The 112,951-nt window shown below is 69.5% G+C and carries 106 protein-coding genes, 2 tRNA genes, 1 other RNA gene, 2 pseudogenes and 1 riboswitch (2 of these 112 only partly in view); of the genes and pseudogenes, 70 read left to right on the top strand and 41 right to left on the bottom strand.

Features of this window, described 5'->3' with window-relative positions; all coding sequences use genetic code 11:
• The 3 genes from ACIPTO_RS11280 to ACIPTO_RS11290 all read left to right on the top strand — a co-directional run.
• Positions 1-541 carry the final stretch of a serine/threonine-protein kinase gene (locus ACIPTO_RS11280; RefSeq protein WP_366312881.1) on the top strand. It extends 704 nt beyond the left edge of the window, so 541 of the gene's 1,245 nt are visible here — the last part of the coding sequence; the start codon falls outside the window, past its left edge; it ends in the stop codon at positions 539-541.
• Positions 542-596: 55 nt separating this feature from the next.
• Positions 597-1,703 carry a peptide chain release factor 2 gene (gene prfB / locus ACIPTO_RS11285; RefSeq protein ID WP_366312883.1) on the top strand — a complete coding sequence of 369 codons (1,107 nt, stop codon included), beginning with the start codon at positions 597-599 and terminating at the stop codon, positions 1,701-1,703.
• A gap of 324 nt (positions 1,704-2,027) precedes the next feature.
• Positions 2,028-2,633 (top strand): hypothetical protein, encoded by a 606-nt coding sequence (locus tag ACIPTO_RS11290; protein WP_401190927.1) that lies wholly within the window; start codon positions 2,028-2,030, stop codon positions 2,631-2,633.
• A 119-nt stretch (positions 2,634-2,752) separates the two neighbouring features.
• Here ACIPTO_RS11290 and ACIPTO_RS11295 read toward each other — a convergent pair whose 3' ends face one another.
• Entirely contained in the window at positions 2,753-2,947 is a 195-nt protein-coding gene (locus ACIPTO_RS11295; RefSeq protein ID WP_366312887.1) for a hypothetical protein, read from the bottom strand.
• A gap of 251 nt (positions 2,948-3,198) precedes the next feature.
• On the opposite strand from ACIPTO_RS11295, the gene ftsE reads away from it, so the two are divergent.
• The 5 genes from ftsE to ssrA all read left to right on the top strand — a co-directional run bounded on the left by ftsE (position 3,199) and on the right by ssrA (position 7,234).
• A complete protein-coding gene (ftsE, locus tag ACIPTO_RS11300) occupies positions 3,199-3,888 on the top strand; it encodes a cell division ATP-binding protein FtsE (RefSeq protein ID WP_033286714.1) in 690 nt (229 codons plus the stop codon).
• Positions 3,889-3,943: 55 nt separating this feature from the next.
• Positions 3,944-4,861: a permease-like cell division protein FtsX gene (gene ftsX / locus ACIPTO_RS11305; RefSeq protein WP_266769214.1), complete on the top strand. Its 918-nt coding sequence runs from the start codon at positions 3,944-3,946 to the stop codon at positions 4,859-4,861.
• 67 nt (positions 4,862-4,928) lie between these two features.
• Entirely contained in the window at positions 4,929-6,113 is a 1,185-nt protein-coding gene (locus ACIPTO_RS11310; protein ID WP_366312892.1) for a S41 family peptidase, read from the top strand.
• 80 nt (positions 6,114-6,193) lie between these two features.
• Positions 6,194-6,742: an SsrA-binding protein SmpB gene (gene smpB / locus ACIPTO_RS11315; protein ID WP_352185396.1), complete on the top strand. Its 549-nt coding sequence runs from the start codon at positions 6,194-6,196 to the stop codon at positions 6,740-6,742.
• A 104-nt stretch (positions 6,743-6,846) separates the two neighbouring features.
• Positions 6,847-7,234: a transfer-messenger RNA gene (ssrA, locus tag ACIPTO_RS11320) on the top strand.
• Between the two features lie 390 nt (positions 7,235-7,624).
• Here the strand turns inward: ssrA and ACIPTO_RS11325 are convergent.
• From ACIPTO_RS11325 to ACIPTO_RS11345, 5 genes are read right to left on the bottom strand one after another with little or no spacing between them, the layout of a single operon-like run.
• Positions 7,625-8,635, bottom strand: coding sequence for a LacI family DNA-binding transcriptional regulator (locus ACIPTO_RS11325; RefSeq protein WP_401190930.1), 1,011 nt, complete (start codon positions 8,633-8,635; stop codon positions 7,625-7,627).
• Entirely contained in the window at positions 8,635-10,875 is a 2,241-nt protein-coding gene (gene yicI, locus ACIPTO_RS11330) for an alpha-xylosidase (protein ID WP_401190932.1), read from the bottom strand. Before yicI ends, ACIPTO_RS11325 begins: the two co-directional genes overlap by 1 nt.
• A 15-nt stretch (positions 10,876-10,890) precedes the next feature.
• Positions 10,891-11,715 carry a carbohydrate ABC transporter permease gene (locus ACIPTO_RS11335; protein WP_366312896.1) on the bottom strand — a complete coding sequence of 275 codons (825 nt, stop codon included), beginning with the start codon at positions 11,713-11,715 and terminating at the stop codon, positions 10,891-10,893.
• The gene (locus ACIPTO_RS11340; protein ID WP_401190934.1) at positions 11,712-12,671 is read right to left on the bottom strand and encodes a carbohydrate ABC transporter permease; all 960 of its coding nucleotides are present in this window, start codon (positions 12,669-12,671) and stop codon (positions 11,712-11,714) included. Before ACIPTO_RS11340 ends, ACIPTO_RS11335 begins: the two co-directional genes overlap by 4 nt.
• Entirely contained in the window at positions 12,668-13,939 is a 1,272-nt protein-coding gene (locus ACIPTO_RS11345; protein WP_401190936.1) for an ABC transporter substrate-binding protein, read from the bottom strand. The genes ACIPTO_RS11340 and ACIPTO_RS11345 overlap by 4 nt, the downstream gene beginning before the upstream one ends.
• 260 nt (positions 13,940-14,199) lie before the next feature.
• Between ACIPTO_RS11345 and ACIPTO_RS11350 the strand changes: the two are divergent.
• The 6 genes and pseudogenes from ACIPTO_RS11350 to ACIPTO_RS11375 form a co-directional block, all read left to right on the top strand.
• Positions 14,200-14,493, top strand: a pseudogene (locus ACIPTO_RS11350) (LysR family transcriptional regulator); the annotation flags it as partial.
• A 414-nt stretch (positions 14,494-14,907) separates the two neighbouring features.
• Positions 14,908-15,696, top strand: coding sequence for a hypothetical protein (locus ACIPTO_RS11355; protein WP_401190938.1), 789 nt, complete (start codon positions 14,908-14,910; stop codon positions 15,694-15,696).
• Between the two features lie 338 nt (positions 15,697-16,034).
• Entirely contained in the window at positions 16,035-18,158 is a 2,124-nt protein-coding gene (locus tag ACIPTO_RS11360) for a bifunctional polysaccharide deacetylase/glycosyltransferase family 2 protein (protein ID WP_366314418.1), read from the top strand.
• Positions 18,155-19,447, top strand: coding sequence for an acyltransferase (locus tag ACIPTO_RS11365; protein ID WP_401190940.1), 1,293 nt, complete (start codon positions 18,155-18,157; stop codon positions 19,445-19,447). Before ACIPTO_RS11360 ends, ACIPTO_RS11365 begins: the two co-directional genes overlap by 4 nt.
• Before the next feature lie 192 nt (positions 19,448-19,639).
• Positions 19,640-20,995 (top strand): nitrate/nitrite transporter, encoded by a 1,356-nt coding sequence (locus tag ACIPTO_RS11370; protein ID WP_401190941.1) that lies wholly within the window; start codon positions 19,640-19,642, stop codon positions 20,993-20,995.
• A gap of 158 nt (positions 20,996-21,153) precedes the next feature.
• Positions 21,154-22,314 (top strand): uroporphyrinogen-III synthase, encoded by a 1,161-nt coding sequence (locus tag ACIPTO_RS11375; RefSeq protein WP_366312908.1) that lies wholly within the window; start codon positions 21,154-21,156, stop codon positions 22,312-22,314.
• Between the two features lie 124 nt (positions 22,315-22,438).
• On the opposite strand, the gene ACIPTO_RS11380 is transcribed toward ACIPTO_RS11375, so the two are convergent.
• Complete coding sequence (locus ACIPTO_RS11380) at positions 22,439-22,939, bottom strand: DUF1772 domain-containing protein (protein ID WP_401190943.1); 501 nt, start codon at positions 22,937-22,939, stop codon at positions 22,439-22,441.
• A 270-nt stretch (positions 22,940-23,209) separates the two neighbouring features.
• Here ACIPTO_RS11380 and ACIPTO_RS11385 point away from each other — a divergent pair, with 270 nt between their 5' ends.
• The 6 genes from ACIPTO_RS11385 to ACIPTO_RS11410 all read left to right on the top strand — a co-directional run bounded on the left by ACIPTO_RS11385 (position 23,210) and on the right by ACIPTO_RS11410 (position 30,448).
• Positions 23,210-23,803, top strand: coding sequence for a CGNR zinc finger domain-containing protein (locus ACIPTO_RS11385; protein WP_401190945.1), 594 nt, complete (start codon positions 23,210-23,212; stop codon positions 23,801-23,803).
• A 329-nt stretch (positions 23,804-24,132) separates the two neighbouring features.
• Positions 24,133-24,654, top strand: a complete 522-nt coding sequence (locus ACIPTO_RS11390) for a sigma-70 family RNA polymerase sigma factor (protein WP_019056398.1) — start codon at positions 24,133-24,135, stop codon at positions 24,652-24,654.
• Positions 24,655-24,692: 38 nt separating this feature from the next.
• Entirely contained in the window at positions 24,693-25,454 is a 762-nt protein-coding gene (locus ACIPTO_RS11395) for a zf-HC2 domain-containing protein (RefSeq protein ID WP_366312914.1), read from the top strand.
• A gap of 162 nt (positions 25,455-25,616) precedes the next feature.
• Positions 25,617-27,962, top strand: a complete 2,346-nt coding sequence (locus ACIPTO_RS11400; protein ID WP_401190947.1) for a HelD family protein — start codon at positions 25,617-25,619, stop codon at positions 27,960-27,962.
• Between the two features lie 347 nt (positions 27,963-28,309).
• Entirely contained in the window at positions 28,310-29,749 is a 1,440-nt protein-coding gene (locus ACIPTO_RS11405) for an NAD-dependent malic enzyme (RefSeq protein ID WP_366312918.1), read from the top strand.
• 417 nt (positions 29,750-30,166) lie between these two features.
• Positions 30,167-30,448, top strand: coding sequence for an HU family DNA-binding protein (locus ACIPTO_RS11410; RefSeq protein ID WP_019056394.1), 282 nt, complete (start codon positions 30,167-30,169; stop codon positions 30,446-30,448).
• 174 nt (positions 30,449-30,622) lie between these two features.
• Here ACIPTO_RS11410 and murA read toward each other — a convergent pair whose 3' ends face one another.
• On the bottom strand, positions 30,623-31,969 hold the full coding sequence (gene murA / locus ACIPTO_RS11415; protein WP_366312921.1) for a UDP-N-acetylglucosamine 1-carboxyvinyltransferase: 1,347 nt from the start codon (positions 31,967-31,969) through the stop codon (positions 30,623-30,625).
• Between the two features lie 253 nt (positions 31,970-32,222).
• Between murA and ACIPTO_RS11420 the strand changes: the two genes are divergently transcribed.
• The 12 genes from ACIPTO_RS11420 (at position 32,223) to ACIPTO_RS11475 (ending at position 46,002) form a co-directional block, all read left to right on the top strand.
• Positions 32,223-32,795, top strand: a complete 573-nt coding sequence (locus tag ACIPTO_RS11420) for a YqgE/AlgH family protein (RefSeq protein ID WP_366312923.1) — start codon at positions 32,223-32,225, stop codon at positions 32,793-32,795.
• A gap of 49 nt (positions 32,796-32,844) precedes the next feature.
• Positions 32,845-33,132, top strand: coding sequence for a DUF3039 domain-containing protein (locus ACIPTO_RS11425; RefSeq protein WP_026178118.1), 288 nt, complete (start codon positions 32,845-32,847; stop codon positions 33,130-33,132).
• Between the two features lie 232 nt (positions 33,133-33,364).
• Positions 33,365-34,660, top strand: a complete 1,296-nt coding sequence (locus ACIPTO_RS11430) for an extracellular solute-binding protein (protein WP_401190950.1) — start codon at positions 33,365-33,367, stop codon at positions 34,658-34,660.
• 42 nt (positions 34,661-34,702) lie between these two features.
• Complete coding sequence (locus ACIPTO_RS11435) at positions 34,703-35,647, top strand: carbohydrate ABC transporter permease (protein ID WP_401190952.1); 945 nt, start codon at positions 34,703-34,705, stop codon at positions 35,645-35,647.
• Positions 35,644-36,489 (top strand): carbohydrate ABC transporter permease, encoded by an 846-nt coding sequence (locus tag ACIPTO_RS11440; protein ID WP_329250742.1) that lies wholly within the window; start codon positions 35,644-35,646, stop codon positions 36,487-36,489. Before ACIPTO_RS11435 ends, ACIPTO_RS11440 begins: the two co-directional genes overlap by 4 nt.
• Before the next feature lies 1 nt (position 36,490).
• Complete coding sequence (locus ACIPTO_RS11445; protein WP_401190954.1) at positions 36,491-38,137, top strand: beta-N-acetylhexosaminidase; 1,647 nt, start codon at positions 36,491-36,493, stop codon at positions 38,135-38,137.
• Positions 38,138-38,392: 255 nt separating this feature from the next.
• Positions 38,393-39,286 carry an FAD binding domain-containing protein gene (locus ACIPTO_RS11450; RefSeq protein ID WP_366312930.1) on the top strand — a complete coding sequence of 298 codons (894 nt, stop codon included), beginning with the start codon at positions 38,393-38,395 and terminating at the stop codon, positions 39,284-39,286.
• On the top strand, positions 39,283-40,941 hold the full coding sequence (locus ACIPTO_RS11455; RefSeq protein WP_401190956.1) for a 2Fe-2S iron-sulfur cluster-binding protein: 1,659 nt from the start codon (positions 39,283-39,285) through the stop codon (positions 40,939-40,941). Before ACIPTO_RS11450 ends, ACIPTO_RS11455 begins: the two co-directional genes overlap by 4 nt.
• Positions 40,938-43,268 (top strand): molybdopterin cofactor-binding domain-containing protein, encoded by a 2,331-nt coding sequence (locus ACIPTO_RS11460; protein ID WP_366312934.1) that lies wholly within the window; start codon positions 40,938-40,940, stop codon positions 43,266-43,268. Before ACIPTO_RS11455 ends, ACIPTO_RS11460 begins: the two co-directional genes overlap by 4 nt.
• 17 nt (positions 43,269-43,285) lie before the next feature.
• Positions 43,286-43,816 (top strand): AAA family ATPase, encoded by a 531-nt coding sequence (locus ACIPTO_RS11465; RefSeq protein ID WP_401192087.1) that lies wholly within the window; start codon positions 43,286-43,288, stop codon positions 43,814-43,816.
• A 168-nt stretch (positions 43,817-43,984) separates the two neighbouring features.
• The gene (locus ACIPTO_RS11470) at positions 43,985-45,151 is read left to right on the top strand and encodes an SUKH-4 family immunity protein (protein WP_401190958.1); all 1,167 of its coding nucleotides are present in this window, start codon (positions 43,985-43,987) and stop codon (positions 45,149-45,151) included.
• A 143-nt stretch (positions 45,152-45,294) separates the two neighbouring features.
• Positions 45,295-46,002 (top strand): DinB family protein, encoded by a 708-nt coding sequence (locus tag ACIPTO_RS11475; RefSeq protein ID WP_401190960.1) that lies wholly within the window; start codon positions 45,295-45,297, stop codon positions 46,000-46,002.
• A gap of 1 nt (position 46,003) precedes the next feature.
• Here ACIPTO_RS11475 and ACIPTO_RS11480 read toward each other — a convergent pair whose 3' ends face one another.
• Positions 46,004-46,390 carry an AQJ64_40280 family protein gene (locus ACIPTO_RS11480; RefSeq protein ID WP_401190962.1) on the bottom strand — a complete coding sequence of 129 codons (387 nt, stop codon included), beginning with the start codon at positions 46,388-46,390 and terminating at the stop codon, positions 46,004-46,006.
• A gap of 327 nt (positions 46,391-46,717) precedes the next feature.
• Between ACIPTO_RS11480 and ACIPTO_RS11485 the strand changes: the two genes are divergently transcribed.
• Positions 46,718-47,257, top strand: coding sequence for a hypothetical protein (locus ACIPTO_RS11485; RefSeq protein WP_401190964.1), 540 nt, complete (start codon positions 46,718-46,720; stop codon positions 47,255-47,257).
• Between the two features lie 335 nt (positions 47,258-47,592).
• On the opposite strand, the gene ACIPTO_RS11490 is transcribed toward ACIPTO_RS11485, so the two are convergent.
• Positions 47,593-47,997 carry a hypothetical protein gene (locus ACIPTO_RS11490; protein ID WP_401190966.1) on the bottom strand — a complete coding sequence of 135 codons (405 nt, stop codon included), beginning with the start codon at positions 47,995-47,997 and terminating at the stop codon, positions 47,593-47,595.
• A 422-nt stretch (positions 47,998-48,419) separates the two neighbouring features.
• Positions 48,420-48,617 (bottom strand): hypothetical protein, encoded by a 198-nt coding sequence (locus tag ACIPTO_RS11495; RefSeq protein ID WP_366312946.1) that lies wholly within the window; start codon positions 48,615-48,617, stop codon positions 48,420-48,422.
• Between the two features lie 151 nt (positions 48,618-48,768).
• On the opposite strand from ACIPTO_RS11495, the gene ACIPTO_RS11500 reads away from it, so the two are divergent.
• Positions 48,769-51,366, top strand: a complete 2,598-nt coding sequence (locus tag ACIPTO_RS11500) for a helix-turn-helix domain-containing protein (RefSeq protein ID WP_401190968.1) — start codon at positions 48,769-48,771, stop codon at positions 51,364-51,366.
• 306 nt (positions 51,367-51,672) lie between these two features.
• On the opposite strand, the pseudogene ACIPTO_RS11505 reads toward ACIPTO_RS11500, so the two are convergent.
• The 3 genes and pseudogenes from ACIPTO_RS11505 to ACIPTO_RS11515 all read right to left on the bottom strand — a co-directional run.
• A pseudogene (locus tag ACIPTO_RS11505) lies at positions 51,673-51,920 on the bottom strand (NUDIX hydrolase); the annotation flags it as partial.
• Positions 51,921-52,438: 518 nt separating this feature from the next.
• Complete coding sequence (locus ACIPTO_RS11510) at positions 52,439-53,314, bottom strand: tyrosine-type recombinase/integrase (protein WP_401190970.1); 876 nt, start codon at positions 53,312-53,314, stop codon at positions 52,439-52,441.
• Between the two features lie 266 nt (positions 53,315-53,580).
• Positions 53,581-53,655: transfer RNA gene (locus tag ACIPTO_RS11515), tRNA-Cys, on the bottom strand.
• Between the two features lie 207 nt (positions 53,656-53,862).
• Between ACIPTO_RS11515 and ACIPTO_RS11520 the strand changes: the two genes are divergently transcribed.
• The 5 genes from ACIPTO_RS11520 (at position 53,863) to ACIPTO_RS11540 (ending at position 59,563) form a co-directional block, all read left to right on the top strand.
• The gene (locus ACIPTO_RS11520) at positions 53,863-55,329 is read left to right on the top strand and encodes an MFS transporter (protein WP_401190971.1); all 1,467 of its coding nucleotides are present in this window, start codon (positions 53,863-53,865) and stop codon (positions 55,327-55,329) included.
• Positions 55,330-55,493: 164 nt separating this feature from the next.
• Positions 55,494-55,685 (top strand): hypothetical protein, encoded by a 192-nt coding sequence (locus ACIPTO_RS11525; protein ID WP_401190973.1) that lies wholly within the window; start codon positions 55,494-55,496, stop codon positions 55,683-55,685.
• Positions 55,686-55,802: 117 nt separating this feature from the next.
• Entirely contained in the window at positions 55,803-57,611 is a 1,809-nt protein-coding gene (locus ACIPTO_RS11530) for a DEAD/DEAH box helicase (RefSeq protein WP_366312956.1), read from the top strand.
• Between the two features lie 360 nt (positions 57,612-57,971).
• Positions 57,972-58,613: an IclR family transcriptional regulator gene (locus ACIPTO_RS11535; RefSeq protein WP_401190975.1), complete on the top strand. Its 642-nt coding sequence runs from the start codon at positions 57,972-57,974 to the stop codon at positions 58,611-58,613.
• Positions 58,614-58,768: 155 nt separating this feature from the next.
• Positions 58,769-59,563: a S16 family serine protease gene (locus ACIPTO_RS11540; RefSeq protein ID WP_401190977.1), complete on the top strand. Its 795-nt coding sequence runs from the start codon at positions 58,769-58,771 to the stop codon at positions 59,561-59,563.
• On the opposite strand, the gene ACIPTO_RS11545 is transcribed toward ACIPTO_RS11540, so the two are convergent.
• The 7 genes from ACIPTO_RS11545 to ACIPTO_RS11575 all read right to left on the bottom strand — a co-directional run bounded on the left by ACIPTO_RS11545 (position 59,560) and on the right by ACIPTO_RS11575 (position 64,573).
• Complete coding sequence (locus ACIPTO_RS11545; protein ID WP_401190979.1) at positions 59,560-59,754, bottom strand: hypothetical protein; 195 nt, start codon at positions 59,752-59,754, stop codon at positions 59,560-59,562. The two genes, ACIPTO_RS11540 and ACIPTO_RS11545, sit on opposite strands and share 4 nt — an antisense overlap.
• A 15-nt stretch (positions 59,755-59,769) precedes the next feature.
• A complete protein-coding gene (locus ACIPTO_RS11550; RefSeq protein WP_366312962.1) occupies positions 59,770-60,342 on the bottom strand; it encodes a winged helix-turn-helix domain-containing protein in 573 nt (190 codons plus the stop codon).
• Positions 60,343-60,413: 71 nt separating this feature from the next.
• On the bottom strand, positions 60,414-61,370 hold the full coding sequence (locus ACIPTO_RS11555; RefSeq protein WP_366312964.1) for a glycine betaine ABC transporter substrate-binding protein: 957 nt from the start codon (positions 61,368-61,370) through the stop codon (positions 60,414-60,416).
• A complete protein-coding gene (locus ACIPTO_RS11560) occupies positions 61,367-62,167 on the bottom strand; it encodes an ABC transporter permease (RefSeq protein ID WP_401190981.1) in 801 nt (266 codons plus the stop codon). The genes ACIPTO_RS11555 and ACIPTO_RS11560 overlap by 4 nt, the downstream gene beginning before the upstream one ends.
• Positions 62,164-63,411, bottom strand: coding sequence for a betaine/proline/choline family ABC transporter ATP-binding protein (locus tag ACIPTO_RS11565; protein WP_366312968.1), 1,248 nt, complete (start codon positions 63,409-63,411; stop codon positions 62,164-62,166). Before ACIPTO_RS11565 ends, ACIPTO_RS11560 begins: the two co-directional genes overlap by 4 nt.
• Positions 63,404-64,051 (bottom strand): ABC transporter permease, encoded by a 648-nt coding sequence (locus ACIPTO_RS11570; RefSeq protein WP_366312970.1) that lies wholly within the window; start codon positions 64,049-64,051, stop codon positions 63,404-63,406. Before ACIPTO_RS11570 ends, ACIPTO_RS11565 begins: the two co-directional genes overlap by 8 nt.
• Before the next feature lie 12 nt (positions 64,052-64,063).
• Positions 64,064-64,573, bottom strand: coding sequence for an Lrp/AsnC family transcriptional regulator (locus ACIPTO_RS11575; RefSeq protein ID WP_366312972.1), 510 nt, complete (start codon positions 64,571-64,573; stop codon positions 64,064-64,066).
• A gap of 124 nt (positions 64,574-64,697) precedes the next feature.
• On the opposite strand from ACIPTO_RS11575, the gene hppD reads away from it, so the two are divergent.
• Positions 64,698-65,852, top strand: coding sequence for a 4-hydroxyphenylpyruvate dioxygenase (gene hppD / locus ACIPTO_RS11580; RefSeq protein ID WP_401190983.1), 1,155 nt, complete (start codon positions 64,698-64,700; stop codon positions 65,850-65,852).
• Between the two features lie 75 nt (positions 65,853-65,927).
• On the opposite strand, the gene ACIPTO_RS11585 is transcribed toward hppD, so the two are convergent.
• Positions 65,928-67,379, bottom strand: a complete 1,452-nt coding sequence (locus ACIPTO_RS11585; protein WP_401190985.1) for a tetratricopeptide repeat protein — start codon at positions 67,377-67,379, stop codon at positions 65,928-65,930.
• Positions 67,380-67,471: 92 nt separating this feature from the next.
• Here ACIPTO_RS11585 and ACIPTO_RS11590 point away from each other — a divergent pair, with 92 nt between their 5' ends.
• Positions 67,472-68,878 (top strand): FAD-binding oxidoreductase, encoded by a 1,407-nt coding sequence (locus tag ACIPTO_RS11590; protein WP_401190987.1) that lies wholly within the window; start codon positions 67,472-67,474, stop codon positions 68,876-68,878.
• Positions 68,879-68,894: 16 nt separating this feature from the next.
• Here the strand turns inward: ACIPTO_RS11590 and ACIPTO_RS11595 are convergent, their stop codons facing one another.
• Complete coding sequence (locus tag ACIPTO_RS11595; protein WP_266769148.1) at positions 68,895-69,368, bottom strand: SsgA family sporulation/cell division regulator; 474 nt, start codon at positions 69,366-69,368, stop codon at positions 68,895-68,897.
• A gap of 264 nt (positions 69,369-69,632) precedes the next feature.
• On the opposite strand from ACIPTO_RS11595, the gene ACIPTO_RS11600 reads away from it, so the two are divergent.
• The gene (locus ACIPTO_RS11600) at positions 69,633-70,967 is read left to right on the top strand and encodes an RDD family protein (protein WP_401190989.1); all 1,335 of its coding nucleotides are present in this window, start codon (positions 69,633-69,635) and stop codon (positions 70,965-70,967) included.
• Between the two features lie 89 nt (positions 70,968-71,056).
• Entirely contained in the window at positions 71,057-71,695 is a 639-nt protein-coding gene (locus ACIPTO_RS11605) for an RDD family protein (protein ID WP_366312981.1), read from the top strand.
• A gap of 114 nt (positions 71,696-71,809) precedes the next feature.
• Here the strand turns inward: ACIPTO_RS11605 and ACIPTO_RS11610 are convergent, their stop codons facing one another.
• Positions 71,810-72,127, bottom strand: coding sequence for a hypothetical protein (locus tag ACIPTO_RS11610; protein ID WP_366312983.1), 318 nt, complete (start codon positions 72,125-72,127; stop codon positions 71,810-71,812).
• A gap of 435 nt (positions 72,128-72,562) precedes the next feature.
• Between ACIPTO_RS11610 and ACIPTO_RS11615 the strand changes: the two genes are divergently transcribed.
• Entirely contained in the window at positions 72,563-74,905 is a 2,343-nt protein-coding gene (locus tag ACIPTO_RS11615; RefSeq protein ID WP_401190992.1) for an immune inhibitor A domain-containing protein, read from the top strand.
• A 145-nt stretch (positions 74,906-75,050) separates the two neighbouring features.
• Positions 75,051-75,404 carry a hypothetical protein gene (locus ACIPTO_RS11620; RefSeq protein ID WP_366314424.1) on the top strand — a complete coding sequence of 118 codons (354 nt, stop codon included), beginning with the start codon at positions 75,051-75,053 and terminating at the stop codon, positions 75,402-75,404.
• 529 nt (positions 75,405-75,933) lie between these two features.
• Here the strand turns inward: ACIPTO_RS11620 and ACIPTO_RS11625 are convergent.
• Complete coding sequence (locus ACIPTO_RS11625) at positions 75,934-76,518, bottom strand: nicotinamidase (protein WP_401190994.1); 585 nt, start codon at positions 76,516-76,518, stop codon at positions 75,934-75,936.
• Between the two features lie 86 nt (positions 76,519-76,604).
• Positions 76,605-77,951, bottom strand: a complete 1,347-nt coding sequence (locus ACIPTO_RS11630; RefSeq protein WP_401190996.1) for a nicotinate phosphoribosyltransferase — start codon at positions 77,949-77,951, stop codon at positions 76,605-76,607.
• Positions 77,952-78,111: 160 nt separating this feature from the next.
• On the opposite strand from ACIPTO_RS11630, the gene clpS reads away from it, so the two are divergent.
• From clpS to ACIPTO_RS11665, 7 genes are all read left to right on the top strand, one after another.
• Complete coding sequence (gene clpS, locus ACIPTO_RS11635; RefSeq protein ID WP_366312991.1) at positions 78,112-78,429, top strand: ATP-dependent Clp protease adapter ClpS; 318 nt, start codon at positions 78,112-78,114, stop codon at positions 78,427-78,429.
• Between the two features lie 12 nt (positions 78,430-78,441).
• A complete protein-coding gene (locus tag ACIPTO_RS11640; protein ID WP_401190998.1) occupies positions 78,442-79,047 on the top strand; it encodes a DUF2017 domain-containing protein in 606 nt (201 codons plus the stop codon).
• A gap of 297 nt (positions 79,048-79,344) precedes the next feature.
• Positions 79,345-80,769 carry an amino acid permease gene (locus ACIPTO_RS11645; protein ID WP_401191000.1) on the top strand — a complete coding sequence of 475 codons (1,425 nt, stop codon included), beginning with the start codon at positions 79,345-79,347 and terminating at the stop codon, positions 80,767-80,769.
• Between the two features lie 95 nt (positions 80,770-80,864).
• Complete coding sequence (locus tag ACIPTO_RS11650; protein ID WP_366312997.1) at positions 80,865-81,293, top strand: M67 family metallopeptidase; 429 nt, start codon at positions 80,865-80,867, stop codon at positions 81,291-81,293.
• A gap of 90 nt (positions 81,294-81,383) precedes the next feature.
• Positions 81,384-81,479 (top strand): putative leader peptide, encoded by a 96-nt coding sequence (locus tag ACIPTO_RS11655; protein ID WP_323185335.1) that lies wholly within the window; start codon positions 81,384-81,386, stop codon positions 81,477-81,479.
• A 103-nt stretch (positions 81,480-81,582) separates the two neighbouring features.
• Complete coding sequence (locus ACIPTO_RS11660) at positions 81,583-81,861, top strand: MoaD/ThiS family protein (RefSeq protein ID WP_266769135.1); 279 nt, start codon at positions 81,583-81,585, stop codon at positions 81,859-81,861.
• 6 nt (positions 81,862-81,867) lie between these two features.
• A complete protein-coding gene (locus ACIPTO_RS11665) occupies positions 81,868-82,818 on the top strand; it encodes a PLP-dependent cysteine synthase family protein (protein WP_401191003.1) in 951 nt (316 codons plus the stop codon).
• 93 nt (positions 82,819-82,911) lie between these two features.
• Here ACIPTO_RS11665 and ACIPTO_RS11670 read toward each other — a convergent pair whose 3' ends face one another.
• On the bottom strand, positions 82,912-83,331 hold the full coding sequence (locus ACIPTO_RS11670; protein WP_401191005.1) for a type II toxin-antitoxin system PemK/MazF family toxin: 420 nt from the start codon (positions 83,329-83,331) through the stop codon (positions 82,912-82,914).
• A gap of 214 nt (positions 83,332-83,545) precedes the next feature.
• Between ACIPTO_RS11670 and ACIPTO_RS11675 the strand changes: the two genes are divergently transcribed.
• Entirely contained in the window at positions 83,546-84,298 is a 753-nt protein-coding gene (locus ACIPTO_RS11675) for an MBL fold metallo-hydrolase (protein ID WP_366313005.1), read from the top strand.
• Positions 84,299-84,388: 90 nt separating this feature from the next.
• On the opposite strand, the gene ACIPTO_RS11680 is transcribed toward ACIPTO_RS11675, so the two are convergent.
• Both ACIPTO_RS11680 and ACIPTO_RS11685 read right to left on the bottom strand, forming a co-directional pair.
• Positions 84,389-85,639, bottom strand: a complete 1,251-nt coding sequence (locus tag ACIPTO_RS11680; protein WP_366313007.1) for a PTS transporter subunit EIIC — start codon at positions 85,637-85,639, stop codon at positions 84,389-84,391.
• 180 nt (positions 85,640-85,819) lie between these two features.
• On the bottom strand, positions 85,820-87,112 hold the full coding sequence (locus ACIPTO_RS11685) for a PTS transporter subunit EIIC (RefSeq protein WP_401191007.1): 1,293 nt from the start codon (positions 87,110-87,112) through the stop codon (positions 85,820-85,822).
• A 106-nt stretch (positions 87,113-87,218) separates the two neighbouring features.
• Here ACIPTO_RS11685 and ACIPTO_RS11690 point away from each other — a divergent pair, with 106 nt between their 5' ends.
• The 4 genes from ACIPTO_RS11690 to rdgB all read left to right on the top strand — a co-directional run bounded on the left by ACIPTO_RS11690 (position 87,219) and on the right by rdgB (position 89,571).
• Entirely contained in the window at positions 87,219-87,488 is a 270-nt protein-coding gene (locus tag ACIPTO_RS11690; RefSeq protein ID WP_366314426.1) for a PTS glucose/sucrose transporter subunit IIB, read from the top strand.
• 119 nt (positions 87,489-87,607) lie between these two features.
• Positions 87,608-88,345, top strand: a complete 738-nt coding sequence (rph, locus tag ACIPTO_RS11695) for a ribonuclease PH (protein WP_366313011.1) — start codon at positions 87,608-87,610, stop codon at positions 88,343-88,345.
• A 142-nt stretch (positions 88,346-88,487) separates the two neighbouring features.
• Complete coding sequence (locus ACIPTO_RS11700; protein ID WP_366313013.1) at positions 88,488-88,898, top strand: hypothetical protein; 411 nt, start codon at positions 88,488-88,490, stop codon at positions 88,896-88,898.
• Between the two features lie 70 nt (positions 88,899-88,968).
• Positions 88,969-89,571: an RdgB/HAM1 family non-canonical purine NTP pyrophosphatase gene (gene rdgB / locus ACIPTO_RS11705; RefSeq protein ID WP_401191009.1), complete on the top strand. Its 603-nt coding sequence runs from the start codon at positions 88,969-88,971 to the stop codon at positions 89,569-89,571.
• Between the two features lie 49 nt (positions 89,572-89,620).
• On the opposite strand, the gene ACIPTO_RS11710 is transcribed toward rdgB, so the two are convergent.
• A tRNA-Leu gene (locus ACIPTO_RS11710) sits at positions 89,621-89,695 on the bottom strand.
• A 140-nt stretch (positions 89,696-89,835) separates the two neighbouring features.
• On the opposite strand from ACIPTO_RS11710, the gene ACIPTO_RS11715 reads away from it, so the two are divergent.
• The gene (locus ACIPTO_RS11715; RefSeq protein WP_401191011.1) at positions 89,836-90,411 is read left to right on the top strand and encodes a GNAT family N-acetyltransferase; all 576 of its coding nucleotides are present in this window, start codon (positions 89,836-89,838) and stop codon (positions 90,409-90,411) included.
• Between the two features lie 12 nt (positions 90,412-90,423).
• On the opposite strand, the gene bcp is transcribed toward ACIPTO_RS11715, so the two are convergent.
• The gene (gene bcp / locus ACIPTO_RS11720; RefSeq protein ID WP_366313021.1) at positions 90,424-90,891 is read right to left on the bottom strand and encodes a thioredoxin-dependent thiol peroxidase; all 468 of its coding nucleotides are present in this window, start codon (positions 90,889-90,891) and stop codon (positions 90,424-90,426) included.
• 94 nt (positions 90,892-90,985) lie between these two features.
• Between bcp and ACIPTO_RS11725 the strand changes: the two genes are divergently transcribed.
• From ACIPTO_RS11725 to ACIPTO_RS11735, 3 genes are all read left to right on the top strand, one after another.
• Complete coding sequence (locus ACIPTO_RS11725; protein ID WP_328831162.1) at positions 90,986-91,324, top strand: DUF3618 domain-containing protein; 339 nt, start codon at positions 90,986-90,988, stop codon at positions 91,322-91,324.
• A gap of 77 nt (positions 91,325-91,401) precedes the next feature.
• Positions 91,402-91,758: a co-chaperone GroES gene (locus ACIPTO_RS11730; RefSeq protein WP_328831163.1), complete on the top strand. Its 357-nt coding sequence runs from the start codon at positions 91,402-91,404 to the stop codon at positions 91,756-91,758.
• A gap of 53 nt (positions 91,759-91,811) precedes the next feature.
• Positions 91,812-91,879, top strand: a riboswitch (guanidine-III (ykkC-III) riboswitch).
• Positions 91,880-91,915: 36 nt separating this feature from the next.
• Positions 91,916-92,236: a DMT family transporter gene (locus ACIPTO_RS11735; protein ID WP_401191014.1), complete on the top strand. Its 321-nt coding sequence runs from the start codon at positions 91,916-91,918 to the stop codon at positions 92,234-92,236.
• A 38-nt stretch (positions 92,237-92,274) separates the two neighbouring features.
• Here ACIPTO_RS11735 and ACIPTO_RS11740 read toward each other — a convergent pair whose 3' ends face one another.
• A complete protein-coding gene (locus ACIPTO_RS11740; protein ID WP_401191016.1) occupies positions 92,275-94,719 on the bottom strand; it encodes a transglycosylase domain-containing protein in 2,445 nt (814 codons plus the stop codon).
• A gap of 221 nt (positions 94,720-94,940) precedes the next feature.
• On the opposite strand from ACIPTO_RS11740, the gene ACIPTO_RS11745 reads away from it, so the two are divergent.
• From ACIPTO_RS11745 to ACIPTO_RS11760, 4 genes are all read left to right on the top strand, one after another.
• On the top strand, positions 94,941-95,741 hold the full coding sequence (locus tag ACIPTO_RS11745) for an ABC transporter permease (RefSeq protein WP_401191018.1): 801 nt from the start codon (positions 94,941-94,943) through the stop codon (positions 95,739-95,741).
• A gap of 82 nt (positions 95,742-95,823) precedes the next feature.
• Positions 95,824-96,588 carry an ABC transporter permease gene (locus ACIPTO_RS11750; RefSeq protein WP_401192090.1) on the top strand — a complete coding sequence of 255 codons (765 nt, stop codon included), beginning with the start codon at positions 95,824-95,826 and terminating at the stop codon, positions 96,586-96,588.
• A gap of 5 nt (positions 96,589-96,593) precedes the next feature.
• Positions 96,594-97,622, top strand: a complete 1,029-nt coding sequence (locus ACIPTO_RS11755; protein ID WP_401191020.1) for an ATP-binding cassette domain-containing protein — start codon at positions 96,594-96,596, stop codon at positions 97,620-97,622.
• A gap of 127 nt (positions 97,623-97,749) precedes the next feature.
• Positions 97,750-98,607, top strand: coding sequence for a DUF1707 domain-containing protein (locus tag ACIPTO_RS11760; protein ID WP_366313031.1), 858 nt, complete (start codon positions 97,750-97,752; stop codon positions 98,605-98,607).
• 22 nt (positions 98,608-98,629) lie between these two features.
• Here the strand turns inward: ACIPTO_RS11760 and ACIPTO_RS11765 are convergent, their stop codons facing one another.
• The gene (locus tag ACIPTO_RS11765; RefSeq protein ID WP_401191022.1) at positions 98,630-99,958 is read right to left on the bottom strand and encodes an SGNH/GDSL hydrolase family protein; all 1,329 of its coding nucleotides are present in this window, start codon (positions 99,956-99,958) and stop codon (positions 98,630-98,632) included.
• 127 nt (positions 99,959-100,085) lie between these two features.
• On the opposite strand from ACIPTO_RS11765, the gene ACIPTO_RS11770 reads away from it, so the two are divergent.
• The 4 genes from ACIPTO_RS11770 (at position 100,086) to ACIPTO_RS11785 (ending at position 104,086) form a co-directional block, all read left to right on the top strand.
• Positions 100,086-101,453, top strand: a complete 1,368-nt coding sequence (locus ACIPTO_RS11770; RefSeq protein ID WP_401192092.1) for a DUF445 domain-containing protein — start codon at positions 100,086-100,088, stop codon at positions 101,451-101,453.
• A gap of 268 nt (positions 101,454-101,721) precedes the next feature.
• Positions 101,722-103,218 carry an MFS transporter gene (locus tag ACIPTO_RS11775; RefSeq protein WP_366313035.1) on the top strand — a complete coding sequence of 499 codons (1,497 nt, stop codon included), beginning with the start codon at positions 101,722-101,724 and terminating at the stop codon, positions 103,216-103,218.
• 62 nt (positions 103,219-103,280) lie between these two features.
• Positions 103,281-103,724 (top strand): hypothetical protein, encoded by a 444-nt coding sequence (locus tag ACIPTO_RS11780; RefSeq protein WP_366313037.1) that lies wholly within the window; start codon positions 103,281-103,283, stop codon positions 103,722-103,724.
• Complete coding sequence (locus tag ACIPTO_RS11785; protein WP_366313039.1) at positions 103,721-104,086, top strand: VOC family protein; 366 nt, start codon at positions 103,721-103,723, stop codon at positions 104,084-104,086. The genes ACIPTO_RS11780 and ACIPTO_RS11785 overlap by 4 nt, the downstream gene beginning before the upstream one ends.
• Before the next feature lie 251 nt (positions 104,087-104,337).
• On the opposite strand, the gene ACIPTO_RS11790 is transcribed toward ACIPTO_RS11785, so the two are convergent.
• The 7 genes from ACIPTO_RS11790 to ACIPTO_RS11820 form a co-directional block, all read right to left on the bottom strand.
• A complete protein-coding gene (locus tag ACIPTO_RS11790; RefSeq protein WP_401192095.1) occupies positions 104,338-104,640 on the bottom strand; it encodes a hypothetical protein in 303 nt (100 codons plus the stop codon).
• Between the two features lie 93 nt (positions 104,641-104,733).
• The gene (locus ACIPTO_RS11795; protein WP_401191025.1) at positions 104,734-105,147 is read right to left on the bottom strand and encodes a hypothetical protein; all 414 of its coding nucleotides are present in this window, start codon (positions 105,145-105,147) and stop codon (positions 104,734-104,736) included.
• Between the two features lie 91 nt (positions 105,148-105,238).
• Entirely contained in the window at positions 105,239-105,676 is a 438-nt protein-coding gene (locus ACIPTO_RS11800; protein ID WP_401191027.1) for a hypothetical protein, read from the bottom strand.
• Positions 105,677-106,119: 443 nt separating this feature from the next.
• On the bottom strand, positions 106,120-106,968 hold the full coding sequence (locus ACIPTO_RS11805) for a helix-turn-helix domain-containing protein (protein ID WP_401191029.1): 849 nt from the start codon (positions 106,966-106,968) through the stop codon (positions 106,120-106,122).
• Positions 106,965-107,705, bottom strand: a complete 741-nt coding sequence (locus ACIPTO_RS11810) for a DUF6879 family protein (protein WP_401191031.1) — start codon at positions 107,703-107,705, stop codon at positions 106,965-106,967. Before ACIPTO_RS11810 ends, ACIPTO_RS11805 begins: the two co-directional genes overlap by 4 nt.
• 231 nt (positions 107,706-107,936) lie before the next feature.
• Positions 107,937-108,140 carry a DUF397 domain-containing protein gene (locus tag ACIPTO_RS11815; protein WP_401191033.1) on the bottom strand — a complete coding sequence of 68 codons (204 nt, stop codon included), beginning with the start codon at positions 108,138-108,140 and terminating at the stop codon, positions 107,937-107,939.
• Positions 108,140-108,985, bottom strand: coding sequence for a helix-turn-helix domain-containing protein (locus tag ACIPTO_RS11820; RefSeq protein ID WP_401191035.1), 846 nt, complete (start codon positions 108,983-108,985; stop codon positions 108,140-108,142). Before ACIPTO_RS11820 ends, ACIPTO_RS11815 begins: the two co-directional genes overlap by 1 nt.
• A 203-nt stretch (positions 108,986-109,188) precedes the next feature.
• Between ACIPTO_RS11820 and ACIPTO_RS11825 the strand changes: the two genes are divergently transcribed.
• A complete protein-coding gene (locus ACIPTO_RS11825; RefSeq protein WP_401191037.1) occupies positions 109,189-109,782 on the top strand; it encodes an ATP-binding protein in 594 nt (197 codons plus the stop codon).
• A gap of 10 nt (positions 109,783-109,792) precedes the next feature.
• Here ACIPTO_RS11825 and ACIPTO_RS11830 read toward each other — a convergent pair whose 3' ends face one another.
• A protein-coding gene (locus ACIPTO_RS11830; protein ID WP_401191039.1) for a DUF3427 domain-containing protein crosses the window boundary here: on the bottom strand, positions 109,793-112,951 show its 3' portion. Its footprint extends 3 nt past the window's final position; the window shows 3,159 of its 3,162 coding nt (coding positions 4-3,162); the start codon falls outside the window, past its right edge; the stop codon is at positions 109,793-109,795.

Here is a 112,951-nt window from a genome sequence, read left to right on the forward strand (position 1 = left end):
CGGGATCCCCGAGGAGCTGTGGGCGCTGCTCGTGCAGTGCCTGGCGAAGGCCCCGGCGTCGCGGCTGCGCGCGTCCGAACTCGCGGCGCGGCTGCGCGAACAGCTGCCGCTGCTCGCCGGGATGCCCCCGCTGGACGTGGACGAGCCGGACACCGAGCAGGAGGACACGGAGCCGGAGGAGGCGCCGGCCGCCGCGCCCGCGGGCGGCGAGCGGGTGCGGCGGGGTGCCGTACCGCTGGTGCCGGGCGCCAAGCCCGCCGACTCCAACCGTGACACGCACACCTCGATGCGCGTGCCGGCCCCGGACGAACTCGCGGGCGGACCGCGCGGCACGGCCAGGGCACCCCGTCCGGCGGGCGCCCCGCGCCCCGGCTCGGCGCGGCACCGGGCGGCCACCCGGCGCCGTCGGCTGACGCTCGGGGCGGCGGCGGTGGTGCTGGTCGCGGCGGTGGGGGTCGGCACGTGGGCGGCGACGTCCGGGGACGACTCCGGCGGGACGAACACCCCGGACACGAAGAACTCGGCACCGGCCTCGCCCTGACCCCGCCGCGCAACCACGCGCACACCCCGCTTGGCGGAGCCGTTACGCTGGAGGCGTGGCAGTCGTCGATGTTTCCGAAGAGCTCAAGTCCCTCTCCTCGACCATGGAGTCGATCGAGGCCGTCCTGGACCTGGACACGCTGAGGGCAGATGTCGCCGTCCTGGAGGAGCAGGCCGCCGCGCCTTCCCTCTGGGACGACCCGGAGGCGGCGCAGAAGGTCACCAGCAAGCTGAGCCACCTCCAGGCCGAGATCCGCAAGACCGAGGCCCTCCGCGGCCGGATCGACGACCTCTCGGTCCTCTTCGAGATGGCCGAGGAGGAGGACGACCCGGACACCCGCGCCGAGGCGGAGAACGAACTGGCCGCCGTCAGGAAGGCGCTGGACGAGATGGAGGTCCGCACCCTCCTGTCCGGCGAGTACGACTCCCGTGAGGCCGTCGTCACGATCCGCGCCGAGGCCGGCGGCGTCGACGCCTCCGACTTCGCCGAGAAGCTCCAGCGCATGTACCTGCGCTGGGCGGAGCGCCACGGCTACAAGACGGAGCTCTACGAGACGTCGTACGCCGAAGAGGCCGGCATCAAGTCGACCACCTTCGCCGTGCACGTGCCGTACGCCTACGGCACGCTCTCCGTCGAGCAGGGCACCCACCGGCTCGTCCGGATCTCGCCCTTCGACAACCAGGGCCGCCGCCAGACCTCGTTCGCCGGCGTCGAGATCCTCCCGGTCGTCGAGCAGACCGACCACATCGAGATCGACGAGTCCGAGCTGCGCGTCGACGTGTACCGGTCCTCCGGTCCCGGCGGCCAGGGCGTCAACACCACCGACTCCGCGGTGCGTCTGACCCACCTCCCCACCGGCATCGTCGTCTCCTGCCAGAACGAGCGCTCCCAGATCCAGAACAAGGCCAGCGCGATGAACGTGCTCCAGGCCAAGCTGCTGGAGCGCCGCCGCCAGGAGGAGCAGGCCCGGATGGACGCCCTCAAGGGCGACGGCGGCAACTCCTGGGGCAACCAGATGCGTTCGTACGTCCTGCACCCGTACCAGATGGTCAAGGACCTGCGCACGGAGTACGAGGTCGGCAACCCGGAGGCCGTGTTCAACGGCGAGATCGACGGCTTCCTGGAGGCCGGGATTCGCTGGCGCAAGCAGCAGGAGAAGTAGTCCCGCGCACGATTTCCGCATGGCTTTGTCGACAAGGCAACTGCCGCCCGCCGGGCGGTAGTTGCCTTTCGCGCGTTCGGGTCTCTGGGTTTTACGTCACACTCACAGATTCCATCTCCCGGCAAAGAACCCGTAGTCGGACATCGCGCTCGCAACGGCCTTGACGTTGCTGTGAAAACTGGGAAGGGTGAAGCGCGGCACGCGTGGCTCCGGGGCGCATGTGAACCGGGGGAGCAGAGCTTTCGCCAGCCGCCACCCCCGTCGATCACGGCACCGGACATCGACGCACCACCCTGACGACGAGCTACTGGGGGTAGCAGACTGATGACCAAGAAGACGCGGATCCGTGTCGCACGCATAGCGGCCGGCGCGATCATCGCCGGCGGTGCCTCGCTGACCGCCGCGGGTGCCGCATCGGCACTCGACCTGGGCGTGACGCTGAGCGCGACCACCGCCGACGACCCGGCGCCCGGCGACGGGAGCGACACCCCGACCCCGCCCGCGACGCCCACCGACGGACCCACCAGCATCCCGACGGACGGCCCGACCTCGGAGCCGCCCTCGACCCCGCCCGCCACGTCGGCGGCCCCGACGGACGAGCCGACCGAGCCCACCGGCAACCCGACCGAGCCGACGGACGAGCCCACCGACAGCCCGACGGACGGCAGCACCAGCGGCTCCGGCTCCGGCTCCACCGGCGGCAACAACAACGACCCCGACGGCGGCTCCTCCGCCCAGGAGGCGGGCACCTCGGCGCTCACCGACACCGGGTCCGACACGGCGGCCCAGGGCAGCGGCGGCGAACTGGCCGAGACCGGTGCCGGCCAGACCGCGTTCCTGCTGATCGGCGCCGCGACGATGATCGCCGGCGGCATCGCCTTCCGCGTGCTCCCGCGCCTCGCGGGCAACCGCGGCGGCACGGTCGCCTGACGGTAGCCGTCCCCGTACGGAACGTACGCACGTCGTACGACGAAGGGCCCGGAGCGAGTCGCTCCGGGCCCTTCGCGTGTGTTCTCGGTGTGAACCCGCGCGTTCTTCGTTCGTGCGGGTCAGGCGGTCTGGTGCGCCACCAGCGCCAGCGCCGCGATCAGCACCGCGAGCAGGGCGATCAGCGCCATGGGGTTCAGGCTCCCCCACGGGTTGTTCTCCTGCTGCAGCCGCTCGCGGTTCGCCCGGCAGACGGGACAGCGGCCCTCGTTCACGGGCGCCGCGCAGTTCGCGCACACCAACCGGTCGTACGTCATGCGCTCGCCCTCCTTGCACCGGCTTCCACGGACACAACGCCCAGGGAAACTAGAACGTTCCCACTCCACTGTGCCAGGTTCCGCGGGATTCGGCGCGGTCCGCCTTATCCTGCCCCGACCCTGTGCGTTCCAGCCCTTCAGATCCGCGACAAAACGTGCAAGCCTCGCGCAACCGCGGACGCCGACTGCGCGGGCACACCCGGGTCGCGTATGGTCACGCTCACCTACCCCCGGCTACCCGTGGTGCACCCGTGATCCGATTCGACAATGTCTCCAAGGTCTACCCCAAGCAGACCCGCCCCGCTCTCAGGGACGTCTCCCTGGAAGTGGAGAAGGGCGAGTTCGTGTTCCTCGTCGGGTCCTCCGGCTCCGGAAAGTCCACCTTCCTGAGGCTGGTCCTCCGCGAGGAGCGGTGCAGCCAGGGCCAGGTGCACGTGCTGGGCAAGGACCTCGCCCGCATCTCCAACTGGAAGGTGCCGCAGATGCGCCGCCAGTTGGGCACCGTCTTCCAGGACTTCCGCCTGCTGCCCAACAAGACGGTCGCCGAGAACGTGGCCTTCGCGCAGGAGGTCATCGGCAAGTCCAAGGGCGAGATCCGCAAGTCCGTGCCCCAGGTGCTCGACCTCGTCGGGCTCGGCGGCAAGGAGGACCGGATGCCGGGCGAGCTGTCCGGTGGCGAGCAGCAGCGCGTGGCCATCGCGAGAGCCTTCGTGAACCGCCCCAAGCTCCTCATCGCGGACGAGCCCACCGGCAACCTCGACCCGCAGACCTCCGTCGGCATCATGAAACTCCTCGACCGGATCAACCGGACGGGCACCACCGTGGTGATGGCGACGCACGACCAGAACATCGTGGACCAGATGCGCAAGCGCGTCATCGAGCTGGAGAAGGGCCGCCTCGTCCGTGACCAGGCACGCGGCGTCTACGGCTACCAGCACTGACCGCCGGCCGACCGCCGTCTGAAGCCCGTCCACGGAAAGGCCTGAAGAAGCCGCCATGCGCGCCCAGTTCGTACTCTCCGAGATCGGTGTCGGTCTCCGTCGCAACCTGACGATGACCTTCGCGGTCGTCGTCTCCGTAGCCCTGTCCCTGGCCCTCTTCGGCGGCTCGCTCCTGATGAGCGACCAGGTGACCACGATGAAGGGCTACTGGTACGACAAGGTCAACGTCTCGATCTTCCTCTGCAACAAGAGCGACGCCGAGTCCGACCCCAACTGCGCCAAGGGCGCGGTGACCGACGACCAGAAGAAGCAGATCCAGTCCGACCTCGGCAAGATGTCGGTCGTCGAGAAGGTCACGTACGAGTCGCAGGACGAGGCGTACAAGCACTACAAGCAGCAGTTCGGCGACTCCCCGCTGGCCAGCTCGCTGACGCCGGACCAGATGCAGGAGTCGTACCGCATCAAGCTCAAGGACCCGGAGAAGTACCAGGTCATCGCGACCGCCTTCGACGGCCGTGGCGGCGTCCAGTCGGTGCAGGACCAGAAGGGCATCCTGGACAACCTGTTCGGCCTCCTGAACGGCATGAACTGGGCCGCCCGCGCGGTCATGGCCCTCATGCTGGTCGTCGCCCTGATGCTGATCGTCAACACCGTGCGCGTCTCGGCGTTCAGCCGCCGCCGCGAGACCGGCATCATGCGCCTGGTCGGCGCCTCCGGCTTCTACATCCAGGCCCCGTTCATCATGGAGGCCGCCGTCGCCGGTCTCATCGGCGGCACGGTCGCCTGCGGATTCCTGGTCGTCGCCCGGTACTTCATCATCGACCACGGCCTCGACCTCTCCCACAAGCTCAACCTGATCAACTTCATCGGCTGGGACGCGGTCCTGACCAAGCTCCCGCTGATTCTCGCGACGAGCCTTCTGATGCCCGCGCTGGCAGCGTTCTTCGCGCTGCGCAAGTACCTGAAGGTGTGACGCATGCCAAGAGGGCCGTACGGGCAACCGCCCGTGCGACCCTTCCCGTTGTCCTAGACTCACCGCCATGTCAGGTCGTGACCTGTTCTGTCAGCCCCGCCGCATCCGCCGCGGGGCCGCCCTGACATTGGTGTTCGCGAGTGTGCTCGTCGCCGGGGCGGCCGCCGGATCGTTCGACGAACCGGGGCGGCCCGACCGGAAATCGGCCTCCGACACGGCGGGTTCGGCGCCGATGGGCCGCACGGAAGAGGTCGCGAAGGCCGCCGCCGAGGCCAAGGCCGACGGCAAGTCGCCCATGGAGGCCGCCGAGCGGGCCGTCAGCCGCAGCGGGGACCGGTGGGGCGCCGTCTACTCCCAGGGGGAGTACGAGGAGTTCGAGGAGGCCCTCGACGGCCAGTACACCGGCGTCGGGCTCTGGGCCCGGCGCGAGCGGGACGGCCGGATCGAGGTGACCCGTGTCCAGTCCGGGTCGCCCGCCGCCACCGCGGGTGTCCGCAAGGGCGACCGGCTGCGCAGCGTCGACGGCGAGGACGTCGACGGCAGGCCCGTCACCGAGGTCGTCTCCTTACTCCGGGGCGATGCCCAGGACGCCGCCGCGGGCACCGCCGTCACCCTCGGCCTGGAACGCGGCACGCACGCGTGGCGGGAGACCGTACGGCGCGCCCGTCTCTCCACCGACTCCGTGAGCGTCCGCAGGCTCGCCGGCGACGTCACCGTCATCAGGATCGCCGCGTTCACCAAGGGCGTCGGCGACCTCGTCCGCACCGCCGTACGACAGGCCCCCGCCGACTCCTCGTTCATCCTCGACCTGCGCGGCAACTCCGGCGGCCTGGTCACCGAGGCCGTCACCACCGCCTCCGCGTTCCTCGACGGCGGCCTCGTCGCCACCTACGACGTCGACGGCCGGCAGCGCGCCCTGCACGCGACCGCGGGCGGCGACACCACCAGGCCGCTGGTCGCGCTGGTCGACGGCGGCACGATGAGCGCGGCCGAGATGCTCACCGGCGCCCTCCAGGACCGCGGGCGCGCGGTCGTCGTGGGCTCCAGGACCTTCGGCAAGGGCTCGGTCCAGATGCCGAGCAGACTCACCGACGGCGTCGTCGCCGAACTGACCGTCGGCCACTACCGCACTCCCTCCGGTCACACCGTCGACGGCCGGGGCATCACCCCGGATCTCGACGTCACCGCGCAGGGGCAGGCCGCCGTGGAGCGCGCCGAGACGGTGCTGAGCGGCCTCGGGGACGCTTCCTAGCCGTCTGCCGACGTCCCGGGTAATCGCCTTTCCCTCAGGCCCCCTGGTAGTGCGAAAATGGCAGCACTATGAGCAAGGGAATGTACGTACCCAAGGAGTCCCAGCCCAAGCAGGGCGGCGGGGCCGCCGGCGGCAAGGCCAGGGACGGCGAGAAGGGCGGCAAGCGCAAGATCGTCGCCCAGAACAAGAAGGCCCGGCACGACTACGCGATCATCGACACCTACGAGGCCGGGCTCGTCCTCTCCGGCACCGAGGTCAAGTCGCTGCGGGAGGGCCGTACCTCGCTGACCGACGGCTTCGTCCAGATCGACGGGGGCGAGGCGTGGCTGCACAACGCCCACATCCCCGAGTACCACCAGGGCACCTGGACCAACCACTCGGTGCGCCGCAAGCGCAAGCTGCTCCTGCACCGCGAGGAGATCGACAAGCTGGAGGCCAAGACCCAGGAGACGGGTCACACGATCGTGCCGCTCGCCCTGTACTTCAGCAACGGCCGGGCGAAGGCCGAGATCGCCCTCGCCCGAGGCAAGAAGGAGTACGACAAGCGGCAGACCCTGCGCGAGAAGCAGGACCGCCGGGAGTCGGACCGCGCCATCGCGGCGGCGAAGCGCAGGCAGCGCGGCGAGTAGCCACCCGGAATACGGTGGCATCGGCGTGCGTTGTTCACGTACGATGGCAAACGCACCCCACAGCGGGTGTGATCCCTCCTCGGAGGGGCTTGAAAAAACAACATGGGGATGATCGGTTTCGACAGCGGCTGTCGAAGCAGGTGAAGCGTGTCGAGGAAGCGGCAATGATCTCGTAAACCATATGTCGCAACCAATAATCGCCAATTCCAAGAGCGATTCCCAGTCCTTCGCCCTCGCTGCCTAATAACAGCGACTGAAGGACCCTAAAAGGGTGTCAGCCCGGGGGTGTTCCCGACCCGGACCCTGGCATAATCTAGGGAACTAAACCATCGAGCCCGGTCACGGGGTTCGATGGGAAATCAAACAGTGACTGGGCCCGTCGGCGACTTGTTCGCGTGATTGCCGGGGCCGAGAAAATCACAGCGAACTGCACACGGAGAAGCCCTGATTCTGCACCGGTGGACGCGGGTTCGATTCCCGCCATCTCCACTCATCCCATGTTTTCACAGTGGTCAAGCCCCCTGCTGCTTCGGCGGCAGGGGGCTTTTCCCTGTCATCGCACGGCGAAGGCCGCGACGCGCAGCCCGCCGCTCAGGACCAGATGCACGCCCCGTCCGCCGCCGCGCCCACCGCCGTGCCGTTCGCCCTGGACTCGTCCATGAGGTGAATGCCGGAGTAGTCGTCGAAGTTCTCGGCGCGGGTCGTCCGGGACAGAATCCGGGGCGGGACGGTCTTCCATTTCGAGCGGATGACGTCCCAATGGGCGAGGTCTTTCCGCCGGACTTTCCGGTGGACCCGCGGAAGGGGAAGGGGGTGTCTTCTTCTCCTGCCTTTCGTGTCGCGGCTCCTTCACCGGGAGGCCTTGCGTCGACAGGGGTGGGATCAGGGCGCGTTGCGCGGTGCCGTGCTCGCGCGCTCGGTGAGCCGGGGCGCCAGCAGCGTCGCGTCGGGCACGTCCTGGCCGTCCAGCTTCCTCATCAGCAACTCGACGGCCCGGGAGCCGAGTTCGGCGGCGGGCAGCGCGACGGACGTGACCGGGACCCGTGCCGACTCGGCGAGTTCGTCGGGGCAGATCGCGGTGATCGAGAGATCGCCGGGGACGCGCAGCCCGAGCTGCTCGAAGGCGTCGACGAGGGGTTCCAGAAGCGGTTCGTTGTGGACGACGACCCCGGTCAACGCGGGCTGCTCACGCAGCAGTCGCTCCGCCACGGCGAGCGCGGCGGCCGGTGCCGCCTCGCACGGGTGGACGGAGGAGGCCAGGCCGTTGCGGTCGGCGGCGGCCGTGAAACCCTGGACGACCCGCTGGGCGAAGGCCGTCTGGCGGACGTACACCTCGGGCGGCGACCCGACGAGCGCGACGACCCGGTGCCCGAGGCCGGCCAGCCGTTCCACGCACAGTTCGCCGGCCGCCCTGAAGTCGAGGTCGATGCAGGTCAGTCCGTCCGCCTCGGCGGGGAAGCCGATCATCACCGACGGCCGGTCCAGGGAACGCAGCAACGGCAGCCGGGGATCGTCGAGTTGGACGTCCATCACGATCATCGCGTCGACGAGTGCCGTGTCCGCGACCCGGCGCAGGCCCTCCTCGCCCTCCTCCTGGGTGAGCAGGAGGACGTCGTGGTCGTGCCGGCGGGCGGTGGTCACCACGGACACCGCGAACCGCATGACGACCGGGACATGGATGCCGGTCCGTAAGGGGATCACCAGGGCCAGCACGTTCGACCGGCTGCTGGCCAGGGCGCGGGCACCGGCGTGCGGGCGGTAGCCCAGCTCGCGGATCGACGCCTCGACGCGCAGCCGGGTCTCCTCGGAGATCGGCCGCTTGCCGCTCAGGGCGTACGACACGGTGCTGGGGGAGACGCCGGCGTGCCGGGCCACGTCCGTGATCTTCACCATCAGCCCAGCTCCAGGGTCAGGAATCCGCTGCCCGACCGCGTCCTGTCCCCGGCGGCCAGCGCCCACGACAGCGACGGATCGGTGCAGGACGCCCGGAGCGTGTCCCCCTCCCGTACGACGGTGAAGGTCACCTCGCCGACGGACACCGTCACCTGCGCGCCCCGCGCCAGCCCGTACGCCCGCAGGGTCACGCCGTCGGCGTGGTCGTAGTCGGGCCGGTCGGCCACCGCGCCCACCGGGATCACCGCGCCGGGCCGCACCAGCAGCGGCACGCTGTCGAAGCCGTGCCGCTCGCGCACCCAGCGCGGCCCGGTGACCGTGCGGCCGGTGAGGTAGTGGGTCCAGGTGCCCTCGGGCACGTAGTACGAGACGTCTCCGTCGTCGCTGAAGACGGGCGCGACCAGCAGATCGCTCCCGAGCATGTACTGCCGTTCCAGGTGCGCGCATCCGGGGTCGTCCGGGAACTCCAGCACCATCGCCCGCATCATCGGCACACCGTCGGCGGCGGCGGTGCGCGCGGCCTCGTAGAGGTACGGCATGAGGCTCAGCTTCAGGCGGGTGAACTGCCGCAGGACGTCGACGGATTCCTCGTCGAAGAGCCACGGGACGCGGTACGACGAGCTGCCGTGCAGACGGCTGTGGGAGGACAACAGGCCGAAGGCCAGCCAGCGTTTGAAGAGGGCCGGGGTCGGGGTGCCCTCGAAGCCGCCGATGTCGTGGCTCCAGTAGCCGAAGCCGGACAGGCCGAGCGAGAGGCCGCCGCGCAGGGACTCGGCCATCGACTCGTACGTCGCCTCGCAGTCGCCGCCCCAGTGAACGGGGTACTTCTGGCTGCCGGTCGTGGCCGAGCGGGCGAAGACGACCGCCTCGCCCTCGCCCCGGTGCTTGCGCAGGACGTCGAAGACGGTGCGGTTGTACAGGTAGGTGTAGTAGTTGTGCATCCGCTCGGGGTCGGCGCCGTCCGCGTAGGCGACGTCGACGGGGACGCGCTCGCCGAAGTCGGTCTTGAAGCAGTCGACGCCCTGCGCGAGGAGCGCCTCCAGCTTTCCGGCGTACCAGTCGCGGGCGGCCGGACTGGTGAAGTCGACCAGGGCCATGCCCGGTTGCCACAGATCCCACTGCCACACACTGCCGTCCGGCCTGCGCAGCAGATGACCTAGTGCCTTGCCCTCGGCGAAGAGCGGGGAGCGCTGCGCGATGTACGGGTTGATCCACACGCAGATGTGCAGCCCGCGTTCCTTGAGCCGGGCGAGCATGCCCGCCGGGTCGGGGAAGACCCTCGGGTCCCACTCGAAGTCGCACCAGTTGAACTCGCGCATCCAGAAGCAGTCGAAGTGGAAGACGGACAGCGGGAGTTCACGCTCCCGCATGCCCTCGATGAACGACGTCACCGTCTCCTCGTCGTAGGAGGTGGTGAACGACGTCGACAGCCACAGGCCGAACGACCAGGCGGGCGGGAGCGCCGGGCGGCCGGTGAGGGCGCAGTACTTGCGGAGGATGTCCTTCGGGGTCGGGCCGTAGATGACGTAGTACGTCAACTGCTGGCTCTCCACGCTGAACTGGACCCGGGACACCGCCTCCGAGCCGACCTCGAAGGAGACCCGGCCGGGGTGGTCGACGAAGACGCCGTAGCCCGCGTCGGTGAGGTAGAAGGGGATGTTCTTGTAGGCCTGTTCGGTGGCGGTGCCGCCGTCGGCGTTCCACATGTCGACGACCTGGCCGTTCTTGACGAGCGGGCCGAAGCGCTCGCCGAGTCCGTAGACGGACGTGCCCACCTGGAGCCCCAGTTGCTCGCGCAGATAGTGGGCTCCGGTCGCGTCGCGCATGATGCCCATGCCCTTGGGGCCGCTGCCGGTGAGGACCCGGCCGTGGGCGAGGAAGTCGACGTGCCAGGGGCCGGTACGGGCGACCTGGACGGAGAGCGCGCCGGAGGTGAGGGTCGCGTGCTCGTCGTCGTACGACGTCTGGACCGCGAACTCCTCGCTGTGGACGTCGAATTGGGGGCCGCGCGGCTGTTCGCCCTCGAAGTGGGTGAAGGTGACGCCGATGACGTCGGGCATCGGGGCGTGCGCGCTGATCGTCACGACCGGTCCCTTCAGCAGGTCGCCGCGGTGGCGGATCGGCATGGTCGGCGCGTGGATCTCCAACGCCCCTTCCGCGGCGGTGACATCGAGGACCTCGACCGGATGGGCGGCGGTGACGCCCTCGCGCAGCAGCCAGTAGCCGTCGGTGAACTTCATGTGGGGGTCCCCTTACTACTTGACGGCGCCCACGGCGATGCCGCGCGTGAGGGTCCGCTGGAAGACGAGGAAGAAGACGATGGCGGGCAACACGCCCAGCAGCGCTGCCGCGTTGGTCATCGTGGCGTCCATCAGACGCTGGCCCTGGAGGACGCCGAGGGCCACCGACACGGTCTGGTTGTCGTTGGAGATCAGCATGACCAGGGGGAGCAGGAACTCGTTCCAGGTCCAGATGAAGAAGAAGACGAGCAGCACGCCGATCGTGGGCCGGCTGACGGGGACCACGATCCGCCACAGCACCTGCCACTTGTCGGCGCCGTCGATCCGGGCCGCCTCGATGATCTCGCGGGGGAACTGGCCGAGCACGGACGAGAGGAGATAGGTGCCGAACGCCGCCTGGATCACCGTGAACACGATGATGACGCTCAACCTCGTGTCGTACAGGCCGACTTGCTTGCTCAGGTAGTAGAGCGGGTAGACCAGCGCCTCCTGCGGCAGCATGTTGGCGAGGACGAAGAACGCCAGGACCCAGGTGCGGCCCTTGATCCGGCCGATGCCGATCGCGTACGCGTTGAGGACGGACAGGACAGCCGCGAGGACGGCCACCGAGCCGCTGATCAGCGCCGAGTTGAGGAGTTTCCGGCCGAAGTCGACGCGCTGCCAGAAGTCCTCGATGCCGTTCAGGTAGAGGCCCCTGGGGAGGCTGAGGGGGCCGTGCTCGGAGTACTCGGCCGGTGACTTCACGGCGTTGACCAGGACGATCAGGAACGGCACGACCATGAAGAGGGCCGCGAGGCACAGGGCGATCAGTACCGGGTAGCGGCGCAGGGCGGTCGTCATGCGCGGTCACCTTCCTCCGCGCGGGTCTGGAGTCTCAGGAAGGCGAGGGAGAGCACCAGGATGATCACCGTCAACACCGTTGATATCGCGGCTCCGTAGCCGACCTGGGTCTTCTCGAAGAACGTGGTGAAGGAGAAGTAGGACGGGACGTCGGTCGCACCGCCCGGGCCGCCCTTGGTGAGGACGTAGACCGCGCCGAACACCTTGAGCGCGGCGATCGTGCACCAGGTGAGGACGACGTAGATCTCGGGGCGGATCTGCGGCAGCGTGATGTGCCAGAAGCGGCGCCACCAGCCCGCGCCGTCCAGCTCGGCCGCCTCGTACAGCTGGGGGTCGACGCGTTGCAGCCCGGCCATGAACACCACCAGCGGGAAGCCGAGTTGGACCCAGACCATGACACCCATGACGCTGTAGAGCGCGATGTCCGGGTCGCCCAGCCAGTCCTGCTGCCAGGAGCCCAGCCCCACCGCCTTCAAAAGGGCGTTGAGGGAGCCGTTGTCGGGGGCGAGGATCCAGCTCCAGACGATGCCGGCGACCGCGATCGGCAGCACCTGGGGGAGGTAGAAGCAGGCGCGGAGGACCGTGGCGATGCGGGTGCCGAAGTGTTTGGCGACGTAGTCGAACAGGGCGGCGGCCAGGACGAGTCCGACGACCGTCGGTACGGCCGCCATCGCCACGACCATGAACAGGCTGTGCCGGAAGGACGCCCAGAACTCCGCGTCGTCCAGCAGGTCACGGTAGTTGGCGAGCCCCGTCCACGTGGGGTCGCCCACGCCCTGCCACCTCGTGAAGCTCACGGCCGTGTTCATCAGGAACGGGACGACGATCACGGCCAGCGCCGCGAGGGCGCCGGGAAGGAGGAAGAGGGCGTACGAGGTACGGGGGCGACGGGCCGGGTGCCGTGCGGCGTCACGTGTGCGGAGCACCCGGCCGTCCTTCTCGACGGTGACCGTCATGTCGACGGGACGCCCTTGTCGTACGCCTTCTGCAGGTTGCTCAGATAGGCGTCCGGCTTCTCGCTGCCCGTGATCAGCTTCTGGGTCTCGGAGACGAGGACGTCGTAGAAGCCGGGGACCGGCCAGTCCGGGTAGAAGGCGAGGCCGTCACGGGCGGAGACGGTGTTGAAGTTGGCGATGAGCTGCTGGGACTTGGGGTCGGTGATCGCCGAGGTGTCGGCCGCGACCGGGATGCCGCCCTTGTTGCCCATCAGGTTCTGGATCTTCTTCGACAGGGTGATGTCGATGAAGTCGTAGGCGAGTTGCTTGTTCTTGGCGCCCTTGGGGACGACCCAGATGTTGCCGCCGGAGCCGAGGGTGAGGTTCGAGCCGGGCCACAGCGTCGTGTCCCAGTCGAACGTGGCCTCCGTCTGGAAGCGGCCGTACCACCAGCTGCCGGAGAACAGGATCGGTGCCTTGCCCTGGATCCAGGAGACTCCGGCGTCCTCGGCCTTGGTGCCGCTGGAGGTCTTGGCGATGTAGCCCTTCTTCACCCAGTCCGCGAAAGTGGTCGCCGCGTACGTCCAGGCCGGGTCGTGGAAGTCCGTCTTCCCCTTGTACAGCTCGTACGTGTCGACCCAGGCGCGGTCCGCCTTCGACAGGGCGAGCTGGTAGAGGTACTGCTGGGCGATGTACTCGGCGCCGGCGTTGGCGAGCGGGGTGATGCCCTTGGCCTTGAACTCGCCCAGCGCGGTGGTCAGTTCGTCGAAGGTCTTCGGCTCGGCGACCTTGTACTTCTTGAAGAGGTCCTTGTTGTAGTAGACCATCGTGTACTCGCCGTAGTCGGTGACGCCGTACCACTTGCCGGAGCCCATCACGCCGTTGGCGTCGTAGACGTCGGTCGTGCCCACGCTCGACGGGATCTTCTTGTCCCAGCCGCGCGCCTTCGCCTCGGCGGTGAGGTCGGTGAGCAGGCCCTGCTTCGAGAGCAGGCCCGCCGTCGCGTTGCCCTTGTTGTACTCCATGACGTCCGGGGCGTCGGAGGAGTTGAGGACCATGGGCGCCGTCTTCTGGATCTGCTCGAAGCCCTTCTCCTCGAACTTCACCTTCACGCCCGGGTGTTGGGCCTCGAACTCCTTGATCGCCTCGTTCCAGGCGACGCCCATCGCGCTGTCGGGTCCCTCGTAGTGCCAGAGCTTGAGGGTCTTGCCGTCCGAAGAGCCGTCGTCCGAGCCGCCGCCGCAGGAGGTGAGGAGGAGGGACCCGGTGAGGATCAGTGCGGCTGCCATTGCCCGCCGTTGTGTCGTCAGCATCCAGTGCCTCCAGGGGAGTCGGAGGGGGTCGAATCGATTCGACGAGGATCGTCGAAGCGCTTCGATGGAGGAAGGTATGTAGGGGCCGTGGAGGCGTCAATGGGTTGGGCGGAGATTGACGCAAGCGATTCGATGAGCGGGAGCATGAGCGTGAGCGTGGGGGCGAGGGTGGGGATGGCTCCGCGCCGCTGCCCGAGGGGTATCGGCCGGCGGGGCCCGGCGAGGTGCCGTTGTCCGCGCCCAAGGTCGTGGGCGAAGAGGAGTTCGAGCGGGTTGTGGCGAGGACGGGGGTGCCGGTCCTCGCCGTGGTGGACTTTCCGGCCATGCCCCGGAGCGTGGTGCGGCCACTGGTGGACCCGGTGCCGTTGTCCGCCGTGTCGCTCGTGTGACGAAAGGGGCTGGTGCACACCGGATTCGATGCGCTTGGACGTGCTGCGGTGGAGATCGGCAAGGAGCGCGGCCGGCCGCGTCGGCGGGTAAACGGATGGATTCCAGCCATCGACGTGGACATGCTAAAAAGGAGAAAATGACGCATCCCGTCACATGGAGCCGTCGCCGTGCGCTACCTTCAGGGCCTGAGCACGGTGTGGTAAGGGGGGCGCGCGGACCGGGTGGGGGCCCGGTTCGGCGGCGTGTGCTCAGGGTCGTTTGCGCACCCGGAACAGTCCCGTGGGGGGATGTGCGTGCGCATGGAAAAGTGGCGAGAAGACGCCCAACCGGAATGGCCCCAAGCTGCATCCGCGACCAGAGAAGTACCGGTCATAGGCGGAGAGGCCCAAGGGGTTCCGGTGACTGGAGTGGCTGCGGCGACCGCAGCGACGGCACCGAGTGGAGGATCAGAGGTTCTGGAGGGCGGCCGTCATGCCGCCAAGGACAGGCCGCGGACACGGACCGGGTGGCCCGAGGCGCCCGCCGGCAAGCAGGCGTTCGGCGCGGGTGCCGGAATGCTCACCGATCCCTGGGGCGCGTCCGCCGCGTTGCCGGGGACCGCGTCCGCCGAGGCCGACCCCGACGAAGTCACCGTCCAGCTCGACGGGCCCGCCCAGCAGGCGGACCCCGCGGGCAAGACCGGTGCCGGCGCGGGGCAGGAGGGCTCCGACGGACCCGTGTTCGTCGACGAGTCCGGCCGCCGCAGCCGCAGGTACCGCAGGATCGGCATGGCCGTCGGCATCGCGTGCGCGGTCTACGCCGTCGTCATCGTCGTCACGCTGCTGTCCGGGAGTTCGGACGCGCCGTGGCTGCCGGTGCCGGGGCAGAAGGACGACGCGCCCGCGGGCAAGGTCGACACCTCGCCGCAGCCCGCCGAGTCGGGCCGCCCGTCCGGGGCCGCCGACAGTGTCGCGCCGGGCAACATCCCGACGGCCGGCGACGGTACGACGCCCTCGCCCGGCGTGAGTGTCAGCGCCTCGGCGGGCGCGTCCGCGAAGCCCGGCGCCAAGGCGAGCACGTCCGCGTCGCCGAAGCCGTCCGCCAGCAGGAGCGTCCCGACGTCGGGCGGCGGAAGCGCGACCAACCCGGTCGTACAGCCATCGCTGCCGGTCTCGTCGCCGTCCGATCCGACGACGGCGCCCAGTTCGAGCCCGCCGCCCGAACCGTCATCGACCCCTAGCCCGACGGCGGGCACCGGCACGGTGGCCGACGCCCCGAGCAGCCCGTCGCCCGTGGCACAGGGGCCGGCCGAGCCGTCCGAACAGGCGCCGGCCCCGACCAGGACCCCGGAGCACATCCTCTGATGGCATCGCACAACCGCCGTCCCAAGGCCGCGAACCCGGCCTCGGGCGGCCGTCACGGAGCAACTCCGGCCAACGGAAACGGAGTCGGAGACCGCGCCGCACGCCCGGGCGGAGGCGGGGCGCACGGCTCGCCCCCGACCGGAACCGAGACACGGGCCCACCATCAGGGCGGAGCCGGACCCGAGACACGGGCCCATCATCAGGGCGGGGCCGGGGCCGAGACACAGGCTTCTCGCCCGGCCGGGGCCAAGGCGCACGCCCCGCGCTCCGCGCGCGCGAAGCGAGCGGCCGAACGGGACGCGCGCGCCCGGCGCCCGCTCCGGCGCCGCCGCCTCTCCATGCGGTTCCTGCTGCCGATGCTGCTCCTGGTCGCCCTGCTGGCGATGCTGATGCTGCGCGGCTACGTGCACAGCGAGATCCTCGCCGACCACCGCATCCGGCCCGAGGCCGCGACCAACAAGGTCCCGGACAAGATCCTCGACGGCGGCCCGGTCATCGACACCCGCGGCGGCCGTACCACCAGTCTGGACGTGCCGGACCGCGAGATCGTCCTGACCTTCGACGACGGCCCCGACCCGACCTGGACGCCCAAGGTCCTGGACGTGCTGAAGAAGCATCACGCGCACGCCGTCTTCTTCGTCACCGGCACGATGACCTCGCGCTACCCGGACCTGGTCAAACGCATCGTGGCGGAGGGCAACGAGGTCGGTGTGCACACCTTCAGCCACCCCGACCTCTCCTTCCAGTCCAAGCGGCGCATCGACTGGGAGCTGTCCCAGACCCAGCTGGCGATCACCGGCGCGGCCGGCATCCGGACGTCGCTGTTCCGGCCGCCGTACTCGTCGTCGGCCGACGCGATGGACAACCTGTCCTGGCCGGTGACCCAGTACATCGGCAGCCGCGGCTACATCACCGTCGTCAACAACACGGACAGCGAGGACTGGCAGAAGCCCGGCGTCGCGAAGATCATCAGCAACGCCACCCCGCGCGCGGGCAAGGGCGCGATCGTCCTCATGCACGACTCGGGCGGCGACCGGCACCAGACCGTGCAGGCGCTGGACAAGTTCCTGCCGGAGATGCAGGCCAAGGGCTACACCTTCGGCAACCTCACCGAGGCGCTCGGCACGCGCAGCGCGCTCACCCCGGTGAGCGGCGTCGACCTGTGGAAGGGCAAGGCGTGGATCTTCCTGGTCCAGGCCTCGGACAACATCATGGACGTCCTGGTGGTCGGCCTCGCCATCACCGGCTCGCTCGTCATCGCCCGCTTCGCGATGATGCTGCTGCTCTCCGCGATCCACGCCCGCCGGGTGCGCCGCAAGGACTTCGCCTGGGGCCCGCCGGTCACCGAACCGGTCACGGTGCTCGTCCCGGCCTACAACGAGGCCAAGTGCATCGAGAACACGGTCCGTTCCCTCATGGCGAGCGAGCATCCGATCGAGGTGATCGTCGTCGACGACGGCTCGGCCGACGGTACGGCGAGAATCGTCGAGGCGATGAACCTCCCGAACGTACGGGTCGTGCGCCAGGTCAACGCGGGCAAGCCCGCCGCGCTCAACCGCGGTCTGGCGAACGCCAGTCACGACCTCATCGTCATGATGGACGGCGACACGGTCTTCGAACCGGCCACCGTGCGCGAGCTGGTGCAGCCCTTCGGCGACCCGCGCGTCGGCGCGGTCGCGGGCAACGCCAAGGTCGGCAACCGCGACTCCCTCATCGGGGCCTGGCAGCACATCGAGTACGTGATGGGCTTCAACCTCGACCGCCGGATGTACGACATCCTGCGCTGCATGCCCACCATCCCGGGCGCGGTCGGGGCGTTCCGGCGCAGCGCGCTGGAGCGGGTCGGCGGCATGAGCGACGACACCCTCGCCGAGGACACCGACATCACGATGGCGATGCACCGCGACGGCTGGCGCGTGGTCTACGCCGAGAAGGCGCGGGCCTGGACCGAGGCACCGGAGACGGTCCAGCAGCTCTGGTCCCAGCGCTACCGCTGGTCCTACGGCACGATGCAGGCGATCTGGAAGCACCGGGGAGCCCTGCTCGACCGGGGTCCGTCCGGCCGCTTCGGCAGGGTGGGCCTCCCGCTGGTGGCCCTGTTCATGGTGGTCGCCCCGATCCTGGCCCCGCTGATCGACGTGTTCCTGCTCTACGGCCTGGTGTTCGGCCCGACGGAGAAGACGTTCCTCGCCTGGCTGGGCGTCCTCGCGATCCAGGCGTTCTGCGCGGCGTACGCCTTCCGGCTGGACCGCGAACGCATGACCCACCTGGTCTCGCTGCCCCTGCAGCAGATCCTCTACCGCCAGCTCATGTACGTCGTCCTGCTCCAGTCCTGGATCACCGCACTCACCGGAGGACGCCTGCGCTGGCAGAAGCTGCGGCGCACGGGTGTCGTGGAGGCGCCGGGCGGCCCGGTGCCGACGCAGCGCGGCGGCCACAGCGAACGGAGGTCGGTGGCATGACGCACGGATACCCGACCGGGGCGGGCACGAGCCCCGAGTCGACGCCGGTGTACGGGACTCCGCAGATTCCTCGACCGCGCCGGCAGGAAACGGAGGCGGCGCCGGAGTCGGCGTCGGAGGCGACACCGGCGAAGGCCAAGGGCGGCGGCCGGGACCGCTACCTCGACCTCCTCCGCTCGATCGCGCTGGTCCGCGTGGTCGTCTACCACCTCTTCGGCTGGGCGTGGCTCTCGGTGCTGTTCCCGTCGATGGGCGTGATGTTCGCGCTGGCGGGTTCCCTGATGGCCCGGTCCCTCAACCGCCCCGCGCTGGGCGTGATCAAGGGCCGGCTGCGCCGACTGCTGCCCCCGCTCTGGGCGTTCGCCGCGGTGGTGCTGGTGATGATGTTCGGGATGGGCTGGAACCCGCTCAAGGACCCCGACATGGGCGGCACCTGGTGGGGAGCGGCGAAGGTCCTCGACTACCTCGTGCCGGTCGGCGCGCCGCCGTACCCCGAGCATCTGGGGTCGGAATCGGGCCTGTTGGAGAGCACGTGGGCGGACCAGGCGGCGGGACCGCTCTGGTACCTGCGGGCGTACCTGTGGTTCGTGATCGCGTCACCGCTGCTGCTGTGGGCGTTCCGCAGGATGCCCTGGGCGACGCTGCTGGCTCCCCTGGCGCTGACGGCGGTGGTGGGCACCGGCCTGGTCACCATCCCCGGCGAGACGGGCAACGCGGTGTCCGACTTCGCGGTGTACGGCGGCTGCTGGGTCCTGGGCTTCGCCCACCACGAGGGCGTGCTGAAGCAGGTCCCGCGCTATCTCGCGGTGTCCGGCGCGACCCTGGTCATGGGCTTCGGCCTGTGGTGGGCCTCGGGACATCTGGGCCCCGACGGCTGGGACCTGAACGACATCCCGCTCGCCCAGGCGGCGTGGTCCTTCGGCGTCGTGGTGATCCTGCTCCAGTACGCCCCGTCGTGGCAGGAGCTGCCCGGCCGCCTGGCCAGGTGGGACAAGCTGGTGACCCTCTCCAACAACCGCGCCGTCACGATCTACCTGTGGCACAACCTGCTCATCATGGCCACGGTCCCGATCATCGACCAGCTGTACAACCTCCCCTTCATGGGGAGCGACGCGGCGACGTCCTTCCTCGACAAGGCGGACACGTTCCTGATGTTCGTGCTGATCTGGCCGCTGATCGCGGTGGCGATCCTCGCGTTCGGGTGGATCGAGGACATCGCCGCCAAGCGGAGGCCGCGGCTGTGGCCCAACGGGGTCAGCGGTGGGGGGAGCCGGCGCAGGGGAGCGTGAGGAGGCGGAGCAGGGCGGAGTCCGGCGGGGCCGGTGCCTCCGCCCTGCTCCGCTCCCACCTCACCGGCGCCCGGCCCCGCCCGTGAGAGCAACGTTCCCTTCCGGTCACTCACAGCCACAGGGTCGAAACGCGGCCTCCCTACCTTCGGGACGTATCGCTGCTCGTTACCCCGTAGCGCACGTGGAGGCGTCATGACAGCCGCTGGGAAGTGGATCGAGCACTGGGATCCCGAGGACGAGACGTTCTGGAGGGAGACCGGGGAGAAGGTCGCCCGGCGGAACCTCGTGTTCTCGGTGCTCTCGGAGCACATCGGGTTCTCGATCTGGACCCTGTGGTCCGTGCTGGTGCTGTTCATGGGCCCGGAGTACGGGCTGACCCCGGCCGACAAGTTCCTGCTGACCTCGATGGTCACGCTGGTCGGCGCGGTCGTCCGGGTGCCGTACACCTTCGCGGTGGCCGTCTTCGGCGGGCGGAACTGGACGATCGTCTCGGCGAGCCTCCTCCTCGTGCCGACCGTCGCCGCGTTCGCCGTGATGAAGCCGGGGACCTCCTTCGGCACCTTCCTCTGGATCGGTCTGCTGGCCGGCATCGGCGGCGGCAACTTCGCCTCCTCCATGACCAACATCAACGCCTTCTTCCCGCTGCGGAAGAAGGGCTGGGCCCTCGGGCTGAACGCCGGCGGCGGCAACATCGGCGTCCCGGTCATCCAGCTGATCGCCCTCGCGATCATCGGGGCGAGCGGCGGGCCGCGCGTGCTGCTCGGGATCTACATCCCGCTCATCCTGGTCGCCGCCGTCCTCGCCGCGCTCTTCATGGACAACCTCACCTCCGTGAGGAACGACACCGGCGCCGCCAGGGACGCCGCGCGGGACCGGCACACCTGGATCATGGCGTTCCTGTACATCGGCACGTTCGGGTCGTTCATCGGGTACGCGTTCGCGTTCGGGCAGGTGCTCCAGGTGCAGTTCGGGCGTACGCCGCTGCAGGCCGCGTACCTCACCTTCATCGGGCCGCTGCTCGGCTCGCTCGTCCGGCCCGTCGGCGGCTGGCTCGCCGACCGCTACGGCGGCGCGCGGATCACGCTGTGGAACTTCGTCGCCATGGCCGCGGCGACCGCGGTCCTGGTCGTCGCCAGCATGGAGAAGTCGCTGCCGCTGTTCGTGACGGTGTTCGTCGTCCTGTTCGCGCTCAGCGGGCTCGGCAACGGGTCGACGTACAAGATGATCCCCGGCATCTTCCAGACCAAGGCCCTCGCCAAGGGGCTCGCCGGGGAGGAGGCCGCCGCCTACGGGCGTCGGCTCTCCGGCGCCTCGATGGGGCTCATCGGGGCGGTCGGCGCGCTCGGCGGGGTCGGCATCAACCTCGCCTTCCGCCAGTCGTTCCTCTCCTCCGGCTCCGGGACCGGCGCGTTCGTCGCCTTCCTCGTCTTCTACGGCCTCTGCTTCGGGGTGACATGGGCCGTATACCTTCGCCGCCCCACCGCCCAGGCTCAGGCCAAAGCTTCCGCATCGGAGACGAAGACCCAGCTCAGCTATGCGGAGGTGTGACGTAACACCGGCGACATAGAGTCGAACCGAGCCTGTCATGCGCCGTTGACAGGCTCGGTTCGCATGTAGCCACCGGACCACCACCGCCGCACCGCCCCACCACCGCATCCACGGCCGCCTGTACGGCCGCATGTACGACTACGTTCGGGACGAGAGCCATGTACGAGGAACCGCAGCGACCGGATCGCGCGCAGCACGGGCCCCTCTCCGGGTTCACCGTGGGCGTCACCGCCGCACGCCGTGCCGACGAGCTGGGGGCGTTGCTCCAGCGGCGCGGTGCGGTGGTCGTGCACGCGCCCGCGCTGCGCATCGTGCCCCTGGCCGACGACAGCGAACTGCTCGCCGCGACCAAGGAGTTGATCGAGCAGGCGCCGGATGTCGTCGTCGCCACCACGGCCATCGGGTTCCGGGGCTGGATCGAGGCCGCCGACGGGTGGGGTCTTGGGGAGGCGCTCCTCGAACGGCTGCGCGGAGTGGAACTGCTCGCCCGGGGACCCAAGGTGAAGGGGGCGGTACGGGCGGCCGGGCTGACCGAGGAGTGGTCGCCGTCGTCCGAGTCCATGGCGGAGGTGCTCGACCGGTTGCTGGAGCAGGGTGTCGAGGGGCGGCGGGTCGGCCTTCAGCTGCACGGCGAGCCGTTGCCGGGGTTCGTGGAGGCGCTGCGGGCCGGGGGAGCGGAGGTCGTCGTCGTGCCCGTGTACCGGTGGATGCCACCGGAGGACATCGCTCCGCTGGACCGGCTGCTGGACGCGACCGTCGCGCGGGGGCTCGACGCGCTGACGTTCACCAGCGCGCCGGCCGCGGCGTCGCTGCTGTCCCGCGCCGAGACGCGGGGGCTGCTGCCCGACCTTCTCGCCGCCCTGCACCACGACGTCCTCCCGGCGTGCGTCGGGCCCGTCACCGCGCTGCCGCTCCAGAACCACGGCATCGACACGGTCCAGCCCGAGCGCTTCCGGCTCGGCCCGCTCGTCCAACTGCTCTGCCAGGAGCTTCCCGGCCGGGCCCGCACCCTGCCCATCGCCGGGCACCGGGTGGAGATCCGGGGCCACGCGGTGCTGGTGGACGGGGCGCTGCGGCCGGTGCCGCCGGCCGGGATGTCGCTGCTCAGGGCGCTGTCCCGGCGGCCGGGATGGGTGGTGGCCCGGGCCGAGCTGCTGCGGGCGCTTCCGGGTGCCGGGCGGGACGAGCACGCGGTGGAGACGGCGATGGCCCGGCTGCGCACGGCACTCGGTTCTCCGAGGCTGATCCAGACGGTGGTGAAGCGGGGGTACCGGCTGGCGCTGGATCCGGCGGCCGACACGAAGTACGCGGGGGCGTGAGCAGGGCGGCCCTGGCGGGTTGTCGGTCCGGGGCGTCGGTGCCGGCGCAGCCGGGGCTCCGCCCCCGTGCCGTGGAGCAGGCACCTCCCCGCACCGAGTTCCCACCCCCGCTCAGGCCCCCGCCCTAACCAGCGCCCCCGCGCCGGAATCCCCCGTACAGCACGAGCGCCCGCACCAGACACCCCACCCCCACCGTCGACAGCGCCGCCCGCACCACGTTCCATCCCACCCACGCGTCCTCGAACCGGTCCCGGGCCGCTCCCACGTCAGCCGTGTCCGCGAGGGTGTCGTTCAGGGGGATGTTGAAGGCGATGGTCACCAGGAACGCCAGCGCGTACGCCACCGACGCCGCCCACACCCACCGCCGGTACGGCGTGCCGCGGGACTGCCAGGCCGCGATCCCGGTCAGGACCAGCGCCCCCATGAAGCTCAGGAAGAAGACGGGGTTCTGGATGACGTCGTTGATGTCGCGCATCACCTCGACGAACACCCGGTCGTCGCTGCGCGCCAGCGCCGGCATGATCGCGCAGGCGAAGACGTAGAAGACCCCGGCGGCCAGCCCCATCGCGACGGTGGCCGCGCCCAGTACCCAGCCCGTGCCGTTCGTGCCCTGTGTCCGTGTCATGGCCCCAGTCAACGGACGGCACGCCCCGCCGGACATCGCCGAGACGCGCGCCCGCATACGCGACCGTCCATGCCGACGTCCATGCCGACATCCGTGGCGATGCCGGTGCCGTTGTCCGGGCCGTTGTCCGGGCGCGGGCGGCACGAGGGGTTCCGGCCGCGTCGGCGGGCGGGCACTGTAGGGGGAGGGGCCGGAAGGCCGGGCCCCACCTCACTCGTAGCCCACCGACACGACCGACGACCGGGGTACTCCCTAGGCGGTGACAGGCACATGGCACTCGGTTCGACCATGGCCCCGTACGAGCTCCGTTTCGACGCCGGGCGGATCTGCCTGGATCTCCTCGCGACCACGCACCCCGAGGAACGGCTCGACGCACCGGAGCCGTTGCGCGCGTGGATCGTCCGGTCGGAGCTCGTCCCGGCGGCCACTCCGCTCGCCCACGTCGACTCCGCCTGGCTGGTCGGCTTCCGTGAACTGCGGGGGCAGATAGGGACGTTGGTGCGCAGGAACACCGGCCCCGACACCCGGGGCCACGACCTCGCCCTCGCCCGCGTCAACGACCTCGCCCGTGCCGCCACCCCCGCACCCCGCGCCGTACCGGACGAAGAGGGCGTCCTGGTGCGGCAGTTGGACGGGGCCCCGGGGTGTGAGGCGCTGCTCGCGGTGATCGCGCGGGACGTCGTCGAGCTGCTCACCGATCCCGTCGCGCGGGCTTCGCTCCGGGAGTGCGAAGGGGACAACTGCCCGATCGTCTATCTGGATTCGTCCCGGGGCCGTCGGCGCCGCTGGTGCTCCAGCGAGGTGTGCGGGAACCGGGAGAGGGTGGCCCGGCACCGGCGGCGGGCGGCGCTCGCGCGAGCCTGAGAATCCCATTTGCGGCTTCTGTGAAGTGACGGCACGTCAAGGGGCGAAGTGATTTCGACAACAGTGCGTTTCACTCCGCGGCGGCCCGGGCAGCCCGGGTGATCTTGCTCGTGTGGTGGAAATGTAAAGATCGTACGGTGGGAATGTGCACCCATGTCCAGCTCGTCACGTCACTCCGCAGGAAACTGTCGCCTCACGTTGAACATCCGCCCACCCGCCCGCGTACCTCTCCATGAGCGACCGACTGGGGGAACCCCCGGACACCGGAGGTGGGCGTGCGCAAGGATTCCGTCGTGGCCAATGAACACGCACCGAGGGCCCGACATCGCATGTCCCAGTCCTCGGAACCTGATGAGGAGCTGATGCGTGCTCTGTACCGGGAGCACGCCGGACCCTTGCTCGCCTATGTGTTGCGGCTCGTCGCCGGGGACCGGCAGCGTGCCGAGGACGTGGTGCAGGAGACGCTCATCCGGGCCTGGAAGAACGCCGGCCAGCTCAACCGGGCGACCGGATCGGTACGACCCTGGCTTGTGACGGTGGCACGGCGCATCGTCATCGACGGTCACCGCAGCCGGCAGGCCCGGCCGCAGGAGGTGGACCCGTCGCCGCTGGAGGTCATCCCCGCGGAGGACGAGATCGACAAGGCGTTGTGGCTGATGACACTGTCGGACGCGCTGGACGACCTGACCCCGGCCCACCGGGAGGTGCTCGTCGAGACGTACTTCAAGGGGCGTACCGTCAATGAGGCGGCCGAGACGCTTGGCATCCCCAGTGGCACGGTGCGCTCAAGGGTGTTCTACGCCCTTCGATCGATGAAGCTTGCTCTGGAGGAGCGGGGGGTGACGGCATGAGCATTTACGGGGGATACGGAACGGGTAGTCCTGGTTCTATGCAGGGATCTCAGGGCTCGAACGAACACGAGACCGTCGGCGCCTATGCCCTCGGAATTCTCGATGACGCCGAAGCAACCGCTTTCGAAGCCCATCTCGCCACCTGTGAGTGGTGCGCCCAGCAGCTCGACGAGCTGGCCGGGATGGAACCGATGCTGGCGGCGCTCGCGGATCTGCCGGGTTCCGGCACTCCCGCGATCGGCGAGTCCCTGTCCGCGAAACCCAGTCCACGGCTGGTGGAGCGGCTGGTCGACGACGTCGGTGAACGTCGGGCGCTGAAGCGGCGGCGCAGTTTCTACATGATCGCCGCCGCGGCGGCCCTGATCATCGCGGGACCGCTGGCCGTGATCGCGGCCAACGGCGGCGACAGCTCGGGAAGCAGCGGCACCGTGGCCGCGTCGACCGCCAAGACCACCTTCGACACTTTGTCCGACAAGGTCACGGCGACGGACGCGAGCACCAAGGTCACCGCGACCGTGGCGATGTCCAAGAAGGACTGGGGCACGCTCGGGATCGTGGAGCTCAAGAACGTCAAGGGCCCGCTGAAGTGCTCCCTGATCGCGGTCGGCAAGAACGGCGAGCGCGAGACGATGAGCTCCTGGTCGGTCCCGGCCTGGGGCTACGGCATCGCGAACGGCAAGACGGAAGAGGCCAAGAAGCCCCTCTACGCCCAGGGCGGAGCTGCCTTCACGCCGAACGAGATCGACCACTTCGAGGTCATGACCTTCGACGGCAAGAAGCTCGTGGCGGTCGACGCGTGAGCGGGTGACGCCTGGCCACATGTGGTCGCCGGGGTCCGGGACGCGCCAGGTGCGCGTCCCGGACCCCGCGTCTTTGTCAAGATCCACTCGGCAGGCCCCTCGCTACGGAGGCTTTCCTTCGCGTACGGTTGACGGCTGCCCAGCACGTCAGAAGGGGGCCCGGTGGCCGCACAGGCTCAACAGGAGACCGCGCTCGACACGGTGTCCGACACGTCCGCCCAGGATTCGCTACGGGACCGGGAGATCAGCGTCGAACAGGCACACCTGGACCGGGTGTACCGCCGGCTTGAGGAGAAGATCCACGAGGCCGAGTTCCTCATGAACGACGCGGCCCAGCGCGGCCAGGTCGGCACCCCCGGCGCGCTCGCCGAGCGGGACGCGCAGGTGTTCCGCGCCGGTATCCACCTCAACCGGCTCAACAACGAGTTCGAGGACTTCCTCTTCGGGCGGATCGACCTCCTGCTCGGCAAGGACGGCAAGAAGGGACCCGACGGCGCCTACACCGCGGTGGAGCCCGCCGAGGGCGCCGTGCGGGAGGACCGGACCGCCGACATCGCCGAGACGCTGCACATCGGGCGGATCGGAGTGCTGGATTCCGAGTACGCGCCGCTGGTCATCGACTGGCGGGCGCCCGCCGCCGCGCCCTTCTACCGGTCCACCCCGGTCGACCCCGGCCGGGTCGTGCGGCGCCGGGTCATCCGGTCCAAGGGCCGACGCGTCCTCGGCGTCGAGGACGACCTGATGCGGCCGGAGCTGAGCGCTTTCCTCGACGGCGACCGGCTGGCCGTCATCGGCGACGGAGCCCTGATGGCCGCGCTCGGCCAGGCCCGCAGCCACACCATGCGGGACATCGTGGCGTCCATCCAGGCCGAGCAGGACCTGGTGATCCGCGCCCCGGCCGCCTCGGTGACCTACGTCGAGGGCGGCCCGGGCACCGGCAAGACGGCCGTCGCGCTGCACCGCGCCGCCTACCTGCTCTACCAGGACCGGCGCCGGTACGCGGGCGGCATCCTCATCGTCTCGCCGACCCCGCTGCTGGTCGCGTACACCGAGGGCGTCCTGCCGTCCCTCGGCGAGGAGGGCCAGGTCGCGATCCGGGCGATCGGTTCGCTCGCCGAGGACACCGGCGGCGCCGAGGCCACCCTGTACGACTCCCCGGCCGTGGCCCGCGCGAAGGGCTCGTACCGCATGCTCCGCGTGCTGCGGAAGGCCGCGCGCGGCGCCCTGGAATCGAGCGACGCGCCGGACCGGCTGCGGGTCGTCGCCTTCGGACGGCGGCTCGAACTGGAGGCCGCCGACCTGGAGCGGGTCCGGCAGAGCGCGCTCAGCGGCACGGCCCCGGTCAACATGCTGCGCCCGCGTGCCCGCAAGCTGCTCCTCGACGCCCTGTGGGAGCGCTCCGGTTCCGCGGGCCGGCACACCGACCCCGAACTCGCCGCCGAACTGCGCTCGTCCTTCGACGAGGACATCACGAGCGAGGACGACTTCATCGCGTTCCTCGACGCCTGGTGGCCCGAGCTGACCCCGCGCGCCGTCCTGGAGTCGATGTCCGACGAGCGCAGGCTCGGCCGCTGGGCCCGGCGCATCCTCAACCCCGGCGAGGTCCGCAGGGTCTCCCGCTCGCTGAAGCGGGACGGCCTCTCGGTCCACGACGTGGCGGTCCTCGACGAACTCCAGGCGATCCTCGGCACCCCGGCCCGCCCCCGCAAGCGGCGCGACCTGGACCCGCTGGACCAGCTCACGGGCCTTGAGGAGCTGATGCCCGTACGCGAGGAGTCGCAGCGCGAACGCGCCGAGCGGCTCGCCCAGGAGCGCACCGAGTACGCGCACGTCATCGTCGACGAGGCCCAGGACCTCACCCCGATGCAGTGGCGCATGGTCGGCCGCCGCGGCCGGCACGCCACCTGGACGATCGTGGGGGACCCGGCCCAGTCCTCCTGGTCCGACCCCGACGAGGCCGCCGAGGCCCGCGACGAGGCCCTCGGCTCCCGCCCCCGGCGCCGCTTCACCCTCACCGTCAACTACCGCAACCCCGCCGAGATCGCCGAGCTGGCGGCGAAGGTCCTGGCGCTGGCGATGCCCGGCTCCGAGTCCCCGTCGGCGGTCCGCTCGACCGGCGTGAAGCCGCGTTTCGTGGCCACGGGCAACGAGCACGGCGCCGGCGCACGGAACTCGCTGGCCGAGTCCGTGCGCGCCGAAGCCGCGCGGCTGCTCGACCGGGTCGACGGCACGGTCGGCGTGGTCGTCGCGATGAACCGCCGTGAGGAGGCCCGCCGTTGGCTCACCGGCCTCGGGGACCGGGTCGTCGCCCTCGGCAGCCTGGAGGCCAAGGGCCTCGAGTACGACGCGACCGTGGTCGTCTCGCCCGCGGAGATCGCCGACGAGTCACCCGCCGGACTGCGGGTCCTCTACGTCGCCCTCACCCGCGCGACCCAGCAGCTCACGGTCGTCTCCGCCGAGCGGGACGAACCGGACGCGAACGGGGTGCCGGACCTGCTCCGCGACTGACGGCGAAGGGCCGTCCCGGAGCCGCTTTCGATGAACTCTCGGGATGGGAATGGCCTTACGGGATCTGTTTGTTAGCCTGGATGTGACACCGGCCCGATCCAAGCCCCCGGGCCCAACCTTCGTCGCTACGAGCGACCACTTGCCGCGAGGCGAGCATGGCGGGTCGGTGTCACTGATCGTGAGAGAGGCCCCCGTCACGGGAAAAGTGACGGGGGCCTCTTCTTCTCGCGAACAAAACGTTCGCAATCGGGGGCGGCTAACGCCTACCGGGCAGTAGGTGCGACGATCGGAACGCGTATCAGCTCCACGCGTACCCAGCTCAACGGTGAAAGCAGAGGAAGTCGGCCATGGCTACGGCGCCCAGCGTCTCCTACTCGATCACGGTCCGTCTGGAGGTGCCCGCGAGCGGAACGGCGGTCTCCCAGATCACCACGGCCGTGGAGTCCCACGGAGGCTCGGTGACCGGCCTCGACGTGACCGCCTCCGGCCACGAGAAGCTCCGGATCGACGTCACCATCGCCGCGTCCTCGACGGCCCACGCCGACGAGATCGTCCAGCAACTGCGCGGCATCGAGGGCGTCACCCTGGGCAAGGTCTCCGACCGTACGTTCCTCATGCACCTCGGCGGCAAGATCGAGATGCAGTCCAAGCACCCGATCCGCAACCGTGACGACCTCTCCATGATCTACACCCCGGGCGTCGCCCGCGTGTGCATGGCGATCGCGGAGAACCCCGAGGACGCGCGCCGCCTCACCATCAAGCGCAACTCCGTCGCGGTCGTCACCGACGGCTCCGCCGTGCTCGGCCTCGGCAACATCGGCCCCAAGGCCGCGCTGCCGGTCATGGAGGGCAAGGCGGCCCTGTTCAAGCGGTTCGCCGGCATCGACGCCTGGCCGCTGTGCCTGGACACCCAGGACACCGACGCGATCGTCGAGATCGTCAAGGCCATCGCCCCGGGCTTCGCCGGCATCAACCTGGAGGACATCTCCGCGCCGCGCTGCTTCGAGATCGAGGCCCGGCTGCGTGAGGCCCTCGACATCCCCGTCTTCCACGACGACCAGCACGGCACCGCGATCGTCGTCCTCGCCGCGCTGACGAACGCGCTGCGGGTGGCCGGCAAGGGCATCGGGGACATCCGGGTCGTCATGTCCGGCGCGGGCGCGGCCGGCACGGCCATCCTCAAGCTGCTGCTCGCCGCCGGTGTGAAGAACGCGGTCGTCGCCGACATCCATGGTGTCGTGCACGCGGGCCGCGAGGACCTGGTGGACGCCAAGCCCGACTCGCCGCTGCGCTGGATCGCCGACAACACCAACCCCGACGGCCTCACCGGCACCCTCAAGGAGGCCGTGCGCGGCGCCGACGTCTTCGTGGGCGTCTCCGCCCCGAACGTCCTCGACGGCGACGACGTGGCCGCGATGGCCGAGGGTGCGATCGTGTTCGCGCTCGCGAACCCGGACCCCGAGGTCGACCCGACGGTCGCCCGTCAGACGGCGGCCGTCGTGGCCACGGGCCGCTCGGACTTCCCGAACCAGATCAACAACGTGCTGGTCTTCCCGGGTGTCTTCCGCGGTCTGCTGGACGCGCAGTCCCGCACCGTCAACACGGAGATGATGCTCGCCGCCGCGACCGCACTCGCGAACGTGGTGACCGAGGACGAGCTGAACGCGAACTACATCATCCCCAGCGTCTTCAACGACAAGGTCGCCGGCGCGGTCGCGGGCGCGGTGCGCGACGCGGCGAAGGCGGCGGGGGTGGCGGCGGCCTCGACGACGCCCTCCGTGTCGTAGCGCTGCCGTAGTGCCCCGATCGGCGTATGTGCGGCGGCTGTGAGGATCGCCACGGCCGCTCGCACATCGGCGCGTCGCGGAACCCGGGGCCTTCGGCGGCCGTTTATCGTGGCGGCCAGGCTTCGGGCCTCTCCAGGCCCGGCCTTCGCTGCCGGGAGCCGACAGAGCGTCACCGCACAGAGGGCGTGGCGCTTTTCGTGTGACTCCCACGGGTGTTCTCGCGACTCCTACAGGTGCCGGATTGGCTTTCCCGCCGCAGGTAGGGGCAGGATGCGTCTTCGGGCGCGAGGGTCTGGACGACGGACCCGGGTCCGGGGACTCACCGAGGACCCTGGCAGCATCGGCTTCACCGTGCCCGATATGCGGCTCCGCCGCGTGGCACGCCTCAAACGGCAAGAAGAACACGGGAGTAACAACATGAACCGCAGTGAGCTGGTGGCCGCGCTGGCCGACCGTGCCGAGGTGACCCGCAAGGACGCCGACGCCGTTCTGGCCGCGTTCGCCGAGACCGTCGGCGAGATCGTCTCCAAGGGCGACGAGAAGGTCACCATTCCCGGCTTCCTGACCTTCGAGCGCACCCACCGTGCCGCTCGCACCGCGCGCAACCCGCAGACCGGCGACCCGATCAACATCCCCGCCGGTTACAGCGTCAAGGTGTCCGCGGGCAGCAAGCTCAAGGAAGCCGCCAAGGGCAAGTAGCCGAACGCGCTCCGCATGAGCGCCGGGTGACTGCGGGCCGTCGTTCGGCCGACGGGACCGCCGTGACTGGTCGCGCAGTTCCCCGCGCCTCTCCGGGGCGCTCAGCACAACGCCGATGGGGCGGCCACCCGAGTCCGGGTGGCCGCCCCATCGGCGTTCGTGCGGAGGCTGCCGCTAGCCGAGCGCCTTGCCCGGCAGTTCCACCTTCGCGCCCAGCTCGACGAGCTTCTCCATGAAGTTCTCGTAGCCGCGGTTGATGAGGTCGATGCCGTGGACGCGGGACGTGCCCTGGGCCGCGAGGGCGGCGATGAGGTACGAGAAGCCGCCGCGGAGGTCGGGGATGACCAGGTCGGCGCCCTGGAGGCGGGTCGGGCCCGAGACGACCGCCGAGTGCAGGAAGTTGCGCTGGCCGAAGCGGCAGTCGGAACCGCCGAGGCACTCGCGGTAGAGCTGGATGTGCGCGCCCATCTGGTTCAGGGCGGAGGTGAAGCCGAGGCGGGACTCGTAGACCGTCTCGTGGATGATCGAGAGGCCGGTGGCCTGCGTCAGGGCCACGACCAGGGGCTGCTGCCAGTCCGTCTGGAAGCCGGGGTGCACGTCGGTTTCGAGCGCGATGGACTTCAACTGGCCGCCGGGGTGCCAGAAGCGGATGCCCTCGTCGTCGATCGCGAAGGCGCCGCCCACCTTCCGGTAGGTGTTGAGGAACGTCATCATCGAGCGCTGCTGCGCGCCCTTGACGTAGATGTTGCCCTCGGTGGCCAGTGCCGCGGACGCCCAGGACGCGGCCTCCAGGCGGTCCGGGAGGGCCGCGTGGGTGTAGCCGCCGAGCGAGTCCACACCGGTGATGCGGATCGTGCGGTCGGTGTCCATGGCGATGATCGCGCCCATCTTCTGCAGTACGCAGATGAGGTCCTCGATCTCCGGTTCCACCGCCGCGTTGGCGAGTTCGGTGACGCCCTCCGCGAGCACCGCGGTCAGCAGCACCTGCTCGGTCGCGCCGACGGACGGGTACGGCAGCTTGATCTTCGTGCCCCGCAGCCGCTGCGGAGCCTCCAGGTACTGGCCGTCCGCCCGCTTCTCGATCTTCGCGCCGAACTGCCGCAGCACCTCGAAGTGGAAGTCGATCGGCCGGCCGCCGATGTCGCAGCCGCCGAGGCCCGGGATGAACGCGTGTCCGAGCCGGTGCAGCAGCGGGCCGCAGAACAGGATCGGGATGCGCGACGAGCCCGCGTGGGCATCGATGTCGGCGACGTTGGCGCTCTCCACGTGCGACGGGTCGAGCACCAGCTCGCCCGGCTCCTCACCCGGACGGACCGTCACCCCGTGCAGTTGCAGGAGTCCGCGTACGACACGAACGTCACGGATGTCCGGAACGTTGCGCAGTCGACTTGGCTCGCTGCCCAGCAGGGCGGCGACCATGGCCTTGGGTACGAGGTTCTTCGCACCACGGACACGGATCTCGCCCTCGAGCGGGGTTCCGCCGTGGACAAGCAGTACGTCGTCTGAGCCGTTGACGGTCATGGATCTCGCGTTCCGTGGAGTTGGGCAGGGGCCGAAGACGTAAGCGTAATGGCCGCCCACCCCCCTCCCGTAAGCCCAGGGAGCACCCAGCCGCGTCATAGCTGTGTCACAACACGAACCGTTCCCCGTCGGGCACATGGGGTCACGGGACGGGGGTGTGCGCGGAGGACGCTCCGGTGCGCCCTGAGCTGCGTTCACTCAGGTACCCGCATTGCCTCCCCCATCACGGGGAAGATGCGGGATCATGTCAGGCATGACCGAGGTGTCCTCGCTCACAGGGCGGTTGCTCGTGGCAACACCCGCCCTGGCGGACCCGAACTTCGACCGCGCGGTGGTGCTCCTTCTCGACCACGACGAGGAGGGCTCCCTCGGCGTCGTCCTCAACCGTCCGACCCCGGTGGACGTCGGCGACATCCTGGAGGGCTGGGGCGATCTGGCCGGCGAACCGGGCGTCGTCTTCCAGGGCGGCCCGGTCCAGCTCGACTCGGCCCTCGGTGTCGCCGTCATCCCGGGCGGCGCGGCCGGCGAGCGGGCCCCGCTCGGCTGGCGGCGCGTGCACGGCGCGATCGGACTCGTCGACCTGGAGGCCCCGCCGGAACTGCTCGCCTCGGCGCTCGGCTCGCTGCGGATCTTCGCCGGGTACGCGGGCTGGGGCCCCGGGCAGCTGGAGGCCGAACTGGGGGAGGGGGCCTGGTACGTCGTCGAGTCGGAGCCGGGTGACGTGTCCTCGCCGTCCCCGGAGAGACTCTGGCGCGAGGTGCTCCGCCGCCAGCGCAGCGAGCTGGCGATGGTGGCGACCTATCCGGACGACCCTTCCCTGAACTGAGGGACCCTTCGCGGAACCGATGCCGGTGGGCGCCAGTACCCTTGGCACCATGAGCACTCTTGAGCCCGAGCGCGGGACTGGTACGGGGACCCTCGTAGAGCCGACGCCCCAGGTGTCGCACGGCGACGGGGACCATGAGCGCTTCGCCCATTACGTCCAGAAGGACAAGATCATGGCGAGCGCCCTCGACGGCACTCCCGTGGTGGCGTTGTGCGGGAAGGTCTGGGTGCCGGGCCGCGACCCGAAGAAGTACCCGGTGTGTCCCATGTGCAAGGAGATCTACGAGTCCATGGGCTCGGGCGGGGACGGCGACAAGGGCAAGGGCGGCGACAAGTAGCCGTTCGGCCGGTCTGAGTTCGGTCGGTTCCGAGGCTCTCGGTTTCTGAGGCCCTCGGGGTGCGCTTCGGCGTGCCCCGGGGGCCTTTCTCGTGTTTCGGCGGCCTTTCGCGTGTCACGAAGTGGTTGAGACCTCTTGTGGCCGCGTTCATCTACTCCCTAATCTCCGTGGTGTTGTGCAGAGCGAAACGCCCATTGCATATGTTGCAACGCACGCACGGAGGAACCGCTCCATGAAGCTCGCCCCCAGATTCGCCGTCCTCATGGCCGCCGCCGCTGTCGTCGCCGGCTGCGCGCCCCAGACCTCCGACAACTCGTCCTCGGAGAAGGACGACCAGAGCGGCACCCTGCGGGTGTGGCTCTTCCAGGAGGTCGGCAACGACCCGAAGGCCAAGGTCGTCGACTCCGTGGTCGCCGACTTCGAGAAGGCCCACAAGGGCACCAAGGTCGACGTCGAGTACATCCCGATCGACACCCGCGCCCAGCGCGTCAAGGCCGCCTTCAACGACCCGAAGTCCGCGCCCGACGTCATGGAGTACGGCAACACCGACACCGCCGGCTACGTGAAGGACGGCGGACTCCTCGACGTCACCAAGGAGTTCGGCGCCTGGAACGAGGCCAAGGACACCGACCCGACCGCGAAGCAGTCCGTCACGGTCGACGGCAAGACGTACGGCTCCCCGTTCTACGTCGGCGTCCGCGCCCTCTACTACCGCACCGACGTCTTCAAGAAACTGGGCCTCCAACCCCCGAAGTCCATGGCCGAGTTGGCGTCCACCGCCCGGAAGATCCACAAGGCCGAGTCCGGCCTCTACGGCCTCGTCGTCGGCGGCGCCTACACCTACGGCGCGATGCCCTTCGTGTGGGCCAACGGCGGCGAACTCGCCACGGCCGACGGGGGTTCGTACACCTCGGGCATCGACAGCGCCGCCGCCCAGAAGGGCATCAAGGCGTACACCTCGCTGTTCACCGGCGACAACTGTCCCGCCGCCAAGTGCGCGGTGATGGGCGGCAACGACACGATCACCGCGTTCGCGGCGGGCAAGGCCGGGATGGCCATCGGGGGCGACTTCAGCCACACCGCCGTCGAAGCGGGCAAGGTCAAGGGCAAGTACGCGGTCGTGCCGCTGCCCGGCGTCGCGTCCGGGTCCGTCGCTCCCGCCTTCGCCGGGGGCAACAACATCGGTGTCCTCAAGAGCACCTCGCACCGCACGCTCGCGGTGGACCTGATGGAGCAGCTCACCTCGAAGACGACGCAGGCCTCGATGTTCGACGCGATGGGCTTCCTGCCCACCTTCACCGACGTGCGGGACGCGGCCGCGGCGAAGGTGCCGTTCGAGAAGCCGTTCGTCCAGACCCTGGCCGCGGGCACCAAGTTCGTTCCCGCGTCGCCCGGTTGGTCGGAGATCGACTCGTCGCTGGTGCTGCCGACGATGCTGCAGGAGGTCATCAGCGGCAAGAAGAGCGTGGCCGCCGCCTCCCAGGACGCGGCGAAGAAGATGAACGACGCCTTCAGCTCTGCGGGTTGACCGGTGGCGCCCAACAGCTCGGTTGTCGTGGAGCGTTCGCGGGTGCCGCGCCGCCGTGGCCGATCGGGCCCGGGCGGCGGCGGCCGCCCATCCCCCACGGCCCCGCGCCTCCGGCGGAGTTCGGGTGTGCCCTGGTTGTATCTGGCCCCCGCTCTCGTCGTCCTCGGCGGGTTGCTGGTCTACCCGATCTACCAGCTCGGGTTGATCTCCTTCTTCCGGTACACGCAGGCCCAGGTCAGTGGCGGGGAGCCGACCACCTTCGAGGGGTTCGGGAACTACTCCGCGCTCTTCTCGGACAGCCAGTTCTGGCAGGTGCTCGTGGCCACCGTGCTGTTCGCGGGGGCCTGCGTGGTCTCGACGCTCGCCGTCGGGTGCGCGCTCGCCGTGCTGCTCACCCGGGTGCGCGCGCTGCCCCGACTCGCCCTGATGCTGGCCGCGTTGGGAGCCTGGGCGACGCCGGCGGTGACCGGTTCGACGGTCTGGCTGCTGCTGTTCGACCCGGACTTCGGCCCCGTGAACCGCGTCCTGGGCCTCGGCGACCACTCCTGGACGTACGGACGCCTCAGCGCGTTCTTCCTCGTCCTGCTCGAAGTGGTGTGGTGCTCCTTCCCGTTCGTGATGGTGACGGTCTACGCCGGGATCCGTGCCGTGCCCGCCGAGGTGCTGGAGGCCGCCGCCCTGGACGGGGCCTCCCAGTGGCGGATCTGGCGGTCCGTCCTCGCGCCGATGCTGCGGCCGATCCTGACCGTCGTCACCATCCAGTCGGTCATCTGGGACTTCAAGGTCTTCACCCAGATCTACGTCATGACCAACGGCGGCGGCATCGCGGGCCAGAACCTCGTCCTGAACGTGTACGCCTACCAACAGGCCTTCGCGTCCTCGAAGTACAGCCTCGGCTCGGCGATCGGTGTCGTCATGCTGCTGATGCTGCTCGCCGTCACGCTGGTCTATCTGCGCCTGCTGCGCAGGCAGGGGGAGGAGCTGTGAGCCTGCTTCGCGGTCTCGTACGACGGCCCTGGCGGCTCGCCGCCGAGGCCTCGGCGCTGCTGATCGCGGTCGTCGTCGCCTTCCCCCTCTACTGGATGGTGCTCAGCGCCTTCAAACCGGCCGGGGAGATCGAGTCGAGCGAGCCCCGGCCGTGGACGCTGGCGCCCTCCCTGGACTCGTTCCGGCGGGTGTTCGGGCAGCAGGAATTCGGCCGTTACTTCGTCAACAGCCTTGTCGTGGCGTGCTCGGTGGTCATCGTCTCGGCGCTGATCGCCTTTCTCGCCGCGACGGCCGTGACGCGATTCCGGTTCCGCTTCCGGACCACCCTCCTGATCATGTTCCTGGTGGCCCAGATGGTGCCCGTGGAAGCGCTGACGATCCCCCTGTTCTTCACCATGCGGGGGCTCGGGCTGCTGAACACGCTGGGGTCGCTGATCCTGCCCCAGATCGCGTTCTCGCTGCCGTTCGCGATCTGGATGCTGCGGGGGTTCGTGAAAGCGGTGCCGGACGCGCTGGAGGAGGCCGCGTACATCGACGGGGCGAGCCGGACGCGATTCCTGTGGCAGATCCTTTTCCCGCTCGTCTTCCCGGGGCTGGTGGCCACGAGCGTGTTTTCGTTCATCTCGGCCTGGAACGACTTCCTGTTCGCCAAGTCCTTCATCATCAGCGACACTTCCCAGTCGACCCTGCCGATGGCCCTCCTCGTCTTCTACAAGCCGGACGACCCGGACTGGGGTGGCGTCATGGCGGCCTCCACGGTGATGACGATTCCGGTGCTGGTGTTCTTCGTACTCGTACAGCGACGTCTGGTCTCGGGACTGGGCGGAGCGGTTAAGGACTGACGTGACTTCAGAGACGGAACTGATTCCGGCGCCGACGGCCGTCGAGGGTCCCACCCGGTACGGGTTCGCCTTCACGGCGGACACCGCGCTGTGGGGAGAGCCCGGCACCGAGGGCACCCAGCGCTGGCTGCGATCCACGCTCGGGGCCGCCCTCGGGCTGTCGCTGCCGCCCGGCGAGGAAGGGGGCGGCGACACGGTCGCGCTGCGCCTCGACGGCACCCTGCCTGCGGAGGCGTACCGCCTGGAGGTGTCGCCGACCTCGGGTGTCGTGATCACGGGCGGCGGCCCGGCCGGCGTGTTCTGGGGCGCCCAGACCCTGCGCCAGCTCCTCGGCCCCGCCGCCTTCCGGCGCGCTCCCGTCCGCCCCGACACGACCTGCGCCGTGCCGGGGCAGGCCATCCACGACGCCCCCCGCTTCGGGTGGCGCGGCCTCATGCTCGACGTGGCCCGGCACTTCATGCCCAAGGAAGGCGTGCTCCGCTACCTGGATCTGATGGCGGCGCACAAACTCAATGTCTTCCACTTCCACTTGACGGACGACCAGGGCTGGCGCGTACAGATCAAGCGGTACCCGAAGCTGACCGAGATCGGCTCCTGGCGGGCGCGCACGAAATTCGGCCACCGCGCCTCACCGCTCTGGGACGACAAGCCCCACGGCGGCTACTACACCCAGGACGACATCCGCGAGATCGTCGCCTACGCCGCCGAGCGGCATATCACCGTGGTCCCGGAAATCGACGTACCAGGGCACTCGCAGGCCGCCATCGCCGCGTATCCGGAACTCGGCAACACCGACGTCGTCACCGCCTCGGCCGAGGGAGGCAACTCCCTCTCCGTCTGGGACACCTGGGGGATCAACCCCAACGTCCTCGCCCCCACCGACAACACCCTGCGGTTCTACGAGGGGGTGTTCGAGGAACTCCTGGAGCTGTTCCCGTCGGAGTTCATTCACGTCGGCGGCGACGAATGCCCCAAGGACCAGTGGAAGGAGTCGGCGACCGCACAGGCGCGCATCGCGGAACTCGGGCTCGCGGACGAGGACGAGTTGCAGTCGTGGTTCATCGGACACTTCGACAAGTGGCTCTCCGCGCGCGGGAGAAGACTCGTCGGCTGGGACGAGATCCTGGAGGGCGGGCTCGCCGAAGGCGCCGTCGTGTCGTCATGGCGCGGCTACGAGGGCGGGATCACCGCCGCCCGCGCGGGCCACGACGTCGTCATGTGTCCTGAACAGCACGTGTACCTGGACTGGCGGCAGGCCCCCGGAGAGGACGAACCGGTGCCGATCGCCCATGTGCGCACCCTGGAGGACGTCTACCGCTTCGAGCCGGTTCCCGAGCAGCTCACCGAGGCCGAGGCCGGCCATGTGCTGGGCGCGCAGGCCAACGTGTGGACCGAGGTGATGGAGGATCACGCGCGCGTGGACTACCAGACGTTCCCCCGGCTCGCGGCGTTCGCCGAGGTCGCCTGGAGTGCCCTCCCGGCGCCCGCGGAACGGGACTTCGCCGACTTCGAGCGCCGGATGGCCGCCCACTACCCGCGACTCGACGCCCTGGGGGTCGCCTACCGCCCGCCCACCGGACCCCTGCCGTGGCAGCGCCGCCCCGGAGTCCTCGGACGCCCCAAGGACGGCCCGCCCCCGAACGCCTAGGACCCCGGAGAACGCCCCGGACCAAGGAAAGGGAAAAAGACCCAAAGACTCACCGATGGGAGGCAATTCGCGCGTACCGGCGATGCCGTACGAAAACGGACCATCTCGCTGGTGAGGCGGGCGAATGCCTCCTAGCGGACCCCCGCGTTCGGGTCTTGCGAAGATGTGCCAGAGTTGCCACGTCCGCCCTGTCAGCACGTACCGTACGGCAGCAACAGGCGGGACCAGGTGGGGCAGCGGGAAGGGGCAGCCGGTTTGACCACGCACGCACCGCAGGCGGGGCAGGCCGTCACGCTGCCCACGACGCTGGACGAGGCCGTGGCGGCGCTCACGGCCCTGCCCACGGCCGTTCCCGTGGCCGGTGGCACCGACCTCATGGCGGCCGTCAACTCGGGCCAGCTCAGGCCCAGCGCGCTGGTCGGCCTCGGCCGGATCAGCGAGATCCGGGGCTGGCAGTACCAGGACGGGCACGCGCTGCTCGGCGCGGGCCTCACACACGCCCGGATGGGCCGCCCCGACTTCGCCGCCCTCATCCCGGCGCTCGCCGCCTCCGCGCGCGCCGCCGGACCACCGCAGATCCGCAACGCGGGCACCCTGGGCGGCAACATCGCCTCCGCCGCGCCCACCGGGGACGCGCTGCCCGTGCTGGCCGCCCTGGAGGCGACGCTGATCATCGCGGGCCAGGACGGAGCGCGCCGGGAGATCCCGGTGTCGCACCTGCTGGCCGGCGTCGAGATGCTCCGCGGCGGCGAACTCATCGGCTTCGTGCGCGTGCCCCTGCTGCACGCCCCGCAGGTCTTCCTGAAGGCCACCGGCAGGACCGGCCCCGGGCGCTCGGTCGCGTCGGTCGCGGTCGTCCTCGACCCCGCCAGGCGCGGCGTCAGGTGCGCCGTCGGAGCCATAGCGCCGATGCCGCTCAGGCCGCTGGACGCCGAGCAATGGGTGGCCCGGCTGATCGACTGGGACAACAGCCGCACGATCGTCCCCGAAGCGCTGAGCGCCTTCGGGGAGTACGTCGCCGCGGCCTGCATCCCCGACCCGGTACCGGCCGAGGACGGCTCCGTGGAACAACTGCCGCCCGCCGTACTGCACCTGCGGCGCACCGTCGCCGCACTGGCCCGACGAGCACTCGGGAGGGCGCTGTCGTGACCGACGACCAGCACGGAGAGGGCACCCCTCAGGGCGGCGGACGCTGGGACCCGCTGCCCCAGGGCGACTACGACGACGGCGCCACGGCCTTCGTGAAACTCCCCGAAGGCGGCATCGACGCCCTCCTGGCCGCCCCGGGCCACGGCTACGTGCCGCCGCCCATCACGGCCGCGCCCCCGCAGGACGCCGACACCGACCAGTCCGGCACCGGCTCCTGGGCGATGCCCGCCGAGGGCGTCCAGTGGCCCGACCCGAACGCCGTACCGCACCAGCAGGGAACGGCCGGGGACGACCGGTTCTCGTACCACCCCGGCGGGACCGGCCAGTGGGCCTTCCAGGACACCGGCGCGCCGGACACGGGCGGCGGCTCCGGCCGCGACGTGACCGGCGAGTGGTCCATCCCCGTGGCCGGCGGTGATCTCCCGGACGAATCGGGCGAGTTCACCACGTCGGCCCTGGTCGAGCAGTGGGGCGGCACCCCGCCCGCCACCCTCCCCGGCGGCGCGCCCGCGCCCTGGGCGACGGAGGGCGCCGGCCAGGCCTGGGCCCAGCAGGCCGCCGACACCGGAGTGGTCGAGCGGCCGGGCGAGCACACCGACGGGCGCGGCCCCGAACACCTGGCGGACCGGTCCGGGACGCACCCCACCGGCGAGGTCTCCGCGCAGGCCGCCACCCGCCCGCCCCCCGAGGCGGCCCGGCAGCCCTACGCCGAACCCGGCGACCCGTACGCGCACACCCGGCCCGACGCCCCCGCCGAGCCCTACGGCGACGCGCGCGCCGACCGCCACGACGACACCGCGGCCGAACCCGCCGCCGCGGACGCCCCGTCGGACCATGAGACCGACCCGGCGGGCGACGACGCCACAGGGGCCGAGGAAGGCCCTGAGGGGCTCGCTGAGGCCTCCGCGTCGGCCGATGTGACCGAGGGGGCCGACGGCGCCCCGGAGGCCGCTGAGGCGCCCGTGACGGCCGTCGGGTCCGACGCGCCGGACGAGACCGCCGAACCGGCCCCGAAGATCCCCGGCGAGGAACACCCGCTCGCCTCCTACGTGTTGCGCGTCAACGGTGCCGACCGGCCCGTCACCGACGCCTGGATCGGCGAGTCGCTGCTCTACGTTCTGCGCGAACGCCTCGGCCTCGCCGGCGCCAAGGACGGCTGCTCGCAGGGCGAGTGCGGGGCCTGCAACGTCCAGGTCGACGGACGCCTCGTCGCCTCCTGCCTGGTGCCCGCCGTCACCGCCGCCGGCTCCGAGGTCCGCACCGTCGAGGGACTCGCCGTCGAGGGACAGCCCTCGGACGTGCAGCGGGCGCTCGCCAAGTGCGGTGCCGTGCAGTGCGGCTTCTGCGTGCCCGGCATGGCGATGACCGTGCACGACCTCCTGGAGGGCAACCCCGCGCCCACCGAACTGGAGGCGCGCCAGGCCCTGTGCGGCAACCTGTGCCGCTGCTCCGGCTACCGGGGCGTCCTGGACGCCGTACAGGAAGTCGTCGCCGAACGCGAGGCGCACGCCGCCGCCGCCGAACCTGAGTCGGACGGCGACGAGGCGCGTATTCCCCACCAGGCGGGTCCCGGGAGCGGTGGCGTCCACCAGTCGGCGTTCGAGTCCCCGCGCACGCAGGACCAGGTGTACGGCCAGGACGGAGGCCAGGCGTGAGCAACGAAGCCGCCATCGCGACCACGGAGGCCGCGCCCGCCCCGGAACTGCCGGGCCACGGCCTGGGCGCCTCGCTCCCGGCCTCCGACGCCCGCGCCAAGACCGAGGGCACCTTCCCGTACGCGGCCGACCTGTGGGCCGAGGGCCTCCTCTGGGCGGCCGTCCTGCGCTCGCCGCACCCGCACGCGCGCATCGTCTCCGTCGACACGTCCCACGCGCGCGACATGCCCGGCGTCCGCGCCGTCATCACCCACGAGGACGTGCCGGGCCGGGACCGCTACGGCCGGGGCACCGCCGACCGCCCGGTGTTCGCCTCCGACGTCGTGCGCCACCACGGGGAGCCCATCGCCGCCGTCGCCGCCGACCACCCCGACACCGCGCGGATGGCCGCCGCGGCCATCATGGTCGAGTACGAGGTGCTCGACCCGGTGACCGACCCCGAGCAGGCCTTCGAGGCCGAACCGCTGCACCCCGACGGCAACCTGATCCGGCACATCCCGCTGCGCCACGGCGACCCGGACGCGGCCGGCGACGTCGTCGTCGAGGGCCTGTACCGCATCGGCCGCCAGGACCCCGCACCCATCGGCGCCGAGGCCGGCCTCGCCGTGCCCCGCCCGGACGGCGGCGTCGAGCTGTACATCGCCTCCACGGACCCGCACACCGACCGCGACACGGCCGCCGCCTGCTACGGCCTGGAGCCCGACCGCGTGAAGGTCGTCGTCACCGGCGTCCCCGGGGCCACCGCCGACCGCGAGGACCAGGGGTTCCAACTCCCGCTCGGCCTGCTCGCGCTGAGGACCGGCTGCCCGGTCAAACTCACCGCCACGCGCGAGGAGTCCTTCCTCGGCCACACCCACCGCCACCCCACGCTCCTGCGCTACCGCCACCACGCGGACGAGGACGGCCGGCTGGTCAAGGTCGAGGCCCAGGTGCTGCTCGACGCGGGCGCCTACGCCGACACCTCCTCGGAGGCCCTCGCCGCCGCCGTCTCCTTCGCCTGCGGCCCCTACGTCGTCCCGAACGCCTTCATCGAGGGCTGGGCCGTGCGCACCAACAACCCGCCCTCGGGGCACGTCCGGGGCGAGGGCGCCATGCAGGTCTGCGCCGCCTACGAGGCGCAGATGGACAAGCTCGCCAAGAAGCTCGCCATGGACCCGGCCGAACTGCGGCTGCGCAACGCCATGGCCACCGGGGACGTCCTGCCCACCGGCCAGACGGTGACCTGCCCCGCGCCGGTCGCCGAACTCCTCCAGGCCGTACGGGACTTCCCGCTGCCGCAGCTCCCCAAGGACACCCCCGAGGACGAGTGGCTGCTGCCCGGCGGCCCCGAGGGCGCGGGCGAACCGGGCGCGGTGCGCCGGGGCGTCGGCTACGGCCTCGGCATGGTGCACATGCTCGGCGCCGAGGGCGCGGACGAGGTCTCCACGGCCACCGTGAAGGTCCACGACGGCATCGCGACCGTCCTGTGCGCGGCCGTCGAGACCGGCCAGGGCTTCACCACGCTGGCCCGGCAGATCGTCCAGGAGACCCTCGGTATCGACGAGGTGCACGTCGCCCCCGTGGACACCGATCAGCCGCCCGCCGGCCCCGGCTGCCGCGGACGTCACACCTGGGTGTCGGGCGGTGCCGTGGAACGCGCCGCGAAGATGGTCCGCACCCAGCTTCTCCAGCCCCTGGCGCACAAGTTCGGGATGTCGACCGAGCTGCTCCAGATCACCGACGGCAAGATCACCTCCTACGACGGTGTCCTCTCGACGACCGTCACGGAGGCCATGGACGGCAAGGAACTGTGGGCCACCGCCCAGTGCCGCCCGCACCCGACCGAGCCCCTGGACGAGGCGGGCCAGGGCGACGCCTTCGTGGGGCTCGCCTTCTGCGCGATCCGCGCGGTCGTCGACGTGGACATCGAGCTCGGCTCGGTCCGGGTCGTCGAACTGGCCCTCGCCCAGGACGTCGGCCGCGTCCTGAACCCGGCCCAGTTGGTCGCCCGCATCGAGGGCGGCGTCACCCAGGGCGTCGGCATCGCGCTGACGGAGAACCTGCGCACCGCGCGCGGGCTGATCCGCCACCCCGACCTCACCGGCTACGCCCTGCCGACCGCCCTGGACACCCCCGACATCCGGATCGTGAAACTCGTCGAGGAGCGTGACGTCGTCGCCCCCTTCGGGGCCAAGGCGGTCAGCGCGGTCCCGGTGGTCACGTCCCCGGCGGCGATCGCCTCCGCCGTACGCGCCGCGACCGGCCGACCCGTCAACCGCCTGCCGATCCGCCCGCAGGCGGCGGTGGTGACGGCGACGGCCGACCAGTACGGCCAGTACGGCCACTGAGCGGCGGGTGCGTGACGGTGCTCGACGGGGTCGTCCTCATCACAGGTGTGATGGCCGCGGGAAAGTCGACGGTCGCGCAGGCACTGGCGGAACGGCTGCCGAAGGCGGCGCACGTCCGGGGTGACGTCTTCCGGCGGATGATCGTGTCGGGCCGCGAGGAGTACGTCCCCGGCACGGACGGCGAGGGCGAGTCCCAACTCCGCCTGCGCTACCGGCTGTCGGCGGCGACCGCGGACGCGTACGCGGCGGCCGGGTTCACGGCGGTCGTCCAGGACGTGGTGCTGGGCGAGGAACTGCCGGCGTACGTCGGCCTGATCCGCACCCGGCCCCTGCACGTCGTCGTCCTCGCGCCGGCCCCGGCGGCCGTGGCGGCACGGGAGGCGGGCCGCGCGAAGACCGGCTACGGCGCGTGGACGGTCGAGGACCTGGACCACGGGCTGCGCACGCGGACCCCGCGCATCGGGCTGTGGCTGGACAGCTCCGCGCTGACGGTGGGGGAGACGGTGGACGCGATCATCGCGGGACGGGAACGTTCTCGGGTGGTGTGAGCGTCCTGAGGGACGGGGACTCCCGGCCGGCCGCCGCGGCGGATCGCGTTTCCGGGCGTCCTGGCTGGTCAGGGCCCATTGTCAGTGGTGCCGCGTAGTGTTCTGGGCAGTGGGGACGACAGCGGGACACCGAGGCCGCACGGGGGACGTTTCATGCACGGGGGAGCGATGAGCAGGACCGACGCCGGATCCACGGCGACCACGATCACCTTGACCGAGGACGACCTCGATCCGTACGTCACGCACGCGTCCACGCGCCGCTGGCTGACCGGTCCCGGACTGCCCGGCGCCAGCGGCCTGTTGACGTTCGAGAAGCTGCGCAGGGCGGGCCTGCGGACGGTGGCGGACTCGCTGGGCGACCCCGACCCCCTGGCCGAGGAGCTCCGGGACCGACTGGTGATAGGCGCGCTGTGGGGACCCGACGGCGACGAGGGCGAGTCGATCCTGCTGGACGGCGAGACGGGCGAGATCACGACGACGTACTTCTTCCACGACCGCCCGGACCTGATGGAGGCCGACCCGCTGGCACCGTCGATCGAGACGCTGACCCGCCTCACCACGACGACCGACGAACTGACGGACCTGCGCGGCCAGTTCGCGTCCTACGAAGGCCGGTACGGCACGAAGACCGCGGCGGAGGCGTCCCGCCAGCTGCTCGCGGTCTTCGAGTCGGAGACGGACGGCGAGGTGCCCCCGTTCTGGAAGGCGGCAGCCCTCATCCGCCCCCTCGCGCTCGTCGCGGGCCCGGGCACGACGTCGGGCCTGACCCTGGACATCCCGGCCCGCCTGCTGGACCAGGAGTTCGGCCAGGGCACGGTCGCCCGCTTCGAAGAGGTCGACTTCCCCGCCGCCCTCACCCACGAGCCGACCCGCCGCTTCCTGCGCGAGACGGGCCTGCCCGAGGACGCGCTCCTCTTCCAGCTGGACACGGACGTCCCCCTCCCCACCCTGGCCGAGTTCTACGAGGACGAGCCCGCCGGGGAACTCCCGCCCCGCGCCGACGAGTTGATCCGCCTCGGCTACCTCATCGAGGACAACAGCCTGGTGGTGGACGGCGCGACGGGCGAGATCCTCACCTGGAGCGAGCCGGAGACCACCCTCGCTCCGCTCAACACGGACGTCTCGACCCTGGCCTTCACCCTGTGGCTGCTCCACCGCGAGCGGGCGATCGACGCGGACCTGTCGGGCGAGCTGACGGCCGAGGCGTACGACCAGCTGGCGACGACGATGCTCCAGACCCTGTCGCGGGTGGACCCGACGGGGACGGGCGCCGGGACGGACGGCTGGCACTACTGGACGGAGGCGTTCCAGGACGAGCCCGGCGGAGTGCTGTGACCCAGGGGCGGGCCGGCGCGCCCTGACGCGCGTGCGGGCGGCCCGGGAATTCGTTCGCGCCGGGTGCGGCCGGCGGCTACGGTCCACGTGACCGGGGTGGGGTGCGCGTCCGCGGGACTGCGCACGGGCGAGGGGAACCAGACATGGACACCGGGACCGCACGGACCGACCGCCTGAGCGTGCTCCTGGAGCAGTTCGACAAGGCCCGCGAGATGGCCCAGGTCCGGCTGACGGGGCTCGGTGACGAGGAGTACCTCTGGGAGCCGGCCCCCGACTGCTGGTCGCTCCGGCGCCGGAGCGAGGCGGTGACGCCGAGGGCGTTCGGACCGGGGGAGTGGGTGCTCGACCTCGGCGCGGCGGACATCCCGGCGAGCGAGTACGCGGAGGTGGCCCGCCAGGCCGCCGACGGCATGACCGTCGACAAGATCGCCGACGACTGGAGCGTGACCGTCGAACGGGTCGAGCAGATCCTCGCCCACGAGGGCGAACCGGAGCCCGACACGACCCCGATCACGACGATCGCGTGGCGCCTGGGCCACCTGCACTTCCAGTTCGCGGGGGCGTGGGAGTGGACGTTCGGCACCCGGACCCGGGACCCCAAACAGATGGTCGACTTCACCCCGTCGGCCGCCCTCACCCTGGACCGCTTCTGGCCGGTGATCGACCGCTGGCGCGAGGCGGTGGCCACGGTCACGGAATCCCAGCTGGACGAGGTCGGCTTCTCCCGGTACCCGTACGGCTCGGACCCGGACGACCCGTACATCGACGTGGTGGCGGGCTCCAACCTGGAGTTCATCCACCACATGGCGGAGATCGCGCTGCTGCGGGACCTGTGGCGCGCGCGGAGATGACTCAGTTACGGGACCGGGTACTCCACGCGTTGTGGAGAGCCGCCGGCACGTCCTCCCCGAGAACCGCCCGGGACGCCAACCCGCCCGGCAGGGTGGGCAGTTCGGCCCAGTGGGTCACGGTCTCGGCACTGTCGAGTCCGTAGGGCAGCCGGACGACCCCGTCGGAGTCGACGAAGCAGTCCCGGTGCTCCGTCCCGTCCTCGTCGAGGTGCAGCGTCGTGAAGTACATCGGCCGCACCAGCCAGAATTCCTCTCCCAGCCCGCTGCCGGACCCGGCGTCCCCGTCCACCGGATACCGCCCGGTGATCGCGGCCGCGACCGGCGTACCACTCGAAGGCAACGCACCCCGCGCGTCGACCCAGGTCACCACGGCATCCTGCTTCGCCATCTCCATGCCCGAGAAGACGACCGGACGCGGGCGGAGGTTGCCCGACCGACCGCTGCGGCGCCGGACCGGCGTGCGGCATCCAGATACCTTTACCTTGCGCAGCCGCACCGAGGCAGCGGCGGAGGCCAACCGCGGAATGAGCCGACCGCAGGTGCAACAGAGGATCGTGAAAAGGGTGGTTCTACGGGGTCGCCTTTTGACCTGTCGGATCAGTGAGAAAAAATCCGTCACGGGTTCCGGTGATTAACGGTGATTCCCGATCTTGGTTGGCGAATGTGCCTCCGTGAGAGTCTTTCTCGTCACTGAGGCCGCCTTTATCATGTCCCGGTGGACGGAACCCTGCTGTTGAACCTCCTGGCTCTCTTCATTTCCATCTGTGCGGTCGCCATTTCGTTGCTGTTCGGACTGCGGCAGTTGGCGATCGCGCGACACGCCAACTACATACCGGCCCTGCTCGACCTTCTCGGTGAATTCAGGAGGGTGGAGTTCCATGAGCGGTACGACTACGTCTGCTCCAGGCTGCGGGAGGAGCATTCCCCGGAACTGGGGCTGAGTGGGCTGCCGCCGGAAGCGAAGAAAAGCGTCTATAGCGTTGCTTACTTCTTTCAGACTCTCGCCGGAATGTACGCGTTAGGGGTGATTGGAGAAGATGTCGCGATGGTCATGGTGCGAGGCCGAGTGAAATCGGTGTGGCGCGCCGTCGAACCCTACGTACTGAAGGAGCGCGAGTCGCCTTTCGTGGACGACCACCTGCTTTCCATACTGGAAAGATTCGCGGCCGATTCCGAACGCTTCAGAGGACCGTCGGGCGCCGACCTGCTGCTGGCCCGGCGAGGCCGTGCGATACGGCGCCGCAGGTCTGGCTGACGATTCCGACGGTTGCCGGGAAGCGCAGGCGGGCCCATGCCGTCGCCCGGAACCGAGACGGGGCGACATCCTTGTCGGAATGCCGCCCCATCGTTCTGCCCGGTCGAATCCATCGAGGCCGTGGCGGGAATCGAACCCGCGTAACTCGCTTTGCAGGTTTGTCCGGGCTGGTCAGGGGCTGATTCGGTTGTGTTCGAGGGCGTTCAGTTTCGTACGGATGCTGCGATCACTGGGGCTGGGTGACCGGGTCCGGACGGCCACGTACGAGGATGAACGAGACGGAAACTGAGACGGCGACGGGGGTGTCGCGAGGCCCTGTTGTCGCGCTGAGCGCCTCAGAGCCCTGAGAGCCCTGAGAGCCCAAGGTCCCTCGCTAGTCCGTGAACCGCATCGGCGTCCTCGGGCGAGATGTTCGGCCGAAGCCCTATGGACAGCGACGCTTTAGGACTGTCAAGGGAAGAGATCATCACGCCCACGCCCCGGAAGGGCGTCGAGTCGGGGAGCCGCGCAGCCAACCGTGTAGCCCAGATCTGCTGCGAGCGCATCCATGCGAGACCTGAGCGGGATGCTTCCACCAACAGGATGGTCGGCAATGACTCGGCCTGACGAATCTTCTGCCTGTCGTTCAGAACTTCGAGCACCTGCTTCTCCAGGTCCTGGAAGGGACCGTCCAGTGTTCCGCCAGTGTGGGTTATCACCCGGCGACGGGTTGGTGGAGCGTCTGCCTTGATGATCTGCACGCCGATAAGGAGTCGTTGTCTGATGGGGGAAGACTGAGTTGCCTTCTGTTGCCCCGCATAGGCCCACCTCGCACCGCCGGCACGTCGCCTGAGACGAACAACGTCGAAGGGCCCCACCGTGAACACTGGAGCCCTTCGACATCGTGCCTGGTGAGGCACTGGCGGAGAATACGAGATTCGAACTCGCGAGGGGATGCCCCCAACACGCTTTTCCAACTGTCCGCGCGGCTGTATGGGGTGGTTCATGAACGTTCGCGCTGCAGGTCAGGAGGGGGCGGCGGACGACCATGAACTACAGCGTCCGGCAGCGCATTAGACAAAGACCGGGACAAGGAAGGACCTAGGGGGCTATAGGAGTTCACCTGTGGCCCGGCTAGCCCTACTGCGCGCGGCCACGTCGTTTGAAGCGAGGTTGTTGCAGATCAGGTGTGCACGGCGGCGATGGCGGCTGTCACGGCGGACGCGAGGCTGAGTGTCACTGCGAACGCAGCGGCCGCCATACGGATGGCGCTGGGGTAGCTGGCGCCGTCCAGACGGGCGAGCTTCCCTGCGCTGGCGGCGGCGAGAAGCGCGAAGACGACCACGAGTGCGGCAGTGAGTAGAACGACAGCGATGGACACGCCAGCCTCCCTGTAGGCGATAGGGCATTGACGCGATCGAAGGTCGCGGAAACGGTGTACGCCGGGGTTCACGGCGGACGAAGATGAACGTTGGCGAACACACCAAGCGACCGGGGGCGAACAGGTGAACGATGGGCAGGGAAAGCCCGATGTGTCCCTCGCCGAGCTGCGTCAGCGGCTGAACGACAGGCTGGCCGTTTCCGGGTTGAACAAAACACAGCTCGTTCGCCGCTCCGGGCTGGCGCGTACGACCGTGTGGTCGGCCTTTCAGTCTGACGGGCCCGCGCCGTCCGCCAGGACGCTGGCCGCACTGGCCAAGGCTCTGGGCCTGCCCGTGGAGGAGCTACTAGAGATCCGGCGAACTGCCAAGGCTGAAGAGGCAGAACCGACGATCGCGGAAGCGTCGGGACCGGGTAAGCCGATCGACCAGTGGGAGCCTCATGACCTGGAGGTCCACTCCGCCGGCACGGTAACAGACTGGGCCGACTCGCCCAGACAGCGGCAGCTGCCGGGCTATGTGTTGCGGGCACATGACCGAAGCCTGGCGGAAGCGGTGCGGCATGCCCAAGCGGGGCGCAGCCGCATGGTGGTCCTGGTCGGTACCTCCTCAACCGGCAAGACCCGGGCCTGCTGGGAAGCCGTTCGGCCGCTGACTAATGCTGGGTGGCGACTGTGGCACCCCTTTGATCCCACGCGTGCCGAAGCCGCTCTCGACGCAATCGAACGCGTCCGGCCACAGACCGTTGTGTGGCTCAACGAGGCCCAGCATTACCTCGGGGATGCCCACGTGGGAGAGCAGATCGCCGCCGCACTCCACGCGTTGCTCATTGATGAAAGGCGTATGCCCGTCTTGGTGTTGGGCACCCTGTGGCCCGAGTACGACCGCCAGTATGCCGCCGTGTCCGTGCCCGGCCAGTCGGACCCGCACGGCCGCGTGCGCGAACTGCTGTCCGGACGCACGGTCAGCGTCCCAGACAGCTTCGACGCAGAGGCGCTGTACGCCGCCACTGTCCTTGCACAAGGCGGTGACCGGCTGCTGGCCGACGCTCTGACCCGGGCGGGCAACCACGGACGTGTGACACAGGACTTGGCTGGCGCCCCCGAACTCCTGCGTCGCTACGAACACAGCTCCCCTGCGGCCAGGGCGTTGCTGGAGGTGGCGATGGATGCGCGTCGGCTCGGCGTCGGATTGCACCTGCTCCAGACCTTCCTCATCGACGCCGCAAGCGACTACCTCACCGACACCGACTACGACAATCTCACTGATGATTGGGTGGAAGCCGCGTTCGCTGAACTCGCCGAGCCCGTCCATGGCAAGCAAGCCCCCCTGCGTCGCGTCACAGTCCGCCCGCCCCGCCGCCCGCCGGACACGGCGCACCTCGTCGCACCGCTCAGCTCCACAGCCGGGCCGGGTTTTCGGCTCGCCGATTACCTCGAACAACACGGCCGCAAGACGCGTCGCCTAGCGTGTCCACCCGCCTCCTTTTGGTACGCCGCCCACGCCAAAATCACGAATCCTGACGACCTCAAAACGCTCGCAGAGGCAGCTCGCGCGCGACACCGCCTCCAGTGGGCTCACCACCTCATGCACCGTGCTGCCGACACCGGACATCCGGACGCCTTGCAGCACCTGGCCACTTGGCTTGAGGACGCCGGAAACCGCCAGGAGGCTGAAGCCCTGCTCCGGCCAGCGGCTGACGCCGGAGACCCGCGAGCGCTGACGTCTCTGGCTTTCCAGCGGGAGAACGAGGGAGACCTTGAGGGAGCCGAAGCTCTGGCTCAGCAAGCTGCCGACGCTGGTTACCCGAGACTCCGCGCGCTTCTGGCGTCCTGGCGAGAGGAAGACGGAGATCGCGAGAGAGCCGAAGCCCTGGTGCGGAAATTCGCTGACGACGGTGAGCCAGACGCTTTGAGAATCCTGGCCAGCTGGCGGAGGGAAGGGGGAGATAACGACGGAGCCGAAGCTTTGGCTCAGCAAGCCGTTGACGCTGGCGATTCACGGGCCCTCGCGCTGCTGGCCAGCTGGCGGAGGGAAGCGGGAGATAACGACGGAGCCGAAGCCCTGGCTCAGCAAGCCGTTGACGCTGGAGACTGGTATGCCCTAACACTCCTGGCTGAGCAGCGGGAGGAAGCGGGAGACCTTGAGGAAGCCGAGATCCTGGCTCAGCAAGCCGCTGACGCTGGCCCTCCGACCGCCCTCGCATCGTTGGTCTCGCGGCGGGAGAATGCCGGAGAGCATGAGAGGGCTGAAGCCCTCGCTCAGAGGGCTGCGGACGCCGGACACTGCAACCCTCTAACGCTTCTGGCCATCCGGCGAGAGGAAGTCGGAGATCATGAAAAGGCTGAAGCCTTGGCCAAGCGAGCCGCTGAGGCCGGTAACCCGAACGCGCTGACCTTCCTGGCCTTGCGAGTCATTGAGGGAACCGGTGACCGAGCAGCGGCCGAAGAACTGGTGCAGCAGGCCGCTGAAGCTGGCGACAGGTATGCCTTTGACTTCCTGGCTGGCTGGCGGGAGGAAGCAGGAGATATCGAAGGGGCCGTAGCCCTGGCCTGGCAAGCCGCCGACGCTGGCAATCCGAACGTTCTGGCACGCCTGGTTTACCGGTGGGAGGGAATTGGAGACCATGAGCGGGCCGAACTTCTGGCCCGGCAGGCCGTTGATGCTGGCCGTACTGATGATATGGGCCGCCTACTGAAAGCCTGGTGGCCCTACGGCCTTGATCCGGACGGCGCTCCAACAGCGCCATGAGCTGGCGAGTCTCCAGACGCGGGTCACCCTTGCTGGCCCTCATGCCGCCAGCGACCGGACAGCCAGTCTGTACGGCCCTTGCCGTGTAAGCGCGATGCATCGAGCCGTTGCGGGGCAATCGGGGACTCGATGCCGGCACACAGCCCCGGTTGACGAGGTGTTGCAGGACGTCAACGTCAAGCATCAGAGATTCGTGGCCGCGGTGCGAGTGGTGCTCTCTGCGCCGCCACTGTGACGCTGCCAGCAGCGTCTGTCAGCGCACAGGACAAGGACCAGGGCAACAACCCGTACGCCGTGCGGCATGACTCAGGAGGATTCGAGCAGGTGGCGACCGTCATGGGCGCGTACATGGGGCGCTGCCGTGGCGCCCAGGGCGTCCAGCACGCGCACCGCGTAGACCTCGCCCATCCACTTCTCCACCTCGTCGACGGTGAGCAATTCCACGGCCGTCGGCTCGCTCGACGTGCGCTCCATGCCGTCGATCGGCTGGCATCGGAAGACCAGCGCGACGCCCCCCGGCTCCTGTTCTTGTAGACGCCCGTCAGACGCTCGACCGGCTGATTCCGACTCGGTGGCTCTACCTGCCAGAAGTCATCAGGGTTGAAGTGGACGATGCGTCAGATCAACACCCCGTAGTGATTAGTCCGGCGCTGGGGTCCGAGAGCGGACGGGGGATCATCCTGGTTCATCTCATGGCCTCCCGTTGGGGGGTTGAACACAGACGATTCAATGAGGGAAAAGGGAACTACCTCTCAGAGAAAACCGTCTGGTTCGAGCTGAAGTAAACGGCTACTGAAACCGCTACGCGTCCGGGTGGCCATTAGGGCTACTGCCTAACCCTCAGGGAACTCTACGCGCTCGAAAGACCAGCCCGCCCCCGAATATTTACCAACTTTTAAGGGTGGGGGGTCGGGATTCGGAATTCAATAAAGAAAGAGAATAAGGCCCCGCTATTTGGCAGGGCCTTTCTTTTTGTGTCGAATTAGTATCTGTCTCCCAATCCTTGTGCGGCGTTCACGGCCCGAGTGCTGGCCATTTCTGCTCCGTAGCGTCGAAGCATGGCAGGGGACTTTCATCCCCGGATAGCCATGATGTGTTCTCCCGAGACTCCTGCTGCCTTCAAGTCGTCTGCCCACGTGTGGCAGAACGAGTGAGGGGCTACCTGTGCAGGGTCGTAACCTGCCTGTTCAGCGCGCTTCTTCACCATGACGTACAGACCCCTGTACTGGAGTGGACCCCTGCCACGGGTACCGAGCCAAAGGAACGGAGTTGCGTCCGTCATGGGGTGAGTGGAGTGCACTCGGAGATACCGAACGAGAGCCTTTACCGTCTTGGGCTGAAGAGGAATGACCCTCCCGTCAGTGCTGCTCCGGTCCATCTTGAGAGGCGCGACGACCAACGTGTGTCCAGTCAGGTCCAGATCTTCAACCCGCAGGTTCAACAACTCCTCTGCTCTCAGTCCCTCTGTGAGTACACGGATGATCGCGTGATCCCTCACGGTCTGGAAGTCACGGACTTTGGGGGAGTCGTTCCCTGTGACCTTGAGTACGTCGGTCACGAACTCCTCTGAGAGCGTCTTGGGCTTACCGATAGGGGGAGCCGTATACCTGTGGAGCTTGAGGGAGTCGTAGGGGCTTGGGTGGTCGTATTCCTCTGCCAAGTAGATGAACAGAGGGCGCAGGTTCCTTTGAAGGGTGTTCGTCCCTCCCGTGTAACCGCCCTTGCCATCCTGTGACTTGGGTACGTCGTGAACCTGGTAGTACCAGCGAAAGAAGCGGTTCAGGGTGGCTACATCACACGTAGTGAAGTCACCTTCCATACTGCTCTCGGTCATCCAGTTGTGAAGAGCGACACCAGCGAACTTGTACGCGTTGATGGTCTTGCGCTGGAACGGTCGGCCGAACCTGTTGGTGATCGTGCTCAGGTGCAAGTCCAGCTCTTCCAGCATGGCCGTACGCGCAGCCGTGGCTGAGCGTCCGTCGACTACGCGGAGAGGTGCTGTCGGCTGTGTCGGCTCAGCGCTGCCCTGAGGCTTCTTGAGCGCGCTCCGGAGAGGTGTACGTGGCACTGCGGGGCTCCCTCTGCGCCATGTGGCGCTCTGGAGCTAGGTCAGTCGGTAGAGGACCAAGCGACTGACGTAGCCCTGGCTGGTGTGGGAGTCCCAGACGTTGGAAGCATTCCGCAATGTGTAAACGTGCAGGTAATCGATGTACTTGGAGGCCGTGGCGGGAATCGAACCCGCGTAACTCGCTTTGCAGGCGAGTCCCTGAACCACTCGGGCACACGGCCGTGTTGGGTGACTTGACCGTAGGGCCGGGGAGCGGGGCCGGACAAGAGGGCCCGAGGTGGTGCAACGGGACTGCCATACGCCGTTCATGAACGGGGGAGTGGCAGACCGTGGAGGGGACGGTGGTGCTGGTCGTACGACCAAGGTCTCAGTCGTGGACCGTCTTCCGACAGGGGTCAACCCGGTCCGTGGACCTTACGCTGGCCGGCATGACCGTCCTCGAACCACGTGACGCCGATGTCACGCACACCGCTTCCACCCTGGCCGACGAGTGCCGTGACTCCGTGTTGGGACGGTCGCATCGGGCGCTCAGCGTGGGGATCGTGTCCGTCGTGCTGCTGATCGCCTTCGAGGCGACCGCGGTGGGGACGGCGATGCCCGTTGCGGCCCGGGAGCTGGGCGGGGTGTCGTTGTACGCGTTCGCGTTCTCCGGGTACTTCACGACCAGCCTGTTCGGGATGGTGTTCGCCGGGCAGTGGTCGGACCGGCGGGGCCCGCTCGGGGCGCTGACCAGTGGGATCGGGGCGTTCGCGGCGGGGCTGGTGGTGGCCGGGACCGCCCAGGTCATGTGGGTGTTCATCCTGGGGCGGGCCGTCCAGGGACTTGGGGGCGGACTGGTCATCGTCGCCCTGTACGTCGTGGTCGGGCGGGCGTACTCGGAGAGGTTGCGGCCCGCCATCATGGCCGCGTTCGCCGCGAGTTGGGTCGTCCCGTCCATCGTCGGGCCGCTCGCCTCCGGGGCGGTGACCGAGCAGCTGGGATGGCGGTGGGTGTTCGTCGGGATCCCGGTGCTCGTGGTGTTTCCGCTGGCCCTCGCGCTGCCGCAGATACGGCGGCGGGCTGCCGGGCCCGTGTCCTCGCCGGGTGCGTCACCGGTGCCGTTCGACAGGCGTCGGATCCGGCTCGCGCTGGGCATCTCGCTCGGCGCCGGACTCGTCCAGTACGCCGCTCAGGACCTGCGGTGGGTCTCGCTCGTCCCGGCCGTCGCCGGAGTCGCGCTGCTCGTGCCCGCCGTGCTCGGGCTGCTGCCGCGCGGGACGTACCGGGCGGCGCGCGGGCTGCCCTCCGTCGTCCTGTTGCGCGGGCTGGCCGCCGGGTCGTTCATCGCGGCGGAGTCCTTCGTACCGTTGATGCTCGTCACGCAGCGGGGGCTGTCGCCGACCCTGGCCGGGTTCTCGCTCGCGGCGGGCGGCGGGACGTGGGCGGTCGGGTCGTGGGTGCAGTCCCGGGCGGGGCTCGAACCGTACCGGGAACGGCTGATGACGTTCGGGATGGTGCTGGTGGCCGCGGCCATCGCCGGGGCGCCGAGCGTCCTCGTTCCGTCGGTGCCCGTGTGGATCGTCGCCGTCGCGTGGGCGTTCGGGTGTTTCGGGATGGGCCTGGTGGTCTCGTCGACCAGCGTGCTCCTCCTCCAGCTGTCCGCCCCGGCGGAGGCCGGCGCCAACTCGGCCGCGCTGCAGATCTCCGACGGACTGTCGAACGCCATGCTGCTCGCCGTCGGCGGGGCCGCGTTCGGCGCGCTGGGCGGTGGCACGGTCGGTCACACGGTCGGCTCCGCGAGCGGCAACGGGTCCCATCCGGGGGCCTTCGCCGCGGTGTTCCTGCCGATGGCGGTGGTGGCGCTGGCAGGGGCGTGGGTGGCGACCCGGGTACGGGGGAGCGGCGCGGAGAAGTGACTCCTGGAGCGGGATGCCGGGCGAGCGCGGCGCGGGATACCGGGCGAACGGTGGGCCAGGACTCCGACGGCACAAGGACCGGACTCCGTCGGCATGAGGACGGGGCTCCGAAGGAATACGGACGGGACTCCGACCGGCATGCGGACCGGCGCTCCGGCGACAAGGTGAGCGGGCCTCCCGCGCCCATGAACGGCGTCGGTCTCGTCGGTCTCGTCGGGCTCGTCAATTTCGTCGGTCTCGCCGAGGTGGCTCACGAACCGGCGTACCGCCTGGTCATCGACATGATGTCGGGGACGGAGACGGACGTCGTGGTGATCGCGGAGGCGCTGTGGGGCCTCGCCGGAGCAGGGGTGTGACGTCAGTCCCACCCCCGCCACCCCGGCGTCGTCCGCGCGTTGACAGCGTCGGGCCGCCGGTAGGGTGGCCCGGTTGTCATACGTAGCCGAGCAGCCCTACCCACGAACCCGGAGACCGTGACTACTACCGCCGCCTCCTCGTCCGCTTCCGCCTCCTCCCATCACCTCTCCCCGGCCTTCCCCGGCCGCGCCCCCTGGGGCACCGCGAGCAAGCTGCGGGCCTGGCAGCAGGGGGCCATGGAGAGGTATGTCCAGGAGCAGCCGCGGGACTTCCTCGCGGTCGCGACCCCCGGCGCCGGCAAGACGACCTTCGCGCTCACCCTCGCCTCCTGGCTGCTGCACCACCACGTCGTGCAGCAGGTGACCGTGGTCGCGCCGACCGAGCACCTGAAGAAGCAGTGGGCGGAGGCGGCCGCGCGGATAGGGATCAAGCTGGACCCCGAGTACAGCGCGGGGCCGATCGGCAAGGACTACCAGGGCGTCGCGGTCACGTACGCCGGTGTCGGCGTACGGCCGATGCTGCACCGCAACCGTGTCGAGCAGCGCAAGACCCTCGTCATCCTCGACGAGATCCACCACGCCGGTGACTCCAAGTCCTGGGGCGAGGCGTGCCTGGAGGCCTTCGAGCCCGCCACGCGGCGGCTCGCGCTCACCGGTACGCCGTTCCGGTCGGACACCAATCCCATTCCCTTCGTCACGTACGAGGAGGGGAACGACGGGATCCGGCGGTCCTCCGCCGACTACACCTACGGCTACGGGTCCGCGCTCGGCGACGGGGTCGTCCGGCCCGTCATCTTCCTTTCCTACAGCGGCAACATGCGCTGGCGGACCAAGGCCGGGGACGAAATCGCCGCGCGGCTCGGCGAACCCATGACCAAGGACGCGATCAGCCAGGCCTGGCGTACGGCGCTGGACGCGCGCGGTGAGTGGATGCCGAGCGTGCTGCGCGCCGCCGACCAGCGGCTGACCGAGGTCCGCAAGGGCATCCCGGACGCCGGCGCCCTCGTCATCGCCACCGACCAGGACTCGGCGCGCGCCTACGCCAAGCTGATCCGCGAGATCACCGGCAGCAAGGCGACCGTCGTGCTGTCGGACGACACCGGTGCCTCCAAGCGCATCGACGACTTCGCGGCGAGCAACGACCGGTGGATGGTCGCCGTCCGCATGGTGTCGGAGGGCGTCGACGTGCCGCGGCTCGCGGTCGGCGTGTACGCCACCACCATCTCGACTCCCCTCTTCTTCGCCCAGGCCGTCGGGCGTTTCGTGCGGTCCCGGCGGCGCGGCGAGACCGCGTCCGTGTTCCTGCCGACCGTCCCCGACCTCCTCACCTTCGCCAACGAGATGGAGGTCGAGCGCGACCACGCCCTCGACAAGCCGAAGAAGGAGGGCGAGGAGGACCCCTACGCCGAGTCCGAGAAGGAGATGGACGAGGCGAACAAGGAGCAGGACGAGGACACCGGCGAGCAGGAGCAGTTCTCCTTCGAGGCCCTGGAGTCCGAGGCAGTCTTCGACCGTGTGCTCTACGACGGCGCCGAGTTCGGCATGCAGGCGCACCCGGGGAGCGAGGAGGAGCAGGACTACCTCGGCATCCCCGGCCTCCTCGAACCCGACCAGGTGCAGATGCTGCTCCAGAAGCGGCAGGCCCGGCAGATCGCGCACAGCCGGAAGAAGCCGGACGAGGAGGCCGACCTGCTGGAGCTGCCCGCCGAGCGGCGGCCCGTCGTCTCGCACAAGGAGATGATGGAGCTGCGGAAGTCCCTCAACACCATGGTCTCCGCGTACGTCCACCAGACCGGCAAGCCGCACGGCGTCATCCACACCGAGCTGCGCCGCACGTGCGGCGGACCGCCGAGCGCGGAGGCCACGGCCGGGCAGCTGCGGCAGCGCATCGCGAAGGTCCAGGAGTGGGCCACCCGCATGAAGTGACCCGGAGCAGATCCGCAGCGGATCCGCGCGGATTCCGTCGGCCGACCAGCACATCTGTGCGGAATCCGCGCAGGGCGGTTCACAGGTCAGGACATATCGACATGAACGGGTGCCGGTCCGTACCAGCCGGTGCCCGGATTCTGGACGGAGACTTCCGCTCAGCGAACCGGCTTCGCTAGTGTCCCGCTACGCACACGCCCCGTGGCAGCGCCGCCGCGGAGCGCAGCCGTGAAGCGACTGGGCCCGGACACGCCGGGCCGCCTCGCCGATCGGCGGCCTCTGTAGCGCGTCACTGACGGGACTCGGTGACGCATCCGCCGCGAGGGGGCCGCCGACCTCACCACCTAAGGAGTGGGCGTCGTGACCGCGGAGACCTCTCAGACGCTCGACCGGGGACTGCGTGTCCTCAAACTGCTGGCCGACACGGACCACGGGCTGACCGTCACCGAACTGTCCAACAAACTGGGCGTCAACCGGACCGTCGTGTACCGGTTGCTGGCCACCCTCGAACAGCACGCTCTCGTACGCCGTGACCTGGGCGGCCGGGCCCGCGTCGGACTCGGCGTGCTGCGGCTCGGCCGCCAGGTGCATCCGCTGGTACGGGAAGCGGCGCTCCCCGCGCTGCGTTCGCTGGCCGAGGACATCGGGGCGACCGCTCACCTCACCCTGGTCGACGGGGCCGACGCGCTCGCCGTCGCCGTGGTCGAACCGACCTGGACCGACTACCACGTGGCCTACCGCGCCGGCTTCCGCCATCCGCTGGACCGGGGAGCGGCCGGCCGCGCGATCCTCGCCGCCCGGCACCAGGCCGCCGAGGAACCCGGATACACCCTGACGCACGGCGAGTTGGAGGCCGGAGCGAGCGGCGCGGCGGCCCCGCTGCTGGGCGTCACCGGCGTCGAGGGCAGCGTCGGCGTCGTGATGCTGGCGGACGCGGTGCCCGAGCGGGTCGGACCGCGGGTGGTCGACGCGGCGCGAGAGGTCGCGGAGGCGCTGCGCTGAGCGGGGAGGGGGCGGGGCGGCGTTGCGCCGGGTCGGTGGGGGAGCGGGGTGGCGCTGCGCTGAGCCGGGGCGGGCGGGGTGGGAGCGGTGCGCATGCCGGCCCCATGACCTGACCGGCTCCCGGCCGATCCTGACCCTCGCGTTAGATTGATCCCGTGCTCCTCTCTCGCCTCACGCGCCCCCGGGCCGTAGCCGTCTGCGCCCTGCCCGTCGTGGCCCTGCTCGCCACCGTGGCTCTCGCGCCGCTGCCGTTCTCGCTGGCGCAGCCCGGTCTGACCGCGAACGTGCTCGGCGAGAACAAGGGCACTCCGGTGATCACCATCTCCGGGGCGCCGGTGCGCACGACCAGTGGTCAGCTGCGCATGACGACGATCGAGGCGACGGGACCCGATCAGCGCGTCTCGCTGAGCGATGTGCTCGACAGCTGGTTCCGCACCGACCGGGCGGTCATGCCGCGTGACTCGGTCTACCCCAGCGGCAACAGCGTCAAGGAGATCGAGCAGCACAACAGCGAGCAGATGCAGGAGTCGCAGGACGACGCGACCACCGCCGCGCTCGACTATCTGCACCTCAGCGACAAGAAGGTCAAGGTCACGCTGAAGCTCGCGGACGTCGGCGGCCCCAGCGCGGGCCTGCTGTTCACCCTGGGCATCATCGACAAACTCGACGGCAACGGCAGCGGCGGCGACCTCACCGGCGGCCGCACCATCGCCGGTACGGGGACGATCGGCACCGACGGTACGGTCGGCGCGGTCGGGGGAGTGGCCCTCAAGACCCAGGCCGCGCGACGGGACGGTGCGACGGTGTTCCTGGTGCCGAGGGCGGAGTGCTCGGACGCCAAGTCGGAACTTCCCAAGGGGCTACGACTGGTTCCGGTGACCACGCTGAAGGGCGCGGTGTCCGCCCTGCAGGCGCTGGAGACAGGCAAGGGGTCCGTGCCCGGCTGCTAGACCAGCGCCGGTTTCGCACCGGCGGGCGCCGAGGCCAGCCGCAGACCTAGTTCCACGAGGGTCCAGCCGAGGCGGGTTCGGAGGTCCCGGCGGAGCGGTCGGGCTTCGACGGCGAGGCGGTGTGCCTCGGCTCGGGCCTGGAGTTCGGCGGCTCGGGTGCGGTGCAGCGCGAGATGGGTGTCCGGGTGCATCGGGGTTGCCTCTTCTCACTCTGAGTCGGTCGGGAAGGCATGCAGGTGGAAGCGGACCTGTGCTGCGTCGGGTGCTTCCTCGTCCGCGTAGGTTTCGAGCAACTCGTGGATCTTTCCGACGAGTTCACGGGTGCGCTCGGGTGTCAGGCGTACGGTCCAGTCGCTCATGTCGGTCGAGTGGGACCACGTGGGCAGCCAGTCCTCCCGGGTGCCGACCCAGGTCGAGAGCTCACGGGCGTGGGTGGTCGCCACCTCGTGCAGGAACAGGTCGGCCGCGCCGCGCACCGCCGGGTCCGCGTCGATGAGCAGGTTCTCGTCGAAGCCGATGCCCTGTTCGGCCGCCTGCCACCAGCGCTCCCGGCCCTTGCCGCGCCCCGGGGCGTCTTCGACGAACCCGTGCGTGGCCAGTTGGCGCAGGTGGTAGCTGGTGGCCCCGCTGGACTCGCCCAGCCGCTCGGCGAGCATCGACGCGGTGGCCGGGCCGTAGCGGCGCAGCGCGTTCAGCAACTGCATCCGTAGCGGATGGGCGAGCCCGCGCAGTGAACGGGCGTCGAGATTGCGGTACTTGGCGGGTTCGGGCTCCTGCATGCCCACAAAGCTACCGTTGCAAAGAAGTCATTGCAACCACTTCTTTGCAACCAACCCTTTGTAGCCGACCCCTACTTCACCAGCCCCTCCGCCTTCATCCAGTCCAGCGCCACCTGATGCGGATCCTCCCCGTCGACATCCACCTTCGCGTTCAGCGTCCGCGCCACCGTGTTGTTCAGCTTCTTCGTCAGCGGGTCGAGGACCTTCGCGATGGCCGGCCACTTCTTCAGGGCCTTCGTGTTGATCTCGGGCGCCGCGTTGTAGTTGGGGAAGAACTTCTTGTCGTCGGCCATCACCGCGAGGTTCATCGACTTGATGCGGCCGTCGGTGGTGAAGACCTCGCCGTAGGTGCAACTCCCCTTCTTCACCTGGGTGTAGATGATCCCGGTGTCCATCTGCGTGATGTTCTTCGCGGGCAGGCTCATCCCGTACGCCTTCTCCATGCCCGGCAGGCCGTCCGCGCGGTTGGCGAACTCGCTCTCCACGCAGAGCGTCACCGCGCCCGGGTCCTTCTTCGCCAGCGCGGCCACCTCGGAGAGCGTCTTCGTGCCGTACTTCTTGAAGTTGGCCTGGTTCATGGCCAGCGCGTAGGTGTTGTTGAGGGCCGAGGGAGGCAGCCAGGTCAGGCCGTTCCTGAGGTCCGCGTCCCGGACCGCCCGCCACTGCGCCATCGGGTCGGTGATCGGCTTGCTGTTGCCGAGGTAGGTGATCCACGCGGTGCCGGTGTACTCGTACATCCCGTCCGCGTCACCGGACTTGACGGCCTCGCGCGCCCCGATCGAACCCTGGATGCCGGTCCGGTCCAGGACGTCCGCGCCGGCCGCCTCGAAGGCGATGCCCATCATCGCGCCGAGGATCAGCTGCTCGGTGAACTCCTTCGACGTGACGGTGAGATGGGCGCCCTTGAGCGGCTCGCCGCGGCCGATCGTGCCGGGGCTGACGTCGTCGACCATGGGTGAGCCGCTGGTCAGTCCGCAGCCGGCGACGACGACGAGCGCGCCGACCGTCATCAGACAGGTGCGTTTCATGCTCTGGCCTCCAATCCCCTTGGCCGCAGGAGGAGTTCGGCCAGCGAGGCGAGCCAGTCCACCAGCAGGGCGAGGCTGACCGTAAGGATCGAGCCGAGGACCAGGACGGGCATCCGCTGGGTGGTGATGCCGGTGGTGATCAGGACGCCGAGGCCGCCGCCCCCGCCGAAGGTCGCCAGGGTGGCGGTGCCGACGTTGAGGACGAGGGCCGTCCGGACGCCGGCCAGGATCAGCGGGACGGCGAGCGGCAGCTCCACCTTGGCGAGGACGCCGAGGGGGGACATGCCGATGCCCCGGGCCGCCTCCAGCAGCGTCGGGTCGTTGGCCTTCAGGCCCGCGATCGTGTTGGACAGGACCGGCAGGACGGCGTAGATGATGATGCCGATCAGGGCCGCCTTCTCGCCGGTGCCGAGCCAGATCACCAGCAGGGCCAGCAGGCCGATGGCCGGGGTGGCCTGTCCCATGTTGGCGAAGGTCATCGCCACCGGGGCCGCTCTGCGGAACGCTCCCCGGGTCAGCAGGATGCCCAGCGGGATCGCGATGATCAGCACGAAGAACGTGGAGATCACGGTCAGCTGGACGTGCTGCCAAAGGGCCTTGCTCACCTGGCCGTTGGAGAGCGCGTTCTTCGAGATGGCGTCCAGGTGCGCCTGGTTGAACCACAGCCAGGTCGCGAGCAGGACCGCCACCAGGAACGCGGGCAGGATCGTCAGCTTCTGCCAGGTGAGACGGCGTGCGGGGGGAGCCGGCGGCGCGGCGGCCTCCGTCTCCTCCTCCAGTTCGGGGGTGGTGGTCACGCCGGTTCCTCCCCTCCGGCGCCCTCCTGCTCGGCGTGCGTCTGGAGGGCCCGGGCCTCCTCCAGTTCGTGCTGGGCCTCCATCGCCTCCAGCCGGTCGGCCTCCAGGAGTTCGTGCACGGAGTTCATCAGCGTCTCCATGTCGACGACCCCGGTGTACTCGCCGCGCCGCCCGGTGACCGCGACCCGGCCCGCGTTGTCCGTGAGCACCGCCTCCAGCGCGTCCCGGAGCGTCGCGTCCCTGGTCACCGTGTCGCTGACCAGCGTGCCCGCCCGGGCCAGCGACCCCTTGGCGCGCATCATGTCGCCGCGCCGCAGCCACTTGTAGGGCCGGCCGCGCTTGTCGAGCAGCAGGATCTCGTTGGTGCCGCTCTCGCGGAGCCGGTTGAAGATGTCCTGGAGCGGATCGTCGACGGTGACCGTCGGATAGTCGGTGATCTCCACGTCCCGTACGCGGGTCAGGTTCAGCCGCTTCAGGGCCGCACCGGCGCCCACGAACCCGGACACGAAGTCGTCCGCCGGGTTGGTGAGGATCGCCTCCGGGGTGTCGAACTGCGCGATGTGCGAGCGTTCGCGCAGGACCGCGATCCGGTCGCCCAGTTTGATCGCCTCGTCGAAGTCGTGGGTGACGAAGACGATCGTCTTGTGCAGTTCGTGCTGGAGCCTGATCAGCTCGTCCTGGAGGTGGTCGCGGGTGATCGGGTCGACCGCGCCGAACGGCTCGTCCATCAGCAGGACGGGCGGGTCGGCCGCCAACGCCCTTGCCACGCCCACGCGTTGCTGCTGTCCGCCGGAGAGCTGGCGCGGATAGCGGCCCTGGAACTCGCCGGCGTCGAGGCCGACCAGGTCGAGCATCTCCTCCACCCGGTCCCTGATCCGGGACTTGGACCAGCCGATCATCCGCGGCACCAGGGCGATGTTCTGGGCGACGGTCATGTGCGGGAAGAGCCCGCTCGACTGGATCGCGTAGCCGACCTTGCGGCGCAGCCTCACCGGGTCGATGTCGGTGACGTCCTCGCCGTCGATGCGGATGCGTCCGCCGGTCGGTTCGATCAGCCGGTTGATCATCTTGAGGGTGGTCGACTTGCCGCAGCCGGACGGGCCGACGAAGACGACCAGTTCGCCCGCCTTGATCTCCATGGTGACGTTCTCGACCGCCGGCTGCGGGGTGCCGGGGTATTTCTTGGTCAGGTTCTCCAGTTCGATGGAGGCACCGGAGGTCGTGGTGACCGCTGGCTCAGGCACGGATCCCCCTGGGAATGGTCAGCCGTCCGAGAAGGACGTACGCGGCGTCGAACAGCAGCGCCAGGATGATGATCCCGAGCGTGCCGGCGAGCACCTGGTTGAGGGCGTTCTTGCTGCCCAGCGACCCGATGCCGCGGAAGATCTCGTTCCCGAGGCCGGGCCCGGAGGCGTACGCCGCGATGGCCGCGATGCCCATCAGCATCTGGGTGGAGACCCGGATGCCGGTGAGGATCGGCGGCCAGGCCAGCGGCAGTTCGACCCGCACGAGCCGCATCGGCCGGGACATCCCGATGCCCTTCGCCGCGTCGACCAGCGACGGGTCGACCCCGCGCAGGCCCACGATCGAGTTGCGGACGATCGGCAGCAGGCCGTAGAGCGTCAGCGCGATCACCGTGGGCGGCACGCCGAGACCGACGATCGGGATGAGCAGACCGATCATGGCGAGCGACGGGATGGTCAGGATGGTCGACGTGGTCGTGGTGGCCAGGTTGCCCGCCCACTCGCTCCGATAGGTGACGACCCCGATCACCACCCCGATCAGTGTGGCCACGACCATGCACTGGAAGACCGCGCTGGCGTGCTGATAGGCGTCGGTGAGCAGTTGCTGATGCCGGTTGCCCACGTACTCCCAGAAGCTCACATGCCCACACCCCTACGTCGGCCAGGTCGTCCTCTCCCGGTCCAGGGCCTGCTCTGCGGACCCTGCCGCCTGCTCCACCAGCGGGATGATCCGCAGCGGAACGGGGTTCTCCATCACGATCGCGGTGGCGGCCCGGACAATGCCATCAAAACCGACAACCCGGTCGATGACCCGCTGGAGGTCGGCGTTCGAGCGGGCCACGAGCCGGCACAGCATGTCGCCGCTGCCGGTGGTGGTGTGCAGTTCGAGGACTTCCGGCACGGTCGTCAAGTGCGCCCGGACGTCCGGGCCTTGACCCTGCCGGATCTCCAGCGTCGCGAACGCCGTGACCGGGTAGCCGAGCGCCGCCGGATCGACCTGCGGGCCGAATCCCCGGATGACTCCATTCGACTGAAGCCGGTCCAGCCGCGCCTGCACCGTGCCCCGGGCCACCCCCAGCCGCCGGGACATCTCCAGCACCCCGATGCGCGGTTCCTCGGCCAGCAGCACGATGATCCGGCCGTCCAGTCGATCGATCCCCATGGCCCGCCTCCGAGGGTGGTCATCCTGTACAGAAAGCCCGTAGGAACGGGCGTACCGCTGAACAGACTGTCCAGTGGATACGCAAACTATTGCGCACCTTGCGAGGGAGGGGGAGCCTGCGGACATGGCTGTCATCTCTGCGAGCACACACCACACTCCCGACACCGCCCGGCAGGCCGATCCCTTCCCGGTCAAGGGAATGGACGCGGTCGTCTTCGCCGTGGGCAACGCCAAGCAGGCGGCGCACTACTACTCCACGGCCTTCGGCATGACGCTGGTCGCCTACTCCGGACCGGAGAACGGCAGCCGCGAGACCGCTTCGTACGTCCTCACCAACGGCTCCGCCCGCTTCGTCTTCACCTCCGTCATCAAGCCGGCCACACCGTGGGGCGAGTTCCTCACCCGCCATGTGGCCGAGCACGGCGACGGCGTCGTCGACCTCGCCATCGAGGTGCCGGACGCGCGCGCCGCCCACGCGTACGCCGTCGAGCACGGCGCCCGCTCCCTCGTCGAGCCGCACGAGGTCAAGGACGAGCACGGCACGGTCGTCCTCGCCGCGATCGCCACCTACGGCGAGACCCGTCACACCCTCGTCGAGCGCACCGGCTACGACGGCCCCTACCTCCCCGGCTTCGCCCCCGCCGAACCGCTGGTCGAGGCCCCCGCCCACCGCACCTTCCAGGCCGTCGACCACTGCGTGGGCAACGTCGAACTCGGCCACATGAACGAGTGGGTCGGTTTCTACAACAAGGTCATGGGCTTCACGAACATGAAGGAGTTCGTGGGCGACGACATCGCGACCGAGTACAGCGCCCTGATGTCGAAGGTCGTCGCCGACGGCACCCTCAAGGTCAAGTTCCCGATCAACGAGCCCGCGGTGGCGAAGAAGAAGTCGCAGATCGACGAGTACCTGGAGTTCTACGGCGGCGCCGGCGTCCAGCACATCGCGCTCAACACCAACGACATCGTGCAGACGGTACGGACCATGCGCGCGGCCGGCGTGCGCTTCCTGGACACCCCGGACTCCTACTACGACACGCTCGGAGAGTGGGTCGGCGACACCCGCGTCCCCGTCGACACCCTCCGCGAGCTGAAGATCCTCGCCGACCGCGACGAGGACGGGTACCTCCTCCAGATCTTCACCAAGCCGGTCCAGGACCGTCCCACGGTGTTCTTCGAACTCATCGAGCGGCACGGCTCGATGGGCTTCGGCAAGGGCAACTTCAAGGCACTGTTCGAGGCGATCGAGCGGGAGCAGGAGAAGCGGGGCAACCTGTAACACCCGGGTCCCGCAAGGGACATGGCCAACACGCAGGCCCCGCAGGGGACATGGGAGGACCGTGGCCCGGGCCGCTCAGCCCGGCCTGTCGGTGGGCGGCGGCTCGTTCGGCGGCTCTCCCAGTGCCGCCAGCGCGGCCTGCGCGGACGGCACCCGCAGCGGCGAGAAGTACGGGTTGATCTGCAGCGCCTCCTGGAGATGGCGGCGCGCGGACGCGTCCTTCTCCGACTCCCGCTCGATCATGCCCCGGTGGAACATGTACAGCGCGTCCCGCACCCCGCCGCCGTGCACCCGGTCCGTGGCCACCGACGCGAACTTCAGGGCCTCCGCGTCCTGCCCGGCCCGGTGCAGCGCCCAGCCCAGCGCGTCGGCCACCGGGATGCCCGGCTGCCGCGTCCACTCGGCCCGCAGCCGCCGTACCGCGTCCTGCGCGTCGCCGTGGTCCGACTCGAAGACACCGAGGACGAGTTCGTCGTCGACACCGGCCGCCACGTCCTTGGCGGCGAGGGCGCGCAGCGTGTCGTACTGCACGCGGGCGGCCTGCGTGAGCCCGAGGGACTCGTACAACTCACCCAGTTCCAGGGCGTACTGCGGGGTCGGCTGTTTGGCGAGGGCGACCTGGTAGGCGTTCAGGGCCTCCGAGGTGCGGCCCAGCGCCGCGAGCGCACGGCCCTCACCGGCCAGGGCCTCGCGCTGGTCGGGGTCGAGCCGGACGGCCGCCTCGAAGTGCCGCAGTGCCACCTCCCGGTCCCCGCGTTCCCAGGCCAGCTCGCCGGCGCGCTCCAGCCAGGCGGCCTGTTCGGCGGGGGCCGTGGCCTTGGCCGCCGCGTCGGCGAGCTGGGCGGCGGCGTCCTCGCGCCAGCCCCGGTCGCGGTAGACGGCGGCGGCCCGCGCCATCACGGCCGGGCCGGAGTGCAGCTCCAGCAGCTTGTCCAGGGTGCGCCGGGTCGCCTTGTAGTCGCCGAGCCCGGTGTACGCGTCGATCAGCAGCGGATACGTCGTCCAGCGGCGCGGCGCCGCCTTCACCGCGGCCTCGCCCCAGGTGCGCGCCGCCCGGAAGTCCCGCCGCTCGTTCGCCAGGGCCGCCAGGCCGTCCATCGCCACGGCGTTCGCGTCGTTGCCCCTGGCCCGCACCTTCAGCGCGGTACGCAGCGCCTCCTCGGCCTTCGGGTAGTACAGGGTGTCCCCGGTCCGCCGCCCCTGCTCCACATAGGCCGAGCCGAGCACCGCCCACGACCGGGCGTCCCTCGGATGGACCCGTACCCGCGTCTCGCGGTCGCCGATCAGCGCGGCCAGGTCCGGCAGCGCGGCCGGCACCCCGGCGGTGACCGCCGTCAGCGCCTGCGCCTTGGGCCCCGGCGCGGGCGGCGGCGCCGGGCGCGGCTCCTCGGGCAGCAGCCACAGCAGTCCGCCGAGCACCGCGCATCCGGCGACCGCGCCGATCAGCACCCGCCGCAGAACGGGGGAGCGGCGCTGCCGCGGTTCCGCCACCAGGGACGTACCCGGACTCCGCTGTTCGTTCTCCATGGCGCTCACTCTGCGTCAGTACGACGACCACATCCCGGCACCGGAAGCCGCGCGCGGACGGGGTTCACACCGATGGCCGCGAGTGCGACGCTGTGATCATGAGCCGTATCGAAGCGCCTCGCGACCAGGACACCGGACCCCTTCTCGACCGGCTGCTGGCCGGGCTGCCCGCCGAGGCCGTCGTCACGGATCCGGACGTCACGGTCTCGTACGCCAACGACATGGCGAGCTTCTGCCCGTCCGGGACCCCGGCGGTGGTGGTGCTGCCGCGCACGGTCGAGCAGGTCCAGCACGTCATGCGCGTCGCCACCGAACTGCGCCTCCCGGTCGTCCCGCAGGGCGCCCGCACCGGCCTGTCGGGCGCGGCCAACGCGTCCGAGGGCTGCATCGTGCTGTCCCTCGTCAGGATGGACCGCGTCCTGGAGATCAGCCCGGTCGACCGCATCGCGGTCGTCGAGCCGGGCGTCGTCAACGCGGCGCTCTCCCGCGCGGTCAACGAACACGGGCTCTACTACCCGCCGGATCCCTCCAGTTGGGAGACGTGCACGATCGGCGGCAACATCGGCACCGCGTCCGGCGGGCTGTGCTGCGTGAAGTACGGGGTGACGGCCGAGTACGTCCTCGGCCTGGACGTCGTCCTCGCCGACGGACGGCTGATGAGCACCGGACGGCGGACGGCGAAGGGGGTCGCCGGGTACGACCTGACCCGGCTGTTCGTCGGGTCGGAGGGCTCGCTCGGGATCGTGGTGAAGGCGGTCCTCGCGCTGAAGCCGCAGCCGCCGCAACAGCTCGTCCTGGCGGCCGAGTTCGCCTCCGCGTCGGCCGCGTGCGACGCCGTGTGCCGGATCATGGCGGGCGGCCACGTGCCGTCCCTCCTCGAACTGATGGACCGTACGACCGTCAAGGCCGTCAACGACCTCGCCCACATGGGACTGCCCGAGACCACCGAGGCGCTGCTGCTCGCCGCCTTCGACACGGCGGACCCGGCCGCCGACCTGGCCGCCGTGGGAGCGCTCTGCGAGGCGGCCGGAGCCACCCAGGTGGTGCCCGCCGAGGACGCCGCCGAATCCGAACTGCTGCTCCAGGCGCGGCGGTTGTCGCTCACGGCGCTGGAGGCGGTCAAGGGCACGACGATGATCGACGACGTGTGCGTGCCCCGGTCGCGGCTCGGCGAGATGCTCGAAGGGGTGGAGCGGATCGGCGCCAAGTACGGGCTGACGATCGGCGTCTGCGCGCACGCGGGCGACGGCAACACGCATCCCACCGTCTGCTTCGACGCGCAGGACGCCGACGAGTCCCGGCGCGCCCGTGAGTCCTTCGACGAGATCATGGCGCTCGGCCTGGAACTCGGCGGCACCATCACCGGCGAACACGGCGTCGGCGTCCTCAAGAAGGAGTGGCTGGCCCGCGAACTCGGCCCGGTGGGCGTGGAGATGCAGCGGGCGGTCAAGACGGCCTTCGACCCGCTGGGCATCCTCAACCCGGGCAAGCTGTTCTGACGCTCCTCCCTACGGTTCACTCCCCGTCCTTCGACTCGTCCGACGGCCACGGGTCGCGCAGCCACAGGTCGTCGGCCGGGGTCGGTGCGAGCAGCTCGGCCAGGCCGTCGTCGATGCCGAGCTGCTCCGCCTCAGAGCCCGGGGGGACCACCCGGAGAGTGCGCTCCAGCCACGCGGACACCTGGGCGGCCGGGGCCTCCAGGAGGGCGTCGCCGTCGGGTGAACTCAGCGCCATCAGGACGACACTGCGCCCCTCCACCTTCGTCGGCCACACCCGCACGTCCCCGTGCCCGCACGGCCGGAACACGCCCTCGACGAGGAGTTCACGGGCGAACGTCCAGTTCACGGGCTGCTCGGAGGTGATGTGGAAGGCGATGTGGACGGCGTAGGGATCGTCCGTGCGGTAGCTGAGCCGGGCCGGGACCGGAATGCTCCGCTCCGGGGACAGGATGAGCTTGAGCTCCAACTCCCGCTCCACGACTGTGTGCATGGCGTGTGTCTCCTCTCGCTGACCGGGCCCCGCGGTGGGTCCGTACGAGTGGAGAGGGCGTGCGGGCGCGAGCATTACGCGACTTCGGGAATCTTTTTTTTCCGCGCCGCGTCACGAAGGCTTCGGGGGGCTTCGGGGCGTGTGGACTCGTGCACGAGCTTGCCCGGATCGGAGTGGGTCCGGCGGGACGGGCAGTGGCGGTGGTGCGGGTCTGATAAATGTGGACACCCCTTTTGACCTCCGAGCAGATACGGGACGACGGACATGAGCGCCCCAACCCCGGCACCCGGTGACGACAGGCCCCGCGAGGGGTACTACCCGGACCCGTCCATTCCTGGATACGTCCGGTACTGGAACGGCGCGGCCTGGGTGCCCGGCACCAGCCGCCCGGCGCCGTCGGACGGACGGCCGCTCGCCGCGCCGGGCGGCCCGGACCAGTCCGTCGAGGAGACCGGCCCGCACTTCTTCGACGAGGACCCGGCGCCCGTCCACCCGGCGGACGCCCAGCACGGCAGCCGCCCCGAACCGGCCGCGGCCTGGGGCGCGGACCGCGCTCACCAGTCCGGCTTCGGCACCGACCAGGACCGCCGCATCTCCTGGGGCGCCCCGGACCCGAGAACGGGCCAGGACCCGAGAGTCCCCGCGGACCCCCCGGCGCACGCCCCGGGCACGGACGGCCCGCCCCCGGTCGCCGACGAGGGCACGACCACGTTCCGCCGCCCGGCCCCGCGCACACCTCACCAGGGCGCCGCGGCAGGGGGCTCGGCCTCCGCGCCCGACCCCTCCGGCCCCGGCTTCGGCGCCGGAAAGGCCGCCGCCGCGCGCGCCGCACAGGCCCAGGCGGCCCAGGCGGGCACCGGCACTCCGGCCCCCGCCCCCGCCGCTCCCACGGCCCTCTCCGGGCCCCCGCAGTCCGCCCCCGGCGTGCCGTCGCAGCCCGGTCCCGCGCAGCCGCAGGGGGCAGCCGTGGCGACTCCCATGGCCCCCGGTGCCGGTGGCGGGCAGCCGTCCTGGGCGCAGCAGGTGCATCGGCTGGCCGGGGACGAGGACGGGCCCGTGGCGCCCTGGAAGCCGCCCGTGGAGGACGTGTTCCAGGCGGCGGCCCGGCGGCAGTCGGCGGCGCGGCCCGCCGGGCTCGGCCGGCGGCTGGTCGCCCGGCTGATCGACACCGTCGTGCTCGGCGCGGTCACCGCGGTCGCCGCCGTGCCGCTGGGCACGAAGGCCGCCGACCACATCGACGGGAAGATCGACGCGGCCAAGCTCTCCGGCCGGACCGAGACGGTCTGGCTGCTGGACGGCACCACGTCCCTCTACCTGGGCATCGTCCTCGCCGTGCTCCTCCTCTTCGGCGTCCTCTACGAGGCGCTGCCCACCGGCAGGTGGGGCCGCACCCTCGGCAAGAAGCTGTGCGGGATCGAGGTGCGCGGCATCGAGAGCCACCAGCCGCCCGGCTTCGGCGGGGCGCTGCGCCGCTGGCTGGTGTACAGCGTCCCGGGGCTGCTCGGCATCGGCGTCGTCGGCGTCGTCTGGTGCCTGTTCGACCGGCCCTGGCACCAGTGCTGGCACGACAAGGCGGCCCATACGTTCGTAGCGGCATAGGGGCCTACCGCGTCCGGGGTAGCTGATTCCGTACCCCGGACGGCCGCTCGCCGGATGCGGAGCCCGACGGTTCGCGGTCGACTCGGGCCATGAGCACCGAACCGCCTCCGGGCTCCGGCCAGCAGCCGCCGGAAGACGACCCGTTCAGGAAGCAGCCCCCTCCTGGCCAGGGATCGGGCTCACCGTACGACCAGTCCTACGGGAACCAGCCCCCTCCGTACGGCGGCGGTGGCGGCGACCCCTACGGCGGCGGCTCCTACCCCACCGACCCGCTGGCCGGCATGCCCCCGCTCGCCGAGAGCGGCCGGCGCACCCTCGCCCGGATCATCGACCTGATCCTCGTCGGCATCCTCGTATGGCTGCTGACCTGGGCCTTCGGAGTGCACGAGTACGACGTCAACTCCGACCACATGTCCTACGCCAAGTCCCTCGGCCAGTCGCTCACCGCGGCCGTGCTCTACATCGGCTACGACACCGTGATGACGGCCAAGTCGGGGCAGACGCTGGGCAAGAAGTGGCTGGGCCTGCGGGTGGCCAACCTCGACAACGGCTCGACGCCCTCCGTGCAGACCAACCTGATCCGGGCGGCGGTGCTGTGGATCCCGTTCGCGTTCTGCTGCGCCTGCATCTGGACGGCGATCTGCGGCGGCTGGAGCTTCTTCGACAAGCCGTACAAGCAGGGCCTGCACGACAAGGCGGCCAAGACCGTGGTGGTCAGCACGCGGTGACGGTGACGTGAGCGGTGGGACGAGCGCGGTGTGCGCACAGCGAATCGGCGGGTCCGTGTCTCCACGGACCCGCCGATTCGTTTGGCGGAGGCGGCACACGGCCCTGGGCTTGGTCTAGGGAGTGCTCCGCTCCCGTACGGGCTCCGCGGCGGAGACGGCGGCGGAGACGGTCTCCCGCCGGACCGACACCGGGACCCGCGGCGGGGGTACGGAGGCGGGTGTCGCGGTCCGCCCGGCGGCCTGGGCCGCCGCGGCCCTGGTCTTCGGCTGCGCCACCGTCAGGGAGACGAGCAGTCCGAGGGCGAGCGCCGCGCATGCGATGACCGCGATGCCCAGACCCGAGTTCGTCTGTGACAGCAGCAGCATGGCGAGCGTCGAGAAGATCACGGTGCATGAACCGTAGGCGAGCTGTGCAGCAGTCGGACGAGGCATGGCAATCGAGTCCTCGTTAGGGAATGGAGGGGAGCTGTGAAAAGGGGGGTGCGACTACGTTGTCGGCCTGGGTTTCCGCCGGTTCCGGACGTTCCGCCAGTCGACTCTATTCGGCTGCATGCCCGAGTGGAACGTGCAGTAAGCATGACCTAACACACAGCTCCGGTGCATGGGGGGCGCACGGAGTCATACCGTCCACCAAGTGGACGGATGTACGCGCCCGTTGAGCGAGACTCGAGTCGGCCGTGCGTGTCCGCAAAGCGGACCCCCGCTTCGCATAGTGCACTTGTCCTGCTCAAGTCAAGGTCTGTCTTTTCTCGTAAACCTCTAGTCAAATAACGGCACTTGACTATCACGCGTACACCGCGCGCGGACCTTCCATGACTTCCAGGACCCCCCTTCCGCGCGGTACGGGTGCGCAGGGGAGGACCTCAAGTGACCAGCAGACCCTGGACGTTCAGAGCAGCCGCGGTGGGCGTGGCCCTCGCGGCGGCCACCGCCACGTTCTCGACGTTCGCCGTGGCGGAGGCCAGCACCTCGGCCCGGCCCGTCGCTGTGGACCGGCACGACCCGGCACCGGTCGCACAGAAGGAGCACGACCTCGACGGCCCGCTGAGCAAGACGCAGGACGCGCAGCGCCAAGAGGCCCTGAACCAGGTCATATCCGGCAAGGCGTCGGTCAAGGACCGCAACGGCTCGCAGGTCGTCCAGCTCAAGAGCAAGGGCGGCAAGAGCAAGTACGTCGAGCTGAGCCGGGAGAAGACCGACAAGATCTTCACGATCCTGGTCGAGTTCGGCGACAAGGTCGACCCCCGCTACGGCGGCACCGTCGGCCCGCTGCACAACCAGATAGCCGCGCCCGACCGCAAGACGGACAACTCCACGGCCTGGCAGGCGGATTACAACCAGGCCCACTTCCAGGACCTGTACTTCGGCACCGGCAAGAAGACCGAGTCGCTCAAGAAGTACTACGAGAAGCAGTCCTCGGGCCGCTACTCGGTCGACGGCGAGGTCACCGACTGGGTCAAGGTCCCCTACAACGAGGCCCGTTACGGCTCCAACGACGCCGCCACCGGCGCCTGGTACGCCGTCCAGGACGGCGTCAACGCCTGGGTCGCCCAGCGCGAGGCCGCCGGCGACACGGCCGCCGAGATCAAGACGGAGCTGGCCCAGTTCGACCAGTGGGACCGCTACGACTACGACGGCGACGGCAACTTCAACGAGCCCGACGGCTACATCGACCACTTCCAGATCGTGCACGCCGGTGAGGACGAGTCCGCCGGCGGCGGCGCCCAGGGCGAGGACGCGATCTGGGCCCACCGCTGGTACGCCTTCGGCACCGACGCCGGCTCCACCGGCCCGGACACCAACAAGCTCGGCGGCACCCAGGTCGGCGACACCGGCATCTGGGTCGGCGACTACACCATCCAGCCGGAGAACGGCGGACTCGGCGTCTACGCCCACGAGTACGGCCACGACCTCGGCCTGCCCGACGAGTACGACACCGCGGGCGGCGAGAACTCCACCGGCTTCTGGACGCTCATGTCGTCCGGCTCCTGGCTCGGCACCGGCAAGGAGGCCATCGGCGACCTGCCCGGCGACCTGAACGCCTGGGACAAGCTCCAACTCGGCTGGCTGGACTACGACATCGCCAAGGCCGGCGCCAAGTCGAAGCACACGCTGGGCGTCGCGGAGTACAACACCAGGAACCCGCAGGCCCTCGTGGTGCAGTTGCCCGAGAAGGCGGTCACCACCGACGTCGTCACGCCGGCACAGGGCGTCACGCAGTGGTGGAGCGGCAGCGGCAACAGCCTCAGCAACACCCTGTCCCGTTCGGTGGACCTGACGGGCAAGACGTCCGCCGCCCTCACCCTCGACGGCTACTACGACATCGAGGCCGACTACGACTTCCTCTACACCGAGGTGTCCACGAACGGCGGCACCAGCTGGACCCCGATCGACGGCAAGCTGGCCGACGGCTCCGCCATCCCGCGTGACGGCAGCGGCAACCCGGCCCTCACCGGCACCGCGGCGGCCTACCAGAAGCTGACGTACCCGCTCGACGCCTACGCGGGCCAGAAGATCGACGTCCGCTTCCGCTACCAGACGGACAGCGGGGTCGCCCAGAAGGGCTTCGCGGCCGACGAGATCACGGTGACCGCCGACGGCGCGACCCTCTTCTCCGACAACGCCGAGTCCGCCGACCCGGCCTGGACCGCCGACGGCTTCTCCCGCATCGGGGCGTCCTTCACGGCCGACTACCCGCAGTACTACATCGCCGAGAACCGTCAATACGTGTCGTACGACAAGACGTTGAAGGTCGGCCCGTACAACTTCGGCTTCTCGGCGACCCGTCCGGACTGGGTGGAGCACTACGCCTACCAGAACGGCCTGTTGATCTGGAAGTGGGACACCTCGCAGGCGGACGACAACACCAGCGAGCACCCCGGCACGGGTCTGATCCTGCCGATCGACTCCCACCCGACGCAGCTGAAGTGGTCCAACGGCACGCTGATGCGCAACCGCGTCCAGGCCTACGACTCGCCGTTCGGCCTGGACCGGACCGACGGCATGACGCTGCACAACGCCGACGTCGCGACCAAGGTGAAGTCGCAGCCAGGCGTCCCCGTCTTCGACGACGGCCGGTCGACCTACTACGACACGTCGAACCCGACAGCCGGTGTCAAGATCACTGACACCAACACCCGGATCAAGATCGTCAAGGAGGCGCACGACGGCTCGACGGTGAGCCTCCAGGTCGGCCCCTCGGCGAAGTAGTCGGTAAAAGCGCAGGTCAGACAGGTATCGGCGGTGACCCCCTGGCGGGTCGCCGCCGATACGTGTTTAGGTGCGTCCTGTGCTTGGCTTATTGACACCGGCACCGACCGGTACCGAATCCGACCCGCCAGGGGGTGTGACCGCATTGTCCGCAGGAGGTTTCTGCAAGCTGCCGACCGGCAGCGTGGTGGTGGCGTTGAACCTGCCCAGACCCAGCGCCCAGGGTGACGGCTGCGTCCGCGTGCTCGTCCACGCACGCAACCGCGCCCGGGCGCTGACTCGACTCCGCAACCTCGGGATGCGGGCCGTCTACCTGCGGGGCAACGCGGAGCCGCCCACGCCGGACGAGATCACGGCCGTCCTGCACCACCCGGACGGGCTGATATGGCGCGCGGCCCCTCCGCCTGACAACGCTGTCGTCGTCCCGGGCCGTGAGCTGCCGCAGGAACTGTGGCACCCGATCAAGGCGCTCCTCCGCCGCCCGGCCGCCTCGACGTAATCGCCCCGCGCCTCTCTGCCACCGGGTTGTGCGCAGCCCACGGCCCCGACTGAAGCTCCTCGCGCAGTTCCCCGCGCCCCTGAAAAACGGGGTTGTATGTCGTGCGCGGGCCCGGTGGGGGTTGGTCGCGCAGTTCCCCGCGCCCCTTGGAAATCGGGTTGTGTGTTGTGTGCGGGCTCGGTGGGTGCTGGTCGCGCAGTTCCCCGCGCCCCTTCAGATGCGGCTGACGCCGCATTTCCCCACGGCCCCGCAGACAAGACACGACCCGCTTTTTTAGGGGCGCGGGGAACTGCGCGAGAACCCCCACCGGCCCGCAGCCACATGACAACCCGGCCTTTTAGGGGCGCGAGGAACTGCGCGACCAGCCCCTACGGCCCCGCAGACAAGACACGACCGGCTTTTCTAGGGGCGCGGGGAACTGCGCGAGAAGCCCCACCGGGCCGCAGTCGCATCACAACCCGGCCTTTCAGGGGCGCGGGGAACTGCGCGACCAGCCCCCACCGGGCCGCAGGTGGACGGGGGAGCGGGGCTAGACGACCGGCTTGCCGGTCAGGGTTACTCCTGCTGAACGGAGTTCATCCAGCGCTCGGTCCGTCGTCTCCTTGGCCACCCCGGCCGTCAGATCCAGCAACACCTGCGTACGAAACCCTTCCCGCACCGCATCCAACGCCGTCGCCTTCACACAGTGGTCGGTGGCGATCCCGACCACATCCACCTCGTCGATCCCCCGCGCCCGCAACCACTCCCCGAGCAGGACCCCGTTCTCGTCCTGCCCCTCGAACCCGCTGTAGGCGGCCGCGTACGCCCCCTTGTCGAACACGGCGTCGATCGCCCCGGAGGCCACCGCGGGCGCGAAGTTCGGGTGGAAGCCGACTCCCTCCGTACCGGCGACACAGTGCGCGGGCCAGGAGTGCGCGTAGTCGGGGTTGTCGGCGAAGTGCCCGCCGGGCGCGATGTGGTGATCGCGGGTGGCGACGACGTGCCGGTACCCGGCGGGCGCCTGCCCGATCAGCTCGGTCACGGCGGCGGCCACGTCCGCGCCGCCGGACACCGCGAGGCTGCCTCCCTCGCAGAAGTCGTTCTGCACGTCGACGACGATCAAGGCGCGGCGCATGGTGGTGTCCTTTGACGGTGTGAGGTTCGAGCCTAGAGACTTCGGCGGTACTGCGGGAGGGCGCACCCCTGATTTTCGTGCGGGTCTTAACTACCCGACCGCAGCTGCACGTACTCCGTCGGGATCACGGCCTCCCCGCGCGACAACTGGGTCGCCGACAGCGGCAGGTTGGCACGGGCGACGGCATGCCGGTCGCGTACGACGTCCAGCGGTTCGCGGGCGACGACCTCGCCGTCCTTGACCAGTTCGACGAGCAGCTGCCGGTCGGCGAACTCCGGCGGGACCGGTCCGGTGCCGACGACCTCGGCCTCGGCGAACCCGTCGCCGTCGAGGCGCCGCGCGGCCCACTTGCGCCCGCCGATGGACGTCTTGCCGCCGCTGGACTTCTTCGCGACCGGCACCAGCGGCGCCTTCGGGTCGGCGGACTCGGCGCGGGCCACCAGCTTGTAGACCATCGAGCAGGTCGGGTGCCCGGAGCCGGTCACCAGCTGGGTGCCGACGCCGTACGCGTCGACCGGCGCCGCCGCCAGCGAGGCGATGGCGTACTCGTCCAGGTCGGAGGTGACCACGATCTTCGTGTTGACGGCGCCCAGCTCGTCCAGCTGCTGCCGCACCCGGTGCGCGACGAGCAGCAGGTCGCCGGAGTCGATGCGGACGGCGCCGAGTTCGGGACCGGCGACCTCGACCGCCGTGCGGACGGCTTCGGTGACGTCGTAGGTGTCGACGAGCAGGGTGGTGTTGCGGCCCAGGGAGTCCACCTGGGCCTGGAACGCGTCGCGTTCGTTGTCGTGGAGCAGGGTGAAGGCGTGCGCGGAGGTGCCGACGGTCGGGATGCCGTAGCGGAAGCCGGCCGCGAGGTCGGAGGTGGTGGCGAAGCCGCCGACGTAGGCGGCGCGTGAGGCGGCGACGGCGGCCAGCTCGTGGGTGCGGCGGGCGCCCATCTCGATGAGCGGGCGGTCGCCGGCGGCGGAGGCCATGCGGGAGGCGGCGGCGGCGATCGCGGAGTCGTGGTTGAGGATGGAGAGGATCACCGTCTCCAGGAGCACGCACTCGGCGAACGAGCCCTCGACGCGCATGATCGGCGAGCCGGGGAAGTAGACCTCGCCCTCCGGGTAGCCCCAGACGTCACCGCTGAAGCGGTAGGCGGCGAGCCATTCCAGGGTCTCCTCGTTGACGACGTCGTGCTCGCGCAGGAAGCCGAGGACGTCCGCGTCGAAGCGGAAGTTCTCCACCGCGTCCAGGACGCGTCCGGTGCCCGCGACGACGCCGTAGCGCCGTCCTTCGGGCAGTCGCCGGGTGAAGACCTCGAAGACCGAACGCCGGTCCGCCGTCCCCGCCTTGAGGGCGGCCTGCAGCATCGTCAGCTCGTAGTGGTCGGTGAAGAGCGCCGTCGAGGGAACGTCCACCGGCAGCCCAAGGTCCGCTACGTCCACTGAACTCTCCTGGTCGTGATGTTCCGGGTGCCCCGAGCGTGCGCCGGGGTCCGGGGGTTGTCCCCCGGTATGTGCCGCATGACGATGGATGGTACTCCCATCTCGTCACTCTGACGATTTGTGGGGTCCATTTGTGCGGAGGCCCCCTTCTGGTGGCAGCATGGGCCGTGTGACGTCACCCGCACCCCTGGAGATCGAACGGACCGAGCCGGCGGAGGAGGTCTTCGCCGTACCCGAGCCCGACGTCCCCTGGGTCACGATCGTGCACAACGACCCGGTCAACCTCATGAGCTACGTCGCGTACGTCTTCCAGACCTACTTCGGCTACTCCAAGGACAAGGCCACCAAGCTCATGATGGACGTCCACCACAAGGGCCGCGCGGTCGTCTCCAGCGGAAGCCGCGAGGAGATGGAACGCGACGTGCAGGCGATGCACGGCTACGGTCTGTGGGCCACCCTCCAGCAGGACCGGAAGTAGCGACCCATCCCGATGCCAGGACACTTCGAACCGCTCCACGGCGGCGGCGCGGCCGTCGCGCTCGACGACGTCGAGATCTCCATCATCCGCTCCCTGGCCGTGCAGCTCCTGGAGCTGATCGGCCCGGGACCGGGCGAGGACGCCCCCGACGACCCCCTCGCGGAGCTCTTCGCCGAGGGCCCGAGCGAGCCGCCCGCCGACCCGGTGCTCCGGCGCCTGTTCCCGGACGCCTACACGGACCCGGAGCAGGCCCCCGACTCCCCGCAGGACGCGGAGGAGCGGATGGCGCACTCCGCCGAGTTCCGCCGCTTCACCGAGAACGACCTGCGCGCGGGCAAGCGGGAGAACGCCCTCGCGGTGGTCCGCACCCTGGACGCGCTGACCCCGGCGGGTGACGGCGGCGCGATCCTCAAGCTCAGCGCCGCGGAGTCCCGGCAGTGGCTCGGCGCGCTCAACGACCTACGCCTGGCGATCGGTTCACGCCTCGACATCACCGACGAGGACGACACCGACGACCTCTACCGGCTCCCGGACGAGGATCCGCGCAAGCCGATGGTGATGGCGTACCTCTGGCTGGGCGGGCTTCAGGAGACCCTCGTCTCGACCCTTATGCGGTGATGTGTCCGGCCTCGGGCCGCGATATGTGACGATTCCGTGTTCGCTCAGCGGACGCTCAAATCCGCATAACGATGAGGTCACCGCGGCGGCCGGGATTGCCGCCCCGGCCGAATTTTGTCCGCTTCTTCCTGTGGCGTGCGCCACAAACTCCGCCGATGATCTCCGGCACGACCGTGATAGATCTTCACGACCGCCCGGCGGACGCCACCCATGTCCCGCCGGGTTCGCCGTACGGCCGACGGACCTCGGCCGGGCAGCTCCAGTTCACGGGGGGATTCGGAGAAAGGCGCACCACACATGACCTCCGCTCAGGTCGAGACGGACAAAACCCCCGAGGAGGGGTACGAGCGCGGGCTCGGCAGCCGTCAGGTCCAGATGATCGCGATCGGCGGCGCCGTCGGCGTCGGCCTCTTCCTGGGAGCCGGGGCGAACATCGCCAAGGCCGGCCCCAGTCTCATCCTCATGTACGCCCTCGCGGGCCTGATCATCTTCTTCATCATGCGGGCCCTGGGCGAACTGCTCCTGTACCGCCCGGTGTCGGGCTCTTTCGCGGAGTACTCGCGCGAATTCCTCGGCCCGTTCTTCGGCTACTTCACCGCCTGGACGTACTGGCTGATGTGGGTGGTCACCGGCATGGCCGAACTCACGGCCGCCGCCATCTACGTCAACTACTGGTTCCCCGCCGTCTCCCAATGGGTGACCGCGCTCGCCTTCCTGGTCGTCCTCTTCGTGGCCAACCTGATCTCGGTGAAGCTGTTCGGCGAGATCGAGTTCTGGTTCTCGATGGTCAAGGTCACCGCCCTGATCGGCATGATCGTGATCGGCCTCGGCGTCCTCACCTTCGGTTTCAGCAGCGCCGGTGACACCGCCTCCGTCGCCAACCTCTGGCAGTTCGACGGCTTCTTCCCCAAGGGCATCGGCTCCTCCCTGATGACCCTCCAGGGCGTGATGTTCGCCTACCTCGCCGTCGAACTGGTCGGCGTCACCGCGGGCGAGTCCGAGAACCCGGAGAAGACCCTCCCCAAGGCGATCAACACCCTCCCCTGGCGCATCGCGCTCTTCTACGTCGGCGCCCTCACCGTCATCCTCTGCGTCGTGAAGTGGACCGAGTTCGCCCCCGGCGTCAGCCCGTTCGTCGAGGCCTTCGCGAAGATCGGCATCCCGGCGGGCGCCGGGATCGTCAACTTCGTGGTCCTCACGGCGGCCCTCTCGTCCTGCAACTCGGGCATGTACTCCACGGGCCGCATGCTCCGCACCCTCGCGGACAACGGCGAGGCCCCGAAGGCCTTCAGCAGGCTGTCCGCCTCCAGGACCCCGGCGACCGGCATCACGATCTCCGTCGCCTTCATGGGCATCGGCGTCGTCCTCAACTACGTCGTCCCGGAGAAGGCGTTCGGCTACGTCACCTCGGTGGCCACCGCCGCCGGCATCTGGACCTGGCTGATGATCCTGATCAGCCACGTCCTCTACCGCCGCGCCGTCGACGCGGGCCGCCTCCCGGCCTCGTCCTTCCCGGCCCCCGGCGGCGCGAAGTGCAGCTGGATCGCCATCGCCTTCCTCCTCTTCGTCACCGGCCTCATCGCCTACGACCGCGACTCCCGGGTCTGTCTCTACGTCATGGCCGGCTGGGCCGTCGCCCTGGCCGCGGGCTGGTTCGCCCTCAAGGCCCGCAACCCGCGGATCACCGAGCGCCGCGACGCGGAGTTCGAGAAGGTCGGCTGACCACGCGGACCACCATGTGGGCCGCCCCGTACCACCACTCGGTACGGGGCGGCCCCTCTGCTGTCGGGGCGGCCCCTCTGCTTATCCTGACGACCATGCCGACCCTGACCCTCACCCAGGCCCTCTTCGACCAGATCGTCGCCCACGCGCGCGCGGACCACCCCGACGAGGCGTGCGGAGTCGTCGCGGGCCCGGTGGGCGAGGGCCGCCCCGAGCGCTTCGTCCCGATGCTGAACGCGGCCCGCTCACCCACGTTTTACGAGTTCGACTCGCAGGACCTGCTCAAGCTCTACCGCGAGATGGACGACCGCGATGAGGAGCCGGTGATCATCTACCACTCCCACACCGCGACCGAGGCCTACCCCTCCCGCACCGACATCGCCTACGCCAACGAACCCGGCGCCCACTACGTCCTCGTCTCCACCGCCGACACCGACGAGGCGGGCCCCTTCCAGTTCCGCTCGTACCAGATCCTGGAAGGCGTGGTCACGGAGGAGGACGTCACGGTGGTGGAGTCGTACTGATCCGGTCCTGATCTCGTACTCCGGATGAAATCCGTCCGAAGCGTGAGATCCCCTACCGGGGACCGGACCGGGAATCGATACGATGAGCCCATGGTTCTTCTCGACGTGAGCGACAAGGCGCCGGGCACGCTGCTCGTGGCGCGGCTGCACGTCGACCTGTGCAGGTCGAACAGCGCCATCTGTTGACCCCGGCGCTGTCGCCGTACGGCCGTGCGCCGCGGCGCGCCCGTGCCCGGGTCGCGCGCCCACCGAGACCGACCCCTCCGCTTCCGAACAGGAGCCCTCTGCCATGGCCATCGAGGTCCGCATCCCCACCATCCTCCGCACCTACACCGACGGCCAGAAGGCCGTCGAGGGTGCCGGTGAGAACCTCGCCGCGCTCTTCGCCGACCTCGAGACCCGGCACGCGGGCATCCAGGCCCGCATCGTGGACGGCGGCGAACTGCGCCGCTTCGTCAACGTGTACCTGAACGACGAGGACGTCCGCTTCCTCGACGGCATCAACACCAAGCTGTCGGACGGCGACAACGTCACGATCCTGCCGGCCGTCGCCGGCGGCATGGCCTGATCGTCGATGCGTTACGACTCCCCGCTGGCCGCGGTGGGCAACACCCCTCTGGTGCGCCTGCCGCGGCTCTCGCCGTCCACCGACGTCCGCATCTGGGCCAAGCTGGAGGACCGCAACCCGACCGGCTCGGTCAAGGACCGCCCGGCCCTGCACATGATCGAGCAGGCGGAGAAGGACGGCCGTCTCACCCCCGGCTGCACGATCCTCGAACCGACCTCGGGCAACACCGGCATCTCCCTGGCCATGGCCGCGAAGCTCAAGGGCTACCGCATGGTCTGCGTGATGCCCGAGAACACCTCGCAGGAACGCCGTGAACTGCTCGGCATGTGGGGCGCGGAGATCATCCCCAGCCCCGCGGCGGGCGGTTCCAACACCGCCGTGCGCGTGGCCAAGGAACTCTCCGCCGAGCATCCCGACTGGGTGATGCTCTACCAGTACGGCAACCCGGACAACGCGGGCGCCCACTACGCGACGACGGGCCCGGAGATCCTCACCGACCTCCCGTCGATCACCCACTTCGTGGCCGGCCTCGGCACCACGGGCACGCTCATGGGCGTGGGCCGCTACCTCCGCGAGCACAAGCCGGACGTGAGGATCGTCGCCGCCGAACCCCGCTACGACGACCTGGTCTACGGCCTCCGCAACCTCGACGAGGGCTTCGTCCCCGAGCTGTACGACGCCTCGGTCCTGACCACCCGCTTCTCGGTCGGCTCGGCCGACGCGGTCACCCGGACCCGCGAACTCCTCCAGCAGGAGGGCATCTTCGCCGGCGTCTCCACCGGCGCGGCCCTCCACGCGGCCATCGGCGTCGGCAGGAAGGCCGTGGCGGCGGGGGAGTCCGCGGACATCGCCTTCGTGGTGGCGGACGGCGGATGGAAGTACCTGTCGACGGGCGTCTACACGGCGACGACGACGGAGGAAGCGATCGCGACCCTCCAGGGCCAGCTCTGGGCGTGACCGGCACCCCGCGCGGGCGCGGGGCCGTATCGATGTGCGGCTCCGCCGCGTGGGCGCGACCGGTCGCGTCGGACCCGCCCCGACGGACAGCAGTCAGCCGCTGAGGTGACGGACCTGATCCCACAGGACCGGGTCCACCACCCCGACCTTCCGCCGGAAGTCGGACACGGCCACCTTCCGCACCTCACCGGTCTCCAGATAGCTGGCCCGCCCCCGCGCATCGTCGACGGCGCCCGGCGGCAGCGGAATGACCCCGCCCCGCTCCTCGTGGTTCTTGCTGGTGATCTTCGCGACGGTGACCTTCCGCCCCCGCACCGCCAGCACCAGACAGGGCCGGTCCTTGGCCGTCCCGGGCCGGTCCTCGTAGGGCACGTTCGCCCACCAGATCTCCGCGGGCCGGGGCCGGTCCCCCCGCGCCCGCCGGGACGACCCCCGCCCCCACCCGTCGACCAGCGTCGCGATCAGTGCCAGCAGCACCACCGCCGCGAGCCCGAGCCACCAGTACGTGTTCATGCGAACGACCGTACCGGCGCGCAAACGAAGCCGCGCGCCCCATCCCACACCCCACACGCCCCGGTTCCAGCCGAACCGGTGACACCACAGGTGAGTTGCCCCACAACAGCCCTTGGCGGAGGAGCGACCGGCCCTTTTGCGCCTTACGCTCGACGGACCGCACGACCCCCGTCACCCCACTCCAGAAGTTCCCGCCAGCGGAGGTTTCTGCTTTATGAAGCTCACCGTCGTCGGCTGCTCGGGGTCGTTCCCGTCCGCGGAATCGGCCTGTTCGAGCTACCTCGTAGAGGCCGACGGCTTCCGGCTGCTCCTCGACATGGGCAACGGCGCCCTCGGCGAGCTGCAGCGCCACTGCGGTCTCTACGACCTCGACGCGATCTTCCTCAGCCATCTGCACGCCGACCACTGCATCGACATGTGCGCGTACTTCGTCGCGCGCTACTACCGCCACGACGGCGGCCGTTGCGACCCCATCCCGGTCTACGGCCCCGAGGGCACCGAACACCGTCTGACCACGGCCTACGCCGACACCCCCACCGCGTCCTCGATGAGCGAGGTCTTCGACTTCCACACGGTGAAGCCGTCCACGTTCGACGTCGGTCCCTTCACGGTGCACACCGAGCGGGTCCGCCACCCCGTCGAGGCGTACGGTATCCGCGTCGAGCACGGCGGGCGGTCCCTGACGTACTCCGGCGACACGGGCGTCAGCGAGTCCCTCGACGAACTCGCCCGGGACACCGACCTGTTCCTGTGCGAGGCCGCGTTCACCCACGGCAAGGAGAACATCCCCGACCTGCACCTCAACGGCCGCGAGGCCGGCGAGACGGCGACCAGGGCGGGGGCCAGACGCCTGGTGCTGACCCACATCCCCCCGTGGACCGACCCCCAGACCAACCTGGCCGACGCACGGGAGACCTACGCGGGCCCGGTGGAACTGGCGGCGCCGAGAGCGTCGTACGACATCTAGTCCTCCGCGCACCCGGTCCTCCGCGGACGAAGGCCCCCGGCACCTTTCGGTGCCGGGGGCCTTCGTCATGCCGGTCTCACGGCGCGGGGGTCACGCCTTGGTGAGGTCCTCGACCTCCTCCTCGGGCTCGCGGCCCGGGGTGGGGAGGTTCCACTTGGTGATCGCGAAGCGGAAGACGAAGTAGTAGACCGCGCCGAAGACCAGACCGATCGGGATGATCAGCCAGGGCTTGGTGGCGAGGTTCCAGTTGAGGGCGTAGTCGATGAAGCCCGCGGAGAAGGTGAAGCCGGCGTGCACGCCGAGGGCCCAGGTGATCGCCATGGACAGGGCCGTCAGCACCGCGTGGATCGCGTACAGGATCGGGGCGATGAACATGAACGAGAACTCGATGGGCTCGGTCACACCGGTCACGAAGGACGTCAGCGCGAGCGAGATCATCATGCCGGTGACGGCCTTGCGGCGCTCCGGGCGGGCGGTGTGCGCGATGGCGAGCGCGGCGGCCGGGAGGCCGAACATCATGATGGGGAAGAAGCCCGACATGAACTGTCCGGCGGACGGGTCACCGGCGAAGAAGCGGGTCAGGTCGCCGTGGACGACCGTACCGGCGGAGTTCTTGAAGTCGCCGATCTGGAACCAGGCCACCGAGTTGACGAACTGGTGCATGCCGACCGGGATCAGACCGCGGTTGATCAGACCGAACAGACCGGCACCGAAGGCGCCGAGACCGGTGATCCACTCACCGAAGTTCGAGATGCCCTCGCCGATCGGCTTCCAGACGAGGCCGAAGAAGACACCCATGATCGTGCCGACGAACGCCATGATGATCGGGACGAGCCGGCGGCCGTTGAAGAAGCCGAGCCAGTCGACCAGCTTCGTCCGGTGGAACCGCTGCCACAGCACCGCGGAGAGCAGCCCCATGATGATGCCGCCGAGGACACCGGGGTTGTTGTAGGTCGCCGGTACGTCGGCGCCCTTCAGGATCTGCGCCTCGGTGACGGGGAAGGCCTTGAGCACATTGCTGTAGACGAGGAAGCCGACGAGCGCGGCGAGTGCGGTGGAGCCGTCGGACTTCTTGGCGAAGCCGATCGCGACACCTATGCAGAACAGGAGCGGCAGGTTGTCGAAGATCGCGCCACCGGCGGTGGCGAAGACAGCCGTCACCTTGTCCGGGAGGTGCAGCTTGTCGTGGATGTCTGCCTGACCGAACCGGAGCAGGATGCCCGCCGCCGGAAGCACAGCGATCGGGAGCTGTAGGCTGCGGCCGATCTTCTGCAGGCCCTGGAACAGGCCGGATCCCCACTTCTTTGTGGGTGCCGCCGTTGGCGCGGTGGCAGTGCTCATGGACTTCCTCCATCGGGTGGTGGTCTACACCACTCAGTGGTGTAGACCTGTTGTAGCAGATGAAGTCCGCATAAAGGAACCCGCTGAATCTGCGACCGGATCGCTACGCCACGTACACGGCCGCCCGCACGCCAAAAGGCCCCCGGACCAGCGGTCCGAGGGCCCAACTCCCTTGCTCCGTCAGGCTTTTGTGACGTCCTCGCGCTCGCCCTCCGGCTCCCGCCCCGGCGTCTTCAGATCGAACCTCGTGATCGCGAACCGGAAGACGACGTAGTACACCGCCGCGAAACACAGCCCGATCGGAATGATCGCCCACGGCTTCGTCGCCAGGTTCCAGTTGATCGCGTAGTCGATCAGCCCCGCCGAGAAGCTGAAACCGTCGTGCACCCCGAGCCCCCACGTCACCGCCATCGACACCCCGGTCAGCACCGCGTGGATCGCGTAGAGCACCGGCGCGATGAACAGGAACGAGTACTCGATCGGCTCGGTGATACCCGTCACGAACGACGTGAGCGCCACCGACAGCATCAGCCCGCCCACCTCCTTGCGCCGCTCCGGCCGCGCGCAGTGTGCGATCGCGAGCGCCGCCGCCGGCAGCGCGAACATCATGATGGGGAAGAAGCCCGAGGTGAACTGCCCCGCGTGCGGGTCACCCGCCAGGAACATGTTGATGTCACCGTGCACCACCGTCCCGTCCGGCTTCGTGTAACTGCCGAACTGGAACCAGATGGGCACGTTCAGGAACTGGTGCAGCCCCACGACCAGCAGCGCCCGGTTGGCGAGCCCGAACACCCCCGCGCCCAGCGCACCCCGCGCGCTCAGCCAGTCGCTGAAGTGCTCCAGCCCGGTGCCGATCGGCGGCCACACCCACAGCGCCAACGCCGCGACCGCGATCGCCACGAACGACATGATGATCGGCACCAGCCGCCGCCCGTTGAAGAAGCCGAGCCAGTCCACCAGCTTCGTCCGGTGGTACCGCGCCCAGAAGAACGCGGTCAGCAGTCCCAGCACGATCCCGCCGAACACCCCGGGATTCTGGTACGTGAACGCCGAGACCGAGTGATCGGCGGCCTGGCAGCCGATGCCCGGCACCACGTTCGTACCGCCCGTGCAGTCCTTCGGGAACTGACGCAGCACGTTGTAGTAGACGAGGAAGCCGACGAGTCCCGCCAGTGCCGTCGACCCGTCGGACTTCTTCGCCATCCCGATCGCGACACCCACGCAGAACAGCAGCGGCAGCCCGAGCTGCCCGTCCAGCAGCGCGCCGCCCGCACCCGCCATCACCTTCGAGACGTTGGTCCACCCGAGGCCGTCGTCCCCGAACACGTCCGGCTGCCCCAGCCGGTTGAGGATGCCGGCGGCCGGCAGTACGGCGATGGGCAGTTGGAGGCTGCGGCCCATCTTCTGCAACCCCTGGAACAGGGTGCTCCAATAGCTGCGCCCAGGACGGGTGGCGGCACTGTCGGCACTCATGGACGCCCCTCGGTAATGTGGTGTAGACCAGTTGGCGACGTGATCGTTCACCATCATTCGGCACGCCGGACATGACCGCTCGCGAAGCTGGGCCAACTGTGGGTTACTGCGACAAAGCGGTTCGGATCAGGGAGAGAACAACATGGCCACCAAGGCTGAGAAGATCGTTGCCGGGCTGGGCGGCATCGACAACATCGAAGAGGTCGAGGGCTGCATCACCCGCCTGCGCACCGAGGTGAAGGACCCGTCGCTCGTCGACGACGCCGCCCTGAAGGCCGCCGGCGCCCACGGCGTCGTCAAGATGGGCACGGCCATCCAGGTCGTCATCGGCACCGACGCCGACCCGATCGCGGCGGACATCGAAGACATGATGTGAAGCAGGGGGACCATCCCCGGCTTCGCGTACTGAGGGGCTCCTCCCACCCGGGAGGAGCCCCTTCCGCGACCACCCCTTCGCCGTCCACCCCCTCCCCGCCAACCACTAGGCTCATCGCCATGTCTCGAATCGACGGCCGCACCCCCGAACAGCTCCGCCCCGTCACCATCGAACGCGGCTGGAGCAAGCACGCCGAGGGCTCCGTCCTCGTCTCCTTCGGCGACACGAAGGTCTTCTGCACCGCCTCCGTCACCGAAGGCGTCCCCCGCTGGCGCAAGGGCAGCGGCGAGGGCTGGGTCACCGCGGAGTACTCCATGCTGCCCCGCGCCACCAACACCCGCGGCGACCGCGAATCCGTCCGCGGCAAGATCGGCGGCCGCACCCACGAGATCAGCCGCCTCATCGGCCGCTCGCTGCGCGCGGTCATCGACTACAAGGCCCTCGGCGAGAACACCGTCGTCCTCGACTGCGACGTCCTCCAGGCCGACGGTGGCACCCGTACGGCGGCCATCACCGGCGCGTACGTCGCGCTGGCCGACGCGGTCGCCTGGGCCCAGGGCCGGAAGCTCGTCAAGGCCGGCCGCCAGCCCCTCACCGGAACCGTCTCCGCGGTCTCGGTCGGCATCGTCGGCGGAGTCCCGCTCCTGGACCTCTGCTACGAGGAGGACGTCCGCGCCGAGACCGACATGAACGTCGTCTGCACCGGCGACGGCCGCTTCGTCGAGGTCCAGGGCACCGCCGAGGCCGAGCCCTTCGCGCGCGACGAACTCAACGCCCTCCTCGACCTCGCGGTCGCCGGCTGCGCGGACCTGACCGCCGTACAGCGCACGGCACTTGAGGCCACGCTGGAGAAGTAGGAAGCTGGATCGGGCAGGTAAAGGGCGTACCAAGAGAGGCGGGCCGCCGGGGCAACCCGGCGGCCCGTCCCCGCGTCCCTACGCATACGGAACGGATACGGGGCCGGCCGCCGAGGCCACCCCAGGGGGAGGCACCGAAACCATGGCCGCAAGCCGACGAAGCCGCAGCAGCCGTCGCCGGACCGCCCTGGCCGTGGGCGCGGCCGTGATCGGCCTGACCGCCGGACTCACCACCGGCTGCGACGCCGTCGACAAGGCCATCGACTGCGTCCAGACCGCCGACACCATCGCCGACAGCGTCACCGGCCTCCAACAGGCCGTGGAGAACGCGGCGAACGACCCCACCCAGACCGACACGTCCCTCAACTCCATCGAGAAGGACCTCGACAAGATCGGCGACAAGACGGACAACGCCGACGTCAACAAGGCGGTGGACCACCTCCGCGAGGCCGTCGACAACGTCCGCACGGCGGTGAGGAACGGCGACAACACGCCTGACATCAGCCCGGTGACGGACGCGGCGGGAGAGCTGACGAAGGTGTGCACGTCGTAAGGGAACGGGAGTTGGGCCCGTGCCGGGGGACTCGCTCGAGCGCGCGGAGGCGGCCGGGATACTGGACGGCATGACACGCCTGATCCTCGCCACCCGCAACGCCGGGAAAATCACCGAACTGAGGTCGATCCTCACCGACGCGGGCCTGCCCCACGAGCTCGTCGGCGCGGAGTCGTACCCCGACATCCCGGACGTCAAGGAGACAGGCGTCACCTTCGCGGAGAACGCCCTGTTGAAGGCCCACGCCCTGGCCCGGGCGACGGGTCTCCCGGCGGTCGCCGACGACTCCGGCCTCTGCGTGGACGTGCTGAACGGCGCGCCCGGCATCTTCTCGGCCCGCTGGTCCGGCACCCACGGCGACGACCAGGCCAACCTGGACCTGCTCCTGGCCCAGCTGTCGGACATCGCGGACGAACACCGGGGCGCCCACTTCGCGTGCGCGGCGGCCCTGGCGCTGCCCGACGGCACGGAACGAGTGGTCGAGGGCCAGCTGCGCGGCACCCTCCGCACCACCCCGGCAGGCACCAACGGCTTCGGCTACGACCCGATCCTCCAGCCCGAGGGCGAGACCCGAACCTGCGCGGAACTCACACCGGACGAGAAGAACACGATCAGCCACCGGGGGAAGGCGTTCCGGGCACTGGTGCCGGTGATTCGGGAGTTGCTGGGCTGAGACACGTCGAAGGGCGCGTTCCGGAGTCCGTGGCGCGCCCTTCGTGAAGTGGGCCCGGTGGGACTCGAACCCACGACACACCGGACCTAAACCGGCGCCCTCTAGCCAGCTGGGGTACGGGCCCACAGCGCTGCCTACTCTACTGTGCGGCCCTGCGAGGCCGTACGCGGAGATCGATTCGCGAAGGTCTACGTCTGGCTGTGACAGGACAGGCACAGGTACCGCAGGTTCTCCCTCCGGTTGTCCGCCCGGGAGGCTTTTTTCATGACCTCATTCGCAGCCTCGTCCACGACCTCGCCCCCGCCGGTGCATGTTCGACCGGCGACCCCCGCCGACCGCCCCACCGTCGAACGTCTCTGGCTGATGTTCCGGCACGACATGTCGGAGTTCGGGAGCGGTGGGGAGCCTCAACTGCCCGATCCGGACGGCTCGTTCCGCAGTGAGCGGCTGGAGTCGGCGTTCTCCGGGGATGCCGACTGGGCGCCGTATCTCTTCCTCCGCGGCGACCGGCCCGTCGGGTTCGCGTTCGTGCGGGGGATCGCGGGGCCCACCCGGGTGCTCAACAGTTTCTTTGTCGTGCGCGGTGCCCGGCGGGGTGGCGTCGGGATGCGGGCCGTGCGGGACGTCGTCGCGCGGTGTCCGGGGGAGTGGGAGGTCGCGTTCCAGGACGGCAATCCGGGGGCCGTGGCGTTCTGGCGGCGGGTGGGTGAGGAGCTGGCCCCGGGGGAGTGGGGCGAGGAGCGCAGGCCGGTGCCCGGGCGGGTCGGCCTGCCTCCCGATGTGTGGATCTCGTTCAGGTATGGAGGGGCGGGAAGGACGGGCGGGGTGGGCGGGGTCTAGGGGCCTGGAGTCTCAGATGCCCAGGTCCTTGATGATCTTCGCCACGTGGCCGGTCGCCCGCACGTTGTACAGCGCGTGCTCGACCTTGCCGGCCTCGTCGACGACGATCGTGGAGCGGATCACGCCCATGTACGTCTTGCCGTAGTTCTTCTTCTCGCCGAAGGCCGCGTACGCGTCGAGGACCGTCTTGTCGGGGTCCGCGAGGAGGGTGACCTTGAGGTTCTCCTTCTCGCGGAACTTGGCGAGCTTCTCCGGCTGGTCGGGGGAGATGCCGATGACGTCGTACCCGGCGCCGGTCAGCAGCTCCAGGTTGTCCGTGAAGTCGCAGGCCTGCTTGGTGCAGCCGGGGGTCAGGGCCGCCGGGTAGAAGTAGACGATGACCTTGCGGCCCTTGTGGTCGGCGAGGGACACCTCGTGGCCGTCGGCGTCGGGCAGCGTGAAGGCGGGGGCAACGTCCCCGGGCTGGAGTCGTTCACTCATCGCGCTAGCGTAACCGGGGGTGCTGACAGTGCACTCCGCCCGAGAGCTGACAGACTGTGCGACACAAGTACCAGCAGACTTCGGAGGCCGTACGGTGACGGACACGTCGAACACGCCGGACACCAGAACGCCGGCGCAGATCGAGGCGGACATCAAGCGCCGCCGCGATGTCCTGGCCGACACGCTCGACGAGATCGGGGTGCGGGTGCACCCGAAGACCATCGTGGGCGACGCGAAGGCCAAGGTCGCGTCGAACATCGACCACACCCTCGGCAGGGCGTACGTCGGTGTCAACCGCGTCGTGAGCGATGTCAGGGGCCAGTTCGTGGACGAGGAGGGCGCCCCGCGGATCGAGCGGATCGTCCCCGTCGCGCTGGTCGCCGTCGGTGTCGTCGGCCTGTTCGTCCTCGGCTCCCGGCGTCGCAGGCGCTGACGCGGTGGCGGGACGGGGCCGGTTCCGGGGCCACCCGGCCGCGTACGGACGGGCCTTGGGCAGGTAGGTTCGTGGGCGTGAGCGCCAAGAGAGACGAGCAGAGCACCCAGAACGACAAGCTGCCCATCCGGATGCTGCACGACCGTGTGCTCGTGCGTCAGGACAAGAGCGAGGGCGAGCGGCGTTCGGGTGGCGGGATCCTGATTCCCGCGACGGCGGCCGTGGGGCGCCGGCTGGCCTGGGCCGACGTGGTCGCCGTGGGGCAGAACGTGCGGACGGTGGAGCCGGGTGACCGGGTGCTGTACGACCCCGAGGACCGTGCCGAGGTCGAGGTGCGCGGGGTGGCCTACGTCCTGATGCGGGAGCGGGATCTGCACGCGGTCGCCGCGGACCGGTTCGAGGGGTCCGAGGACTCGACCGGGCTGTATCTGTAGGAAGCGAGCGCCGAAGGGGCTGGTGACCATCGTCACCAGCCCCTTTTGCCGTTCCTTTGCTACGTTGGGAAGCAGCCCGACGAGACGCGCCGTACCGGGGGACACGCAAAGACGACGCACTGCCGTCAGTCACACACGTGTCTCGGAGGTGCCTCTCATGGCCTGGGTCCTGCTGGTCGTCGCCGGTCTGCTCGAAGTCGGCTGGTCGATCGGGATGAAGTACACGGACGGGTTCACCCGGCTCGTCCCGAGCATGTTCACCGGCGCCGGGATCGTCGCCAGCATGGTGTTGCTGTCGTACGCGGCGAAGTCGCTGCCGATCGGCACGGCCTACGGCGTGTGGGTCGGGATCGGGGCGGCGGGGGCGGCGGTGCTCGGGATGGTGGTGCTGGGGGAGCCGGTCACCGCGGCCCGGATCTTCTTCGTGTGTCTGCTGCTGGTCGCCGTGGTGGGGCTGAAGGCGACCTCCGGCCACTGAGACCGGCGGTCGCCCCGCCCACGGTCAGGGACGAGCCGTCACTCCTTCTTCCGGCCGGTGACGCTCTGGGGCCCGGCGGTGGTCGCGCCGCCGGTGGTGTCCCCGGTCGTGCCGCCGTCCGTCGTGGTTCCCGTCGTGCCGCCGGTCCCGGTGGTCCCGCCGTCGGTGGTCGTGCCGGTCGTGCCGCCGGTGGTCGCGGTGCCGCCGTCGGTGGCCGTGCCGCCCGTGGAGGTGGTGCCGTCGGTGGTGGTGCCGGTGGTGCCCGGCGTGCCGGTGTCGCCGCCGGTGGTCGCCGTGCCGCCGTCGGTCTGGCCCTGGGTCTGGCCCTGGTCGCCCTGGCCGCCGGTGGTGGTCGTGCCGCCGTTGTCCTGGTCGCCGGTGGTCGCGGGCTGGCTGGGCTGCTGGCTCGGCGGTGCGACGGTCTCGGCGCCGTCCTGGAGCTGGAGGTCGAAGTCGCTCGCCTCGGTGCCCTTGAGGGCGGCCTTGGTGTACTGGGCCCAGATCTCGGCGGGCGCCCCGCCGCCGTTGACGCGTTCGAGGCCCATCGCGCCGTAGAGCGACTTGTGGGCGGCGGTGGTCGGGTCCTGCCCCATGACGGAGACGACGGTGGCGAGGTCGGGGGTGTAGCCGGCGAACCAGGCCGCCGTGTCCTCCTCCGCCGTGCCGGTCTTGCCGGCCGCGGGGCGGTCGGCGCCCTGGGCGGCGGTGGCCGTGCCGTTGTCGACGACGCTCTGCAGGACCGAGGTGGTGGTGTCGGCGGCCTCGCGGCTCACCGCGCGGGTCGTCCTGTTCGCCGGCAGTTTGATCTCGTCCGTGCCGTCCTTGGTGATCTTCGAGATCATCGTGTACGTGTGCCGCTCACCGTGGTTGGCGATGGTGGCGTACGCCTCCGCCATGTCGAGGACGCTCGCGGTGGACGGGCCGAGCGCGATCGACGGGGTGGCGGTCAGGTCCGGGGTGTCGGACGGGATGCCGAGGGCCACGGCGGTCTGCTTGACCTTCGTGGGGCCGACGTCGACCGCCATCTGCGCGTACACCGAGTTGACGGACTTGTCGGTCGCGGTGCGGACGGTGATGTCGCCGTAGGAGACCTCGTCCTCGTTCTCCGGGGCGTACGAGCCGCCGTTCCAGCCTTCCACGGGGCGCTTGTTGGTGCCGTCGTAGTAGGTGTTGGGCGTGATGGTCTGGCCGTCCTGGGTCTGCGAGTCGTTCTGGATCGCGGAGGTGAGGACGAACGGCTTGAAGGTGGAGCCGACTTGGAAGTCGCCGCGGGTCGCGCCGTTCGTGTACTGCTTCACGTAGTCGATGCCGCCGTACATCGCGACGATCTTTCCGGTCTTCGGGTCGACCGAAGCGCCGCCCGCGCGCACGTAGTTGTCGACCTTGCGGCTCTTCTTGTCGAGCTTGGACATGAGTTGGTCGTCGACGGACTTCACGAAGGCGTTCTGCTTGCTCTTCTGCAGGGTGGTCGTGATGCGGTAGCCGCCCGCTTCGAGGGTGTCCGCGTCGATGATCTTGTTCGTGGTGAGGTAGTCCTTGATCGCGCCGACGATGTAACCGCGCTGTCCGGACATGCTCGTCGAGGCCGTGGCCTCCTTCGGCATCGGGAACTTCATGCCGGTGCGCTCGGCCTGGGTGAGCCAGCCCTTCTTGACCATGCCGTCGAGGACGTAGTTCCAACGGGCCAGCGCCGAGGCCTTGTTCTCGGGATGCGCCACGACGTCGTACTCGCTCGGCGCGTTCAGCAGCGCGGCGAGGTAGGCGCCGCGGCCGGCGTCGAGGTCGGCGGCGTCCTTGCCGTAGTAGGCCTGGGCGGCGGCCTGGATGCCGTAGGCGTTGCGGCCGAAGTAACTGGTGTTGAGGTAGCCCTCCAGGATCTCGTCCTTGGACTCCTCGCGGTCCAGCTTGATCGAGATGAAGAACTCCTTCACCTTGCGGGTGACGGTCTGTTCCTGGCCCAGGTAGTAGTTCTTCACGTACTGCTGGGTGATCGTCGAGCCGGACTGGGTGCCCTTGCCGGTCGCCGTGTTCCACGCGGCGCGGACCATCGCCTTGGGGTCGACGGCGGACTCGGTGTAGAAGTCCCGGTCCTCGGCGGCGAGTACGGCGTGCTGGGCGTTCTTCGACACCTGGGCGAGGCCCACGTTCTCGCGGTTGACCTCGCCGTCGCGGGCGAGCTGGGAGCCGTCCGCGTAGAGGTACACGTTGGACTGCTTCGTGGCGAGCGCGTTGGCCGGCGGGATGTTGACCATCGAGTAGCCGAGATAGAACGCGCCGACCAGCAGCGCGACGAGTACGACGACCCCGCCGAGCGTCATCCGCCAGGTCGGGATGATCCGGCGCCATCCGGTGCGCCGGGGCCGCTTGGCCTTCTTCGGCTTCTCACCGCCGGGCGCCCCGGGGGCCTCGGGGGTGGCGGCCGCTTCCGGCTCTCTCGGTGCCCAGCCCTGGTTCGGCTGCTGCGGCTGCGGCTGGTCGCTCATGTCGTGCACGGACTCCTGTTTCGCGTCGTACGGTCCCGTACGGCCTCGTACGTTCCTGTACGGCCTTGTGCGCTTCTGCGCCCCCAGACGAAGACTCTCGCACCATGCGTTCCGTTCCCGCCCATCGGCACGCACTCGCCCGGAAAATGCGTGGCGTGCGTCACCACCTGCGCACTAGGCTCCTGCGCTTCGGTGTCAAGAGGGGACGGAGGGTGGTTTCCGTGGGCGCTGGACGGTTGTACGCGGCCGTCGCGGCGGGGGGTTTCAGGCGGTACGCGACCTACCGGGCGGCGACGTTCGCCGGGGTCTTCACCAACACCGTCTTCGGTGTCGTCCTCGTCTACACGTACCTGGCGCTGTGGGACGAGCGCCCGCATCTCGGGGGCTACGACCAGGCGCAGGCGGTCACCTACGTGTGGCTCGGGCAGTGCCTGTACGCGACGCTGGCGATCCAGGGCGGCGGGTTCGAGAAGGACCTGATGGAGCGCATCCGCACGGGCGACATCGCCGTCGACCTGTACCGGCCCGCCGACCTCCAACTCTGGTGGCTGGCCGGCGACTTCGGCCGGGCCCTGTTCCAGCTGATCGGCCGGGGCGTGATCCCGTTCGCGTTCGGCGCGCTGTTCTTCCCGATGGCACTTCCCGCGGACGTCATGTCCTGGCTGGCCCTCCTGGCGGCGCTGCTGCTCGCCATGACCGTCAGCTTCGGCCTCCGCTATCTCATGGCGATGAGCGTGTTCTGGCTGCTGGACGGCACGGGCGTCAACCAGGCCATGATGATCCTCGGGATCTTCTGCTCGGGCATGGTGCTCCCGCTGAACGCCTTCCCCGGCTGGCTCGGCACGTTCGTGCAGGCGCTGCCCTGGGCGGCGCAGATCCAGGTGCCCGCGGACGTGCTGATGGGGAAGACCGACCCGCTGCACGCGTACGCGTTCCAGGCGACCTGGGCGGTGGTGCTGCTCGCGGTGGGGCGGCTGACGCAGTCGGCGGCGACGCGGAGGGTGGTGGTGCAGGGTGGCTGAGACGACCCGCCGGAGGGAGTACCGGATCGGTGAACTGCCGCGCTGGCGCGAGGGGTTGCGCGCCTACGGCCTGATCGCCGGGATGTGGATCAGGTCGAGCATGGCCTACCGCACGTCCTTCGTCATCACCGTCGTCGGCAACCTGCTGGTCACCGGCCTCGACTTCGCCACCATCCTGCTGATGTTCTCCCAGGTCGGCTCGCTCGGCGGCTGGTCCCTGCCCGAAGTCGCCTTCCTGTACGGCCTGTCGTCGACCGCGTTCGGCATCTCCGATCTGGTCCTCGGCTCGATGGACGTCCTCGGCTCCCGTATCCGCGACGGCTCCTTCGACACCCTCCTGGTGCGCCCGGCCCCGGTGCTGGCCCAGATCGGCGCCGACCGCTTCGCGCTGCGCCGCCTGGGCCGGATCACCCAGGGCGCCCTGGTCCTCGGGTACGCGCTGTTCCACGTCGACGTCGACTGGACGGTCGGGAAGCTGCTGCTGGTGCCGGTGATGCTGCTGTGCGGGGCGGTGATCTTCGGGTCGCTGTTCGTGGCGGGTGCGGCCTTCCAGATCCTGGCGCAGGACGCGGCCGAGGTGCAGAACGCGTTCACCTACGGCGGCAACACCCTGCTGTCGTATCCGCCGACGGTGTTCGGCAAGGACTTCGTGCGGGGCGTGACCTTCATACTGCCGCTCGCCTTCGTCAACTGGGTGCCCGCCTCCTACGTGTTGGGGCGGCCGTACCCGCTGGACCTGCCGGCGGGCGCGGCCCTCGCGTCGCCGCTGGTGGCGCTCGCCTTCTGCGCGCTGGCCGGTCTCGCCTGGCGGGCGGGGCTCATGTTGTACCGAAGCACGGGGAGTTGAGGGTTGTGGACGAGCAGGTCACCCAGGACGGCGATCTCGCCCGGGACGAGCGTTTCATTCAGCTCGACGGCGTCGAGAAGGTCTTCGACGTGCGCAAGAAGACCGGGTTCATGAAACGGGAGCGGCGGCAGGTGCGGGCCGTCGACTCGATCTCCTTCACCGTGGCACGCGGCGAGATGGTCGGCTACATCGGCCCGAACGGCGCCGGGAAGTCGACCACCATCAAGATGCTGACCGGCATCCTCACTCCGAGCGCCGGCCGGCTGCGGGTCGCCGGCATCGACCCGTCCCGCGAGCGCACCCGGCTCGCGCACCGCATCGGCGTGGTCTTCGGCCAGCGGACCACCCTCTGGTGGGACCTCCCGCTGATCGACTCGTACCAGCTGATGCACCGCATGTACCGCATCCCGGACGCCCGTTACGCCGAGAACCTCGACCACTGTGTCGAACTCCTCGAACTGGGCGCCCTGTTGGACGTCCCCGTACGCCAGCTGTCCCTCGGCCAGCGGATGCGCGGCGACATCGCGGCGGCCCTGCTGCACGACCCCGAGGTCCTCTACCTCGACGAGCCGACCATCGGCCTCGACGTCATCTCCAAGGCCAAGGTCCGTGCGTTCCTGCGGGACTTGAACGCCGAGCGCGGCACCACGGTCCTGCTCACCACCCATGACCTCCAGGACATCGAGCAGTTGTGCTCCCGCGTGATGGTCATCGACCACGGCCGTCTGATGTACGACGGGCCGCTCGACGGTCTGCACGAGGCGGGGGAGAGCGAACGGACCCTCGTGGTGGACCTGGAGCGGGAGATGCCCCCGATCGAGGTGCCGGACGCGCGGGTCGTGAAGGTGGAGGGCCCGAGGCAGTGGCTGGCGTTCCCCGCGTCGGAGTCGGCGGCTCCCCTGGTCGCCCGGATCGCCGCGGAGTACCCGATGGTGGACCTGTCGGTGCGCGAGCCGGACATCGAGGCGGTGATCGCCAAGATGTACGCGGAGCAGTCGGAACAGGCGGGACAGGCGCAGCGGGCGGTGTCGTAGAGAGGGCCGCGGGCGAGAGCCGCGGGAGAGGGTCGTAGGAGAGGGGAGGGCGGGGCCGCCGTCCTTCACGGCTCCGGGTCAGGACACCTCATGGCCCTGCGCGGAGTCACCTCGTAGGCTGCTGTGTATGACCGACGACGCAGTCCCGGAGCTCCGCGCATCCGACGCCGACCGTGAGCGAGTCGCCGAGGTGCTGCGCGACGCCGTCGCGGAAGGCCGCCTCGACATGGAGGAGTTCGAGGAGCGGCTGGAGGCGACCTACAAGGCGCGGACGTACGGCGAACTCACCCCCATCACCCAGGACCTGCCCGCCCCCGGAGTCGCCCCGCCGCCGGTGAACATGGTCAAGGAGCCGGTGGACAGCGGGAGTTGGGCCGGGCGGATCGTCGGCGGCGAGGGCTCTTCGACCGGCGCGGTGGCCATCCTGTCCGGGTTCCAGCGCAAGGGCCGGTGGACGGTACCGAAGCGCTTCACCTGCTTCTCCTTCTTCGGCGGCGGCGAGATCGACCTGCGCGAGGCGAACTTCGCGGCCCGCGACGTCGAGATCAACTGCATCGCGATCATGGGCGGAGCGCAGGTCGTCGTGCCGCCCGGCGTCGAGGTCGTCGTCCGCGGCATCGGCATCATGGGCGCCTTCGACCACGGCGAGGAAGGCGTGCCGGGCGACCCGGGCGCCCCGCGCGTGATCGTCACGGGCTTCGCCTTCTGGGGCGGCGTCGGCATCGAACGCAAGATGACCCGCGCGCAGCGGCAGCGCCTCAAGGAGGAGCGCCGCCAGCAGAAACTGGACCGCGGCTCCTCCGCCAAGGAGCTCTACGGCGCCCACCGCGACGCCCTGTCCGGCCTGCGCGACGCCCACCGCGAGGCCATGGAGGAGCACCGCGACGCGGTCCGCCGCCGCCACGAGGAGCGCAGGGAACGGCACGAGGAGCGGCGCGAGCGGCACCGGGACCGGCGCGAGCGCAGACACCGGGACTGGGACTGAGGTCCTCGCGCGAGGAGCCCGGCTACAGCTGGGCCGGCACCGCGCCCCTGAGGTCCGCCAGGTCGATCGTGGCCGCCATCTTCCGGTACCCCCGGTCGCTGGGGTGGAGATGGTCGCCCGAGTCGTACGGCGAGGCGAACCGGCGCGGGTCGTGGGGGTCGCGCAGCGCCTTGTCGAAGTCGACGACGGCGTCGTAGACCGTGCCGCTCCTGATCACCGCGTTGACCTGCTGGCGCACCGCGTTCCGGGCCGCCGTGCCGCGCGGGTAGCCGCCGAAGGGCATCAGGGTGGCGCCGACGACCTTGATGCCGTGGGCGTGGGCCCGGCCGACCAGGGTGCGCAGGCCGGTGACGATCCGGTCGGCGTCGGCGTCGTGCAGGACGTCGTTGACGCCGAGGTCGACGACGACGACCTTGACGTTCGGGCGGCCCAGCACGTCACGGGTGAAGCGGGAGAGGCCGCTCTGGTTGGCGGCGGGCCGGCCGTCGAGACTCACGAGGATCCGGTTGCCGGCGATGCCCTCGTTGACGACGCTGTAGCGCGGCACGTCCTGCCCGGCGGCGACGGCCGCGCGCAGCCGCTGCGAAAAGGCGTCCGGCCAGCGGCGGTTGGTGCTCTCGGTCGAGGTGGAACCGTCGGTTATCGAGTCGCCGAACGCGACGACCGTGCCGTTCGCCTGGTCGCTCAGTACGTCCACCGCCGTCAAGTACCGCCAGATCGAGGTGGGTTCGCGGTACGGCACGCCGGTCGCGTCCTCGGTGTGGTCGCCGTCGGCGAGATACGAGGTCTGCCGTGCGTACGGGTGGTAGGTGACCGGCCCCGACGCGGTGGGGGAGTAGGTGGTGACCAACAGGTCGGCGTTCGAAGGGACTTGGAGGCGGACGGCGTCGCTGAGTATCTGCTGCCCGGCCGGGATGGTGACTGAGGTCGCCCCGCCGAAGGTCAGCCGCCGCATGGTGCCCTGGGCGGCGGCGGAGCTGTTGTGGGCGGCGGCGACGGCGATCGAGGCGTGGGTGATGCTGAGCGGGGTCCGGCCGTAGAGGTTGGACAGGGTGATCCGGGCGCCCGCGCCGCCCGCGCTGGTGTGGACGATGTTGCGCACCGAGCGGCCGGCCGTACCGGTGTTCTCCGTGCCGATCTCGCCGGCCACCGGGGCCGCGGCCCAGGCGCCGACCCAGGTACCGGCCGAGGCGGGGGCCGCGGAGCTGCCGCCGGAGCGGGAGCCCGGGGAGTTCTTCCCGTCGTCGCGGGTACCGTCGCCCGCGGCGGCCCCGAGGTATATGCAGGCGGAAAGGACCGCGATCAGGGTGATGATCGCGGACAGCAGGGCATAACCACGACGCTTGGTCACGCGGTACTGATCTCCTCGGGTGAAGGGCAGGGCCCTGCCATTTTGCCCGATCGGGTGACAACGGGAACTCCTGTCCCCTTCCGGGAGTCGGACAGGAAGGGACAAGGTGCACGACACGGGCGAACGGATGGAGCGGATGGACCGGACGGAAGCGGGGGCGGGGACGGCGGCGCGGGCGAGCGGGGAGGCGGGCCTCGGGTCGGCCACCGAGAAGGACGGGTCCCGCCGCACGATGACCACGTTCAGCGCCGCCGACGAGGAGAGACAGCGCGGCGTCCGCCGGATGAAGCTGACCGCGCTGGCGCTGCTGCTCTTCGTGGCCGTCGTCTACGTCCTCGCGAAATGGGCGTCGCACTCCGGCGCGGGACCCTGGGCGGGCTATGTCGCGGCGGCGGCCGAGGCGGGCATGGTCGGCGCGATGGCCGACTGGTTCGCGGTGACGGCCCTCTTCCGGCATCCCCTGGGCCTGCCCATCCCGCACACCGCGATCATCCCCACCAAGAAGGACCAGCTGGGCGTCTCCCTCGGCGAGTTCGTCGGCGAGAACTTCCTCTCCGAGGAGGTCGTACGCCAGCGGCTGCGCGCGGTCGGCATCGGCAGCCGCCTCGGCGCCTGGCTCGCCGACCCCGACCACGCGGACCGTGTCACGGCCGAGCTGTCGGCGGCGCTCCGGGGCGCCCTCACGGTCCTGCGGGACTCGGACGTCCAGGCGATCGTCGGCGAGGCGATCACCCGCCGCGCCGACGCCCAGGAGATCGCGCCCGGCATCGGCAAGACCCTGGAGCGGATCGTCGCCGACGGCGGCCACAAGCGGGTCGTCGACCTGATCGTCGCCCGCGCGCACGACTGGCTGGTCCTGCACGACGAGCAGGTCATGGACGCCGTCGAGGGCGGCGCCCCCGGCTGGACCCCGAGATTCGTCGACAAGCGCATCGGCGAGCGCGTCTACAAGGAACTGCTCCGCTTCGTCACCGAGATGCGGGACATGCCCTCCCACCCGGCCCGCGGCGCCCTCGACCGCTTCCTCGCCGACTTCGCCGCCGACCTCCAGTCCGACACGGAGACCCGTGCACGCGTGGAGCGCCTCAAGGGCGAGGTCCTCGGCCGCGGCGAGGTCCAGGACCTGATCGCCAGCGCCTGGACGTCCGTCCGCTCGATGATCGTCTCGGCCGCCGAGGACGAGCGCAGTGAGCTACGGCTGCGGGTGCGGGCCTCGCTGCTGTCGCTGGGCGCGCGGATGGCCGTGGAACCCAAGCTCCAGGCGAAGGTCGACGGCTGGGTCGAGGGCGCGGCCGTGTACGTCGTGACGACCTACCGCAAGGAGATCACCTCCCTGATCACCGACACCGTGGCCGGCTGGGACGCCGAGCACACCACCCGGAAGATCGAGGCGAACATCGGCCGCGACCTGCAGTTCATCCGGATCAACGGCACGGTGGTGGGATCGCTGGTGGGCTTGTTGATCTACACGGTGACCCGGCTGGCGGGGGTGTAGACGGCCGTGTAGCGGGTGGGGGGTGTGTACGGGGTTCGGTCGGGGGTTGCGGGTGGGGGGTGTGCGGGGTTCGGTCGGGGGTTGCGGGTGGGGGGTGTGCGGGGTTCGGTCGGGGGTGCGGGTGGGGGTGTGTGCGGGGTTCGGACGGGGGGGGGGGGGGGGGGGCCGGGCGGAGGTGTGCGCGGGGCTCGGACGGTTTTCGGACGGTGGTGTAGGGGCCGGTGCCCGGGGGCACCCGGGAAGGGTTCGCTCGACGAGGAGGAACCCGATGGCCAGTGCGCGTGCGAGTGCCGAGACCCCGGCCGGGAGCGGCGGCGGCAGGACCATCACCTCGTCCATCCCCGCCCGCCTGGACCGCCTCCCGTGGTCCCGCTGGCACTGGACGATCGTCATCGGCCTCGGCACGGTCTGGATCCTCGACGGCCTGGAGGTCACGGTCGTCGGCAACATCGCGGGCCGTCTCTCCGAACCCGGCAGCGGCCTGCCGATCAGCTCCGGCCAGATCACCGGCATCGCGGCGGCGCTGTACGTGGCGGGCGCGTGCCTGGGCGCCCTGTTCTGGGGCCACCTCACCGACCGCTACGGCCGCAAGAAGCTCTTCATGATCACGCTGATCGTGTACCTCGCGGCGACCGCGCTGACGGCGGCCTCCTTCTCGACCTGGTGGTTCTTCACCTTCCGCTTCCTCACCGGCTTCGGCATCGGCGGCGAGTACGCGGCGATCAACTCCGCGATCGACGAGCTGATCCCGGCGTACTGCCGGGGCAGGGTGGACCTGATCATCAACGGCAGCTTCTGGGTGGGCGCGGTCGGCGGGTCGTTGCTGTCGATCGTCGCGCTCGACACCGACATCTTCGCGGCGGACGTCGGATGGCGGCTGACCTTCGCGCTGGGCGCCGTGCTGGCGCTGGTGATCCTGCTCGTACGACGGCACGTCCCCGAGAGTCCGCGCTGGCTGCTCATCCACGGGCGGGAGCGGGAGGCGGACGAGGTGGTCACCTCGATCGAGCACCGGATCGAGGCGGAGCAGGGGCGCGAACTGCCGCCCGCCGAGGGCGAGATCACCATCCACCAGCGCAAAGGCGTCTCGTTCGGCGAGATCGCCCGCACGATCTTCCACGACTACCCCAAGCGCGCCACGCTCGGCTTCTCCCTCTTCATCGGCCAGGCGTTCCTCTACAACGCGATCACCTTCGGCTTCGGCGCGATCCTCACGAAGTTCTTCGACGTGCCGACGGGCAACACCGGCTACTACTTCGCGGTCATCGCGGTCGGCAACTTCCTCGGCCCGCTGCTGCTCGGCAAGCTCTTCGACACGGTCGGGCGCCGGGTGATGATCTCGTCGACGTATCTGCTCTCGGGGCTGCTGCTGTTCGGCACGGCGTGGCTGTTCGACCGGGGGTCGCTGAGCGCGACCACGCTGACGGCCTGCTGGTGCGCGGTGCTGTTCTTCGCTTCGGCGGGTGCGTCCAGTGCGTATCTGACGGTGTCGGAGATCTTCCCGATGGAGACGCGGGCGATGTCGATCGCCTTCTTCTACGCGCTGGGTACGGCGGCCGGGGGCATCAGCGGGCCGCTGCTGTTCGCGGACCTCACGAACACGGGGAAGGTCGGCGACACGGTGCTCGCGTTCCAGATCGGGGCGGGGCTGATGTGTGCGGCGGGGCTGGTGGCGGCGGTGCTGGCGGTGCGGGCGGAGGGGCGGTCGCTGGAGGACGTGGCCAAGCCGTTGACCGCGGTGGACGGGCCTGTCGCGTCGGTGTGATCCCCGGGATCTGAGTACGCGTACTCTGTCGCGGCCCGGTCCCGTGGACGAACCTCGTACGCATGACCGAGAAGTTGCTGAGCCCTCTGCGCACGCGCCCCTGGCCGGAACGCTGGCTTGTCCGCACGCTCGGCGTCGTCCTCGCGACGGCGGCGTACGCCCTCTGTGTTCCGTCGGGGTCGGTCCCGGTCCCGGCGGACGACGGGGCGCACGGCGGGGCCGGGGTGGTGCTCGCGGTGATCCTGGTGTCCCTGGCGGGTTACTTCGGCCGCCGGGACGATCTGGCCTGGCCGTTGCTGGTGGTGGCGGCGGGGCCGGCCGTGCTGATGTACCTGTCGTTCGAGGCGGAACGGCCGCTGGCGTGGGCGTCGGCGACGCTGGTGGTCGCGGCGGGTGCGCTGGTGGTGGCGGCGGTGGGGCGTCGGTTCCGGCCGCGGGAGGAAGACTCGAACGACGGGCTGCTGTGCGCGGCCGTCGCGACGAGCGTGAGGAGTGGTACCCGATGAGCATCCGCAGGATCGTCCCCGACTTCCGGGTCTCGGAGGGCGGTGAGGACTCGATGCGTGCGAACGCCGGCTTCTACGGCCTGCTGGGCTTCGAGGAGGTCATGAACCAGGGGTGGGTGATGACCCTGGCGTCTCCTTCGAATCCCACCGCCCAGATCAGCTTCCTCACGGAGGAACGGACCGCGCCCGTCGTGCCCGACCTGAGCGTGGAGGTCGAGGACGTGGACGCGGTGTGGGCCGAGGTGGTGGCGTCCGGGGCGGAGGTCGTGCGGGAGCTGCGGGACGAGGAGTGGGGGGTGCGGCGGTTCTTTGTGCGGGATCCGGGTGGGCGGGTGGTGAACGTGCTGGGGCACCGGGGCTGAGGCGTCGTCTTCGGGCGCGGGCCGGTGGGGGTTGGTCGCGCAGTTCCCCGCGCCCCTGGGTGGGGTGGGGTTCGTGGTCGGGTGCGGGTTCGTGGTGGTGCGTCTGTGGGTCGGCGCCGCGCCGGGGGGTGTCCGTCCTCGGATCGGCGCGGGTGCCGTTGCTCACCGGCTCGCCCGTGCCGGACGCGCCGACCGCTGCGGGCGGACACCCCCCGACACGTCGCCTTCGCGCCGTACGTCCCTGACGGCCGTCACGCCTTCCGGTCGGCCACCGCCCAGGACGCGAGGGCTACGACGCCGGCGACACCGAAGACCGCGGGCCAGGCGCCGACCCTCTTGGCCAGGGGGTGGGAGCCGGCGAACGCGGCGATGTAGGTGACGGTGAGCGCACCGGCCGCCTTGCCGCCGGCCTGCTGGCGCCACTGGTTGGCGGCGGTGGCCCCGGCCGCGGCAAGGACGACCCCGCCGAGCTGGCGCTTCCTGGTCCACCGGGCCACGCCGAAGCCACCGACAAGCCCGCTCGCTGCGACCAGAGAGCTGGGAATGCTGGGGATCTTGGCCATGACGTGCCTCCTGGAACCGGTGAACCGAGCTGATCGAATATCGCCACCGAGGCTAACGCGGGGGTCTGTGAGAGCCTCGGGGGCCTACGGCTTACGAGGAGAGCCACTCCGTGGCGTTGAGGGCGAGGGCGGCGTTGGCAGCGACATTCGACCGGTGAGGAGGACATCGTGGTTGGCGAAGAGCGCGTCGAGGTCGGTTCGTCGGCGGATGTACGCCGTCCACGCTGTGCCCGGTAGGTCTGTGTAGGCGGCCACCATGCGGGCCCGGTGTGCTTGAGTGAGGATCCAACGAGCCTGGTCCGCATCGTTGTTGCGGCCGCCGAGGTTGCGTGCGAGCCGCCACAGCTCCTCGCCTTCGCTGAGTACGTCGACTACCGCGACGAGGCCGATGTCGCCCAGCCCGCGTTCGTCGCTGGACTGGGTGGTGTAGGCGAGGGTGAGGGTTTCGAGAGGGAAGACGGTGACGCGGCTAGTGGCGGTCAGCTGGGTCAGGGACACGAGGGGGCGGTCCGTTTCTGACAGTGACGGGGTTGGACCGGCTTGGGGCAGGCCGGACCAACCCCCTCTGGGGATCGGCTGGTGGTGCCGGTCAGCAACAGGGGCCGTCGCCGCAGCAGGCGGGTGCGTTGCATTCGGCGGCCGTGTCCCACAGCTGGTCGTCGACCTCGAAGCCGGCCGCCCGGATCTTGCCGACGACCGAGGTCATCAAGCCGCCGGTCCGCGTCTTGCTGTTCGGTTGGTGATGCAGGAAGTAGCCGAACTGCTCCTGACACCAGTTGGCGTACCAGTCGGTGTGAAGGACGAGCGTGTGCCAGCCGGGGTCGACCTTTTGGGACGGGGCCATGGACGTGCCTTCGCCTGTTGAGCCCATGACGAAGACCAGGGCGAGCGCTTGGTCCACGACGCGGTTCGCAACGGCCCGTTCGAGGCCGTACTCGTCGCCGCAGAACGCGGCGAGCATGGCGAAGTCGGCCTTGCTGACGAGAGAACGACCAGTGCGGGTGGTGATGGCTACGGTGGCGGTCATCGCGTGTTCTCTTTCGCGCTCGTGCCCAGGGTGGGCGGGGTCGGACCCGGCGGCCTTTCAGGTGCTGGCGGGGTTGTGTGGAGCATTGCTTCACCTCGTGGTTGAGGGATTTTTGGGAAGCCCACGTCCGGGTGCGACGAGCGGGCGTCGCGCATTTGGGAGAGGGATCTTCCAGCCCGTCGTACGCAGGGCGAAGGACGGGGGTGACTTCAGGGCGCCCCGGAAGGCGTACTTCGGCGCCCGAGGACCGTGCGCTCACCTGCGCCAAGTTCCGGCGTGCAGAGGCGCCTGGACAGGCCCTCCCACGTATCGCGGTGCGGTCGCACAGGCCGCAAAAAAGGGGGCTTTGGGGTCATGACTAGGACGTTAGGCGGTGCAATTGCGCACGGTCGGAGTGATTGCGCGTGATTGCGTATACAGCGGCGGGGCTTGCGGCGGATTGCCTACGAGAGGTTCAAGGACGCTCTTGCCCGCCCGATCAGACGGCGTGCAGGCGCCCCGTACTCGGCAGACTCGGCAAGCCAGTCCCAAGCACGCTCGTACAGCTGGATGTCTTCTTCGCCGGTGAGCCACAGCTCTTCGCTGATCGTCTCTACGACGACCAGCCGACGGTCATAGATCCAGAAGGCGTGCGGAGCCGTACGGCGCAACTGTGCACCGAAGGGGAGGATGCCGAGTTCGATTCGACGCTGGCCCACGAGGTTGTACAGCCGGTCCAGTTGCTCGGCCATCACATCCGTGGGACATGAGCGGTGGTAGAGCGCGGCTTCGCAGACAAGAAATCGGAAGGTCTTCGCCGGGTCATACAGCGACTCCTGGCGGCGCATACGGGCTTCGACTGCAGCCTCAGTAGTGGGCGGGATCCCCCGGAACTCCGCGTTGGAGTCGAAGACGACGCGGGCGTACTCCGGTGTCTGGAACAACCCTGGTACGCGGGACACTTCGAGACCCCGGATCAGTTTCGTGGCATCGCTCTGGCGTACGGCGATCTCCTGACGGCCTCGGTGTCCGCCGGCCAGTTGGCGTCGCCAAGAGCGGTGCCGCTGCTTCATTTCCAGGCCGGCTCGCAGCCCTTGGAGTTCGGCTTCGACCTCCGGTCTGTCGCACGCCTGCGCCCACTCGGTCAGATCGGCAGCGGTCGGCGTCTGCTTGCCGTTCTGAAGCCGAGAGACCTTCGAAGGCTGGCAACCGAGCTTCACGGCAAGGTCCTTGCCCTCCAGACCAGCTTCGGTACGCAGCTCGCGCAGCCGTGCGCCGAGCGCCTCTCTGGCGGTCTGGTAGTCCGTGCTCACACGGTGGAACGTACCCGCCTGGCGAACTCTTCGGTACGGACGGCATGGTGCCAGGCGGTGTCCCGGGCCTGGCAGGCGCTGAGGACTTCGGCGGGGTCCTCAGTGACGTACACGCCCAGCGTCGTGTCGTCGTCATCGAATGCGAAACGGGCTAGGACCTTGGAGTCGAAGAGCCAGAAATCGTCGTCCGGAAGCCGGAGTTGCTGTGTCTGGACGCGGGTCAGGTGACGGATGTCCTCTCCTGCTGCAATGTTGCTGGGTGCGCTTGCGAGGAGGAACTCCTGTCCCTGGCTGAGCGGTTGATCGACAACCCGTACGCGCTCGAAGCGCTTGCCCAATGCGGTCTGCGCGCGCACGCTCTCCCGCCAGGAGTTGTCCGGTTCACCGGCGATGTCCTCGCCTGCGAGGAACCGCGCCCACTTGGGGCTGGTGCGGTCCGAGGCATAGCCACGGCGCGTCTCTAAGCGCCAGGCCGTATGCCTGAAGTCGCGAAAGAGACTGGAGATCGAGGCGAACGGCTGGAGCTCGGGCGCATCGCTCTGCGGCGCGTAGCGGCTGAGCAGGTTACGAGGCACGCGGACGAAGCTCTCGGACTCTTTGACGTCCCACAGCCGGGCGAGGTGCGTGGGGTCGGTTTCCCGCTCGCCCTGGACGAGGATCTGGTCCGTGCCCTCGATCTCGTACAAGGTCGGGCAGTCGCCGTCGTCGCTGGTTGTGCCGAGGAACCTGAGCGCCATGTGACCCTCCAGCCGTGGTTGTTGGAGATCCAGACTGCGTGGACGGGATCAGTTCGCGCTCCAGGATTGCAGCAGATTGCGCATCCTTTGGAGAGCACCTTGATTGCGCGCAAGCGGTAATGCGATGTGACTGAGAGGGTTTCCGGAGCGGTGCACGACGTTCGAGGCAGTCGTGAAGGACAACACCCAACGCACGACATGACTGGGGGCGCCTTCCAGACGCAGCGTCCCTCAGCGCTGTATCAACCCGCTGTCCCGCAACGCTTGAGTGAAAGTGAGCCAGGCTTGTCTGCGGACGGTGAGAGAGGAACCACCTTGGTTCTTCGAGTCGCGTATCAGAGCCCCATCTTGCGTACGCGCACACTCGACACACTCCGTCCCGCTCCCTCCGCTGTACGAGGACTTGAACCAGTGGTGCGTTGAGGGCGCCGACATCAGGACTCCTTGCTTATGCGGTGGACGATGTCCGTGGAGGACTCAAGATCGAGTGCCTGTGCGCTGAGGTACTCGAACGCCAACCTATAACGCGCCAGTTCCTGCGGCTTCTCCATGAACAAGCCACCGCTGAGCAGGTCTACGTACGCCACGTCCAGGTCCGGAGTCGGGCCCCGCAGGATGGCGAAGCTGCCAACTGCTGCTGCGTGTGCGCCCTTTGAGAAGGGGAGGACTTGAATGGTGACGTGAGGGCGCTCGTTCAGGGTGAGGAGATGACCAAGCTGCTCTCGCATCACCGCGTGTCCGCCGACCTGGCGACGGAGCGCCGCCTCATCGATCACGCACCAAATCCGTGGCGGGTCGTCGCGCTCAAGGAGTTCCTGGCGCTTCATGCGGATGTCGACCATGTGCTGCACTTCGCGCTCCGGGCACTGCACCTCCGAGGCTCGGTGAACTGCCTCGGCGTAGGTGCGAGTTTGGAGGAGTCCGGGGATGTACATGCACGCGTAGTGGTCTTCGCGTACGACCTCATCCTCAAGCGTGAGCATGAGATTCATGGACTCGGGGATGGGGTCAGCGAGCGATCGCCACCAGCCCTGGATCTTGGCGCCCTTGGCCAGCTCTACTAGGGCGAGACGTTCTGCGTCCGAGGCTCCGTATTCGCGGCAAAGGGCGTCAACGGCCGGCCACTTGACGGTCCCCTCCTTCGTCTCGTAGCGACTCAGTGTTGCCTTTGAGATGCCGACGCGAGCGCCTGCCTCCTCCAGGGTCAAACCCTTGGATTCACGAAGTCGGCGCAGGTCGGCACCGAGCTGGCGCCTTCGGGTGGTGGGTCCAACTGGCATGCTCCCAGCCCTTCATGTTGATCTCTCAGATCGTGCTGGTTGTGCGAGTCTGACGGCAAGACAGCGCGCGCCGGGGGCGCGTGAGGTCGAAGTGTGCTTCTTCGCGTATGAACTGAGAGTTCCATTTTGAGAGTTCCAGTGCAACCCTCGGTGTGAAGATAGTTACGCATCGCGACCTGCTGGGCGGGTGAAGGGGTTGGGACATGGACTGCGCTACGTGCATGCCGAGGACGGCGTGGGAGCTCCCATTTCTGGCGGAGCCTGAGGAAGTGGCAGCTCTGCGGCGGGTGTTACGGATCCATTTGAGGATCTGGGGCCTGGCTGAGCTGACCGTCGCGGTCCAACTCTGCGTCAGCGAGCTCGTCTCCAACGTGATCACCCACGTGGGTGTAGGTACCCCGACCACCCTTGCCGTCTCGATGAACGGCACCCGCCTGCGCGTTGAGGTCCATGACCCCGACACGCGTGCCCTTCCGACGCTTGTGGATGCGAGCGATCACGCGGAAACGGGGCGTGGCATGGCGCTCGTAACGGCCACTTCGGACCGCTGGGGTGTTCAGCTCCTCGCCGATCGGAAAGTGACGTGGTGCGAGTTCGTCACTGGCCTGCATGCGCCCGACCGGCACAGCAATAGCCGTCAGCCAAGCCGGCTGGAGGCGGCAACCACACAGGCGGCGGCGATCGATGCCATCTTCGACCTTCTGCGTTGGCTTCGGGCTCACGGCCACGACCCGGACGAAGCCGTCGACCGAGCTCAGACGCGCTTCGAGGCTGAGCTCGGTCTCGTGGGCGACTAGTTGGGCGGAACTACCCGGCAGCGATTGCCGAGTACGTCCAGACGTCAGCCGGGAGCGGGTGCTTCAACTTCCACTTGATCGCCATCGGTTTGCTTCCGGTGGAGTCCTCGAACTCGGCAGGGCCGAGCAGCATCCACGGCTGGGCGCCCCCGATGTCCGTGCTCTTGTAGCGGCGCACGAAGAGCAGGACGTGGCTGCCCTCGGCCACGTGATTTTGGTAGCGCAGGCCTGTGGGAGATGTCGCCGATGTTTGGTTCTGGGACTCCCAGTGGAAGAGGGTCTCACTCAACGCGTAGTCGTGATAACGGGTTTGAGGGGAGAAGTCCTGCTCGTCCTTCTCTAGCGTGATGAGGAGCGCGTCGGTCTTGATCGACTGACACCATTTCACGCCCTCGCGAAAATCGGCCGGCATGAAGCCACCGATGAAGGACTGACCGAGGGCAGGAAGGATCTCTTCGCGGCTGTACGAGGCATGCACGGTCAGTGGAATGCCGCCTTGTCCGCCCACGCCCAGAAGCGGGATCGGGACGTGTTCCGTGTGGGCAAGGTTGTGCTCCAACACTTGGCACAGCTCACTACGAACTGCCCCTTGGTTCTTTAGAGTTGAGAATCCGGCGTCGTAGTCCGCGAAGCCCTTGCGAGTGACGCCGCCCAGCGGCCACAGCTGGAAGAACAGCATGCGTGCGTAGGCCTGGCCTTGCTCGTCTAGGTCGTCGTAGGCAGGGGCGTCATCCGTCAGCATCCGCGTGTAAGCGGCCACCCGCAGCGGGTCGTCCACGTGAAGAAAGGCGGGGATGCGCTTGAGGAGGACAGCTTCCCCTTCCGGTGGCTCACCTTGCAGAAGGCCGGAGCGGCGCAGCAATCCCGTCCAAGAGTTGCCATTGCCTCGGTAGAGCTCCTTCAGCTCGCGACCACTCTCGTGCAGATAGCTGGCAAGCTTCGGCTCGGCGTAGTCGGCGACCTCACGTGCCAGTGCCGTGACGTTCACGCCGATCTGGTCCTTGATGTTGGCGATGATGGTGCTCTTCGCCTTCTCCTCAAGGATGATCTGGCAGCCGGACGGCAGCTGCGGGAAGTCATGCTCGATGTTGTCCAGGAGCCGCTTGCGGGTGAGGTTGGTGAGCGCCCGGAACTGGTTCTCGAAGCGGAACTCCTTGCGGTGCTGCCCAATGAAGTCCAGCACGGTGAGCACAGCCTTGTCTTCGGTTCGGCGAAGGCCGCGGCCGAGCTGCTGAAGGAAGACGGTGGCGCTGGAGGTAGGGCGCAGGAGGAGCAGCGTATCCACGTCAGGGATGTCGAGCCCTTCGTTGAAGAGGTCCACTGAGAAGACGACTTGCACGGCCCCCGACCTGAGGTCTGCCAGGGTCTGCGCGCGCTCTTGGCTGGATGACTCTCCGGAGAGAGCAACGGCGTTGAGGCCGGCTGTTTGGAAGGACTCGGCCATGAAGTGCGCGTGCGCCACCGAGACACAGAAACCCAGCGCCCGCATGCTCCCAGGGTCGCTGACCTTGTCTCTGACAGCCTTGACGACCAGCCGCGCCCGTGCCACGTTTCCCGTCAACACGTTGCTCAAAGCGCCTGCGTCATACGCTCCGCGCTTCCACTCCACTGTGCTCAAGTCGGTAGTGTCGGTGATACCGAAGTAGTGGAAGGGGCTGAGGAGTTCATTCTCAAGGGCTTCCCACAGACGCATCTCGGCGGCGATGCGACCGTCGAAGAACTCGTCCTGGATGTTTTTGCCGTCCATGCGCTCGGGCGTTGCGGTAAGCCCAAGCAACTCGTCCGGCTGGAAGTGGTCGAGGATCTTCCGGTACGTCGGTGAGGTCCCGTGGTGGAACTCGTCAATCACGATCACGTCGAAGTGATCGCGGGCGAGACGGTCGAGCGCTCGTGTGTTCAGCGATTGGACGCTGGCGAACACGTGATTCCAGCGCTCCGGGATCTCGCCGCTGTGGAGCGACTCGCCAAAGTTCGCGTCCATCAGGACGTCTTGGTAGGTCCGCAGGGACTGCTGAAGGATCTCCTTGCGGTGCGCGACGAACAGCAACCGCAGGTCGCGGCCGTGCTTCTTTCGCAGGTTCCGGTAGTCGAGTGCAGCCATCACCGTCTTGCCGGTGCCAGTCGCTGCGACCAGCAGGTTTCGGTGTACGTGATGCACCTCCCGCTCGACTTCCAGGCGCTCCAGCATGTCGCGTTGATGCGGGTACGGACGTACCTCAAGGCCGGACAGGGTAATCCCGCGGTCTTGAGCGGCAGTTGAGGAGGTGCCGCCTGCGACAGCTAGGGCTTCCTGGAGCCGTTCTCCATCTGTGTCGGGGTCGTAGGTTTCGAAGGACAGGTCGTTCCAGTACGCCTCGAAGGTCGCCTCGAACTTACGCAAGACGTCTGGCGTGGCGATCGAAGAGAGTCGCACGTTCCACTCCAGCCCGTCGAGAAGCGCGGCCTTGGAGAGGTTGGAACTGCCGACGTACGCGGTGTCGTAGCCGCTTTTCCGACGGAACAGCCATGCCTTGGCATGTAGTCGCGTCGATCGTGTCTCGTAGTTGACCTTCACCTCGGCGTTGAACTCCCGCACCAGCCGGTCCAACGCGCGCCGTTCGGTAGCGCCGATATACGTCGTCGTGAGGACACGTATCGGCACGCCACGCGTGTGGGCCGCTTGCAGGGACTGCTCGATGATGCGTAGCCCGTGCCATTTCACGAAGGCGCAGAGCAGGTCGACGCGGTCGGCGGTGGCGAGTTCGGCGCGTAGTTCGAAGCCGAGGCTTGGGTCCTCCGGCGAGTTGGTAATGAGGGCCGTGTCGGAGAGGGGGATGCCGGGGCGTACGGCGAAGACTCCGGGTGCCTCCTGCCGGGTGAGCGCCAGGAGTTGGCGAGGGCCGTCGGCCACCAGGTCCACCCACTCTTGGGCGCCTTCGAGAGTGCTGATGGATTCCAGGATGTGGTTGGCCGCGTGTACCCGCTCCACGCTCGGAAGGCCTTGCAGCACTCGGCGCACGGTACCTGCGACGTGCCGGGCCAGTACATGCGGCACCGACTCAGGCCCGACTGCATCCACCACGGGGTGCCAGCCGAGACTGCCGAGCTCCTTCAACTGCTGCTCGAAGCGCAGCGTGATGAGTTGTTCGTAGAGGCCAGCCGAGGGCTCCGTAGGTACGTCTGGCTTGGT

The sequence above is a fragment of the Streptomyces sp. NPDC090083 genome (assembly GCF_044747445.1).
Lineage (GTDB): Bacteria > Actinomycetota > Actinomycetes > Streptomycetales > Streptomycetaceae > Streptomyces.

Excerpts from the sequence above, each read along its gene's own strand:
- ACIPTO_RS11395 (WP_366312914.1), top strand. The coding sequence starts at position 24,693 with ATGCAGGGATCTCAGGGCTCGAACGAACACGAGACCGTCGGCGCCTAT.
- ACIPTO_RS11685 (WP_401191007.1), bottom strand. The coding sequence starts at position 87,112 with ATGAGTGCCGACAGTGCCGCCACCCGTCCTGGGCGCAGCTATTGGAGC.
- ACIPTO_RS11475 (WP_401190960.1), top strand. The coding sequence starts at position 45,295 with ATGGACACCGGGACCGCACGGACCGACCGCCTGAGCGTGCTCCTGGAG.
- ACIPTO_RS11680 (WP_366313007.1), bottom strand. The coding sequence starts at position 85,639 with ATGAGCACTGCCACCGCGCCAACGGCGGCACCCACAAAGAAGTGGGGA.
- ACIPTO_RS11760 (WP_366313031.1), top strand. The coding sequence starts at position 97,750 with ATGACCGACGACGCAGTCCCGGAGCTCCGCGCATCCGACGCCGACCGT.
- ACIPTO_RS11410 (WP_019056394.1), top strand. The coding sequence starts at position 30,167 with ATGAACCGCAGTGAGCTGGTGGCCGCGCTGGCCGACCGTGCCGAGGTG.
- ACIPTO_RS11780 (WP_366313037.1), top strand. The coding sequence starts at position 103,281 with ATGACCGAGAAGTTGCTGAGCCCTCTGCGCACGCGCCCCTGGCCGGAA.
- ACIPTO_RS11550 (WP_366312962.1), bottom strand. The coding sequence starts at position 60,342 with ATGCAGGAGCCCGAACCCGCCAAGTACCGCAATCTCGACGCCCGTTCA.
- ACIPTO_RS11670 (WP_401191005.1), bottom strand. The coding sequence starts at position 83,331 with ATGAACACGTACTGGTGGCTCGGGCTCGCGGCGGTGGTGCTGCTGGCA.
- ACIPTO_RS11595 (WP_266769148.1), bottom strand. The coding sequence starts at position 69,368 with ATGCACACAGTCGTGGAGCGGGAGTTGGAGCTCAAGCTCATCCTGTCC.
- ACIPTO_RS11655 (WP_323185335.1), top strand. The coding sequence starts at position 81,384 with ATGGTTCTTCTCGACGTGAGCGACAAGGCGCCGGGCACGCTGCTCGTG.
- ACIPTO_RS11365 (WP_401190940.1), top strand. The coding sequence starts at position 18,155 with ATGACGCACGGATACCCGACCGGGGCGGGCACGAGCCCCGAGTCGACG.
- ACIPTO_RS11295 (WP_366312887.1), bottom strand. The coding sequence starts at position 2,947 with ATGACGTACGACCGGTTGGTGTGCGCGAACTGCGCGGCGCCCGTGAAC.
- bcp (WP_366313021.1), bottom strand. The coding sequence starts at position 90,891 with ATGAGTGAACGACTCCAGCCCGGGGACGTTGCCCCCGCCTTCACGCTG.
- ACIPTO_RS11660 (WP_266769135.1), top strand. The coding sequence starts at position 81,583 with ATGGCCATCGAGGTCCGCATCCCCACCATCCTCCGCACCTACACCGAC.
- ACIPTO_RS11290 (WP_401190927.1), top strand. The coding sequence starts at position 2,028 with ATGACCAAGAAGACGCGGATCCGTGTCGCACGCATAGCGGCCGGCGCG.
- ACIPTO_RS11480 (WP_401190962.1), bottom strand. The coding sequence starts at position 46,390 with ATGGCGAAGCAGGATGCCGTGGTGACCTGGGTCGACGCGCGGGGTGCG.
- ACIPTO_RS11625 (WP_401190994.1), bottom strand. The coding sequence starts at position 76,518 with ATGCGCCGCGCCTTGATCGTCGTCGACGTGCAGAACGACTTCTGCGAG.
- ACIPTO_RS11815 (WP_401191033.1), bottom strand. The coding sequence starts at position 108,140 with ATGTCGGCGCCCTCAACGCACCACTGGTTCAAGTCCTCGTACAGCGGA.
- ACIPTO_RS11385 (WP_401190945.1), top strand. The coding sequence starts at position 23,210 with ATGGCACTCGGTTCGACCATGGCCCCGTACGAGCTCCGTTTCGACGCC.
- ACIPTO_RS11340 (WP_401190934.1), bottom strand. The coding sequence starts at position 12,671 with ATGACGGTCACCGTCGAGAAGGACGGCCGGGTGCTCCGCACACGTGAC.
- ACIPTO_RS11640 (WP_401190998.1), top strand. The coding sequence starts at position 78,442 with ATGCCAGGACACTTCGAACCGCTCCACGGCGGCGGCGCGGCCGTCGCG.
- rph (WP_366313011.1), top strand. The coding sequence starts at position 87,608 with ATGTCTCGAATCGACGGCCGCACCCCCGAACAGCTCCGCCCCGTCACC.
- rdgB (WP_401191009.1), top strand. The coding sequence starts at position 88,969 with ATGACACGCCTGATCCTCGCCACCCGCAACGCCGGGAAAATCACCGAA.
- ACIPTO_RS11650 (WP_366312997.1), top strand. The coding sequence starts at position 80,865 with ATGCCGACCCTGACCCTCACCCAGGCCCTCTTCGACCAGATCGTCGCC.
- ACIPTO_RS11825 (WP_401191037.1), top strand. The coding sequence starts at position 109,189 with ATGGACTGCGCTACGTGCATGCCGAGGACGGCGTGGGAGCTCCCATTT.
- ACIPTO_RS11345 (WP_401190936.1), bottom strand. The coding sequence starts at position 13,939 with ATGGCAGCCGCACTGATCCTCACCGGGTCCCTCCTCCTCACCTCCTGC.
- ACIPTO_RS11380 (WP_401190943.1), bottom strand. The coding sequence starts at position 22,939 with ATGACACGGACACAGGGCACGAACGGCACGGGCTGGGTACTGGGCGCG.
- ACIPTO_RS11575 (WP_366312972.1), bottom strand. The coding sequence starts at position 64,573 with ATGGGGATCGATCGACTGGACGGCCGGATCATCGTGCTGCTGGCCGAG.
- ACIPTO_RS11335 (WP_366312896.1), bottom strand. The coding sequence starts at position 11,715 with ATGACGACCGCCCTGCGCCGCTACCCGGTACTGATCGCCCTGTGCCTC.
- hppD (WP_401190983.1), top strand. The coding sequence starts at position 64,698 with ATGGCTGTCATCTCTGCGAGCACACACCACACTCCCGACACCGCCCGG.
- ACIPTO_RS11405 (WP_366312918.1), top strand. The coding sequence starts at position 28,310 with ATGGCTACGGCGCCCAGCGTCTCCTACTCGATCACGGTCCGTCTGGAG.
- ACIPTO_RS11820 (WP_401191035.1), bottom strand. The coding sequence starts at position 108,985 with ATGCCAGTTGGACCCACCACCCGAAGGCGCCAGCTCGGTGCCGACCTG.
- ACIPTO_RS11430 (WP_401190950.1), top strand. The coding sequence starts at position 33,365 with ATGAAGCTCGCCCCCAGATTCGCCGTCCTCATGGCCGCCGCCGCTGTC.
- yicI (WP_401190932.1), bottom strand. The coding sequence starts at position 10,875 with ATGAAGTTCACCGACGGCTACTGGCTGCTGCGCGAGGGCGTCACCGCC.
- ACIPTO_RS11420 (WP_366312923.1), top strand. The coding sequence starts at position 32,223 with ATGACCGAGGTGTCCTCGCTCACAGGGCGGTTGCTCGTGGCAACACCC.
- ACIPTO_RS11770 (WP_401192092.1), top strand. The coding sequence starts at position 100,086 with ATGGAGCGGATGGACCGGACGGAAGCGGGGGCGGGGACGGCGGCGCGG.
- ACIPTO_RS11675 (WP_366313005.1), top strand. The coding sequence starts at position 83,546 with ATGAAGCTCACCGTCGTCGGCTGCTCGGGGTCGTTCCCGTCCGCGGAA.
- ftsX (WP_266769214.1), top strand. The coding sequence starts at position 3,944 with ATGCGCGCCCAGTTCGTACTCTCCGAGATCGGTGTCGGTCTCCGTCGC.
- ACIPTO_RS11775 (WP_366313035.1), top strand. The coding sequence starts at position 101,722 with ATGGCCAGTGCGCGTGCGAGTGCCGAGACCCCGGCCGGGAGCGGCGGC.
- ACIPTO_RS11735 (WP_401191014.1), top strand. The coding sequence starts at position 91,916 with ATGGCCTGGGTCCTGCTGGTCGTCGCCGGTCTGCTCGAAGTCGGCTGG.
- ACIPTO_RS11555 (WP_366312964.1), bottom strand. The coding sequence starts at position 61,370 with ATGAAACGCACCTGTCTGATGACGGTCGGCGCGCTCGTCGTCGTCGCC.
- ACIPTO_RS11325 (WP_401190930.1), bottom strand. The coding sequence starts at position 8,635 with ATGGTGAAGATCACGGACGTGGCCCGGCACGCCGGCGTCTCCCCCAGC.
- clpS (WP_366312991.1), top strand. The coding sequence starts at position 78,112 with ATGGGCCGTGTGACGTCACCCGCACCCCTGGAGATCGAACGGACCGAG.
- ACIPTO_RS11715 (WP_401191011.1), top strand. The coding sequence starts at position 89,836 with ATGACCTCATTCGCAGCCTCGTCCACGACCTCGCCCCCGCCGGTGCAT.
- ACIPTO_RS11425 (WP_026178118.1), top strand. The coding sequence starts at position 32,845 with ATGAGCACTCTTGAGCCCGAGCGCGGGACTGGTACGGGGACCCTCGTA.
- ACIPTO_RS11605 (WP_366312981.1), top strand. The coding sequence starts at position 71,057 with ATGAGCACCGAACCGCCTCCGGGCTCCGGCCAGCAGCCGCCGGAAGAC.
- ACIPTO_RS11510 (WP_401190970.1), bottom strand. The coding sequence starts at position 53,314 with ATGCTGGAAGAGCTGGACTTGCACCTGAGCACGATCACCAACAGGTTC.
- ACIPTO_RS11645 (WP_401191000.1), top strand. The coding sequence starts at position 79,345 with ATGACCTCCGCTCAGGTCGAGACGGACAAAACCCCCGAGGAGGGGTAC.
- ACIPTO_RS11610 (WP_366312983.1), bottom strand. The coding sequence starts at position 72,127 with ATGCCTCGTCCGACTGCTGCACAGCTCGCCTACGGTTCATGCACCGTG.
- ACIPTO_RS11390 (WP_019056398.1), top strand. The coding sequence starts at position 24,133 with ATGTCCCAGTCCTCGGAACCTGATGAGGAGCTGATGCGTGCTCTGTAC.
- ACIPTO_RS11470 (WP_401190958.1), top strand. The coding sequence starts at position 43,985 with ATGAGCAGGACCGACGCCGGATCCACGGCGACCACGATCACCTTGACC.
- ACIPTO_RS11740 (WP_401191016.1), bottom strand. The coding sequence starts at position 94,719 with ATGAGCGACCAGCCGCAGCCGCAGCAGCCGAACCAGGGCTGGGCACCG.
- ACIPTO_RS11810 (WP_401191031.1), bottom strand. The coding sequence starts at position 107,705 with ATGGCGCTCAGGTTCCTCGGCACAACCAGCGACGACGGCGACTGCCCG.
- ACIPTO_RS11785 (WP_366313039.1), top strand. The coding sequence starts at position 103,721 with ATGAGCATCCGCAGGATCGTCCCCGACTTCCGGGTCTCGGAGGGCGGT.
- ACIPTO_RS11750 (WP_401192090.1), top strand. The coding sequence starts at position 95,824 with ATGTGGATCAGGTCGAGCATGGCCTACCGCACGTCCTTCGTCATCACC.
- ACIPTO_RS11310 (WP_366312892.1), top strand. The coding sequence starts at position 4,929 with ATGTCAGGTCGTGACCTGTTCTGTCAGCCCCGCCGCATCCGCCGCGGG.
- ACIPTO_RS11360 (WP_366314418.1), top strand. The coding sequence starts at position 16,035 with ATGCGGTTCCTGCTGCCGATGCTGCTCCTGGTCGCCCTGCTGGCGATG.
- ACIPTO_RS11585 (WP_401190985.1), bottom strand. The coding sequence starts at position 67,379 with ATGGAGAACGAACAGCGGAGTCCGGGTACGTCCCTGGTGGCGGAACCG.
- ACIPTO_RS11800 (WP_401191027.1), bottom strand. The coding sequence starts at position 105,676 with ATGACCGCCACCGTAGCCATCACCACCCGCACTGGTCGTTCTCTCGTC.
- ACIPTO_RS11370 (WP_401190941.1), top strand. The coding sequence starts at position 19,640 with ATGACAGCCGCTGGGAAGTGGATCGAGCACTGGGATCCCGAGGACGAG.
- ACIPTO_RS11600 (WP_401190989.1), top strand. The coding sequence starts at position 69,633 with ATGAGCGCCCCAACCCCGGCACCCGGTGACGACAGGCCCCGCGAGGGG.
- ACIPTO_RS11355 (WP_401190938.1), top strand. The coding sequence starts at position 14,908 with ATGCTCACCGATCCCTGGGGCGCGTCCGCCGCGTTGCCGGGGACCGCG.
- smpB (WP_352185396.1), top strand. The coding sequence starts at position 6,194 with ATGTACGTACCCAAGGAGTCCCAGCCCAAGCAGGGCGGCGGGGCCGCC.
- murA (WP_366312921.1), bottom strand. The coding sequence starts at position 31,969 with ATGACCGTCAACGGCTCAGACGACGTACTGCTTGTCCACGGCGGAACC.
- ACIPTO_RS11700 (WP_366313013.1), top strand. The coding sequence starts at position 88,488 with ATGGCCGCAAGCCGACGAAGCCGCAGCAGCCGTCGCCGGACCGCCCTG.
- ACIPTO_RS11545 (WP_401190979.1), bottom strand. The coding sequence starts at position 59,754 with ATGCACCCGGACACCCATCTCGCGCTGCACCGCACCCGAGCCGCCGAA.
- ACIPTO_RS11375 (WP_366312908.1), top strand. The coding sequence starts at position 21,154 with ATGTACGAGGAACCGCAGCGACCGGATCGCGCGCAGCACGGGCCCCTC.
- ACIPTO_RS11665 (WP_401191003.1), top strand. The coding sequence starts at position 81,868 with ATGCGTTACGACTCCCCGCTGGCCGCGGTGGGCAACACCCCTCTGGTG.
- ACIPTO_RS11520 (WP_401190971.1), top strand. The coding sequence starts at position 53,863 with ATGACCGTCCTCGAACCACGTGACGCCGATGTCACGCACACCGCTTCC.